The 112,396-nt window shown below is 43.7% G+C and carries 122 protein-coding genes, 3 tRNA genes, 3 rRNA genes, 2 pseudogenes and 1 riboswitch (1 of these 131 running past the window's edge); of the genes and pseudogenes, 56 read left to right on the top strand and 74 right to left on the bottom strand.

Translation table 11 applies throughout. From position 1 onward, the window contains the following. Positions 1 to 82 precede the first annotated feature (82 nt). Together AZH43_RS03265 and AZH43_RS03260 are read left to right on the top strand one after the other, a co-directional pair. Positions 83 to 346 (top strand): type II toxin-antitoxin system Phd/YefM family antitoxin, encoded by a 264-nt coding sequence (locus AZH43_RS03265; protein WP_067666553.1) that lies wholly within the window; start codon positions 83 to 85, stop codon positions 344 to 346. Continuing rightward, positions 330 to 593 carry a Txe/YoeB family addiction module toxin gene (locus AZH43_RS03260; RefSeq protein ID WP_067666551.1) on the top strand — a complete coding sequence of 88 codons (264 nt, stop codon included), beginning with the start codon at positions 330 to 332 and terminating at the stop codon, positions 591 to 593. Before AZH43_RS03265 ends, AZH43_RS03260 begins: the two co-directional genes overlap by 17 nt. Positions 594 to 625: 32 nt before the next feature. Here the strand turns inward: AZH43_RS03260 and AZH43_RS03255 are convergent, their stop codons facing one another. The 16 genes from AZH43_RS03255 to AZH43_RS03180 form a co-directional block, all read right to left on the bottom strand. Then, a complete protein-coding gene (locus AZH43_RS03255; RefSeq protein ID WP_067666549.1) occupies positions 626 to 1,483 on the bottom strand; it encodes a hypothetical protein in 858 nt (285 codons plus the stop codon). A gap of 3 nt (positions 1,484 to 1,486) precedes the next feature. Further along, complete coding sequence (locus AZH43_RS03250) at positions 1,487 to 2,194, bottom strand: helix-turn-helix domain-containing protein (protein ID WP_067666547.1); 708 nt, start codon at positions 2,192 to 2,194, stop codon at positions 1,487 to 1,489. Further along, positions 2,194 to 2,748: a RusA family crossover junction endodeoxyribonuclease gene (locus AZH43_RS03245; protein WP_227509777.1), complete on the bottom strand. Its 555-nt coding sequence runs from the start codon at positions 2,746 to 2,748 to the stop codon at positions 2,194 to 2,196. The genes AZH43_RS03250 and AZH43_RS03245 overlap by 1 nt, the downstream gene beginning before the upstream one ends. A 763-nt stretch (positions 2,749 to 3,511) precedes the next feature. Then, complete coding sequence (locus AZH43_RS03235) at positions 3,512 to 3,784, bottom strand: hypothetical protein (RefSeq protein WP_067666541.1); 273 nt, start codon at positions 3,782 to 3,784, stop codon at positions 3,512 to 3,514. Positions 3,785 to 4,017: 233 nt separating this feature from the next. After that, on the bottom strand, positions 4,018 to 4,221 hold the full coding sequence (locus tag AZH43_RS18825) for an acyl-CoA thioesterase (RefSeq protein WP_067666539.1): 204 nt from the start codon (positions 4,219 to 4,221) through the stop codon (positions 4,018 to 4,020). Positions 4,222 to 5,269: 1,048 nt separating this feature from the next. After that, a tRNA-Met gene (locus AZH43_RS03220) sits at positions 5,270 to 5,346 on the bottom strand. A gap of 97 nt (positions 5,347 to 5,443) precedes the next feature. Next, complete coding sequence (locus tag AZH43_RS18030; protein ID WP_081406762.1) at positions 5,444 to 5,731, bottom strand: hypothetical protein; 288 nt, start codon at positions 5,729 to 5,731, stop codon at positions 5,444 to 5,446. Between the two features lie 178 nt (positions 5,732 to 5,909). Continuing rightward, positions 5,910 to 6,350 (bottom strand): hypothetical protein, encoded by a 441-nt coding sequence (locus tag AZH43_RS03215; protein WP_067666537.1) that lies wholly within the window; start codon positions 6,348 to 6,350, stop codon positions 5,910 to 5,912. Next, positions 6,347 to 6,490: a hypothetical protein gene (locus tag AZH43_RS18525; RefSeq protein WP_161485904.1), complete on the bottom strand. Its 144-nt coding sequence runs from the start codon at positions 6,488 to 6,490 to the stop codon at positions 6,347 to 6,349. The genes AZH43_RS03215 and AZH43_RS18525 overlap by 4 nt, the downstream gene beginning before the upstream one ends. Next, on the bottom strand, positions 6,487 to 6,747 hold the full coding sequence (locus tag AZH43_RS03210; protein WP_067666536.1) for a hypothetical protein: 261 nt from the start codon (positions 6,745 to 6,747) through the stop codon (positions 6,487 to 6,489). Before AZH43_RS03210 ends, AZH43_RS18525 begins: the two co-directional genes overlap by 4 nt. Beyond that, the gene (locus AZH43_RS03205; protein WP_067666535.1) at positions 6,744 to 7,802 is read right to left on the bottom strand and encodes a replication protein; all 1,059 of its coding nucleotides are present in this window, start codon (positions 7,800 to 7,802) and stop codon (positions 6,744 to 6,746) included. Before AZH43_RS03205 ends, AZH43_RS03210 begins: the two co-directional genes overlap by 4 nt. After that, a complete protein-coding gene (locus AZH43_RS03200; protein WP_206598953.1) occupies positions 7,799 to 8,209 on the bottom strand; it encodes an HNH endonuclease in 411 nt (136 codons plus the stop codon). The genes AZH43_RS03205 and AZH43_RS03200 overlap by 4 nt, the downstream gene beginning before the upstream one ends. Further along, a complete protein-coding gene (locus tag AZH43_RS03195) occupies positions 8,206 to 8,526 on the bottom strand; it encodes a hypothetical protein (RefSeq protein WP_067666533.1) in 321 nt (106 codons plus the stop codon). The genes AZH43_RS03200 and AZH43_RS03195 overlap by 4 nt, the downstream gene beginning before the upstream one ends. Next, positions 8,523 to 8,954: a hypothetical protein gene (locus AZH43_RS18820; RefSeq protein ID WP_227509771.1), complete on the bottom strand. Its 432-nt coding sequence runs from the start codon at positions 8,952 to 8,954 to the stop codon at positions 8,523 to 8,525. Before AZH43_RS18820 ends, AZH43_RS03195 begins: the two co-directional genes overlap by 4 nt. 56 nt (positions 8,955 to 9,010) lie before the next feature. Continuing rightward, positions 9,011 to 9,457 carry a phage regulatory CII family protein gene (locus tag AZH43_RS03185; protein ID WP_067666531.1) on the bottom strand — a complete coding sequence of 149 codons (447 nt, stop codon included), beginning with the start codon at positions 9,455 to 9,457 and terminating at the stop codon, positions 9,011 to 9,013. A gap of 21 nt (positions 9,458 to 9,478) precedes the next feature. Continuing rightward, complete coding sequence (locus tag AZH43_RS03180; RefSeq protein WP_067666529.1) at positions 9,479 to 9,727, bottom strand: transcriptional regulator; 249 nt, start codon at positions 9,725 to 9,727, stop codon at positions 9,479 to 9,481. A gap of 1 nt (position 9,728) precedes the next feature. On the opposite strand from AZH43_RS03180, the gene AZH43_RS03175 reads away from it, so the two are divergent. The 14 genes from AZH43_RS03175 to AZH43_RS03110 all read left to right on the top strand — a co-directional run bounded on the left by AZH43_RS03175 (position 9,729) and on the right by AZH43_RS03110 (position 19,676). Then, positions 9,729 to 10,508, top strand: coding sequence for a LexA family protein (locus AZH43_RS03175; protein WP_067666527.1), 780 nt, complete (start codon positions 9,729 to 9,731; stop codon positions 10,506 to 10,508). A gap of 18 nt (positions 10,509 to 10,526) precedes the next feature. After that, positions 10,527 to 11,480 carry a hypothetical protein gene (locus AZH43_RS03170; RefSeq protein WP_067666525.1) on the top strand — a complete coding sequence of 318 codons (954 nt, stop codon included), beginning with the start codon at positions 10,527 to 10,529 and terminating at the stop codon, positions 11,478 to 11,480. Then, positions 11,480 to 12,580 (top strand): hypothetical protein, encoded by a 1,101-nt coding sequence (locus AZH43_RS03165; RefSeq protein ID WP_067666523.1) that lies wholly within the window; start codon positions 11,480 to 11,482, stop codon positions 12,578 to 12,580. Before AZH43_RS03170 ends, AZH43_RS03165 begins: the two co-directional genes overlap by 1 nt. After that, the gene (locus AZH43_RS03160) at positions 12,573 to 13,238 is read left to right on the top strand and encodes a hypothetical protein (protein WP_067666520.1); all 666 of its coding nucleotides are present in this window, start codon (positions 12,573 to 12,575) and stop codon (positions 13,236 to 13,238) included. The genes AZH43_RS03165 and AZH43_RS03160 overlap by 8 nt, the downstream gene beginning before the upstream one ends. A gap of 106 nt (positions 13,239 to 13,344) precedes the next feature. Then, the gene (locus AZH43_RS03155; protein WP_067666518.1) at positions 13,345 to 13,686 is read left to right on the top strand and encodes a hypothetical protein; all 342 of its coding nucleotides are present in this window, start codon (positions 13,345 to 13,347) and stop codon (positions 13,684 to 13,686) included. A 66-nt stretch (positions 13,687 to 13,752) separates the two neighbouring features. Beyond that, positions 13,753 to 14,262, top strand: coding sequence for a hypothetical protein (locus tag AZH43_RS03150; RefSeq protein WP_067666516.1), 510 nt, complete (start codon positions 13,753 to 13,755; stop codon positions 14,260 to 14,262). 18 nt (positions 14,263 to 14,280) lie between these two features. Beyond that, a complete protein-coding gene (locus AZH43_RS18520; RefSeq protein ID WP_067666513.1) occupies positions 14,281 to 14,790 on the top strand; it encodes a hypothetical protein in 510 nt (169 codons plus the stop codon). Between the two features lie 348 nt (positions 14,791 to 15,138). After that, complete coding sequence (locus AZH43_RS03140) at positions 15,139 to 15,567, top strand: hypothetical protein (RefSeq protein WP_067666511.1); 429 nt, start codon at positions 15,139 to 15,141, stop codon at positions 15,565 to 15,567. Continuing rightward, a complete protein-coding gene (locus AZH43_RS03135; protein WP_067666509.1) occupies positions 15,567 to 16,154 on the top strand; it encodes a hypothetical protein in 588 nt (195 codons plus the stop codon). The genes AZH43_RS03140 and AZH43_RS03135 overlap by 1 nt, the downstream gene beginning before the upstream one ends. Positions 16,155 to 16,173: 19 nt before the next feature. After that, positions 16,174 to 16,872, top strand: a complete 699-nt coding sequence (locus AZH43_RS03130) for an ERF family protein (protein ID WP_067666507.1) — start codon at positions 16,174 to 16,176, stop codon at positions 16,870 to 16,872. Positions 16,873 to 16,887: 15 nt separating this feature from the next. Further along, a complete protein-coding gene (locus tag AZH43_RS03125; RefSeq protein WP_067666505.1) occupies positions 16,888 to 18,090 on the top strand; it encodes a hypothetical protein in 1,203 nt (400 codons plus the stop codon). 32 nt (positions 18,091 to 18,122) lie between these two features. After that, a complete protein-coding gene (locus tag AZH43_RS03120) occupies positions 18,123 to 18,347 on the top strand; it encodes a hypothetical protein (protein WP_131796923.1) in 225 nt (74 codons plus the stop codon). Continuing rightward, a complete protein-coding gene (locus AZH43_RS03115) occupies positions 18,344 to 18,553 on the top strand; it encodes a hypothetical protein (protein ID WP_067666501.1) in 210 nt (69 codons plus the stop codon). The genes AZH43_RS03120 and AZH43_RS03115 overlap by 4 nt, the downstream gene beginning before the upstream one ends. Positions 18,554 to 18,557: 4 nt before the next feature. Next, complete coding sequence (locus tag AZH43_RS03110) at positions 18,558 to 19,676, top strand: phage integrase Arm DNA-binding domain-containing protein (protein ID WP_067666499.1); 1,119 nt, start codon at positions 18,558 to 18,560, stop codon at positions 19,674 to 19,676. Positions 19,677 to 20,017: 341 nt separating this feature from the next. Here the strand turns inward: AZH43_RS03110 and fumC are convergent, their stop codons facing one another. Both fumC and AZH43_RS03100 read right to left on the bottom strand, forming a co-directional pair. Further along, on the bottom strand, positions 20,018 to 21,412 hold the full coding sequence (gene fumC / locus AZH43_RS03105; RefSeq protein ID WP_067666497.1) for a class II fumarate hydratase: 1,395 nt from the start codon (positions 21,410 to 21,412) through the stop codon (positions 20,018 to 20,020). Between the two features lie 436 nt (positions 21,413 to 21,848). After that, on the bottom strand, positions 21,849 to 22,856 hold the full coding sequence (locus tag AZH43_RS03100) for an SDR family NAD(P)-dependent oxidoreductase (protein ID WP_067666495.1): 1,008 nt from the start codon (positions 22,854 to 22,856) through the stop codon (positions 21,849 to 21,851). Between the two features lie 71 nt (positions 22,857 to 22,927). Between AZH43_RS03100 and tusD the strand changes: the two genes are divergently transcribed. The 4 genes from tusD to AZH43_RS03080 are packed head-to-tail and all read left to right on the top strand — an operon-like array spanning position 22,928 to position 24,330. After that, a complete protein-coding gene (gene tusD, locus AZH43_RS03095) occupies positions 22,928 to 23,296 on the top strand; it encodes a sulfurtransferase complex subunit TusD (RefSeq protein WP_067666493.1) in 369 nt (122 codons plus the stop codon). A gap of 44 nt (positions 23,297 to 23,340) precedes the next feature. Then, positions 23,341 to 23,691, top strand: coding sequence for a hypothetical protein (locus AZH43_RS03090; protein WP_067666491.1), 351 nt, complete (start codon positions 23,341 to 23,343; stop codon positions 23,689 to 23,691). A 12-nt stretch (positions 23,692 to 23,703) separates the two neighbouring features. Next, on the top strand, positions 23,704 to 24,000 hold the full coding sequence (locus AZH43_RS03085) for a hypothetical protein (RefSeq protein ID WP_067666489.1): 297 nt from the start codon (positions 23,704 to 23,706) through the stop codon (positions 23,998 to 24,000). 18 nt (positions 24,001 to 24,018) lie between these two features. Then, positions 24,019 to 24,330, top strand: coding sequence for a TusE/DsrC/DsvC family sulfur relay protein (locus AZH43_RS03080; protein WP_067666487.1), 312 nt, complete (start codon positions 24,019 to 24,021; stop codon positions 24,328 to 24,330). A 32-nt stretch (positions 24,331 to 24,362) separates the two neighbouring features. On the opposite strand, the gene AZH43_RS03075 is transcribed toward AZH43_RS03080, so the two are convergent. Together AZH43_RS03075 and AZH43_RS03070 are read right to left on the bottom strand one after the other, a co-directional pair. Further along, positions 24,363 to 24,842 carry a winged helix-turn-helix transcriptional regulator gene (locus AZH43_RS03075; protein ID WP_067666485.1) on the bottom strand — a complete coding sequence of 160 codons (480 nt, stop codon included), beginning with the start codon at positions 24,840 to 24,842 and terminating at the stop codon, positions 24,363 to 24,365. Positions 24,843 to 24,939: 97 nt separating this feature from the next. Beyond that, positions 24,940 to 25,839, bottom strand: a complete 900-nt coding sequence (locus AZH43_RS03070) for a LysR family transcriptional regulator (RefSeq protein WP_067666680.1) — start codon at positions 25,837 to 25,839, stop codon at positions 24,940 to 24,942. A 99-nt stretch (positions 25,840 to 25,938) separates the two neighbouring features. Here AZH43_RS03070 and AZH43_RS03065 point away from each other — a divergent pair, with 99 nt between their 5' ends. After that, entirely contained in the window at positions 25,939 to 26,385 is a 447-nt protein-coding gene (locus AZH43_RS03065) for a CidA/LrgA family protein (protein ID WP_067666483.1), read from the top strand. Between the two features lie 16 nt (positions 26,386 to 26,401). After that, a complete protein-coding gene (locus AZH43_RS03060) occupies positions 26,402 to 27,097 on the top strand; it encodes an LrgB family protein (protein WP_067666678.1) in 696 nt (231 codons plus the stop codon). Positions 27,098 to 27,175: 78 nt separating this feature from the next. Here AZH43_RS03060 and AZH43_RS03055 read toward each other — a convergent pair whose 3' ends face one another. The 7 genes from AZH43_RS03055 to ybaK all read right to left on the bottom strand — a co-directional run bounded on the left by AZH43_RS03055 (position 27,176) and on the right by ybaK (position 32,059). Further along, positions 27,176 to 27,406, bottom strand: coding sequence for a hypothetical protein (locus tag AZH43_RS03055; protein ID WP_067666481.1), 231 nt, complete (start codon positions 27,404 to 27,406; stop codon positions 27,176 to 27,178). 198 nt (positions 27,407 to 27,604) lie between these two features. Beyond that, complete coding sequence (locus tag AZH43_RS03050) at positions 27,605 to 28,351, bottom strand: adenosylcobinamide-GDP ribazoletransferase (RefSeq protein ID WP_067666479.1); 747 nt, start codon at positions 28,349 to 28,351, stop codon at positions 27,605 to 27,607. Next, a complete protein-coding gene (locus AZH43_RS03045; RefSeq protein ID WP_067666477.1) occupies positions 28,348 to 28,950 on the bottom strand; it encodes a histidine phosphatase family protein in 603 nt (200 codons plus the stop codon). Before AZH43_RS03045 ends, AZH43_RS03050 begins: the two co-directional genes overlap by 4 nt. 40 nt (positions 28,951 to 28,990) lie before the next feature. Beyond that, positions 28,991 to 30,043 (bottom strand): nicotinate-nucleotide--dimethylbenzimidazole phosphoribosyltransferase, encoded by a 1,053-nt coding sequence (gene cobT / locus AZH43_RS03040; protein WP_067666474.1) that lies wholly within the window; start codon positions 30,041 to 30,043, stop codon positions 28,991 to 28,993. Continuing rightward, a complete protein-coding gene (gene cobU / locus AZH43_RS03035) occupies positions 30,040 to 30,561 on the bottom strand; it encodes a bifunctional adenosylcobinamide kinase/adenosylcobinamide-phosphate guanylyltransferase (protein WP_067666472.1) in 522 nt (173 codons plus the stop codon). Before cobU ends, cobT begins: the two co-directional genes overlap by 4 nt. Further along, positions 30,558 to 31,184: a 2'-5' RNA ligase family protein gene (locus AZH43_RS03030; RefSeq protein WP_406564604.1), complete on the bottom strand. Its 627-nt coding sequence runs from the start codon at positions 31,182 to 31,184 to the stop codon at positions 30,558 to 30,560. The genes cobU and AZH43_RS03030 overlap by 4 nt, the downstream gene beginning before the upstream one ends. A 407-nt stretch (positions 31,185 to 31,591) precedes the next feature. Next, positions 31,592 to 32,059 (bottom strand): Cys-tRNA(Pro) deacylase, encoded by a 468-nt coding sequence (gene ybaK / locus AZH43_RS03025; RefSeq protein WP_067666468.1) that lies wholly within the window; start codon positions 32,057 to 32,059, stop codon positions 31,592 to 31,594. Positions 32,060 to 32,218: 159 nt separating this feature from the next. On the opposite strand from ybaK, the gene AZH43_RS03020 reads away from it, so the two are divergent. Beyond that, positions 32,219 to 33,094: an acyl-CoA thioesterase gene (locus AZH43_RS03020; RefSeq protein WP_067666466.1), complete on the top strand. Its 876-nt coding sequence runs from the start codon at positions 32,219 to 32,221 to the stop codon at positions 33,092 to 33,094. A gap of 22 nt (positions 33,095 to 33,116) precedes the next feature. Here AZH43_RS03020 and AZH43_RS03015 read toward each other — a convergent pair whose 3' ends face one another. After that, complete coding sequence (locus AZH43_RS03015) at positions 33,117 to 34,328, bottom strand: alkane 1-monooxygenase (protein ID WP_067666464.1); 1,212 nt, start codon at positions 34,326 to 34,328, stop codon at positions 33,117 to 33,119. Between the two features lie 194 nt (positions 34,329 to 34,522). On the opposite strand from AZH43_RS03015, the gene AZH43_RS03010 reads away from it, so the two are divergent. Beyond that, entirely contained in the window at positions 34,523 to 35,461 is a 939-nt protein-coding gene (locus AZH43_RS03010; RefSeq protein ID WP_067666462.1) for an AraC family transcriptional regulator, read from the top strand. Positions 35,462 to 35,488: 27 nt separating this feature from the next. On the opposite strand, the gene lpxB is transcribed toward AZH43_RS03010, so the two are convergent. Then, on the bottom strand, positions 35,489 to 36,667 hold the full coding sequence (lpxB, locus tag AZH43_RS03005; protein WP_067666676.1) for a lipid-A-disaccharide synthase: 1,179 nt from the start codon (positions 36,665 to 36,667) through the stop codon (positions 35,489 to 35,491). A gap of 445 nt (positions 36,668 to 37,112) precedes the next feature. Here lpxB and AZH43_RS03000 point away from each other — a divergent pair, with 445 nt between their 5' ends. From AZH43_RS03000 to AZH43_RS02990, 3 genes are all read left to right on the top strand, one after another. Further along, positions 37,113 to 38,021, top strand: coding sequence for a sulfite exporter TauE/SafE family protein (locus tag AZH43_RS03000; protein ID WP_067666460.1), 909 nt, complete (start codon positions 37,113 to 37,115; stop codon positions 38,019 to 38,021). Positions 38,022 to 38,149: 128 nt separating this feature from the next. Beyond that, on the top strand, positions 38,150 to 39,241 hold the full coding sequence (locus AZH43_RS02995; protein ID WP_067666674.1) for a 3-deoxy-7-phosphoheptulonate synthase: 1,092 nt from the start codon (positions 38,150 to 38,152) through the stop codon (positions 39,239 to 39,241). Between the two features lie 89 nt (positions 39,242 to 39,330). Then, positions 39,331 to 39,855: a protein tyrosine phosphatase family protein gene (locus AZH43_RS02990; protein WP_067666458.1), complete on the top strand. Its 525-nt coding sequence runs from the start codon at positions 39,331 to 39,333 to the stop codon at positions 39,853 to 39,855. Here the strand turns inward: AZH43_RS02990 and ispF are convergent. Then, positions 39,843 to 40,331: a 2-C-methyl-D-erythritol 2,4-cyclodiphosphate synthase gene (gene ispF / locus AZH43_RS02985; protein WP_067666456.1), complete on the bottom strand. Its 489-nt coding sequence runs from the start codon at positions 40,329 to 40,331 to the stop codon at positions 39,843 to 39,845. The genes AZH43_RS02990 and ispF overlap by 13 nt on opposite strands. Before the next feature lie 100 nt (positions 40,332 to 40,431). Here ispF and AZH43_RS02980 point away from each other — a divergent pair, with 100 nt between their 5' ends. Continuing rightward, positions 40,432 to 41,076, top strand: a complete 645-nt coding sequence (locus AZH43_RS02980; protein ID WP_067666453.1) for an A1S_1983 family putative colistin resistance protein — start codon at positions 40,432 to 40,434, stop codon at positions 41,074 to 41,076. Between the two features lie 57 nt (positions 41,077 to 41,133). On the opposite strand, the gene AZH43_RS02975 is transcribed toward AZH43_RS02980, so the two are convergent. Both AZH43_RS02975 and AZH43_RS02970 read right to left on the bottom strand, forming a co-directional pair. Next, the gene (locus AZH43_RS02975) at positions 41,134 to 41,778 is read right to left on the bottom strand and encodes a YajG family lipoprotein (RefSeq protein WP_067666450.1); all 645 of its coding nucleotides are present in this window, start codon (positions 41,776 to 41,778) and stop codon (positions 41,134 to 41,136) included. A 104-nt stretch (positions 41,779 to 41,882) separates the two neighbouring features. Then, a complete protein-coding gene (locus AZH43_RS02970; protein ID WP_067666444.1) occupies positions 41,883 to 43,127 on the bottom strand; it encodes a D-amino acid dehydrogenase in 1,245 nt (414 codons plus the stop codon). Positions 43,128 to 43,273: 146 nt separating this feature from the next. After that, positions 43,274 to 43,361: riboswitch (glycine riboswitch) on the bottom strand. Between the two features lie 136 nt (positions 43,362 to 43,497). On the opposite strand from AZH43_RS02970, the gene AZH43_RS02965 reads away from it, so the two are divergent. Further along, positions 43,498 to 44,274, top strand: a complete 777-nt coding sequence (locus tag AZH43_RS02965; protein WP_067666442.1) for a uracil-DNA glycosylase family protein — start codon at positions 43,498 to 43,500, stop codon at positions 44,272 to 44,274. A 222-nt stretch (positions 44,275 to 44,496) separates the two neighbouring features. On the opposite strand, the gene AZH43_RS02960 is transcribed toward AZH43_RS02965, so the two are convergent. From AZH43_RS02960 to AZH43_RS02945, 4 genes are all read right to left on the bottom strand, one after another. Then, entirely contained in the window at positions 44,497 to 44,979 is a 483-nt protein-coding gene (locus AZH43_RS02960; RefSeq protein ID WP_227509770.1) for a GNAT family N-acetyltransferase, read from the bottom strand. 185 nt (positions 44,980 to 45,164) lie between these two features. Then, positions 45,165 to 46,259, bottom strand: a complete 1,095-nt coding sequence (gene aroC, locus AZH43_RS02955) for a chorismate synthase (RefSeq protein WP_067666438.1) — start codon at positions 46,257 to 46,259, stop codon at positions 45,165 to 45,167. 13 nt (positions 46,260 to 46,272) lie between these two features. After that, entirely contained in the window at positions 46,273 to 47,283 is a 1,011-nt protein-coding gene (gene prmB, locus AZH43_RS02950; RefSeq protein WP_067666436.1) for a 50S ribosomal protein L3 N(5)-glutamine methyltransferase, read from the bottom strand. Between the two features lie 89 nt (positions 47,284 to 47,372). Further along, a complete protein-coding gene (locus AZH43_RS02945; RefSeq protein ID WP_067666434.1) occupies positions 47,373 to 47,753 on the bottom strand; it encodes a lysozyme inhibitor LprI family protein in 381 nt (126 codons plus the stop codon). A 231-nt stretch (positions 47,754 to 47,984) separates the two neighbouring features. Here AZH43_RS02945 and AZH43_RS02940 point away from each other — a divergent pair, with 231 nt between their 5' ends. The 7 genes and pseudogenes from AZH43_RS02940 to AZH43_RS02910 all read left to right on the top strand — a co-directional run. Further along, positions 47,985 to 48,290: a hypothetical protein gene (locus AZH43_RS02940; RefSeq protein ID WP_067666432.1), complete on the top strand. Its 306-nt coding sequence runs from the start codon at positions 47,985 to 47,987 to the stop codon at positions 48,288 to 48,290. A 155-nt stretch (positions 48,291 to 48,445) separates the two neighbouring features. Then, positions 48,446 to 49,819, top strand: coding sequence for an ABC1 kinase family protein (locus AZH43_RS02935; protein WP_067666430.1), 1,374 nt, complete (start codon positions 48,446 to 48,448; stop codon positions 49,817 to 49,819). Between the two features lie 234 nt (positions 49,820 to 50,053). Continuing rightward, on the top strand, positions 50,054 to 51,340 hold the full coding sequence (locus AZH43_RS02930) for an acyl-CoA dehydrogenase family protein (RefSeq protein WP_171254418.1): 1,287 nt from the start codon (positions 50,054 to 50,056) through the stop codon (positions 51,338 to 51,340). Positions 51,341 to 51,365: 25 nt separating this feature from the next. Further along, on the top strand, positions 51,366 to 52,565 hold the full coding sequence (locus AZH43_RS02925; RefSeq protein WP_067666422.1) for an acyl-CoA dehydrogenase family protein: 1,200 nt from the start codon (positions 51,366 to 51,368) through the stop codon (positions 52,563 to 52,565). 100 nt (positions 52,566 to 52,665) lie between these two features. Continuing rightward, a complete protein-coding gene (locus AZH43_RS02920) occupies positions 52,666 to 53,151 on the top strand; it encodes a GNAT family N-acetyltransferase (protein ID WP_067666420.1) in 486 nt (161 codons plus the stop codon). 440 nt (positions 53,152 to 53,591) lie between these two features. Further along, entirely contained in the window at positions 53,592 to 54,074 is a 483-nt protein-coding gene (locus tag AZH43_RS02915; protein WP_081406760.1) for a lytic transglycosylase domain-containing protein, read from the top strand. A 143-nt stretch (positions 54,075 to 54,217) separates the two neighbouring features. Then, positions 54,218 to 55,114 (top strand): annotated as a pseudogene (locus tag AZH43_RS02910) (FAD-dependent oxidoreductase); the annotation flags it as partial. 125 nt (positions 55,115 to 55,239) lie between these two features. On the opposite strand, the gene rrf reads toward AZH43_RS02910, so the two are convergent. The 5 genes from rrf to AZH43_RS02885 form a co-directional block, all read right to left on the bottom strand. Beyond that, positions 55,240 to 55,354: ribosomal RNA gene (gene rrf, locus AZH43_RS02905) — 5S ribosomal RNA — on the bottom strand. 189 nt (positions 55,355 to 55,543) lie between these two features. After that, positions 55,544 to 58,437 (bottom strand): 23S ribosomal RNA (locus AZH43_RS02900). Between the two features lie 458 nt (positions 58,438 to 58,895). Beyond that, positions 58,896 to 58,971, bottom strand: a tRNA-Ala gene (locus AZH43_RS02895). A gap of 72 nt (positions 58,972 to 59,043) precedes the next feature. Continuing rightward, a tRNA-Ile gene (locus AZH43_RS02890) sits at positions 59,044 to 59,120 on the bottom strand. A 61-nt stretch (positions 59,121 to 59,181) separates the two neighbouring features. Further along, a 16S ribosomal RNA gene (locus AZH43_RS02885) occupies positions 59,182 to 60,719 on the bottom strand. The 16S, 23S and 5S rRNA genes sit together here with 2 tRNA genes alongside, the layout of an rRNA operon. A gap of 540 nt (positions 60,720 to 61,259) precedes the next feature. Here AZH43_RS02885 and AZH43_RS02880 point away from each other — a divergent pair. From AZH43_RS02880 to AZH43_RS02855, 6 genes are all read left to right on the top strand, one after another. After that, a complete protein-coding gene (locus tag AZH43_RS02880; RefSeq protein ID WP_067666416.1) occupies positions 61,260 to 62,219 on the top strand; it encodes an MlaA family lipoprotein in 960 nt (319 codons plus the stop codon). Positions 62,220 to 62,319: 100 nt separating this feature from the next. After that, on the top strand, positions 62,320 to 63,288 hold the full coding sequence (gene gigA / locus AZH43_RS02875) for an RsbU family protein phosphatase GigA (RefSeq protein WP_067666414.1): 969 nt from the start codon (positions 62,320 to 62,322) through the stop codon (positions 63,286 to 63,288). A gap of 112 nt (positions 63,289 to 63,400) precedes the next feature. Next, the gene (gigB, locus tag AZH43_RS02870; RefSeq protein WP_067666412.1) at positions 63,401 to 63,919 is read left to right on the top strand and encodes an anti-anti-sigma factor GigB; all 519 of its coding nucleotides are present in this window, start codon (positions 63,401 to 63,403) and stop codon (positions 63,917 to 63,919) included. 21 nt (positions 63,920 to 63,940) lie between these two features. Beyond that, a complete protein-coding gene (locus tag AZH43_RS02865; RefSeq protein ID WP_067666410.1) occupies positions 63,941 to 64,765 on the top strand; it encodes a carbon-nitrogen hydrolase family protein in 825 nt (274 codons plus the stop codon). Between the two features lie 303 nt (positions 64,766 to 65,068). Next, positions 65,069 to 65,494, top strand: a complete 426-nt coding sequence (locus tag AZH43_RS02860) for an organic hydroperoxide resistance protein (protein ID WP_067666670.1) — start codon at positions 65,069 to 65,071, stop codon at positions 65,492 to 65,494. Between the two features lie 162 nt (positions 65,495 to 65,656). Next, positions 65,657 to 66,049, top strand: coding sequence for a DUF4951 domain-containing protein (locus AZH43_RS02855; protein ID WP_067666408.1), 393 nt, complete (start codon positions 65,657 to 65,659; stop codon positions 66,047 to 66,049). Positions 66,050 to 66,111: 62 nt separating this feature from the next. Here the strand turns inward: AZH43_RS02855 and gspE are convergent, their stop codons facing one another. Beyond that, entirely contained in the window at positions 66,112 to 67,599 is a 1,488-nt protein-coding gene (gene gspE, locus AZH43_RS02850) for a type II secretion system ATPase GspE (RefSeq protein WP_067666406.1), read from the bottom strand. Between the two features lie 100 nt (positions 67,600 to 67,699). Here gspE and AZH43_RS02845 point away from each other — a divergent pair, with 100 nt between their 5' ends. Then, complete coding sequence (locus tag AZH43_RS02845; RefSeq protein WP_067666668.1) at positions 67,700 to 68,521, top strand: hypothetical protein; 822 nt, start codon at positions 67,700 to 67,702, stop codon at positions 68,519 to 68,521. Between the two features lie 9 nt (positions 68,522 to 68,530). Then, entirely contained in the window at positions 68,531 to 69,451 is a 921-nt protein-coding gene (locus AZH43_RS02840) for a mechanosensitive ion channel family protein (RefSeq protein ID WP_067666404.1), read from the top strand. Between the two features lie 103 nt (positions 69,452 to 69,554). Here AZH43_RS02840 and AZH43_RS02835 read toward each other — a convergent pair whose 3' ends face one another. Continuing rightward, complete coding sequence (locus AZH43_RS02835) at positions 69,555 to 72,266, bottom strand: DUF2339 domain-containing protein (RefSeq protein ID WP_067666666.1); 2,712 nt, start codon at positions 72,264 to 72,266, stop codon at positions 69,555 to 69,557. Positions 72,267 to 72,442: 176 nt separating this feature from the next. On the opposite strand from AZH43_RS02835, the gene polA reads away from it, so the two are divergent. Further along, complete coding sequence (gene polA, locus AZH43_RS02830) at positions 72,443 to 75,208, top strand: DNA polymerase I (protein WP_067666402.1); 2,766 nt, start codon at positions 72,443 to 72,445, stop codon at positions 75,206 to 75,208. A 146-nt stretch (positions 75,209 to 75,354) separates the two neighbouring features. On the opposite strand, the gene AZH43_RS02825 is transcribed toward polA, so the two are convergent. The 5 genes from AZH43_RS02825 to ppx are packed head-to-tail and all read right to left on the bottom strand — an operon-like array spanning position 75,355 to position 80,473. Continuing rightward, positions 75,355 to 75,924, bottom strand: a complete 570-nt coding sequence (locus AZH43_RS02825) for a YggT family protein (protein ID WP_067666400.1) — start codon at positions 75,922 to 75,924, stop codon at positions 75,355 to 75,357. A gap of 27 nt (positions 75,925 to 75,951) precedes the next feature. Beyond that, entirely contained in the window at positions 75,952 to 76,782 is an 831-nt protein-coding gene (gene proC / locus AZH43_RS02820) for a pyrroline-5-carboxylate reductase (protein WP_067666398.1), read from the bottom strand. Further along, entirely contained in the window at positions 76,779 to 78,158 is a 1,380-nt protein-coding gene (gene tilS, locus AZH43_RS02815) for a tRNA lysidine(34) synthetase TilS (RefSeq protein WP_081406758.1), read from the bottom strand. The genes proC and tilS overlap by 4 nt, the downstream gene beginning before the upstream one ends. Beyond that, on the bottom strand, positions 78,095 to 78,919 hold the full coding sequence (locus AZH43_RS02810; protein ID WP_067666394.1) for an acetyl-CoA carboxylase carboxyltransferase subunit alpha: 825 nt from the start codon (positions 78,917 to 78,919) through the stop codon (positions 78,095 to 78,097). Before AZH43_RS02810 ends, tilS begins: the two co-directional genes overlap by 64 nt. 33 nt (positions 78,920 to 78,952) lie before the next feature. Beyond that, positions 78,953 to 80,473 carry an exopolyphosphatase gene (gene ppx / locus AZH43_RS02805; protein WP_067666391.1) on the bottom strand — a complete coding sequence of 507 codons (1,521 nt, stop codon included), beginning with the start codon at positions 80,471 to 80,473 and terminating at the stop codon, positions 78,953 to 78,955. A gap of 265 nt (positions 80,474 to 80,738) precedes the next feature. On the opposite strand from ppx, the gene trxA reads away from it, so the two are divergent. From trxA to AZH43_RS02790, 3 genes are all read left to right on the top strand, one after another. Next, positions 80,739 to 81,065 (top strand): thioredoxin, encoded by a 327-nt coding sequence (gene trxA, locus AZH43_RS02800; protein WP_067666388.1) that lies wholly within the window; start codon positions 80,739 to 80,741, stop codon positions 81,063 to 81,065. A gap of 327 nt (positions 81,066 to 81,392) precedes the next feature. Beyond that, positions 81,393 to 82,661, top strand: a complete 1,269-nt coding sequence (rho, locus tag AZH43_RS02795; RefSeq protein WP_067666385.1) for a transcription termination factor Rho — start codon at positions 81,393 to 81,395, stop codon at positions 82,659 to 82,661. Between the two features lie 417 nt (positions 82,662 to 83,078). Then, entirely contained in the window at positions 83,079 to 83,324 is a 246-nt protein-coding gene (locus AZH43_RS02790) for a hypothetical protein (RefSeq protein WP_067666383.1), read from the top strand. 163 nt (positions 83,325 to 83,487) lie between these two features. On the opposite strand, the gene AZH43_RS02785 is transcribed toward AZH43_RS02790, so the two are convergent. The 3 genes from AZH43_RS02785 to pheS all read right to left on the bottom strand — a co-directional run bounded on the left by AZH43_RS02785 (position 83,488) and on the right by pheS (position 87,285). Next, on the bottom strand, positions 83,488 to 83,784 hold the full coding sequence (locus AZH43_RS02785) for an integration host factor subunit alpha (RefSeq protein ID WP_004649746.1): 297 nt from the start codon (positions 83,782 to 83,784) through the stop codon (positions 83,488 to 83,490). Then, positions 83,781 to 86,162, bottom strand: a complete 2,382-nt coding sequence (gene pheT / locus AZH43_RS02780) for a phenylalanine--tRNA ligase subunit beta (protein ID WP_067666381.1) — start codon at positions 86,160 to 86,162, stop codon at positions 83,781 to 83,783. The genes AZH43_RS02785 and pheT overlap by 4 nt, the downstream gene beginning before the upstream one ends. Before the next feature lie 142 nt (positions 86,163 to 86,304). Beyond that, on the bottom strand, positions 86,305 to 87,285 hold the full coding sequence (pheS, locus tag AZH43_RS02775) for a phenylalanine--tRNA ligase subunit alpha (RefSeq protein WP_067666379.1): 981 nt from the start codon (positions 87,283 to 87,285) through the stop codon (positions 86,305 to 86,307). Between the two features lie 157 nt (positions 87,286 to 87,442). On the opposite strand from pheS, the gene AZH43_RS02770 reads away from it, so the two are divergent. Next, on the top strand, positions 87,443 to 88,462 hold the full coding sequence (locus tag AZH43_RS02770; RefSeq protein ID WP_067666378.1) for a hypothetical protein: 1,020 nt from the start codon (positions 87,443 to 87,445) through the stop codon (positions 88,460 to 88,462). 56 nt (positions 88,463 to 88,518) lie between these two features. On the opposite strand, the gene AZH43_RS02765 is transcribed toward AZH43_RS02770, so the two are convergent. From AZH43_RS02765 to rpmI, 5 genes are all read right to left on the bottom strand, one after another. Further along, on the bottom strand, positions 88,519 to 88,731 hold the full coding sequence (locus AZH43_RS02765) for a hypothetical protein (RefSeq protein WP_005007554.1): 213 nt from the start codon (positions 88,729 to 88,731) through the stop codon (positions 88,519 to 88,521). 118 nt (positions 88,732 to 88,849) lie between these two features. Then, entirely contained in the window at positions 88,850 to 89,383 is a 534-nt protein-coding gene (locus tag AZH43_RS02760; protein ID WP_067666664.1) for a shikimate kinase, read from the bottom strand. A gap of 115 nt (positions 89,384 to 89,498) precedes the next feature. Then, positions 89,499 to 89,879 carry a hypothetical protein gene (locus AZH43_RS02755; RefSeq protein ID WP_067666376.1) on the bottom strand — a complete coding sequence of 127 codons (381 nt, stop codon included), beginning with the start codon at positions 89,877 to 89,879 and terminating at the stop codon, positions 89,499 to 89,501. A 140-nt stretch (positions 89,880 to 90,019) separates the two neighbouring features. Further along, the gene (gene rplT, locus AZH43_RS02750) at positions 90,020 to 90,379 is read right to left on the bottom strand and encodes a 50S ribosomal protein L20 (protein WP_054580206.1); all 360 of its coding nucleotides are present in this window, start codon (positions 90,377 to 90,379) and stop codon (positions 90,020 to 90,022) included. A 12-nt stretch (positions 90,380 to 90,391) separates the two neighbouring features. Further along, on the bottom strand, positions 90,392 to 90,586 hold the full coding sequence (gene rpmI, locus AZH43_RS02745; RefSeq protein ID WP_004278281.1) for a 50S ribosomal protein L35: 195 nt from the start codon (positions 90,584 to 90,586) through the stop codon (positions 90,392 to 90,394). 230 nt (positions 90,587 to 90,816) lie between these two features. On the opposite strand from rpmI, the gene AZH43_RS02740 reads away from it, so the two are divergent. The 3 genes from AZH43_RS02740 (at position 90,817) to AZH43_RS18815 (ending at position 93,275) form a co-directional block, all read left to right on the top strand. Next, on the top strand, positions 90,817 to 92,070 hold the full coding sequence (locus AZH43_RS02740; protein ID WP_067666374.1) for an MFS transporter: 1,254 nt from the start codon (positions 90,817 to 90,819) through the stop codon (positions 92,068 to 92,070). A gap of 101 nt (positions 92,071 to 92,171) precedes the next feature. After that, positions 92,172 to 92,921 (top strand): TonB family protein, encoded by a 750-nt coding sequence (locus tag AZH43_RS02735; protein ID WP_067666372.1) that lies wholly within the window; start codon positions 92,172 to 92,174, stop codon positions 92,919 to 92,921. A 45-nt stretch (positions 92,922 to 92,966) separates the two neighbouring features. Next, positions 92,967 to 93,275, top strand: a complete 309-nt coding sequence (locus tag AZH43_RS18815) for an energy transducer TonB (RefSeq protein ID WP_081406756.1) — start codon at positions 92,967 to 92,969, stop codon at positions 93,273 to 93,275. A 41-nt stretch (positions 93,276 to 93,316) separates the two neighbouring features. On the opposite strand, the pseudogene AZH43_RS02725 reads toward AZH43_RS18815, so the two are convergent. From AZH43_RS02725 to AZH43_RS02715, 3 genes and pseudogenes are all read right to left on the bottom strand, one after another. After that, positions 93,317 to 93,743 (bottom strand): annotated as a pseudogene (locus AZH43_RS02725) (YqaA family protein). Positions 93,744 to 93,750: 7 nt separating this feature from the next. Then, a complete protein-coding gene (locus AZH43_RS02720) occupies positions 93,751 to 94,038 on the bottom strand; it encodes a hypothetical protein (protein ID WP_067666368.1) in 288 nt (95 codons plus the stop codon). 87 nt (positions 94,039 to 94,125) lie between these two features. Continuing rightward, positions 94,126 to 94,743: a glutathione binding-like protein gene (locus AZH43_RS02715; RefSeq protein WP_067666366.1), complete on the bottom strand. Its 618-nt coding sequence runs from the start codon at positions 94,741 to 94,743 to the stop codon at positions 94,126 to 94,128. A gap of 321 nt (positions 94,744 to 95,064) precedes the next feature. On the opposite strand from AZH43_RS02715, the gene AZH43_RS02710 reads away from it, so the two are divergent. Continuing rightward, complete coding sequence (locus tag AZH43_RS02710; RefSeq protein WP_067666364.1) at positions 95,065 to 95,517, top strand: Hsp20 family protein; 453 nt, start codon at positions 95,065 to 95,067, stop codon at positions 95,515 to 95,517. 116 nt (positions 95,518 to 95,633) lie between these two features. Here the strand turns inward: AZH43_RS02710 and infC are convergent, their stop codons facing one another. Both infC and thrS read right to left on the bottom strand, forming a co-directional pair. Next, positions 95,634 to 96,185 carry a translation initiation factor IF-3 gene (gene infC, locus AZH43_RS02705; protein ID WP_081406755.1) on the bottom strand — a complete coding sequence of 184 codons (552 nt, stop codon included), beginning with the start codon at positions 96,183 to 96,185 and terminating at the stop codon, positions 95,634 to 95,636. Positions 96,186 to 96,190: 5 nt separating this feature from the next. Next, the gene (gene thrS / locus AZH43_RS02700; RefSeq protein WP_067666362.1) at positions 96,191 to 98,113 is read right to left on the bottom strand and encodes a threonine--tRNA ligase; all 1,923 of its coding nucleotides are present in this window, start codon (positions 98,111 to 98,113) and stop codon (positions 96,191 to 96,193) included. 165 nt (positions 98,114 to 98,278) lie between these two features. Here thrS and AZH43_RS02695 point away from each other — a divergent pair, with 165 nt between their 5' ends. Both AZH43_RS02695 and AZH43_RS02690 read left to right on the top strand, forming a co-directional pair. Further along, a complete protein-coding gene (locus AZH43_RS02695; protein ID WP_067666360.1) occupies positions 98,279 to 98,551 on the top strand; it encodes a hypothetical protein in 273 nt (90 codons plus the stop codon). A gap of 387 nt (positions 98,552 to 98,938) precedes the next feature. Then, the gene (locus tag AZH43_RS02690) at positions 98,939 to 100,582 is read left to right on the top strand and encodes an acyl-CoA synthetase (RefSeq protein WP_067666358.1); all 1,644 of its coding nucleotides are present in this window, start codon (positions 98,939 to 98,941) and stop codon (positions 100,580 to 100,582) included. Between the two features lie 115 nt (positions 100,583 to 100,697). Here the strand turns inward: AZH43_RS02690 and yjgA are convergent, their stop codons facing one another. The 9 genes from yjgA to mazG form a co-directional block, all read right to left on the bottom strand. After that, entirely contained in the window at positions 100,698 to 101,231 is a 534-nt protein-coding gene (yjgA, locus tag AZH43_RS02685; RefSeq protein ID WP_067666357.1) for a ribosome biogenesis factor YjgA, read from the bottom strand. 2 nt (positions 101,232 to 101,233) lie between these two features. Next, positions 101,234 to 101,503 (bottom strand): HPr family phosphocarrier protein, encoded by a 270-nt coding sequence (locus AZH43_RS02680; RefSeq protein ID WP_067666356.1) that lies wholly within the window; start codon positions 101,501 to 101,503, stop codon positions 101,234 to 101,236. Continuing rightward, the gene (rapZ, locus tag AZH43_RS02675; protein WP_067666355.1) at positions 101,500 to 102,351 is read right to left on the bottom strand and encodes an RNase adapter RapZ; all 852 of its coding nucleotides are present in this window, start codon (positions 102,349 to 102,351) and stop codon (positions 101,500 to 101,502) included. Before rapZ ends, AZH43_RS02680 begins: the two co-directional genes overlap by 4 nt. A gap of 22 nt (positions 102,352 to 102,373) precedes the next feature. Next, a complete protein-coding gene (gene panC / locus AZH43_RS02670; RefSeq protein WP_067666354.1) occupies positions 102,374 to 103,222 on the bottom strand; it encodes a pantoate--beta-alanine ligase in 849 nt (282 codons plus the stop codon). Positions 103,223 to 103,225: 3 nt separating this feature from the next. After that, positions 103,226 to 104,035, bottom strand: coding sequence for a 3-methyl-2-oxobutanoate hydroxymethyltransferase (panB, locus tag AZH43_RS02665; RefSeq protein ID WP_067666352.1), 810 nt, complete (start codon positions 104,033 to 104,035; stop codon positions 103,226 to 103,228). A 43-nt stretch (positions 104,036 to 104,078) separates the two neighbouring features. Further along, the gene (gene folK, locus AZH43_RS02660) at positions 104,079 to 104,567 is read right to left on the bottom strand and encodes a 2-amino-4-hydroxy-6-hydroxymethyldihydropteridine diphosphokinase (protein ID WP_067666350.1); all 489 of its coding nucleotides are present in this window, start codon (positions 104,565 to 104,567) and stop codon (positions 104,079 to 104,081) included. Then, entirely contained in the window at positions 104,564 to 106,030 is a 1,467-nt protein-coding gene (gene pcnB, locus AZH43_RS02655) for a polynucleotide adenylyltransferase PcnB (RefSeq protein ID WP_067666348.1), read from the bottom strand. The genes folK and pcnB overlap by 4 nt, the downstream gene beginning before the upstream one ends. 132 nt (positions 106,031 to 106,162) lie before the next feature. Then, positions 106,163 to 106,603 carry a ComEA family DNA-binding protein gene (locus tag AZH43_RS02650; RefSeq protein ID WP_067666346.1) on the bottom strand — a complete coding sequence of 147 codons (441 nt, stop codon included), beginning with the start codon at positions 106,601 to 106,603 and terminating at the stop codon, positions 106,163 to 106,165. Continuing rightward, positions 106,581 to 107,375, bottom strand: coding sequence for a nucleoside triphosphate pyrophosphohydrolase (gene mazG / locus AZH43_RS02645; RefSeq protein ID WP_067666345.1), 795 nt, complete (start codon positions 107,373 to 107,375; stop codon positions 106,581 to 106,583). The genes AZH43_RS02650 and mazG overlap by 23 nt, the downstream gene beginning before the upstream one ends. A gap of 109 nt (positions 107,376 to 107,484) precedes the next feature. Here mazG and AZH43_RS02640 point away from each other — a divergent pair, with 109 nt between their 5' ends. After that, positions 107,485 to 108,255, top strand: coding sequence for an SDR family oxidoreductase (locus tag AZH43_RS02640; RefSeq protein ID WP_067666662.1), 771 nt, complete (start codon positions 107,485 to 107,487; stop codon positions 108,253 to 108,255). A gap of 76 nt (positions 108,256 to 108,331) precedes the next feature. Here AZH43_RS02640 and der read toward each other — a convergent pair whose 3' ends face one another. The 4 genes from der to hisS all read right to left on the bottom strand — a co-directional run. Continuing rightward, positions 108,332 to 109,741, bottom strand: a complete 1,410-nt coding sequence (der, locus tag AZH43_RS02635) for a ribosome biogenesis GTPase Der (protein ID WP_067666343.1) — start codon at positions 109,739 to 109,741, stop codon at positions 108,332 to 108,334. A gap of 170 nt (positions 109,742 to 109,911) precedes the next feature. Continuing rightward, a complete protein-coding gene (gene bamB / locus AZH43_RS02630; protein WP_067666341.1) occupies positions 109,912 to 111,060 on the bottom strand; it encodes an outer membrane protein assembly factor BamB in 1,149 nt (382 codons plus the stop codon). Further along, a complete protein-coding gene (locus AZH43_RS02625) occupies positions 111,057 to 111,755 on the bottom strand; it encodes a YfgM family protein (RefSeq protein WP_067666340.1) in 699 nt (232 codons plus the stop codon). Before AZH43_RS02625 ends, bamB begins: the two co-directional genes overlap by 4 nt. A gap of 30 nt (positions 111,756 to 111,785) precedes the next feature. Further along, a protein-coding gene (hisS, locus tag AZH43_RS02620) for a histidine--tRNA ligase (protein WP_067666339.1) crosses the window boundary here: on the bottom strand, positions 111,786 to 112,396 show its 3' portion. The gene runs 685 nt beyond the window's last position; the window shows 611 of its 1,296 coding nt (coding positions 686–1,296); its start codon lies off the right edge, out of view; its stop codon occupies positions 111,786 to 111,788.

Raw genomic sequence — 112,396 nt, 5'->3', positions numbered from 1 at the left:
TACAGAAAACTGTACAATTAAACATGTACAGAATATTGTACACCTACTAAAACTCTCGCCTAGCAGATATATGGAGTTTTTCATGCAAGTATTTACATATACAGATGCACGTAACAATCTAAAATCCGTTTTAGACAAAGTTATTGATGATGCGGATGTAGCCGTTATTACTCGCAAAGAAGGTCAACATGCGGTTGTGATGGGTCAAGACCACTACAACAGCGTAATGGAAACATTACATTTGATATCTTCGCCAAAGAATGCAGCACACCTTGCAAAATCAATTGCAGAGTTTCGTGCATCTAAAGCAATCGAAAGAGAACTTTTAGATGAAACGGAAGACTAGCTTTACCCCTTCAGCTTGGGATGATTATGTATTTTGGCAAAGCCAAGACAAAAAGACGCTTAAGCGAATCAATAACCTCATAAAGGAATGCCAACGCACACCTTTTGAAGGTATTGGAAAACCTGAAGCTCTACTCGGTGATTTATCGGGATTTTGGAGCAGAAGGATAGATGAACAGCATAGGCTAGTTTATGCGGCAACAGACGCAGAGATAACGATAATTGCTTGTCGATATCACTACGAATGAATACAGGCCCTTACTTTTTTGAGTAAGGGCTTTTATTCTTTTATGATCGTAAACTCATCATTATCTTCCTCTACAGCCTCACCTGCCTCAATGATCTCAAGCTTACGCTGAAATGCTGCAAGTTTACCTGCCTTCATCGCCTGTTTTGCCTCAAGCAGCTTCTGCTCAGCTCCCGCTACAACTGCGGAACGCCGTGCCTGTACCTCGGACTGATCTTTCAGGTCTTCCAGCTCAAAACCCCAAAACAATGCCTCTGACCGGGCTATGTTCGTCAAAGTAATACTTTGCTTCACATTCAGTTCAACAATCTGGCTGATTAAACCCATTTTGAACTTTACATTATTAATTATGCGTTCTGTTTCATCAGTGATGGGCCCGCTTATATCGATCTGCAGCACTTCATCACGTATATGGATCACACTGTCAATTGTATCGCCTGCAAGCTGGCCTAAATCAGCCAATCGATTGCGATTTTTTCGAATAATTGTTGCTGAGGAAAGCTTGTTTGTATGGACTCTGTCAGAAGTATTGTATTTCTGCTGATTTTGACCAGTTAAATTAGGTAAAAATGACGGATTTTTGACGTTCTTTTCAGCGTTATTTTCTTCTGTACTATCATCATCTTGTGAGTTTTTCTGACCAGTCTTTTGACTAGTCATTTTTTTGATCTCCTTATTGAGTTCTCTGGCGCTCTTTTTGACTAGTGATTTAGCACTCTTCTTCCATTTTTCAGCTAATGCTTTACGGCGAACAACCGATGCGGAAGGCATCTCACAGCCAAGTTCTTCAGCGACAGAATCAACCAATTGCTGCCATGTCATTTTAGGCGATGATTCATACACTGCCTTTAATCGCTCCCAAACTTCCTGCGGATAAGATTGTACTGCCATGACTTATCTCAATCCTTCCCCTGCTAAAAAATCCAATTGCTTGTCTTCACCGCTGCCTTTCTTAAGCGTAGTTTGGGTAAAGCGGCTTTTTTTTGATTTTTTCAAATCTAAAAGAATCTTCTCCTGAACGTCATTTTCATCACGCTCAAATATATCTTCCATGCCTTTGGCAATTGAATTGAACTGAATCGCTCTGTCCTTTTCACATGCTTTGACCGTTTGAATCAAGTCCATAATAGACTGCTTAAATTGTGCGTCATTTGCCTGATCCAAATGATTCAGGCTTAAATATTCATTAACCACTATTTTAGAGTGCTCTAAAAGCTGCAGGCTTAATGACTTTGGAAAACTCGATATATGATTTGAGCATAGCAATGAAAGCTGAAAAGTAAGGGCATTTAGATTTTCTGATAGCAGATCGCCCACACTATTAAAAAGAACACCGGCCACGGATTCAGTTTCATTCAGCTCAGGATTGATCGTAAAGCCCAGCACCCAATCAACTGATACATGGTAGAGGCTGCACATGACCTGAAGCAGTTCCGCATCCGGCAGTGTTTTACCATTTTCCATTTCTGAAATGCGGTTCTTCTGCTCTACACCAAACAATTCAATAGCAACTTCGTGCTGCAGCATGCCGCTGCGCTCACGCGCTAATGCCAGCTTACGGCCGATCATTGCACGTGTTTCCAAATTAGTATGTTTCGCCATTAGATAGACCTCCCTGCAAGCCAATCAAAATCTACTTTTTTCTCAAGCCAATTCGTTTCTTCAATAAATATGCATGAAAGCCAGACACAGCCGTCTTGTGTTGGTTCTGCAAATTCGATCTTTTCACTGACAAAAATATTGTCATCTTTAAAAAGCATTTCTCTGCCTTTGAGTGAGTCGATCAGTAATTTTGGATAATTATCGATATCAAAGCGCGGATAAGTTTTAGAGCTGTAATTGCGGGTTTTCAGCGGTGGCTGCACCATTAGGCGCACTTCACACTCTTTATTCAATGCCTTCCATTTCAGGGCTTTGAATATTGGCGCGTAAGTCTCATATACCTTTTTCTTAAATTTTTTTGCACTGACCGAAAGGCTGTTTCTCTGCTTTCCATTTTCATCAATCGTTGCACGCCAAATATCATTAGCGCTCACACCATAAGGCAATTTCACTGTAATGAAAGTTTCCCCGGTAATCACAATCCCGCCTGTGCTACCACGGTGTACAGAGTCTTCATTAACCACTTCTGTTTTTAATGAACATGGATAAATGATGTCACTTCCAAGCGCACGGCGTTCACGCGCTGCTCGGTATGTTTTCTTTACTTCAAAAGGATCTGAGAATGAGCCAGAATTGCTTTTAGCCCAAATATCCCATGCACTTCGACTATTTTTCACTTTCACTCCTAATTATAAAAGTGCAAAAATTTGCTGCTTCATCTGCAATACTGGATTGCTTAAACTTCTAGCGTTATGGCATCTACATTTTGAGACAGTGTCAAAATTTCACCACCTAACGTACAGATAGGATTTATATTCAACATGCTTTCTTTCAATCATAATGATGGTAGGCATACGGCACTTAATTAAACCCTTCAGAGGTTCGAACTGTTAAAAGTCGTTAGGGTGTTTCACAGCGCGACATACTTTGGTTAGATAAGGCTTTAAATTAATTTCAAATCTTTTAATAAAAAAAATATAATTTAAAAAAATAGATGCCCTGCAATCACATGAAATGAAAAAAAATTTAAATATCATCAATCTAACTTTTTTATAAATACCATCCACTATAGGGCTTAATGCGTTGCTTAGTTTTGGATGGGTGCTTATGGGTTTCCCACAATTAGCTATCAGCAACCATAAATTACATCCATTAAAAAAGCCCCATAGTTTCCTATGAAGCTTCACCTTTATCATTTGCGCTGATTCGGGATGCATTTAAGCAATCGAAATTATAGATAATTTTATTTAAGATATATATTAAATACATCTTAAAATATTTCGTCCATTAGAAAACCACCCAGTGGTGGTTTTGTATTTAGTCTGTTATTTTACCTGCAGCCCAGTTTAAAAATTTTTCTTTATCAAAAAACTCTGGCGCTCCAAGGGCTGATATTTTTCTTGTTTCACCATTAAAAACGCCCTTATAAATAAATGGTTTAGTCGCCTGGAAGTCTTTTTTATGCACTTCATGTAATTCACCGAAGAAAATTGCTAATTGCATAAATTTACTCTGATATCTAATCTGGGGTTTTTCAATTATAAAATTATATATTTGTTCAATTATTAATTTTGAACTATCGATAGGCATGATTATATTCCTTGTTACCCCTTATCAGCCCAGTAATCTACAGGGTATTCCAAACACAATCACTGACTACTTATTACATTTAAATACATAATTTTTATAAGGAAATAACAATAATTCATATTTAAGCAACAAGATATAGATTCATTTAAATTTCAAGCGCAAATATCAAATCATCCCGCATCCGCAACTTGTTGGACCTCAAAAGAAAAACCCCGCAAAATAACGGGGCTTTTTTACTTACCTCTAAATCTTCTCATTTGCCTTTCACGCCGGATCAAACCAAGAACTTCTTTTCTTTCTATAATTTGCTCTTCTGTAAAAGCCAACTGAATGCACAATTGGCTGATATCAAGAGTACTATTTTCAATTAGGTAAATATCTTGTTCAGTGGTCCAGCTAATTTTGGGTGGAACTGCTAATTTTCGTGATCTTTTCATGACCACTATTTTAACCCATAAATTGCAAAACAAAACCCCGACAAGGCTTTACTGTACTTGAGCGTAAGCCCATTTAATAAATTTATCTTTTTCTCTAAAAAGAGGTGCATTCGACAAACTTACTTTAGACACACGCCCAAAATTACCATACACAGTACTGGGGCTTGTAAGAACAAAGTCTGATTGATTACCAATGTTCAGTTCTTTAAAAAATTCTATGACTTGAGTATTCGGAGTTTTTTTATGAAACTCATCTCTCTCCGCAAGGAAATCGTATATTTGATGCAATATATGCAATTCACAGGTCTTAATCATGGTTCTTTATTCTCATTGTTTTAATGTAGGCTTGTAACATATCTAATTTCATATTAATTCTAAATTGCAAAATATACCAAATGTTAAAATTTCAAAAACACCAAGAATAAAAAAATAAATTTAACTATCAATGATATAAATAATTGATCTAACACTCGGATTATATAAGTGTAAAATTTTATAAATAAAAAAACCCTACTTAATTGTCTGCCTTAAGTAAGGTTATAAATGTTCAATCTTTTATACTTTTAATTTATATTAATAAGTATGAATAAGAATCTAACACTCGAAATTACTTGAAAGGTATAGAAAATATAGAGACTATGTTTCATTTCACATATCTTTAGATGCTTTTATGTTTCATTTGTAAATTATTTTTACAATAGTCTATTAATGACTACCTAGATTGAACGCATTCAAAGCAATAAGAGAAAAAATGAAACTCCGCCAATAATGCATATTGAACGGGATTTTATGTGCAGTAAAACGTTAGGCAAATTACTTAACTTCTTTTAAGCAGTCACGGCACACTTTGATTGCTTCATCATCAATCGTGTAGTCAATTTCAATTGCGCCATGAAAGCTAAATAAGCATTTTAAGAATCGGAGCATTTGAATCTCTTAGATTTAGGTACCAGCTGAATTCATTTTTAAACAGCTAGGAATAAAACAACTGGCAAAAAAATACCTACCTCTAGTGGAAGGTAGGTATATAAACTTTTAATTTTTACGTTGGTAGCGGGAGCTGGATTTGAACCAACGACCTTCGGGTTATGAGCCCGACGAGCTACCAGACTGCTCCATCCCGCATCAACGTAGTGCAGTTATACGCCCTAAGTATTAACAAAGCAAACTTTATTAAAATATAACCACTTATGACATGGTTAAATCCAATAAATCTTAAAAACTAACCTATGCCTGCTTCTGTTATGAATAGTGGATGTGAAGCCTTGTATAGGCCCAATCTATTTTTTTCATCTTCTAAAAATGATTTAGGTTCTTCCGACCATGCTGATTTTCTTGAATCAAGGCCTGAATGGTTTAAAGCCCAATCTGAAACAGTGCCATAAACAAACGTGTTATCTGCGAAAACTAATTTTGTCTTCCTGCCTACGCTAGTTATAAAAACTTTATGCGTTGGTAATGACCCAAATGTACTAATTTGAGTGCAGAGATATTTATAGATTTCAGACATAAAATAAGGTACTTAAACGACAAACTCACTATACCATTTTTATTCTTTTAAAAGCCCAAAAGCTTCGTGAAGGCAGACGTTAAAAAAGCCCACCACTTGGCGAGCTTTTAACTAACTTTAGTGCTTTACATACACTTCGGTCACTATAACAGAAATATGCCATATGCTGTCCGGACAATCAATTAATTCTCAGTCTTTTATCATGGCCATTTAAGAAATACTTTCCTGCAAAAATCATATTATCGATCGAAGTCTTTCCAAGCTTAAATTCATTTTCCATTTGGCGGAGTGACATCCCTCGGATATTCCTTTCAATAAAAAAGTTTACTGCCACTTTCGCAGAATTACAGATTCGGTTTGAAAATTTTAAATCTATAATTAATTTGCGTACTTCATCAGCTTCAAAATCGCTTATCTGGCATACCAATTGATTTCTACGTTCTGTCACGCCTTTATTGTTTTCACAAATGAGCCAGAAGATTTGATTAATACCCAGCGAGTCTGGCGCGTTACCTGATTTCATGCGGCAGGTTTGAATGTAGGCCCCGTACTGCTTAAACCACTCCTCAGCTGTAAATTTAGCCCAATCCATTACTTCAATTTTCGCCGCTGTATTCATTCCACACCACCTATCATTTTTTCAACTTGCTGTATTGCCATACTGCTTTTCACTTGCTCTGTGCTGAACTGGTAAACCTGATAACCCAATCCCGCCGCCGCGTTATATTTTTCCATTTCACCAATGTATACGCTGTTCAATGTGCCGCGCTCCCAGCTAGTTCCTTGAAGATGCTTTTCGCATGTTCAGAAAGTTTAAAACCCTGAGGTGTTTTGCCATCTGCCTGAATCAGCCCCCATTCCGCTAAGCCCTTCATGTAGCGCTGTAGGCTGCGTACTGACATTCCCATGTTTGGTTCAATCTGCTGGTGGATCTGCTGTACAGAGATACGGCCTTTGCACTCAGCAATGATTTTGAAGATCATCAGGTTCAGGTAGGTACGCTTCGCCTGGTTCATGCGACTTCCCTTGCGATCGTTCCAGTGAAGCCCACCTGCTTGAGGTATTTTTCCCATTTTTTGGCTTGTGCTGGATCTTCGAGTTTGACGGCAATCTTGGCAGCCAGCTTTTCGTAGCTGTCGCCGGGTTCGCTGAACTTGCTGGCGAATTCACTGTGATGCGCCAGTTTCTGTGCAAACACAGCAATCTGTTTTTCAGTGAGGTGTTTTGGATCTGGAGATGGTTTTACTGAACCAGATGCTTGGGATCTATCCGACAATGTTTTGGCATGAGCCTGTTTCTCGTATTTGAAATATGCGCGTATCAGCCAATCTGCAAACAGGTATGTTAAAAACTCCTGATTGTGGTTTTTGTCAGCATTAAAATTTTCAAATGCTGCAAGCTCTCGATTAAACCAAGTCGCCTCAGTGATTTTTTCAACTGGTATTGAATTATTTGCCAGAACAATTTCTTCTTTCAAATTTTTCAAAACCAACCAGCTCTTTTTTTTATTTTGATAGTGTTTTTTGATAGTTGTTTTATGTGTGTTAAAAATTTTTACTAGTTGCGGTAAAAAGTTTTTACTAGTCTGGTTAAAACTTTTAACTAGTAAAGAATTTTTACTAGGAAAATTTAGGCGAATTTCGCTAATTTTTTGAGCTGAATTTTTGACTTTTTTATAGCCAAAAACTTGCTGGTTAAAATTTTTAACTACTTCATTTTCGAATGGAGTGAAGTCCTTAACTAGTAAATTTTTTTTACTAGGGAATTTAATAATCTCTCCAATGTTGTAGTTATCAATTAAGGAGTAAACATTGCCAAATTTTGATTGACTACGCTTCTGAACAAGACCAACTTTTACTAGCTCATTAAGGCATTTCACCACCGTTGGACGGCTTTTCCTCGATAACTCCTCCAATTGAGTCAATGATAATGAATCACTCTCCTTTCCCCAACCGCGAGTCTTCCGTACGATCAGCAAGTAAATCTTGATAGAGGCATCACTAAGCTTATTCATTGCTTCATCAACAAAGGCATTGGTGATCTGAAATGAGTTTGGGACAAACCTGCTCATAGCTTGCTCCCGCCCTGAATATTCGTGCCTTTCTTAGAGTTACAACTTCGGCAAAGAACCTGCAGATTCTCTAGATCATCTGTGCCGCCACGGGTTACTGGATGAATATGGTCGATTGTTAAATTATCAAAACAACCACAGTGCTTGCATATACGGCCATCACGGATAAAGACGGTTTCTCTAATTTGACGGGGCAATGATTTTCGAACTTTACTTTTTGGTGCTGGACCATATTTGTCTTCAAAATCGGAATCAATCCAACGAACTTCAAAATCGAATACATACAAATTTGCAATTTCTCTCGCGCATTCTACGCAAAGCTGAAATTGCGAATTCATTCTGAAAATCGGATTAAAGACTTCTCTGTGATGACATAAAACACAATAAATTCTTTGATCGTAGCTCATGGCTTTACCTCTCCACTCTGGCTTTCTTTGCTTGCTGGCTTCACAAAGTTTCCGCCTATAAATTCAATAACGCCCGCGCGGCCCATGCTCTTTTCTATTTCAAGAACGGTGTACATGGGTATGCGGTATCTGCGCTGCAGCTGATCGCGGAATATATCGCGCTGTATGGCTGCATTCGCTTCGTTGTAATTGCGCTTTTGCAAATTTTGTTTGGCTGCTTCCATTAGCTCTTCCAGCAGATGCAATGCCGGCTCATACCAGGACTGAATGCTATGAAGCTGTTTTTGATCCAATATCTTTTGAAATGCATGGCTCATGTGACCCAGCCTTGTGCGCCTAAGGCACGAATTAGGTGTATGGATTCATCCCGACTGCCAGTTTCATGGCTGGCAGAAACAAATAGCGCAGCGGGCGCCGGCAGTCGTTGTTTAGCTTTAAGCTCTGCAGTTGTGGCAGAACGAATGAGATGCGTTAAGGCAAAGTTTCTGTTTCCGTCCAGCAGCACACCATTACGCTGTACTTTAAAAACAGTCATTAAGCGGTCTGTTTTGGATTCATCCATAAACACGACCACATCACCAGCTATGAAATCTTCTGCAGTTTTTACATAGGCATCGTCAGGCGCTAAACCTAATTCAAATTCGCGCTTTTCAATTTCACGTGTTAAGTCATGTTGCGATTTGTTGTTCATAACGCCCTGCTGGTTGTGACCTAGAATGCTCTGTGCTACTTTGGATTTATTCATAAATTGCTCCACTTTTTATGGATGTTTAAAGCCTGCCCTGAACCGTCAGGCTTTTTTTATTGCTCTACACATTTGTTGATCTGCATTTCCAGTTCTGCCAAGACTTCATGCATGGCATGGATAACTTTGGACATGTCTATGGCTTCGCCGCGTGTGATCCGACCGTCTGCCATCATTTCTTTGAACTGCGCACATATATCCCCGCCATTCATTCCAATACTCAAAACCAAATCTGTCAGCGCGGTATCTCTGCATTCAGGGATATTGGGCAAATTGATGGCCACTTTGCCGTGCTCGGCGCATAAGGCCTGCAAAATTCGGTAATCCCCTGTAATGGCCATAATGGTTGAGGCTTCCATCAGCGTGAGGTGATGTGTCTCTGTGTTTTGGTTCACTTTGCTGTTGAGCACTGCAACGCTGCGCATGCCCATTCGGACAGCGAGTGCGGCTGCCCCGCCTTTAAATTGGCGGACAGTGTGATGGGCGGCATCCAATATGTTCATGGCAGTTCCTTTTGAACGTGTTTATTGGATGGCGGGTTTATTACTATTTTGGGTAGAACGTATAAACGCCCAATTAATATCTGGCCGCAACTGTTCTGCTTTAACTTTTGATTTAGTTAATTCCTCAATTGGCAAACATCGATCTTCTGGAATTTTATTGAAATTCCACTTACTTAAAGCCCAAGGTGTAATGCCTAAGCCACGGGCTAAAGCTGATTTATTGCCAGCAATTTTTATAGCTTTTTCTAAAGCATCTTTTGGAGATGACATAATGCACTCAATAAAACTACTTAAAGTAGAAGATAATATACTACCTAAAATAGAATTGGTGCAACTAAAAATACGAGGTAAACTTCTACCAGTGGTAGAAAATGGAAAGAAATCCAAAGTGCAATCAGCTAAATATCTTGAATTTGCATCAAGACTCAAAAGCCTTATGGAACAAGATGGTTCGCCAATTAAGACAGTGAACCAGCTTAAAGATGCTATTGAAGTTACGTATGAAATGGCTCGTAGATATACGCTTGGCATTGCAAAACCACGTGAAGAAAAAATGCAGACTTTGGCTGAAAAATTTAATGTTGATATTAGCTATTTAGATCATGGTACTGGCATTGAACCAAATGTTTCAGCTCCATTCCCTGTTGCTGGCAGACTAGTTCCAGTAATTTCATGGGTACAAGCTGGCTCGTGGACAACCGTAGAAGCCGTTCCTGCCGGAACAGAATTTGAAGAATGGTTACCGCCAAATCCTAAATGCGGGAAGCATGGCTATGGCTTAGAAGTTTCAGGTGAATCCATGCTCCCTGACTTCCGCCCTGGCGACAAAATTTATGTAAATCCTGACTTTCAAGTGAGTGATTTAAAAACCGGAGATCTAGTTATTGTTTCTAGTGAAAGCGGAAAAGCGGCAACTTTTAAAAAGCTGATCGTAGAAACAGACAATATGTATCTGCAGCCTTTAAACCCTGAATGGTCTGAGAAAGCAATTGCTTTGGAGGATGGCTGTAAGTTGGTTGGGAAAGTTGTTGGGTTGTATCGGGATGTTTAATTAATTTAGGTATAAAAAATGGCTGAAACTAGCAATATTGGCAAAATGGCTGCTCTAATTTCTGAAGAACTGTTTAATTATTTTGGGTGGGAAAAATGTACTTTTGAAGACCTTAATTGGAAATGTGAAAATGCTGAGCATGAGAAAAATACTCATCCAGCAGATGTCGTCTTTTATTACAATGATCCATACACAAACACAGTTACTTATATTCATACTGATCTCAAAAGTTTTTCTGAGAGCACTCTAAGCAGTTTAAATCTAAATGAAGTCTTGCAAAGCCTTTCAATGCAAGTGGAATGTTCTGAAATAAGCGAAGAATGGCAAACTTTGTATTTAGAAGGTGCTTCAGATTTTAAAGTGCATGGTATGTTGTTTATCTATAATCATGATAATAAATATATAAAATCACTAACTTCAAAATTTAATAAAGTTACAAATATTAGTATTAATACTCCCAAAAATAGCAGGCTATATATATTAGATCCTAGTGATATTTATTGGTTAAATAATATTGCTCTACATCTTGGTCGACTACAACATAAGAAGCAAATATCAAGCGATTACACTTTTTTTTACCCTCAAAGAAAAGATCAGGCTACTATTGGTAATAGTAAAGCAGCCACTATTGAACTTTTGAAATCACCTTTCATCATTCTAGAAGACAAAACCCTTAAAACTGTTATTATTTTCTATAGAGCTGAGGGTGAAGAGATTGATGAATTTGTTTATTTAATTGACTATTTACGACATCATCAACTACTTGATATTGAAAGTAAGATTACTATTTATCAACTTGAACAATGTGCATTTGCACCTGCAAATTTTAAAAATGCAATTAGAAAATGTGAAAGCTTATTAAACATTAAAGATCCTGATCTAAAAGATCTCTTAAATAAAATTGATATTCAAAAGATCAAGCACTTTACGACAGAGTTTAGCGAAATTGAAATTGGAATGGCTTTAAGATAATGAAAAAATTTGGATTTGATAACCTGCTGGTTTCTGATAGAGAAATTTTTGATGCAATTTACAGTCAAAAACAAAAGTTACCAGATGATAAGCTATTAGAAATTTGTAGAAACTACGGAGTTTTTTTATCTAATAATGAAAATAGAGAATCAATTTGCCATTTTATTTCAACTCAAGTTTCTGATTGGAATAAATTAAAAGCTTTGCTTGATAGCATAAATCATGATGAAAAAAATGCAAAAACAACTACTATGCAGTTTTCTGGTGCGGAATTTAAATATTTTAAAGAAGCAATACAAGAAATAGCGCCTCAATATGTTGATAATCAAATGAGTCATGCTGGAAAAGGTGTGAATAAATATGAAGTTAATCTTACAACTTCTTCAGTAGAGCTAAGTAATACACGTTTAATTCAAAAACCATTAAAAGACCAGAAAATTACTGTTGAAAAGAATGGAAGTGATGTCATCCTTAGATTTGATTCTGAGGAAGTCTTAGAACCAATTATTAATAATATTATTCAAAAAGTTTCGGGGAAATCCAATGGGACTCTAAAATCAAAAGAGGTAAGTTTAAAAGACGTTAAGATATCTGATTATAGAACTAATTTCTTTATTAATTTAATTATTTTAGATGATAATAGATATCAACTCCGCGATGTTAAAAAAATTAAATTACACCATAGTAAAAACAATAAAGCTGTGGAGTTGGTTAAAGAAGATCTGGAAAAAGAAGAAGGGTTTCTTAAATCAGCTCAATTATCTGGATCATCCTTACATACCAATGATTTGTATAAAGGCTTAAAAAAACTTGGACATTACATTACAGAAATTACTTGGCATGTAGAAGATACGAAAGACAAAAAACTACTAGAGATCAATGCAGGCTTTCTTAATGTCAAAGACTGTTCCAGATTTTTCTATGACCTAAAATGCTACTATAAACAAAATTCAAAAGGTGAGCGGTATACTCTAGATCGTCACAAATTTAAAGACAATGAAAAATCTATTTTTTTTAAATTTTTTGATGGATTTTTATATAAAAATTTTGATAGAACTATTGAAGAGTATAATAATAGTCTGGTTGTTGGCGATGAGTAAATTAAGCTTTTATACAGCATCATTCCCCTCTAATTTTAATCAATTGGCAGATTATTTTGAAAATAAATCTGCCAGGATTAATGAGTCTATTTCCATTTCTAGAAAGCGATTGCAATATATCGAGCTAAAGTATTCTCTCAATCAAGTTATTATTGAAGAGTATTATGACACCAATAATATAAAAAAATCTTTAGAGAGACTTTCAACAAAAGAGGTTATTTTTAGAATATATAATAGAACTACATTTAACTTTGTTATTATAAATCAACCTAGAAGCATCTCAAATTTAAAAAACTTTTTGTCAAAATTATTTCATTTTGACTTTTTCCTATCCAAGGAAGACTTAAATCTGCTTAATTTGCTTGATTACTGGCGCGACAAGATTGACTACATCTCAAAAGTAGAGTTTAGAGATGGTTTATACCCTAACAATATATTTTCAAAAAATATTTTCTACACTCAAAATAAAGATATTAATTCATTAGAAGCATACACATCACTATTAAAAACCAACCATTATTCTATTTATAAAATTGACTTATATTTTAAGCAATATTTCAATATTAAATTTATCGTTACAAAGGAATCTAATTTTTCATTTATTGGGCTAGATGAGGATGATGTAATAAATTTTATTTTTGATAATTTACCAATTTAATTAAAAATTTTGGAATAAATATCTTCACCACCCTACTAGTTTTTTTGGGTTTTCTTTTTCATATTTCCGCATATAATTCACCCACCAATAACAACAAGACAAAACTATGAAAACTAAACTAATTATTGCCCTGCTTCTAGCAATTTCAATCACCGGCTGCCAAAAGCAACAGGCCGAAGACCCGAAGACACATGCCGCAGCTGAGACTCAATTTAAAAAATCAGATATCATTATCGGCAGCTATCTGGATAAGCTTGATAGCCCAAACACATCTAAAGCTGAGCAAATCAACATAATCTGCAAGGATTACCCTACAGAATACAAAACCAACTATATGCCATCACTATTGAAACTTCAGCCAAATGATTACACTGAAGCACAGCTATTAAAAGACCTAGATATAGCTTTGAATTACTACAAAGAAAAATTAAGCATTACGTGTGAATGATCTGTTTCAAACAAAGAATTCATTAAAATTACGAACCCGACGCGGGTCTTTAAAATTGAGAAAAATATGATTTTAGATCGAGTGTTACAGCTTGAGTTGTTGAGTAAGATCGCAGAATGTTACCCATTTGTATGGACTGATTACGAGCGAAAGCCAGATACTCCTGAGTATTATAAAATTGCTGTCAATTTGAACTATCTCAAGGGTCACGGCCTCCTTACCGAAAACTCCACTAAAGTGGTGCATAGTACATCTGGAAATGGGGGCGGCTCCATTCTTGTCATGAAGCCAGAAATTACCGAAAAAGGCTTGGATTTTCTAAAAGATGATGGTGGTCTATCGGCCATCTTAAACGTGGTAACGATCAGGTTTGAAACTGAAACTCTGAAAGCCATTATTAGTACTAAAATTAATGAATCGGATCTAAGCCAAGAGCAAAAGCAGTCAATGACTCTTGCACTCGAAGAGCTTCCCGCCGAGTCCATAAAACACCTGACCACAAAACTACTGGATGAGTGTGTTGATAATCTACCGGGTGCAATGACTGTAATTGGAACGTGGTTGAGTTCTTTCTAATAAACTTAAGGAGAGAAAATGCTGCTTGATAGGCAACTGCAACTAGAGTTAATGAGCAAGATGGCAGATGTTTATCCATCTCCCTATGACTTTTCGGATCTGATTAATAACTCAAACGAGGAGCAACTCAGAAAAATTTATGCAAATCTATTCTATTTGCAGTCTCATGAGTTGCTTGAACCAAAAAGTATTCATATTCGTTTTGAATTGGGTGGATCAGGAAGTCACTTGTTTAGCCTTGGATTCACTCGACTAACCCAAAAAGGCGCAGACTTCATGGCTAATGATGGTGGCTTGTCAGCTATATTGGGTGTGGTGACTGTTAAATTTGAAGCCGATCAACTTAAACTACTATTGGAATCTAAGATCATGGCAGCTGACTTACCCCCTGCTGATAAGCACAAATTGCTTGATGGGCTTCGATCGCTTTCTGCCGAGAGTATAAAACACCTGACAACGAAAATTGTGGATTTGGGTTGGGATAATCTAGGGACACTAGCTCGGATAATTCAAAGCAGTATTTCTTAGATATTTGTTTAAATTTTAGATAACCAATTGGTTTGGTGTAGTCGCCCACTGGTACATAAAACTCATCTTCTGTACATGGAAAATTTTCTAGATATAGCTGAGTTGATTTCTCATGAAGTCTATTTTCCATAAATATTATTGATTCTAATTTCATAACAAGCTCCATCCAACCCATCCCAGTGATGGGTTTTCTTTTGCCCACTATAAAACAAAACAACCTAAAGTAGAAAAACATTCTACAAAGTATTGACAATATTTCTACTTAAAGTAGTATTTATTTCACCAGACAACAAAAAAGCGCCGAAGTTTGAGACCCGAGGCGCTTTTACAGATAACTGCGAGATAAGTATGAACAAAACCTTTACTCCTTTCAATAGCTTTGCTGTAAGCGTATTTACAGCCAGCATCGCAATTGGCGCATTAGCATACGCATACCAGCCAGACTTTGGCGGCATGCCATCATCCAATGATCAAATCGCCCCAGCGTATAACGCTGTGGCCGCTATGCAATTCAACACGGCCAACTCAGGCACTGCAGTTGTCCGCTTAGACGGCTTTACTCTAGACGTCAGCTTTGACTTCGAACGCATCGATGACTCATACGGCGTACCCGGCAGTGAATTCACCAATGCCGAAATCACAAATCTATCTGTAGACAAAGTCATGGATACATCTGGCTATCCAATCCGCGACTTTACCGACTTCAACGACCATCTCAGCATTAACCAAATGCTGGTGGCTCACATGCTCCAATACAAACTGCTGGAAGCTGCCTAATGAACAAGACTTTTGATAAACCATTCCGTGAAGACTTAGGCCTAGATGATGCAGGCTTCCATCGCATCCGCATGGGTAACACGGTTTACTGCGTGAAGAATAATGAAATCTACATCCTAAATACTGCAGGTGAACTTAACCGCGTAGAAGAAGCCACGCTTGCTGCAAAGTCTTGGATTCGCCGCAATGTAAATGAAGTTCTGGGCGCTCAGAAGATCACTGCCCGCTTCATCTGCCGCGTAAGCCACGGCTATAAAGTGGATGTAAATGGGTTCGAATACATCATCAAGGTTTCTGCAGATTTTTCTAAAGGCTTCGACCGCAATGTATTTGATAAGAATGCCCCGATTTTCTCCTGGTTAAATGGTGTAGTGATAGTTGATAACGGCATGTATAAAGCCGCTCCAGCAGATCTAGTCAATTCATTACCATTCCAAACTGCAGTTAAGAGTGTCGTGAACCCGCAGCGCAAATTGGATCGTGTGACCCGTCACCACAGCTTTACGCGCTGGAAGTCACGCCATGAGTGTGAGCAGTACAAGATTGCAAAACACAACACTGATGCATCTGGCACGTCGTTTAAATAATTGAGCTGGGAGAAATAAAATGAACGCATTACAACAAATCCAGCTTGAATTAAAAGCGCCAAAGAGCAAATACAACAAGTTTGGTAAATACTATTTCCGCAGCTGCGAAGACATCCTTGAAGCTGTTAAGCCTTTGCTGCAGGCAACCAATTCAACTTTGGTTATTACGGACGAAGTGCAGCAAGTTGGCCCAGTAGTTGTGGTTACAGCAAAAGTTGTATTTACCGATGCCGATGGCAAAGAAACTACTGTTACGGCGCATGCTGGCGTGGAAATTGATAAGAAAGGCATGGACGTCGCGCAGACATTTGGTACATCCAGCTCATACGCACGAAAGTATGCCCTGAATGGCATGTTCTTGATTGACGACACCAAAGACTATGATTCAGACGAATATCACAACCAAGTGAATCAGCAGGCTAACCGCGGTCAGTCAAATCAAGGGCAGCAGCGCCAATCTGCACCCAAAAATCCGCCGGCACAGCAGCAAACAAATAACCAGCAGAAACCTTTAGAACAGCGCTATCAAGATGCTTTGGTGTCTATACGCAATGCGAAAAAGCCTGAAACGTTGGACAAGGCCATTAATACCTTTGGCAATACAAAATTTAATAATCAAATTCAACAAGCCTGCCGCGCTCGAGCGGATCAAATGGGCTGGTCGGACGCACCGCCGCAGCAAAATCAAAACCCGCAGCAAAACAGCATGCATCATTAATTGGAGAATATATCAATGAACCCTATTCTTTCAGGTACAGAAGCTTTTAATGCCATGATGGCGGGCAAGCATGTAATATGCCGTCTAGCTGACCAAACGGTGGATTTTGATGATCTTGATCAATTCCCTGCAACAATTTTTGCGCTGCCTGATTATGAATTTTGTATTAAGCGAGAAATGCTGACCTTGGCTGGCATTCAATTTACAAAGCCAGCAGAGCCACATGATTTGGAAACTGGGCAAGAAATTTTTATCGTCATGCCAACATGCATTTTGCGCACTACATATGATCATGAGCATGGTGATATTTGCTTAAGCGTGGCTAATGGCTTTGCTCAACTTGATATTGATAATGCAAAACTCCAGCTTCAAGCGTTTGGCAAAACCTTTGGCAATATGATCACTGAAATCGAAGTAAAGGACGGGTTTAACGATAAGCCAAAGAAACGTCCGCGCAAAACTAAAGCCGTAGATTCAGTGAACATTCAAGGTGCAACTTTGAATGATGCCGCAGCGCCAACTGAAACCAAACCTGCAGCACGGACCGCTTTCTCTATTGAAGATGTAGATGAGATCAAAACTGATCCTGCTCAAATTATCGAAGAATTCACGGCGAAGATTAATGCATGTACTTCTACTGAAGCTGTTCTGGGGTTGCGCCCAGTATTTTTTGCAAACGGTCATCTTGAACGTGAAGATCAGCAGCACTTATGCAGACTGACTGAAGCTAAATTGCTTGAACTTGATCCTGAGCAATATGCATCTAATCCTGAGCCAGAAGAATTAAGTATTGAAGAACTTCAGCGCCTGCAGATTGAAGCGGAAAAGTTAGTTACTGATAATAAGTTAGCTTATGAAGCTGAACTTGAATATCCGAAACTTCTTGACGATCTGCTGCAGCGCGCAGCCAATGCGGCATTACCAGCAGAGGCCACTGCCCTGACTGGTTATACCAAATCTTGGACTGAAGAACAGCGTAAGCCTCTTCTTGATGCAATTCATAAGCGCTTGAATGAACTGAATCCACCTGAAAGTGCTCAAGTTAAAGAACCGCCGTCATTAATGGTGCAAATTCAGAATGCTAAAGATTTAACTGAATTGGATTGCTTAGAAATCGAAGCATCAACCAGACATGCAGATATTCAGCCCAAACTCATGGGGTATGTAAAACGCCGCCGTTTTGAGTTAGAGAATTCTGGCAGTGAGGCAGCGCTATGATTTGCCCTGAAAATCTAATACCAGCGTTCACAATGTTTGTGGCAAGTGATGGCTATCAATGCGTAATCAATAAAATCATTGGTGAAGCAATTTTTACTAAAGCGAACAAGCCCGGTCTAAAAATAGATCGGCTTGGAAAAATGAATGAAGCGGCTCAAAAGCGTTTTGAGCTATTCCTGAAATTGTGGCTGAAGAATGGGAAGGAATTTGTTCTGCGCCTTCAGGCTCAAGCAATTATGTTGAAGGTGATGTTATGAGCGCATGTTTAATTAAAGTTTCTGAGTTTATCAAGCGAGTATACGGCGAGCATGAGGCTACTCCCCCTACTCGCCAAACCATTGTGCGACAATGCCGCCTTGGATTAATACCCGCTGAGCAAAAAGGCAAATTGTGGTACATCAAGTGGAACATCTACCAAAAACAAACTGGTGATGATCTAGTCGATAAAGTTTTAGGAAGTTAATAGCATGGCTCGACCACGCACAAAGAGAAACAAAGATTTGCCTGCAAATCTATACAGAAACACGGGCAATGGATGGAGATATCGCCATCCATTGACGGGTAAGTGGCACACGATGGGGCTGGATAAATCTAAAGCAGTGAGCGCTGCGCGTAAGTTAAATGAAATTTTAACACCATCTACAGATCTTGTGATGACTGTGATTGGCGAAGTGACTTTCGGTGAATTTTCTCAAAAATTCTTGTCTGAAAAACGCCGAAAAGACGGCCGGCCGCTTGCACCGAATTCAATCAAAACATACACCCATAGTTTGAATCGCTGTGCTGAATGGAGTGATAAAGCGTTATCTTCTATTACGCTATTCATGACAAATCAGCTGCTGGAAAGCCTGCCAGCATCAACCAGCATTGAAACACGAAGCCTGCTGATCCAGATTTTTGACTTAGCAATCAGCAAAGGGCTGGTTATTGACAACCCTGCTGCACAAACAATCAAGCGATATAGAATTAAGCAACGGAAGCGCCACACTATAGAGGGCCTAAAAGCCATTCGCGATGTTTCGCCACAGTGGCTAAAAAACGCCATTGACTTAGCCATGCTCACAACTCAGCGACGCATTGATATCATAAATATGAAATGGTCGGATATCCGCGATGGCTATCTGCATGTGGCGCAGGAGAAAACAACCGATGATCCTGAAGATGAATTTGAGCTTCTCGAGGGCGCTGGCTATGTGCGCATTAAAATCAACGATGAACTGCAGCAGGTATTAGATCGATGTATGGATAATGTGCTCAGTCCGTACATTATTCATAGGGTTCCAAAAGGCAAAACCAAAAATAAGGGACAGGTTAAGAAACACTGGACACAATTAGAGCCTCATTATGTGTCTCGGGAATTTTTAGTTGCCGGCAAGAAAGCAAATGCATACCCAGGCTTAACTGGACGCCAGTTTCCAAGTTTTCATGAAATCCGAGCCCTTTCAATCCATCTGCATAAAAAAGCGGGAAAATCAGCTCAAACCTTAGCCGGGCATGCTACAGAAAAAATGACAGAAATGTATGCATCAGGACATGAGATTATTTGGAATGATGCGGATATTGGAATTGATTTACCTTTCAAATAAGGTACAGCAGATTTATAAAAGCTCACAGTGTTGGGCTTTTATATTGGTATTGTTGACAGGAAATTCAGCAGCAAAACTATATCGTAAGTATTTGTTTTACATAATCACCAAAGTTGCTGTTTTTACCGTATTTATTAACAACAACTACTATATAAAAACTATATTTAACAGCAACTTAAAACCAAATCAAAGCCCTGTTAAATAAATATCAAACATATAAAAATCATCAGCAAATTAGTATCTAGATGCGTATTGTACGCAACTCTGGAGCAGATACAAACTGCTGATGATCATTGAGTTGGAGCTGAGTACCGCTTCAACTCAAAATTGATGTGCTTGGATTATTTGCTGTTGGGCGAAACCATTTGCTCAGGACGGACCACTTCATCAAACTGCTGTTCGGTCACCAGCCCAAGCTCTACCGCAACCTGCTTTAAAGTTTTGCCTTCTTTGTAGGCTGTTTTGGCCACTTTAGCCGCATTTTCATAGCCAATCACTGGATTAAGCGCCGTTACCAGCATTAAAGAATCATGCAGAAAGTGATCAATCTTTTCACGGTTCGGCTCTATGCCGACAGCACAATGGTCATTAAAACTGTTGCATGCGTCACCCAGCAACTGAATGGACTGCAATAAATTAAATGCTATTACCGGCATAAAAACATTCAGCTCGAAATTGCCAGATGCGCCAGCAATGTTAATGGTGGTGTCATTCCCCATCACCTGCGCGACAACCATGGTCATTGCTTCACTTTGAGTCGGATTGACTTTGCCCGGCATAATGCTTGAACCAGGTTCATTTTCAGGAATACGCAGTTCACCAAAGCCGCAACGCGGACCGCTGGCCAGCCAGCGAATATCGTTGGCAATCTTATTTAAACTGGCCGCTAAAGTTTTCAATGCCCCTGACGCAAACACAGCAGCATCACGCCCAGCCAGCGCTTCAAATTTATTCGGCGCGGTGACAAAAGGCAGGCCTGTCAGCTCACTCAGCTTTTCAGCAGCATTTACTGCATACTCAGGATGCGCATTTAGCCCAGTACCAACCGCAGTACCGCCTAATGGCAACTCATAGAGGCCAGATAAAGCTTGCTGCAGGCGCTTTAAGCCATGATCCAACTGCGATACATAGCCGCTGAATTCCTGTCCTAAAGTTAATGGCGTCGCATCCTGCAAATGCGTACGGCCAATTTTCACAATGTCTGCGAACTCATTGGACTTTGCTTCCAGTGTATTGCGCAGTTGAGTCACAGCAGGAATCAGCAATTCATTAATTTGCAGGCTGGCAGCCACATGAATAGCCGTTGGAAAAGAGTCATTGGTCGATTGAGCGCGGTTCACATGATCATTCGGATGCACAGGCTTTTGTGATCCGAGCGGATTGCCCAATTTCTGATTGGCAATATTAGCAATCACTTCATTGCAATTCATGTTGCTTTGCGTACCCGAACCTGTTTGCCAAACCACCAGCGGAAATTGAGCATCCCATTGGCCGGCAATTACTTCTTCCGCCGCACCGACGATATAGCCTGAAAGTTCTTGCGGAATTTGATTCAGCTCTGCATTCGTAATAGCCGCGGCCTTTTTGACCAGCCCCATCGCTCGAATCATAGGCCTAGGTAAACGCTCGCCGCCTATTTTAAAGTTTTGCAGACTGCGCTGTGTCTGTGCGCCCCACATTGCCTCGCTTGGCACTTCCACATCACCCATGGTGTCATGTTCGATACGTGTTTGCATATTAAAACCTCATTTCCTTGTTGGTGTTGCTGGCTGTAGCTGCCAAGAAGCATGCAGGCTATGGCTGTTCTGTTTAGTGTATTTAAGATTGAATACTTAGTAAATGATAATCATTTGTAAATAAAAATTTTATTTCGATGCTGATCATTCAAAATTCGAATTTATGATAAATCGCTTTCTTTTCCCTTACACTGGCATTACAGAGCATTCTAATAAGGCTATAATTAATTTTAATTATCTAAAATACCTTATGGATAATTAAAATTTAATTCTGGAAGACTGCTTAATACCCATCTCAAGCAGTCATGCCATCAAAAAAATCTAATATAGCGAAAAAATCCTTAAGCTTTATTGCACGTCAAATGAATAATGTGCTTAACGACGACCTTATTCCACTTTGATTGTCTTTAGCTATTTAATGGCGACCTTAACTAAATTACTGACCTCTTAAGGTCAGCTGATAAAACCGCCATTCATCTTCTAAGGTTTTTCTTAAACTGTGTTCAGGCATCCATTTTAAAAGCTCTTTCGCTTTATCAGAAGAGCTACCCAACTGATCAAACTCAACATTCGGATAATAATGGCTTTCAATAGTCTTAATCGGGGTTTGGGTGACTTCTGAAATTTTGTCCAATAACTGCTTTATAGACACCAGTTCGCCTGCAATATTAAATGCCTCACAGCTATGCTCTTGCGTACTTAACCAATTCAGCGCCAAAGACACCGCCTTACAGCAGTCCAGTACATGCAGAAAACTTCGCTCTGCAGTTTTATCGGTTGTATTGGCCTGTTGCCGCAATTCAATAAATTCACGCTGCATCGCGCCAACTTGCATGGCCAAAGGAACTATATTTTTGGGCAAAGGCGCAATAAACTCGCCTAAAACACCATGCTCAAAAGCCCCTGCAATATTGGATAAGCGTAGAATCGCAATTTTCCACTCATTGTCGGTCAGCGCTGTATCGCGGATAATTTCTTCCACCATTTGCTGTGACTTTACGTAGGGATTCGGATAAGCATAATTAAACGGCATATCTTCCATTAGCGCTGTGGATGACTTTCCATAAACAGCCAAACTGGATAAATGCACCAATGTGCGCACACCTGTACGCTGCATCGCCCGCATAAGGCTCATGATGCAGCTGACATTATCATTGTAGTATTCAAGCGGTTTTAATACAGATTCTTCTAATGATTTAAACCCGGCAGTGTGCACTACCGCGCTGATTGAGTATTGTTCAAAAACTTTATTTAAAGCCGGAGTATTGCGGATATCAATTTTGACGAATGGCACATACATGCCGGAAATATATTCTAAGCGCTCTAAAATCTGTAAGTTTGCATTAGATAAATTGTCGACAATAATGACTTCTTGTCCTTGCGCTAAAAGACTTAAAGCAATGTGCGAGCCTATAAAGCCTAATCCACCAGTCACTAAAATCATTGTATACTACCTTTTTCTTATGAAGTCAGGGCAAGTCAACTGCTGTTGCAAAATCCCGCAGTGAATTTCTAATGAGCACTTTATTATTGATTACCTCCTCGCCGGCCTCTATCCATGCATGGCATGCTTTGGGTCTAGCCCAAGCATTGCAGAGCAAGGAAGAAGATTTCCGGGTGTTCTTCTACCAAGACGGTGTTGCTGTAGCCAATGCTTTGCAATGGGTGCCGGATGACCAGCGTAAACTGACTGCAGAGTGGCAAAAACTTGCGCTTCGTTTACCGGTTTGCGTAAGCGCAGCATTGGCGCGCGGAATAACGGATCAGGAAAATGCTCAGCGCCATAATATTCAGCAGTATAATCTTGCTGAAGGCTTTGAGTTAATCGGGCTAGGTGAGCTGGCTGATGCCGTCCAATCCTCACAGCGTTTGATTCAATTCTAAGAGTTAAATTTTCTAAAATTTGCAGCATTTAAAAGGTTTATTGTGTGAAAACTGTACTCGTCATATTAACTCAGCCAAACATGGCCAGCCTGCAAGTGCATGAAAGTCTGGCGGCAACAATGGTGCTTGCGACATTTGGCTGCGAAGTAAAGGTGCTGCTGCAAGATGGTGCCTTGAGTCTGCTGGCGTCTGAGCTAGAGTTTAACCAGCTTAAGCATGCATTCAAAATTGCATCCAACATGGTTGACAGCTTTGAATTTTACGACCTGACACCGGTACTGATAGAAGAACAGCACAAGGACAGCGCTTTTGTAAAAAATTCAGCACAAGAAATCGAATTTATTCATTTGAATGCAGAACTCATACAGCAATTTGATCACGTACTGTACTGGTAAGGAGGGAGAAAAATGTCACAAGAATCAATTTCAGAGCACACCTTATATCTGATTCAGGCCAGCTATGCTTCCGCCCCGCTTGCGCTGTCTAAATTGCAGCAGCTTTATACAGACGGTGACCAAGTCGTTCTCATGGGTGAATCAGTCATGCATACTGCGCATGACAGCATTCAAGCCTTAGAAAAATGCTTTGTGCTGGAAAATGAACAGCCGCTGTTGAATCCGCTACAGAAAAACATTCAGCTGATTGATTATGCAGCATTTGCAGAGCTGTGCCTGCAATTTACCCGCAGTATTTCCCTCAAATAAATAATTGGTTTTTTAGAAATGAATTTAGAGCTTGACCAAGATGGTCATTTAGTCGATTACACCATTTGGAATGAAAATGTCGCACAAGAGCTGGCCAAAACACTAGAGCTGGAGCTCACGGCTTGGCATTTAGAAATTCTGCAGGCTGTTCGCCAATTTTATCAGCAATTCGGGCACTCTCCTGCAACCCGCCCGCTAATTAAGTTCCTGATGAAAACGGTCAGTCCTGAAATCAACAATGCCATTTTACAGGAACGGTTCAATACGGGTTTGGTCGCGCGCCATCTCAGCCGTTTAGCCGGTGTGCCAAAACCCGCTAATTGCCTATAAGCTCAAGGGCTGAATAGTCTTGCGCTTTCAGGTTAAGCGCGTTTTTGCTGATTTAAAATATTGTAATAAGTCTGAGTAAAGATGGGCTTAACCTGTCTAGCATGTACTTCCTCACCGCATTCAGAACAGACTAAAACAGGCTGAAAGGGTTTGTCACAAGACTTATGCACATACTGAATAGGCGCTCCCTGCCCTTCATCCATCCATTTATCGGCCCATTTCGACATCGATAATAAAATAGGATACAGCTCCAGCCCTTTTACGGTTAACCGATATTCAAAACGTTCCTGACGGTCAAAATAAGGCGTTTTGGCCAAAATACCATGCTCAACCAAGCGCTTTAACCGTTCTGACAGCACATGGCGCGTTACACCTAAATTCTGCTGAAAATCGTCAAAACGGCGCATGCCCATAAAAGAATTTCTTAGAATCAGCATCGTCCAGCGGTCACCTAAAATTGATAACGTGCGCGCAATTGAACATGGCTGATGACCTATTTCTTCCCATTTCATCTTGATTAACCGGCAGCAAAATTCATAGGGTTCAAATTAATGCAATATTGGCATTTTGAAAAGCATAACTTTTTGAAACTTTTCAGCCTCCACTATTTTAAAACCGGATTTCATCTAAATGCTGCTCGATGATTTCCAGCCAAGCCCGCGTTGCTGGACTCATCGCCACTGTCGTGTTCCATGCCATGCTTAAAGTCCAATTCAAGTTTGGATTTTCCAGCAAGCTGACATTGTATTTCTGCTTATCCAGTTGATCGCAGTAAATCTTGGGCAATAAAGCAATACCCATATTAGACTCCACCATTTTGACGATGAAATCCCATTGGCTGCTCTTGCACACCACTTTCGGTTCAAAACCAACATAATTGCTGGCCTGAATAATCATGTTATTTAAAGTGAACGTATCTGCATATAGCATAAAGGATTCTTCTTTCAGCTCGATTAAAGAAACCTGTTCACGGCCATGCCACTGAGACTGCTTGTGCGACAGCATGCACAGCGGCGAATTCATAATCTGAATTCCACTCAAAAAGGGCTTTAAATGGCCCAGAATAATTCCAACATCAATTCTTTTTTCTAAGATGGCATCTTCAATGCCTGCAGCGCCAACCTCAAAAAAACTCAATTCAATGTTTGGATATTTACGGTGGAATTGAGCAATTAAAGTGCTCAGTAAAACAGAACTGAGCGGCGGCAGGCCCAGTGTCAATTTACCCTGCTTTAACGCCCGCACTTGATTCACTGTGTCTGCAATGCGCAGCTGTTCATTTAAAATAACCAAAGCATGCTGATAAATTTTTTCACCAATATTGGTCATGACCGCCTCACGCTTGCGTCCGGCGCCGCCTTTATGAAACAGCGGAACACCAATTTCATCTTCCAGCTGACGGATCATTTTACTTACAGTGGGCTGTGTAACACAGAGTTCTTCTGCTGCTGCGCTAAAGCTTTGCTTCTGTACAATGGTGACAAAAACATTTAATGATTTAATATCCACCTGCATTATTCCAAATAAGCATAATCTTATTTTTATTATTCATAATTATCTAGATCAGTCAATTTTACAATAGCGTTAATCCTATTGATTTAGTCAGTTATGTTTAATTTAAAGCAATACCCGAAAATCACGCATCTTGTAAAAACTTTGGCACAACTGGGCCTGCTGATTTTAATTTGGTGGGCGGGCGCTTTGATTCAAAAAGGCTTTAATCTGCCGATTTCTGCCGGGGTTATTGGCTTGCTGCTGCTGACTGCGGCTTTGCTGAGCGGTATTTTTAAACTGGAATGGATTAAGCAGGGCTCAGATCTCATTTTAGCGGAGCTGGTGCTCTTTTTTGTTCCTATTGTGGTTGGGCTCATTAAATACAAAACGCTATTTTTAACGCAAGGCTGGCAATTAATTGTTGCTGTGGTTCTGGGAACAATCTGTGTAATGGTGTGCACTGCATATTGCGTATTTTTAGGGTTTAAGCTTGAGGCGAAACTTAAGCATAACACCAAACTGAAAGCATCGTCTGAACACAATCTTATGCAAGGCAAATAAAATGAACTTCTTTCATATGAATACTATGCCTTTCATCTGCTTGGCTTTAACGCTGGCAGGCTATGTTCTGGTCAAAAAACTGCACCGTAAATATTCGTACATGCTGCTGTCCCCTGCCTTATTTGCGCCATTTCTATTGATCATATTCTTGCTGGTTTTTCATGTCTCTTATGATACATACATGCAAGAAAATCAATGGATTGTGTGGCTGCTTGGCCCCGCAACTGTTGCTTTTGCCATTCCTATTTATGAGTATCGCCAAGTTATAAAAAATCATTTGCTTTCCATCAGCTTAGGGATCGTCATTGGCATGCTGTCCGGCATTGTCAGCGCATTTTATCTTGCTAGGTTATTCAGTTTTAATCAGGAAACAACATACAGCTTAATGGCGCGGTCTATCTCTACCCCCTTTGCAATGGAACTAACCTCTCATTTAGGCGGTTCTGTCGAGCTAGTAATCTTATTCACCATGATTACCGGTATTGCAGGTGTTGCCTTTGCCGACCTTGTACTGGCAGGATTAAAGCTGCATTCTAAATTTGCGCAAGGGTCTGCATTAGGAAATTCAGCGCATGGTTTTGGCACCAGTAAAGCATTTATGCGCCATAAAGAAGAAGGTGTAGCCGCCTGTTTAAGCATGGTGCTGGCAGGCGTATTTATGGTGCTATTGGGACCCAGCCTGATTCATGCAACTGTATGGCTTTTGGGTTAAAGGATTCAAAAAATCATCTGTATCAGGCCATATAAATATTATTTTTAAATGATATATGGCCGCGTTAGAATTGCTTTATCAATATTCAATGTAAACGGACAATTGATCTTTATACTCGCCGGCGGGCAGTAGCGGCGATATTCTGTCTGCTACACGCACAGTCACCACATAGCGGTTTTTAGTATGATCAGGCTGTGCAGCGGCAGTATTCCAGTTTAATTTTCCATACTGAGTTTCAACTGCTTGCTGTGTGCAAATGGAATGATTGAGATATTTCAGCATACCGTTATTGCCGCTGCCGCTATTCATTTCATATTATTAAAACGGATCATGTAAGGCTGGTCACACTGCATGGTAAATTCAGTATTTGTATTATCTCTATAGGAAAGTTATGTGAATAATTAATCAATTGACATAGAGAATACTCATAGCAGGAAATAATCGACCAAGATGATTTGCATTACTATTTCTCATTTTAGAACTGAATTATAAAAAAGACGCCTTCATTTAAACAGCAATATAAAAACTGCCTAAAATAAAGGTTAATAAACCGATGCATTCCGTAATTTCAATGCTTGCCCCAATGGTATCGCCAGTAATGCCGCCGATACGCTGAATAAATTTACGGCGCAGGTAAAGCAATGTTATCAATATGCTCAGACTGGCGGCCAATCCTAGCCATGCAAAATACCCTGAGGCTGCGATTACTGCGGCAAATAATGCCCACGACGCTGTGCGCGGAATAAAATCAGCAATGGAGTTGCCCAAGCCTTTTTCACGCACATACTCTGTTGTAAGAAACAGGTATATCGGCGCCAATCGTCCTAAAATTGGAAACAGAATTAACGCGCTATACAGCTGTTTTTGCAGCAGCAGATAAATAGCCGACCACTTTAATACACAGATAATAATTAAACTCAGCACGCCAATTGGACCGCATGCAGGATCTTTCATAATCGTCAGTGTACGTTCGGCATCGCCAAAACCGCCGACCCATGCATCAGCGGTATCAGCCAAACCGTCCAGATGAAGACCGCCTGTCAGCCAAATCCAAGCCACTAAAACGATGCTGGACAAAAGAATGGCCGGTATAGCCTGCAATATCAAAGCCACTGCAAAAAGAATCAGCCCAATCATCAAACCAACCAGCGGGTAAAACAGCAAGGACTGCCCATTCTGCTGCTTGCTGGGCATGCTTTTCAGATGAACTGGAAATGTGGTCAAAAACTGCAAGGCTATCCAGAAAGGTGTCATGATTGATTTTCCACTAAGCGAAAAGTGTCTGCATCATCTAATTCAAAATGGCTTAATTGGCCTAATTCTGCTGTCATTTTCAGCAGATCATCCAAGGGATGCTGCAGCGCTTTGCATTTCAGCAATTTAATCACTCCGCCATGCGTGACAACCAGCGCGCGCTGATAGTTGCGGCTTTGCAGAATTTCAAACATCTGCCCAAGCCCTGACATGACCCGTTTTTCAAAATCTTGAATATTTTCAGCATTTGGCGGGCTGAACTGAGTTGGCTGAAGCCAAAACTGTTCCAGCGCTTTCGGTTCAGTTTCATAAATGTGCTGTACTGCTGCGGCTTCCCAATCGCCAAAGTGCATTTCTTGCAAACTGGGCAGCACCTTCAATTCCAGCCCCAGCCGTTGGGCAGTTTGTGCCGCAAACTGATGGCAGCGCTGCAGCGGAGAACTGAAAATCACATCCCAAGCCATTTCAGCATTTAAAGATTGCTCCAATGTCTGCTGCATCTGCTGCCAGCCTTCAGCCGTCAGAGCATCATCCGTTGATCCTCGCAGCGTATGGCTCAACTCGGTTTTTCCGTGACGAAGCAGATCAATCTGAAGCATCTGATTTTCTCAATCCTGCCAAAATAATGTTTGATCTATCCTAAACTTTTTCACCGATGACCGCGGCCTCGGCAAAAGTCGCCATGTTATTGTGCAGACTGCAGGCCAGCTTAATGATGCCCAATGATGCGCCTGCACCGCTGCCTTCGCCCAAACGCAAATTCAGCTTCAGCAGCGGCTGAGCCTGAAGTTCATCCAGCAAGCGCCGGTGCCCATATTCAGCTGATTGATGTCCGAACAGCATCCAGTCACGAACTTCTGGATTCAACCGAACAGCAATTAACGCCGATACTGTGGAAATAAAACCATCCACCACTATTGGCAAGCCAATTTGCGCGCATCGGATATAAGCCCCTGCCATAGCGGCAATTTCCAAACCGCCGACTGCGCATAAGGCTTTAAAGGCATCTTGAGCAACGTAATTTTTATGCAGCGCCAGCGCCTGATCAATAACCTGCTTTTTATGCGCCAGCTGCTCTGCACGAATTCCGGTACCGACGCCTGTCAGCTGCTCCGCGGGTTCATTTAATAAAAAACAGGCGACGGCAGACGCTGAACAGGTGTTGCCAATCCCCATTTCACCGGCAATATAAATCGAAGCGTTCTGTGCCAACGCTTTTTCAGCACTTTGGCGGCCTAAATTCATTGCCTCTAAGCACTGCGCTTCAGTCATGGCAAGCTGTTTCGCAAAATTGGCTGTGCCCGGCATAATGCAATGACGCTCTACTCCAGCGTATTCATATGCTTCCCCGACTGAACCGCAATCAATCACTTGCAGCTGGGCATTATATTCTTTGGCAATGACGCTGATGCAGGCGCCGCCAGATGCAAAATTCTGCAGCATTTGGCGGGTCACCGCCTGCGGATAAGCGGAGATATTTTCTTCCATCACCCCATGATCGCCCGCAAAAACAGTAATCCACGGCAGCTTAATTTCAGGCTTGACTTGATTTTGTAAAGCGGCCAGCTGTACAGCAGTACGCTCCAATTCTGACAATGAGCCTGTCGGTTTAGTGAGTTGAAGCTGACGCGCCTCAGCCTGCTGTTTCGCTTCTTCACTTGGCGCTTTACACGCATTCAACCACCAGTTCATGCTTTATCTCCTTTCAAAATCATGGGAAAACCCGCGACACAAAATATAACTTTGTCGGCAATTTGCCCCAATTGCTGATGCAGACGCCCGCTTTCATCAACAAATTTACGGCTGATTTGCCCCATAGGCACAACACCTAAGCCTGTTTCATTACTGACCAAAATGATCTCAGATTTTAGTTTGGGCAAAATCTGCAGCAACTTTGTGCATTCGTTGTCTTGCAGCCCCGCCACATCCTGCATAAGCATGTTGCTCATCCACAAAGTCAGGCAGTCAATCAATATGACTTGTCCGGCCTGATCTATCTGCTGCAAGCGCTCAGCCAAATACAAAGGTTCTTCTGCCAAGCTCCATTCCTTAGGACGCTGTGCCTGATGATGCTCAATCCGCTGATGCATTTCATCATCCCAAGCCTGTGCTGTGGCAATATAAATGACTGGCAAGCCCGATAAAATTGCTGTCTGTTCGGCTAAGCGGCTCTTCCCTGAACGGGCCCCACCTAAAATGAGCTGAATCATAAACCACCCAATTCAAATTGCTGATACGCTGTAAGCGGCCCTTGCAGCTGCTGCGCGGCATAGGTGCCAAAAGTCACCTGCTGCACTTCAAACTCAAAACTCTGCTGCTGAATTTGCTGCATGCGTAAGAAAATTTCATTGCTGTTCAAAGCATGGCCATACAGGCCAATTGTAATATGCGGGCAGTAACTCAGCGGCGCAATTTCATCTGAACATTGATACAGCTGCTGCCGAATACAGTTTAGATTTTGTGCGGGATCTTCTATTTCAATGAAGAGTGCGCTTTCAAAGCTATTCAGCTTGCCTGTCTTCAGTTTAAATGGCGGTAGATTCAAAGCCTGCAATTGACTGCATTGCGCTGCTAATTTTTGCTTCGGAAAATCATCATCATGTTCAATACTTTCCGCAAGAAAACCGCAGATGAATAAAGTAATGTGAAATTGGCGGGTATTGGGCTGAAATAACTGATCGGAAAATGCGGCCCGCAGCTGATCCAAATAAGTCAGCAGCGCTGGAGAATGGACTTCTAAATACCATAAAGAAAATGCATTGCGGCCTTTGTGCCACTCAGGATAGTCATGAGCGCACGTTGGAACCACAGGCATTGAAGGCAAAAGAAACACGGACAATTCACATTTAAATTACTGGGCTTATTTAAACATGATTCTTAAAATTTATAACGGCTTCTTTCTTTATCAATATTCATATTAAGATGAATTTCATTCACTTTTAATTCTATTGGCTCATTTTCCACTGTCCTACACGGCATAATTGCGCCATTTAGCCATTTCCATTGGCAAGACTGGAGACCGTAAAATTTTTATTGTGATTCGATATTTTCATCACACATTCTACGACATGGCAATAAAACAGAAAAAGCAGCCTGAGCCGCCTTTGATCAATACACTACACTCACCATAGAATGATTGTTTATCATGCGCATAGATCAGGTATTAACATTCCTCACTATAGGCAATACTGAAGATGCTATCTTCTGCTTCTCATCATAATAATTGCAGAGTTCAGCCCATCATTCATCAATCACATCTGCAAAAGCAGCGCCAAGCACCTTGGCTAAATCTTGCGGCTTTAAGCCAATATCCAATCCGCGCTTGCCGCCGCTCACATAGATTTTATCCATACTTTCTGCCGATGCATCAATCACCGTTTTCAAACGCTTCTTCTGCCCGACTGGACTGATCCCGCCAACTAAATAACCCGTTAAACGCTCTGCATCCTTAGGATCGGCCATTTTTAATTTTTTACAGCCAAATGCTGCCGCTACTTTTTTTAAGCTCAGCTGATGATGAACGGGCAATACGGCGACAAAGTAATTTTTTTCATCAGTCACCATCAGTGTCTTAAAGACTTCTGCGACCTGCAGCCCAAGTTTTTCTGCGGCTTCTAGACCAAAGCTTTTTGCATCTGGGTCATGGTCATATTCATGAATCGAAAATTCAATTTTTTGTGATTTTAAAAGTTTGCAAGCAGGTGTCATTTCATCATCAGCATTTACACAGCAATGTGTTGATTATATGTCTTTTACATATAAATTTGCAGGGCTTGAACAATGTTAACATCAGCCTTGGCAAATTTAGCTTGTTTTAAAATTGAAATGCTCTAACTTAGAAAATATTAAAAAGTAGTTCACTGCAAAATGACAACAGCTGCACAAAACTTAATTCAGATGCTGACGCCTGAACAGAAAAGCCATGAATATTTTTTAGGACAAAGCCAGCCTATTTTGGGAACGCGCATATTTGGCGGCCAATTACTGGCGCAAAGCATTATGGCAGCAGCGCCTTCAACATCTAAAACGCTGCACAGCCTGCATGCCTATTTCCTGTGTGCAGGCTGTGCTTCCGTACCGGTTCTATATAAAACAGAAATATTAAGAGACAGCTTTAGTTTTTGTACGGTTCAAGTCAACGCCCTGCAATTTGGCAAACGGATTTTTACAGCCATGCTGTCTTATATGAAAACTGAGGATGGATTGAATTACCAAAGCCCTCAACCGGTATATCCGCCAGCAGAACAGCTGCAGACCGAACAATGGCATAAGCAGCAGATTCAGAACAGCCTTCCATTCGAACACCGTGAGGCGTTCATGCAGACGTTTAATATTGAATCCCGTCCCGTGACTTTTAGTCATCCATTTCAACCCAAGCAGGAAGAATCTGTCTATACAGAATATCTCAAAACTTTTGAACCTTTATCAGAAAATATAGAGTCTGGCTCAAATCTGCATTCTTGCGCCTTACATCAAGCCATTGCGGCGTATTACTCAGATTACAACTTATATACCGCTGCATTTAATCTGCATGGCCTCAGCTATGCCTCAAATAAAATCATTCATGCCAGTTTAGATCATGCCATATATTTCCATAGGCCCTTTCGAGCCGATGAGTCGATGCTGTATGAAATGAAAACCGCCATCACTGCACATGCCCGCGGTTTAAGTTATGGCCAAATGTGGCAAAACGGCTACTTAGTCTGCAGCACCCAGCAAGAAAACTTAATGCGTCAAATATGAATGCATTAGGCTTACGTTCAAACTAAGCCCCCATTAAGCCAAACTTTCTTAAAATCCGTTCACGGCGTTTTGGAGAAATATTAGCTTTCATCAAATCCCCCTCATAATGATCATACACACGCTTATCCATCATTTTAAACCACAGTGATGGAATCAGGGCTGGAATCAGCATCGTTGCATAGCCGCTCGGCAGCTCCGGCGCTTCATCAAAATGACGCAGCGCCTGAAAAGGCCGTGTCGGATATGCATGATGATCGGAGTGGCGCTGCAGCTGATACAGGAACAAATTGGTCACCACATTGTTATTGTTCCAGCTGTGTTCCGGCATCGTTCGCGCATAGCTGCCGTCAGCTTTTTGTTCACGCTTTAAGCCATAATGTTCAATATAATTAATTATTTCAAATAAGCTGATGCCATAAAGCGCTTGGGCCGCCAAATACGGCGCCGCTTTCTTGCCAAACAATGACAGCATTCCGCCATGGAATCCGGCACTCATCGCCCAGCCATGAAACAACTCGTTCTCTTTGCTCCAAAATGACAGGCCTTTGCGTTTAAGCCGCTGTTTTTCTATTTGGATGGCAGATTTAACCCCGCCAAAAACGGTCCGTGGCCAAAACTCATAAAAAGTTTCACCCATTTTAGAAGATGCCGGGTCTTCCGGCGTTGCTGCGCGTTTATGGTGCCCATATGGGTGCTCTATGCGGAAATGGTTATAAGCCAAGGGCATTAAAGTCGCATGTGACCAATAATGATCTTTTTTATTCGGACGATGGCAAAGTTCATGGGCCGTATTGACCCCTATGCCATTAATAGCCCCCATAGAGATGCCTAGAAAAATTTGATCTATAAACGAGACATCTTTACGGGTAACCACATATCCAGCAAAAATATTGGCCGCCATCTGCAGCGGAATAAATACTTTTACAATACGGTCATAATACGGGTCTTGCACCAACACTTTGATTTCTTCATCGGTCGGGTTGTTGTCATCTGCGCCCACCAGAGCATCAATGCTAGGAATAATGACATGCAGCAGCAATGGGCCGCCTAAGGCAAAAACCTTTTTTGTCATTTTAGGTCCAAAGTGATAACCCGCCAGAATTCCCATGCCAATTACCGGCAAGCCAGGGCTTAACAGCCAGCCATAGCGTTTTTTATCAATAGCGGTACCCGTCAGCAGCTTAGCCTGTTCTTGATTCGGCGGTTCAGTGTGGATCGTTACTGGTGCATTCATTTGCAGGACTTCCCTATTTCTTTATTCTATGTTTATATTTGAAGAAATTCAGGCGTATGAACAGTTGCAAGCGTCCAAAAAAACTATGCCAAAGTCTTTGGCATGAATTGATAGAAACTGACCTCTCAGCATCATTTTTTAATGTGAAGAGATATTTACCCTGCCAAAATGAAATAAATTAAGAACGATAAAATATGGATGCTTTAAGTAAAATTTTTGATGATATTCACCTGAACCGCTCTGAATATATCTACTTAAAAGCGAAAAACAACTGGGCTTTTCAGTATCATGAACACGGCGCAATGATTGCCTACGTCGTGATGCAAGGCCAAGCACTGCTGCATATCAATAGAGAACGGATTCAGCTGGAATCCGGTGATTTGATCTTAGTGCCTTCAGGACAAAATCATTGCTGTACGGCATCTGCCTCCCCTGTATTTCAAAATGCATTGGACATTCAGCCGCTGTTTGATGAAAAGCATCAAAAAACCATTGATTTAGAATCTGATCAATATCCGCAGCACGAGGCTTGCATGATTTTAGCCATTCGCGGGCATGTAGACAGCATTATGGCTAAACCGCTGTTTAATGCTTTACCGGATTTTTTGCATATTCAGCACATTATGAGCAGCACCGCTCCCGAATGGCTGCAGATTGGCCTGCAGTTCCTAGCCGTAGAAGTGAATCAGATCCGTCCCGGCCGGGACAAAATATTAGACCATCTGGTCAGTATTTTATTTATTGAATGTGTCCGCGATTATATTGCGCAGCTCAAAGACTCCAAGAACTGGCTGAATGCCCTAACCCATGCAGAACTTTCCAATGCGCTGGCTGCAATTCATGGCCAGCCGGAACAGCCATGGACTGTGGAAGGATTGGCAGAACAATGCTGCATGTCCCGTTCAAAGTTCGCCAATCTGTTTACCCAAATTATAGGAGAGCCGCCGCTGGCTTATTTACAGCAGCACCGCCTGCGTTTAGCTTCACAGCATCTACGTTCAAGCCAGCTGTCCATTCAGCAGATTGCCCATCGTGTCGGCTATTCTTCCGAAACAGCCTTCAGCCAAAGCTTTAAGCGCAGCTACGGATTAACTCCTAGTCAATACCGTCTGCAATATCAACAAACCGCCTAAAGAACCAGCTCAACCTAAAAACTGTCATTACGGTTTTTCTAAAAGGTTTAAAATGGCCTGCACAGGATCTTCACTATTGCCCGAAAGCAATCGCTTATGCATTGTAATGTGCTGCATTGCCTGAATCTGCGCAGTTTCAATATTCATCAATTTTTCAATTTCTGCGGCCAATTTTTCAGGTACGGCATCTTTTTGAATGAGTTCCTGAATGACTTTTTTACCCGCAATAATATTCGGCAAAGAATAATAAGGAATCTTAACTAAGAATTTCACCACGTGATAAGTCAGCCAATTCAACTGATAAAACGTCACCATAGGACGGTGCAGCAGCATAGCTTCTAAAGTTGCCGTACCTGACGCCAGCGCCACAATATTTGAAGCATCCATCACTTGACGACCAATTTTTGATTCGGCATCTGTATTTTCCAGCAATTGCACTTTCGCTTTTAATTCAGCCGGATAGTTTTTCAGCAATGCTTCTATCTGCTGTTTTCGCGCATCATTAATTGCCGGAATTAAATAGATATAGTCCGGATGCTTCTGCATCAGAATTTGAGCAGCATCCAGCACTAAAGGCCCAAGACGCTCAATTTCACCGCGCCGGCTGCCGGGCAATAAAGCAATGTGTTTTTGCACTGGATTCAGTCCCAATTCCATTTTGGCATCAGCAATTGGGTTGGCCAAAGGCAGCTGACTGGCCAATGGATGCCCGACAAAGGCTGCAGGCACATCCCATTTTTTATAAAAGGTCTTTTCAAAAGGAAATAAGCACAGCACCAAATCAATACTGGCCTTTATGCCATGCACCCGGCCTTGGCGCCATGCCCACACAGAAGGGCTGACATATTGTACCGTTTTAATCGGAAGCTGTTTTCGTTTCAGGCTTTTAGACAAGCGCAGATTAAAATCCGGCGCATCAATGCCAATAAATACATCAACAGGTTTCTTGGCCCAAGTCTCAACCAACCCATCACGCACAGCGAATAGTTTTTTAATATCTTTTAATACTTCCACAATGCCCATGACCGACAGAATATCCATCGGATAATAGCTTTTAAAGCCTTCCGCAATCATCTGCGGGCCGCCAATACCTTCAAATTCTGCATCAATGCCTTGCTCACGAAAACGGCGAATCAGCTTGGCGCCCAAGGTATCTCCTGAGACTTCTCCCACCACGATTCCAATTTTAAGTTTCCGATTTTGCAAGTTTTTATCCTCATCAATCTGGCATATTTTAAAGTACGCGCATTTTAGCATAGTCCCGCATTTTATGGCTGTACCGCAGAAGTCAGACTATAAAAGCGCAAGAGATTGTTTATGCCGCTATAAAGATATTTTGATCAGTCAAAATATAATTTAAAAGCATCCTTAGCAGATCTTTAAATCACCTGCTGGCGATGCCAAATATTCTACAAACAAAATGGAAAAACCGTTATAGCCGCCTGTTCATCTCTTAAGGATGCTCAGTCTCTCTAATCTCATGCGGCCACACATCTTCTCATTACAGATAGCGCTAGCAATTCATCGGTATGAACATCATGCTTTTCTCAATCTTTATCATTTTTTAGAATAAGCAAATCACTAATCAAGACAACAGCTTATATTTAAAAGTCATAAGATATGCACGTTTTTTGATATTCGGCATATATCCATGTTTGGTCCTCTTGAATTTATTATGGCTGGTGTTTTGGTTGGTTTCTGCGTCGGCATTACCGGCGTCGGCGGCGGTTCACTGATGACACCCATTTTGATCAGCCTGTTTAGGATTGAACCTCACATTGCCATTGGTACCGACCTTCTATATGCAGCTATTTCAAAGTTTTGCGGTTCGCTGGTGCATGCCAAAAAATTAAACATTGTCTGGCCCATTGTTATTTGGCTTGCAATAGGCAGTATTCCTGCATCATTCGCCACACATTGGGTTCTGGAAAACTACCTAAGCCAATCCAGCAGCTATAAAGCGGTTCTCACCACAGTACTGGGCTTTATGCTGACACTGACAGGCCTTTCTATTATGTTCCGCGGGTATATTGAACGATTCTTCAATAAATTCCGCAAGGCTGATGTGCTGGATGACATGACGGAAGATTTAGAGCATGTCGATTTTAAAGCGAAAAATAAACGCCTCTATATTGTTATCATGGGCATTATTTTAGGTATATTTGTGACCTTGTCATCTGTAGGCGCCGGCGCATTCGGCATTATGGCGCTGGTGCTGATGTTCCCTAACCTGCCGATGATCCGCATTATTGGTTCAGATGTGGTGCACGCTGTTATGCTGACATTCGTGGCTGGTATGGGCCATATGACCTCAGGCAATGTCGATTTTCATTTGCTCGGCTGGCTGCTGTGCGGTTCAATTCCCGCCATTGTCGTCGGCACGCTCATCAGCTCACGCTTGCCGGAAAAAATGATCCGTAAAATTTTAGGCATTACGCTCTTTGCGCTGGGTGTTAATTTCATACTGCATCCCGTCAAATCTAAACCTGCGGCTAAACCAGAAACAGCGATGATCATTCAAAGTAATGCCGAAAGCCTGCAGAAAAGTACGAATATTTAAATTGTCTTTATGATTCATCACTTTTTTTTAACCGACTTATTGATCTTTTTTATAACAATGCAGTACAGCATTCATGTTATATTCAGTTCATGAAACAACCTTTTTTGTATGAACAACCAGTGACGGCAATGAATACACAACAGTCAAACCCAATTACTCAATCAGATATCGATGACGTGAATGTAAAAAGCATTCAGCCTCTTGTAACGCCAGCGGAACTCAAAAAAGAAGTACCTTTGACTGAAACTGCTTATCAGACCGTTTTGAAAGGCCGCGAAACCGTCCGCAATATTTTGGATGGCAATGACAAGCGCTTATTCATTGTCATCGGCCCTTGCTCTATTCACGATACTGTCGCGGCGCATGAATATGCAGACCGCCTGAAAGTATTAAGCGAAAAAATTAAAGATACAATTTATGTGGTTATGCGGGTTTATTTTGAAAAACCGCGTACAACCGTGGGCTGGAAAGGCCTGATCAATGATCCGGATATGAATGACTCTTTCAATATTGAAAAAGGCCTTCGTATTGGACGTCAATTGTTGCGTGAATTGAATGAAAAAGGCTTGCCTTGCGCAACCGAAGCGCTCGATCCTAACTCACCGCAGTATTATCAGGATTTAATTTCTTGGTCTGCTATTGGCGCGCGTACAACAGAAAGCCAAACGCACCGTGAAATGTCATCTGGCCTATCTTCGCCTGTAGGCTTTAAAAATGGCACAGATGGCGGTTTAACCGTGGCGACCAATGCTATGCAGTCTGTGAAGCATGGCCATAGTTTCCTTGGCCTAAATGACCAAGGCCAGGTTTCAGTCATTCATACCAGCGGCAACCCTTATGCGCATGTCGTATTGCGTGGCGGCAACGGCAAGCCCAACTATGATGCAGGCTCTGTAGCAGAAGCGGAAGCCGCTTTAGCCAAAGCCAAAGTCAGCGGTAAAATCATGATTGATGCCAGCCATGCCAACTCAAATAAAGACCCGTACTTACAGCCGCTGGTTTTAAAAAATATCACAGAGCAAATTCTTGATGGCAACAAATCCATTGTTGGCCTGATGGTTGAAAGCCATCTGAAAGGCGGCCGTCAAGACATCCCTGCGGATTTAAACGCCTTAGAATACGGCAAGTCAGTTACTGATGGCTGTATTGATTGGGAAACTACTGAGAAAGCCTTGCTGGAAATGCATGAAGCGCTCAAAGATGTATTGCCAAAGCGTTAATCGTTAGCGCGAAGAACTGTAAAACGCCATCGTCAAGATGGCGTTTTTACTTTATAGTGATTGTATGACTTGATAGCAAAAATAACTGTATGAATGATATTGAAAATGGCTTATGCCAGATCGAAAACTTCCAGTTTATTCATGAACATTTGTTTAGTTCTGGACAGCCGTCTGCAGAACAGCTGAAGCTGATCAAAGAATACGGCGTAACTACCGTGATTAATTTGGCGCTGACAGATGCATCGCCTCGGCAGGAGCATGAGGACCGCATTTGTTTAGAATTGGGCCTCAATTACATCCAAGTGCCAATTCTGTGGGATACGCCGTCTGATGATCAGTGCCTGCTGGTGCTGGATATGATTGACCATCTTGTGCAAGAGCAAATGGTGTGGGTGCACTGCGCGAAAAACTTCCGCGCCAGCAGCCTGATGTACCTATACCGGCAGTATTTTATGAATATGGATATGCCGGCAGCGCAAGAGCTTCTGCATAAAGTTTGGGAACCGAATGAAACTTGGACGGGTTTAATTCATGCAGTTTCACTGCAGCTGCAGGGCCGTAAATCAACACAAGAACTGCAGCAATCACTGATTCATCCCAATCACTTTGTGTGAGCGACCAGAACGGTTGCCATCGACAAAATTCCTTCCTGACGGCCAGTGAAACCTAACTGTTCAGTGGTCGTTGCTTTTACGCTGATTTGCGTGATATCAACATTCAGCACATCTGCAATGCTTTGACGCATTTCCAAATTATGTTTTGCCAATTTAGGCCGTTCACAAGCCACCGTAATATCTGCATTCGACAACACATAGCCGCGGTCTAAAATCAGCTGATAAACATGTTTCAATAAAACTTTACTGTCCGCACCTTTGAAATTCGGGTCTGTGTCTGGAAAATGCTGTCCAATGTCCCCCAGCGCCAATGCCCCCAGCAACGCATCACTCAATGCATGCAAAACAACATCACCATCTGAATGCGCTTTTAAGCCATGCGTATGCGGAATTTTTACGCCTGCGAGAGTTACATGCTCACCATCTTCAAAAGCATGTACATCAAGTCCCTGACCGATTCTAATTTGTGCAGCCATCGTATTCTTCCTTTAGAAATAAACGATTGTAATCTTGTATTCACGCTTTCTATTTCGCTATAGTTAGAGCAAGCGCAACGTAATGAAAGTATAAGCGATCATGCTGTTGAAAACTGATATAAATATCATCAAAACCATCACAATTGTGAGCCTTGGCTATTTTTTCTCAGGCTCTGTTCATGCAGAAGCCATTGACTGCTCAGCTCCCAGCCATTCTTTGCAAAAAGTGTGCTCTTCTGCTTTTTCTAAACAGCGGGATCACTTGGATAATCTTTACTTGACGGCTCTTTTGGTCACAGACGCACCTGCCCGAATTATAAAAGACACACAGTTAATGTGGGTGCAGCGCTTAAAGCAGTGCAAGAGCATCGACTGCTATAAGCAACAGATAGATTTGCGTGCAGACGATCTGAATATTTTTATGTCACTCAATCAAAGCCTTACTCAACACTACTTAAAATTTGAAGATGGCCATTTTGCACAGCAGCAAGTGCATATGAAAATTCATCAACTGAGCAAGGACCGTATAAAAATTGAGGGCATTGCTTACCGCAATCCCAACAACCGCACTGATACCCAGAGTCTCGCTTTTTTGGCTTATACAACACCAGAGCAAAAAACTGAAATTACCGACAATGAGCATGACTGCAAATACCAGTTTAATTACAGCAAAGCGATTCTTGCTGTTAAAACTGCGCAAAAAGGCTGTGAACGCTTTGCAGGCATTTACCGTTTGTATGATTAAAATGATTTAATAAAATAGAAGCTATCCCGCTCCTATTTTATTATTGCGATTTTCAGATTATTTAATTTGATCGATCAAGCGTTTTTCATAATCAGTTAAAGCATCATTCATGGTTGAGATCCATTTCGAACCCGTTGCCAAAGCAGTCGGTTTAGATATTTTTATATAAGTATGAATCGGTTTATTTGGGGAAGCAGCATTATAAATTTCCGTCTCAATTTCAGTATTAAGTGTTATATAAGAGAATCCTGGCTGCATCCAAGACCAAAATTTTTCTATTTTAACGGTCAATTCCAAATCCGGATAATCAGCTTTGGAAGCTGGCACAACCTGATAGCCTGCATGTAATAAGGCAGATTCGATACGCTTTTGCAGCACAAAAGCAACTGTCTCATCCTTTAATAAAATATCCCCCATGGCTTTGCCATAGCCGTTACGTTTACGGGCGATCGCTTTTGCTTTATCAAGCTCACTGGCCTTATGCACTCCACCTTTGAGTGAGGGAATATTTGCTTGCTTGGGCTTTTCTTCAAAAACACGCTTATCTTCAATAATTTTAATCACAGCAACTTTCGATGCTGATGCTTTAGAACTCAATGGTGCTACAGGCCCTTCTAGCGAAACTAATCCCCGTGTAGAAACACAGCCTGATAACCCAGCAATCAAAATTGAGCTGAACAAAATTTTTGTAAAACTATTCATCTTATTCCATTGTTTTAAAGTGATAAAAATCAAATTATTATAATGGAATTTAAAAATATTTCTGCAAAAAAAGCATGAAGTACATCTTCATGCTTGTCTATTGTTTAAACAGGATGCTGTGCAGCCACTTCATGACTAATCATTGCCGCTGTCGCTGCCGAAAGCGTCCATCCTAGGTGTCCATGCCCGGTATTGTAAAAAACACGCTCGCGCTTGCCGCGGTTCACAATAGGCATCATATTCGGCATCATAGGCCTCAAACCAGCCCAAGGTACTGAAAACTCTGTCGACAAGTCAAAATTCCGGTTCACCCAATCAATCAGCGGCTGAATTCGATCTGACCGGATATCACGGTTATAGCCATTAAATTCTGCAGTGCCTGCCACTCTTAAGCGGTCTGCGCCTAAACGTGAAGTGACTATTTTAGCGCTTTCATCCAGCAGGCTCACCCACGGCGCTTGCTGCCGGCTGTTTTCATCCCGCAGTTCCACCGTAATTGAATAGCCTTTTACAGGATAGACATTCACCCTATCACCCAGCATATCTGCCAACTGATAACTGCCAACCCCCCCGCAAACCACGACAGCATCGGCTTGCACTGAACCAATGGTGCCGGCCTCTACATCCATATTCTCATCACTGGCTTTAAACTGAATGGTCACCCCCTTTTCATGATGCTGTATTGATGTGACTTCTTGGCCAAATAAATACTCAACGCCATTTTTCTGCGTGACTGCGGCTAAGCTGGTTGTAAATTTATGAATATCCCCAGTGGCATCATCTGGGCAATAAAAACCGCCATAATATTCATCTTTCAGGCTGGGCTCTATGCTTTTGATCTCTTCATTACTGACTGCATGGCGCTCTAGACCGCCTTCACACAGCATGTCGTTAACACGGATCGCTGTCTCATAATCTGCTTTGGTATGATAAAAATGCAGAATTCCCCGTTTTTCTAAATTGAATTCAATTGCCTCTTTCTCCGCAATTTCAAACAAGCGTTTACGTGCCAGCAATGCCAGCCTGACCGTTTCTTGTGTATTCGCTTTATAGTGTTTTATATTGCCGAGAAACTCCATCAGCCATGCATATTTATGCATACTGAAACTGGGGTTTAACAATAAAGGGGCTGATTTCTGCGACATCCATTTAATGCCTTTCAGTACAGTAGCTTTTTGATTCCATACTTCAGCATTGCAGGCCGACAGCTGTCCGCCATTAGCAAATGAAGTTTCCATTGCAGGATATAGATGCTTATCGATTACAGTGACTTGATAACCCAAAAGGCTTAATTCATAGGCTGTAGTTACACCGGTAATTCCTGCGCCAATCACGGCAATTCGGCACATAGGCACTCCTTAAAATGCATTGAGCATTTCAAATCATTGCGCCTCATCTGTTTGGGTACCTGAGAGCTTCAATTAAGCTGAATGATTTCAGATTAACCTTCCCCCTTCGGTGAGCATTTCTTGGGTATGCTTCTCTCCAGATTTATTCAATTATTGCAGTCCTTTTGCCTGAGAGTTTCCTGAGGCTTTGCTCCTTCGGCGAGCGTCTAAACGCTTCTCTCCTGCAATAATTGCTTAATACCACTTTTTATAATATGAGCAATTTTTATACCAAATCCAAGTTTTATTTTAAGTTTCGTGTTATCAAGCTTATTCAGCATGGCTTAAAAAGCATAAAATCACTCATATCAAAATTCAAGCACGATCATTTATGCAGGCTTACCGCTTTAGCGATTTTTCAGAAAGCATTTTGCGCCATTCTATTGAAGAATTGACCCAGTCATCTTTATTGCACATTGCGGACTCTGATCATCTCAGCAGTTTTTACTGCCCTTTTGATGCAATTAATACAGAAGCAAAAATAGTTTTAGTCGGTATTTGTCCAGGTCAGACTCAATGGAAGAATGCCCTGCAATCTGCACAAGAAGGCTTAAAGCAAGGCTTGAATGAAACGGAAATACTCAAACTGGCCAAAACAGCAGGCGCTTTCAGCGGCCCTATCCGCGCAAATTTAGTCAAAATTCTGGATCATATTGGCCTGCATCAAAAACTGGGCGTTTCCAGTACTCATCTATTATTTGATGAACAGCAATGCATGGTGCATATGACTTCCGTGCTCCGTCAGTGCATCCTTAACAAAGGTAAAAACTATGCTGGAACAAGTCCAGATATGCTGAGAAACAGCTTTTTAAAACAGCATATAGACACTTATTTTGTGCCTGAAATTGTACAGTTGAAAAACGCCGTTTTTATTCCATTCGGTTCCAGTGTGGCTGAGGTGCTTTATCAGCTATCCAGCTTAGGCTATTTAAAGCAAGAACAAATTCTTGATGGCTTTCCGCACCCTTCCGGAGCAAATGCCGAACGTATTAAGTATTTTTTAGGGCAAAAACAGGCTTCCGATTTATCAGCAGCCACCAATGCCGTTGCAATCGATGAAGCTAAAATCAAGCTTTTAGAAAAAATTAAAAAATTGAATTTGACCTAACTGCACTCAATATTCGGCTCAGTAAAAATTCAGCACTGGTGAATGGTTCACCTTAAGCCTGCAGCGGCTAGACAATAAAGATTAGTTTTCCTTTGTGCATGTTTAGATATGTTCACTCTTTATTTAGTTTTTTATCCATATTTTTCAATGTAATAAAATTATTTCTGTACATCTTTAATCTTTGAGCAATTATCATAAATCTCTTTCGCTTTATGTGATGAATCAAACAAGTGCAGCTATAGATTTCCTTAGATGAATGAGATGTAACTCCACCAAAGGTATGCCTACATTTGCATCAATAGGATAGTCTTCTATGCGCTCTGATTTGACGTATCCACAACGCTCATAAAACGAAATTAACTCGGCGCGTACATTCAGCACATACATATCCAGCCATTTAATGTCAGCATGGGCTTGTGTAATATAATTTTCCGCAAAATTCAATAGCTTCCGTCCTAGACCCATATTTTGCAAAAAAGGATCAACACAGAAACTGCCTATTTCAGCTGTATCATAATTTATTGTTAATCCAATACAACCCCATATGCTTGATTCATTCTGCTGATGATCTTCCAACACCCAAAGTTCAAAATTCTGCAGCAGCAAACTCTCTTGCAATTGAGTTTGTGTAATGCGCGGCCCCGCCACAATTTCAGCTTCATTGGTCCAGCTTTGGCCAGTTTGACTGCGGTAAGCCTGATTCATTAATAAAGCCAAAGTCTGCAAATCATTTTGTTTCGCTAGCCTGAAGTTCAGGGCCATTTTTGCTCTCGCTTGTTAGACTATTATTCTTTTATCATCAATTAAATATAACTTGAATATCTGAAAATAAAAAAGCCAGATAAATATATCCAGCTTTTTAGTATCAAAATATAAATTTTACACTTTGATTATTTTGGTTCAATTGGCGCAAATGGTGCAACAACATCTGCATTTTGCGCGCGGTGGCGCATAAAGTGATCCATCAATACAATTGCCAGCATCGCCTCTGCAATTGGTGTTGCACGAACACCAACGCAAGGATCATGACGGCCTTTCGTTAACACATCAGTATTTTCACGGCTGATGGTGATGGTTTTGCCTGGCGTAGTAATGGAGGCCGTCGGTTTCAATGCAATAGCAACACGAATATCCTGACCGCTTGAAATGCCGCCTAAGATACCGCCAGCATGGTTCGCCAGAAATCCATCTACGGTCAATTCATCACGTGTTTCATGGCCAAACTGCTCTGCAACACCAAAGCCGTCACCGATTTCTACACCTTTTACCGCATTGATTGACATCATGGCATGCGCAATATCGGCATCTAAACGGTCAAATACCGGTTCTCCCCAGCCCACAGGCACTTTGGAAGCAATAATTTCCAGTTTTGCGCCGCAGCTGGTGCCTTGTTCACGCAATGACGTAACGAGCGCTTCAAAACGGGGAACAGCGTCAGCATCTCCACAGAAAAACGGATTGTTTACTACTTCATTCCAATCCAGTTTAGACGCTTTTTCAGTTCCGATTTGCGTTACGTGACCGCGGATTTCAATGCCGAATTTTTCAAACAAGAATTTTTTTGCAATCGCACCCGCTGCAACACGCATCGCCGTTTCACGCGCACTTGAACGGCCGCCACCGCGATAGTCACGGAAACCGTATTTCTGCGTATAAGTATAATCGGCATGGCCTGGGCGGAAAGTTTGGGCAATATTGCCATAATCTTTCGATTTTTGGTCAGTATTGCGAATCAGCAATCCGATCGAAGTGCCTGTGGTTTTTCCTTCAAACACGCCTGAAATAATTTCAACTTCATCCGGTTCTTTGCGCTGAGTCGCAAATTTAGATGTCCCCGGTTTGCGGCGGTCTAAATCTTTTTGCAAATCTTCTGCAGTCAGCGCTAAACCCGGCGGCACGCCATCTACAATGGCCATTAAGCCTACACCATGAGATTCGCCGCAAGTCGTGACACGGAAAAGTTGCCCAATACTATTGCCTGCCATGTTCAACGACTCCTTATGCTTGAACGGATTGGATAAATAAGTCTCTATATTTACGGCACTGTTCTGCAGTTAAAGCGAAAATGCCTGTACCGCCTTTTTGGAACTGCAGCCAGTAGAAATCAACCGTATTGAAGTTTTGGCGCATTGCCCATTCAGAATTGCCGACTTCAATGACAATTAATCCATCTTCCGTAAGATAATCAGCTGCTTGCGCAAGCATCTTACGCACTAGGTCTAAGCCATCCTGACCTGCGGCTAGAGCCATTTCAGGCTCATGATGGAATTCTTCCGGTAAATCCGCCATATCTTCCGCATCCACATAGGGTGGATTCGAAACGATCAGATCGTATTGATTCTCAGCTGGAATTTTTTCAAACAAGTCAGATTCAAGCAATGCAATCTGATACTGCTTGTCATGATGTTCACAGTTAATCTGAGCAACTTCTAAAGCTTCTTTCGACAGGTCAGTTGCATCCACTTCTGACTCAGGGAATGCATACGCCAAAGCAATTGCAATACAGCCAGAGCCTGTGCACATATCCAAAATGCGCTGCGGTGTTTTAGGATTTGGATTTTCAGGCAAATTATTGACTGCTGCGCCTACTTTTCCATTTTCACCTAAGCAATACGGAGCAAAATTATTTTCAATTAATTCTGCAATCGGAGAACGCGGAATCAATACACGCTCATCCACATAAAAAGGCTTGCCGTAAAAATAAGCTAAGTTCAGCAAATAAGAAGTCGGCACTTTCTCATTGATGCGGCGCTCGAGTAAAGCTAGAAATTCTGCAGCTTCACTCGGCAAAACTTTTGCATCTAAAATATCAGAGTGGGCATTCCAGTCGAGAGACAAAGTCTGCAGAATCAATGCGGAACTTTCAGCAAAATAGTCTTCTGTGCCTTGGCCTAAATGTGCATCGTATTGACGTAAAGCTGACACTCCAAAACGGATAAAATCACGGATAGTGGTTAAGTTTTCAGCAGCTTCCTGTATATGTTCAGGGCTAATAGTCGGTCGATCCACTTAAGGCGTCTCCAAGGTCATATTTTTAAACGCCTTATGATACCTTAGTTTTAATGGCTTTTTTAAGCTTTCAACTGCAGAATAATGAATTATTCAAAAGTCAGCGTTTTCTTTTCATAAAACCCTGCACGATCGACAGTCATACCTAGAATGCATTTCTGCTGCTGAATGACCGCATATACAGAGGAAGTATTTGAACGGCAAACTTTATTCACACGGGATGCCCAAAGCTGGTGCTGAGTCTGATAGTTTTCTTCAAACTCTCCTGAATTTTTCAAATATTTTTTATAATATTTATCCAATTTTTTATTCTGTAGTTTTAATTCATCTTTGATGCATTCTTGGATCGTATCTGTATCTCCGTATGTCGCAGTCATACATTGCTGATATTTTTTTGTTACCCCCGCAGCAAAAGCTGTGTCAACATTACACGCCATTAAGGCAATAATCATAAAACCCCAGAAACGCATTTCTTTCCCCTTGCCTTATTTGGCAGCATACTGCAAAAACTATTTTTTTAATTTTTTAGATACTACAGCAATCAATTATAGAATCCTATATATGGCAATTGAAAATCAAAGCTCAATTTTACAAATGCCGCTATAGCTGTTAAAAAATTATGATATGAACAGTATTGAAACTTTCATTTCTGCCCTCATTATTTATTAAAATAATTGCACTTTTAAACAGCAGTTCTATTTATGAGCTATAAGCACAACAACTTAATGGCCATGCGCCAAAGTTACTGGAATGATGTCCAATCTCCTAAAGTCATTCAAGAAAAAGAGTATTTTCAGCAGATTCTGATAGAACAAGGCATTTTTCAAACCGCAACAATTGAAGATGCTAAGCAGCTTTTTTTCAGCCTGCCCAGTATTATTATTGTAAAGGGTTATGCCAGCGGCTTCTTAAATCACGCTGTACAGCATTTAATTAGCCAGCATATCCAAGAAAATAAGGCTCTGCTGCAGCAAAAAACGGCAATGAAGATTAAATTCCGTCTTTAGGCACTGTACCGCCCTTATAGCGACGGTTTGATCACCATACGCTGCATAACTTTACTGCTTATTCAGCACGTTAAACTTTTTTAATACGCGCAGACACGGTAAGATTCGCTACAATGAATTACTCTGCTATTTGCTGATTAAAGGATTTAGTTTACATGTCAGATCAGAACGATAAGCTCAAACAACTGAAAACTTCATCAATGGATCGACGCTTATCGATTGCAAAAGCATCTTTACTTGCAGGAACCCGCTGGGCTGCTTCAAACGCGACGTCAATTTTTTCCAGTGAGGAAGAAAAAGAACGCAAGCGCAAAAAAGCGATGAAAGAGCAAGCCGACTATTTAGTTGCCGAAATTGGCAAACTAAAAGGTTCAATTGTAAAGATTGGTCAAATGATGGCATTGTACGGTGAGCATTTTCTGCCGGAAGAAATCACTCAAGCGCTGAATACTCTCAACAATCAAACCGTTGCACTAGCATGGCCAGCAATTAAAGCCCAATTACACGTACAGCTTGGGGCCAAGCTTGATGATCTGACCATCGACCGGGAACCTTTAGGCACAGCATCTTTAGCGCAAGTACACCGTGCCACACGTAAATCTGACGGTTTGGAAATTGTTTTAAAAATTCAATATCCTGGTGTTGCAGATGCAATAGATTCAGATATGAATCTCTTTAGAAATATGCTTAAACTTACCCGCATCGTGCCTCAAACCCGTGAGTTTGACCAATGGTTTGATGAAGTGCGTGAAATGATGCACCGTGAAGTCAATTATAAAATTGAAGCTGAAACTACCCGCCGTTTTGCATCACGCTTAAAAGATGATCCGCGCTATATCGTGCCGCAAATTATTGATGATTATTGTACTGATCAAGTTCTATGCATGACTTTTGAACGCGGTGTACCAATCAACAGCCCCGTGATGCTGTCATTGCCGCAAGACCGTCGCAATGCTTTAGGTGAAGCGTCCCTTGAAATAGCAGTCCGCGAACTGTTTGAATGGGATGAAATGCAAACTGATCCGAACTTCGGCAATTATTTAGTGCGCTTAGGCAATGGAGCCGATGTACATGATAAGATCGTGCTTTTGGATTTTGGCGCCATCCGCCAGTTTGATCAGCATTTACTGAAAGTTGCCCGCAACCTTATTTTTGCAGGCTACAACCATAGTTCCTCAGAAATGGTGGAAGCTATGACAGGCTATGATTTCTTTGATTCAATTCCTCAAAGCATTAAGCCTGATATGGCGAAAGTATTTTTACTGGCCACTGAAGCCTTCAGTACGCTTTTAAATAACCCTGATTTACCTGTAGGCGTGATGGATGAACAAAACCGTTATGACTGGAAAAAAAGCATGCTTCATAGCCGCGTAATGCAGCAGACTTCTAAATCTATGGCTTCCCGTTATTTTAGTGTCCCGCCTAAAGAGTTCATGTTTATTAGCCGCAAATTTATTGGCGCTTATACTTTTATGACGGTAATTGAAGCAAAAACCAATGTCAGAAAGATGATTCAAAAATATAAATAAAGCTTTTTTGACCTGAATCACTTTTGTCATTCAGGTCAATTCCCTCATCAAATTAAAATAATTTAAAAACCACATATTATTTCATATCAAAAGCTTAGCAACAAGCTACCACCAGTGTCTGCCGTTCATCAATGACAATGAACTATGTCAGCTTTGACATAGTTTTTTTTCAGCCCCCATGTCAGCATAAATTTAGAAACATAATCCCTTACTGGACAAATAAAAATGAATGACATGGTGAATAAAGCGCAAGGATTTGGGCTGTCATTGCTGACTAAAATCGCAGGCAGCGATGTATTAGACCAGCTGAAATTGAGAAAATTTATTGAAAAATCAATATATCAAGGCTCAAAAGCAAGCTTTAAAACACTCAGTAAAACTCAAAAAGCATTCAAGTCGAAAAAAAATGTTCATAAACAGCGCCTGCCAAATCAGTCAAAGTCATTATTTGATTTGAGCTTATCAGAAGAACAGCAAATGACTTGTGACGCGATGGAACAATTTGCACAAGAAGTTCTTTTCCCTTTAGCACATCTTGCAGATCAAAATGAAAAATTCCCCATAGAATTGCATCAATACAGCATCGATCTAGGCTTAAATTTTTATGCACTTCCCGAAGCCCTCGGCGGTGTCGCTGCTGAAAAAAATATTATCAGCAACATCTTAATCGCAGAACAGTTATCTAAAGGTGATTTCAGCTTAAGCGCAGGCCTGCTTTCGACATTCAGCGTAATCAATGCCATCACGCAATGGGGATCTGAAGCAATCCAATCAAAATATTTGTCCAGTTTTGCAGAAGATGCAGAAATAAAAGCAAGCTTTGCCGTACAAGAAGCAACCGCGGCTTTCGACCCTTTCAAGCTTAAAACCAAAGCCGTCAAATCCAACGGGCATTACCGTATTTCAGGTGAAAAAACACTGGTTCTTTTAGGTGAGTCAGCTGATGTTTTACTGGTTTCTGCTGAATCAGATGGAATATCCGACGTTTTCACAGTGATCCGCGATGACAGTATAACTGTAAAAAAAACACCTGCTATGGGACTCAAAGCTACAGAAACCGTTACGCTGCATTTCAATAATACGCCAGCAGAACGGTTAGGTGATGATGATTTCGACTACACAGCATTTCTCGACCTCGGAAACTTAATGTGGTGCGCTATGGCTGTTGGCACCTGTGAGGCTGTAAAAAAATACTGCATTCAATATGCCAACGAACGGACTGCTTTTGGCGAGCCTATCTCTCATCGTCAAAGTGTGGCCTTTATGATTGCAGATATGGCGATCGAAATTGAAGCTATGCGCATGCTGGTTTTGAATGCGGCAAGCTTGGCGGAATCCGGCAAGCCATTCCATCGTGAAGCATATTTAGCCCGCCTGCTTTGTGCTGAAAAATCAATGAAAATTGGCACGGATGGCGTGCAGATTCTTGGCGGTCATGGCTTTACTAAAGAACACCCTGTAGAACGCTGGTATCGGGACTTGCGCGCGACAGCCATTATGCACTCAGGACTTCACGCCTAAATAAGTATAAAAGGAATAAATTAAGATGAACTTACAGAACCCTAAAAAATTCAAAATGCTGATTGATCAGGCGCATGAAGTTGCACTGAATGTATTGCGCCCTATATCCCGAAAATATGATAAAGCTGAGCATGCCTATCCTAAAGAATTAGATATGCTCTCATCCTTAGTCGATGGCATGAACGAAGGCGGTGACGGCATGAATGCAGGCGCTGCTGTAAATAAACGCGGCGACAACGATACCGGTAACAAAAATGGCGTCAATATGTCTACAGCCCTGAGCATTATTGAGATGTGTTATGGCGATACCGGCCTCTTGCTCAGTATGCCGCGTCAAGGGCTCGGCAACTCAGCTATTGCGGCTGTAGCCAATGATGAACAGCTTATCCGCTTCCATGGCGCTTGGGCAGCTATGGCCATTACCGAACCCGGCTGCGGTTCAGACTCAGCGGCCATCCGCACCACTGCAACTCAAGATGGCGATGACTACATTCTCAACGGCGAGAAAATCTTTGTAACCTCGGGCCAGCGTGCCGATTCTGTTGTAGTTTGGGCAACTATAGATAAAAAATTAGGCCGCGCTGCGATTAAATCTTTTGTTGTGCCGAAAGGTACGCCAGGCATGAAGGTAGAACGCTTAGAGCATAAATTAGGAATTAAAGCTTCAGATACCGCAGCAATCAGCTTTATTGACTGTCGCGTGCCTGCGGCAAACCTGCTAGGCAATCCGGAAATTGATGCGGCCAAAGGCTTTGCCGGTGTTATGGAAACCTTTGACAATACGCGGCCGCTGGTTGCGGCCATGGCTATAGGCTGTGCTAAAGCTTCATTAGAGCGTATTAAAGAACTTTTTAAGGATGAGCTGGACGATAATTATTCAACACCTTATTTACAGACGTCCAATCTTGCCGCACAGATTTATCGCTTAGAAGCCGAATGGGAAGCAGCCCGGTTACTTATGCTGAAAGCCGCTTGGATGGCCGACAATAAAAAACCGAACTCGCGTGAAGCATCGATTGCTAAAGCGAAAGCTGGGCGTATAGGCAATGAAATTACACTCAAATGTGTAGAATTAGCTGCAGGTGTGGGATATAACGAAGATGAGCTACTTGAAAAATGGGCCCGTGATTCAAAGATATTAGATATTTTTGAGGGTACACAGCAAATTCAGCAACTGATCATCGCTCGACGGGAATTAGGAAAATCGTCGAGTGAATTGAAATAAGCTGCTAATCTTCATCAGTTTTTAAAATATAAAAGATGGATTTCCTCCACAAAATGTAATATAAAAAGTCCATCTTTTATTATTCAGCCGCCATGCTTCCATGTATAAAATCCGTACGATTGAACAAAAAGACAATGTAAAAATAGCTTATCTAATTCGTGAAGTATCCAAAGAGTTTGGCTTGGCTGCAGAATCTGGATTCGCTGTTGCAGACCCAATATTGGATAACCTATATCAAGTTTACCAACAGCCAAATGCTCAATATTGGGTGATTGAAAGTGATCAAGGAGAAATCTTGGGTGGTGGCGGAATAGCTCCGCTTCAAGGTGATTTCAGCATTTTAGAGATACAGAAAATGTATTTTGATGATGCTATACGTGGGCATGGGCTTGCCAAGCAAATACTATCACTAGCTTTTGAGTTCGCAAAACAGCAGCAATTCAAATTATGCTATTTAGAAACAACCGCTTCCTTATGGCAGGCAGTCAAGCTGTATGAAAAATTAGGTTTTGAGCATTTAGATGCACCAAAAGGCTATACTGGACATAGCCATGCTTGTGAAATATGGATGCAGAAACAACTATAATCATACTTAGGCTATTTTTTAAAATCGACTTAATTAGCTATAGCCGATTACGATGTGAATCGTAATTTTGCCTATACTGATTTAGCTTTAATTACTCCAATCCCGAGTACGGGCTAAGCACCCATCGCATAACCGAATAATGGATATAATTAAGCTTCATTTTCAAAACATTATGCAAAAGCACAGTTTTAAAATCATCTATTTAAGACTATTACATGGTTTATCTTCATCACTCCGTTCAAATAAAGTACTGAATTAACAAATCCATAAAAATCCTTATGCAGCCTGAACTTGACGGACTATAAAGGTCTGCATATCATCATCAGAATCATTATTGTCAATGGATATACATTTTGCTGAATACCCAGTTTTTTCAACATCCACTATTATTTAAGATTCCTCATTTTAAGTCTTTTACACTTATAACGGCTGCCTTGGTCATGACCGGCTGCTCTTCACTTGGTGGTGGATCTGTTGAAAAACGCTCACTTAAATTGGCTAATGGTATTCAAAAAGCTTACTCCGTGGAACCAACTACAGCGCAACGTGTTGCCCCAATGATTGTACTCAGCGCAGAACGCTACAATGTAGATCCATTACTTCTCGCTGCAGTTATTCGTCAGGAATCCAGCTACCGTAATTATGCCGTTTCACCCGCAGGAGCAATAGGACTTACTCAAGTAATTCCCCGCTATTGGCAACAGAGCTGTCCAGGCGATTTATTTGAAGAACTCAACAATATTAACTGTGGCACCTATATTTTGGCCAACTACAACCAAAGAACAGAAAGTTGGCCAAAAGCGCTTGCCTACTATAACGTCGGGCCTACAGGCTATAACACAGACAACCGCATGAAGAAACAAGGTAAACGGTACGCCAAACAAGTTAAACAGCATCAAAATCTCTTAAAAAGTGCATTATGATCAAGATCACATAAACACTGGAAAAGATCCGTAAAATAATTATTAAATCACAATTTACATCTAAAAATTACGAGTTGCGCAATAAGATTGCCACAATGGTGGCAGGTAAAAACACTTACAGATCGGAAATAAAAAATAAAATATTGCCCGACTTGCCAAAATCATTAGCTGTGATCGGCAGCGGTGTTATTGCCATAGAACTGGCGCAGGCTATGCATAGACTCGGTGTAAAAACCACAATATTTGCACGCAGCCGAAAAGTCGGGACCTTAACCAGCCCAAATCTTCAACTGCTGGCTCAAAAAGAATTACAGACTGAGTTAGACATTAAATTTGAAGTACTGCCAAAGACAGTTGCAAACACACAGGCTGGCGTTGAAATTACATATGAAGAAAATGGGGCTGAATTGACCTTAATTACTGATTATTTACTGACAGCAACTGGCCGAGACAGTAATTTACAAAATTTAAAATTAGAAAATATTAATAAGGCGTTCACCGATTTAAAAAAACTTCCTGTTGATCCTCAGACAAAGCAGTTGATGCATTACCCTATTTTTATTGTTGGTGACGCGAAAACTGCTACACCGATTCAGCATGAAGCGGCCCATGAAGGTAAATTCGCTATTCATAATGCGTTAAATTATCCCAAAGTTAAATCATTAAAAACATTGCCTCCTCTAGGCATCGTTTTCAGCTCACCCGAAATGGCGACAATCGGACAAAGCTTTAAAGATCTAAAGAATAATAACATTGAATTTGTAACAGGCTTTGTATCCTATGAAAAACAAGGGCGCGCGCTCGTTCTAGGAAAAAATAAAGGCGCGGCTGAAATTTACGTAGATAAAATGTCAAGAAAAGTTTTAGGATCTGAACTTTTTATAGAATCGGCAGAACATCTCGCACATTTGCTGGCTTGGATGATTTCAGAACAACTCACCGTTGATGATGCCCTGACTAAACCGTTCTATCATCCAACCTTAGAAGAAGGCCTTCGCACTGCCCTCAAGCATGCACGCAGACAGCTCAATCCTATTTAAGCATTGAATTAAGCCTTTATTTGTTTCTATTTCCTTCGTGATTGGGAGTATTCCTTCTTTTATTTTCCCTTTTCCTGCACATAAAAAAACACCCCCTGGGTTATCAGGGGGTGTTTCGAATAATGAGCTGGCGATGACTTACTCTCACATGGGTAACCCCACACTACCATCAGCGCTAAGAGGTTTCACTTCTGAGTTCGGGAAGGGATCAGGTGGTTCACTCTTGCTATTGTCGCCAGCACAACTGTTATGGACTTGTTCGGGTCTTATTTGGGCTGTATTTCACAGCGCATGCCTTACTTCGTACCAAATGAGTTATTAACAGGTATATTTGAGTTGAACATTGTCTTACTAACGCTATTCTGAATCAAGCTGTTTTGCTTAATATTGAATCAATTGAAGCATGATATACAGCTGCTTGGGCGTTGTATAGTCAAGCCTCACGAGCAATTAGTACTGGTCAGCTTCATGCATCACTGCACTTCCACATCCAGCCTATCAACGTCGTAGTCTTCAACGGCTCTTTAGAGGAATAAATTCCTAGGGAAATCTTATCTTGAGGTAGGCTTCCCGCTTAGATGCTTTCAGCGGTTATCCCTTCCGAACATAGCTACCCGGCGATGCGACTGGCGTCACAACCGGTACACCAGAGGTTCGTCCACTCTGGTCCTCTCGTACTAGGAGCAGATCCTCTCAAATTTCCAGCGCCCACGGTAGATAGGGACCGAACTGTCTCACGACGTTCTAAACCCAGCTCGCGTACCTCTTTAAATGGCGAACAGCCATACCCTTGGGACCTGCTTCAGCCCCAGGATGAGATGAGCCGACATCGAGGTGCCAAACACCGCCGTCGATATGAACTCTTGGGCGGTATCAGCCTGTTATCCCCAGAGTACCTTTTATCCGTTGAGCGATGGCCCTTCCATACAGAACCACCGGATCACTAAGACCTACTTTCGTACCTGCTCGACTTGTGGGTCTCGCAGTTAAGCGCGCTTTTGCCTTTATACTCTACGCGTGATTTCCGACCACGCTGAGCGCACCTTCGTACTCCTCCGTTACTCTTTAGGAGGAGACCGCCCCAGTCAAACTACCCACCAGACATGGTCCTCGCTCCAGATTATGGAGCAGAGTTAGAACCTCAATATTACCAGGGTGGTATTTCAAGATTGGCTCCACCGAAACTAGCGTCTCGGTTTCAAAGCCTCCCACCTATCCTACACAAGTAAGATCAAAGTTCAATGTCAAGCTGCAGTAAAGGTTCACGGGGTCTTTCCGTCTAGCCGCGGGTACACCGCATCTTCACGGCGAATTCGATTTCACTGAGTCTCTGCTGGAGACAGCGCCCCCATCATTATGCCATTCGTGCAGGTCGGAACTTACCCGACAAGGAATTTCGCTACCTTAGGACCGTTATAGTTACGGCCGCCGTTTACTGGGGCTTCGATCAAGAGCTTCGCTTACGCTAACCCCATCAATTAACCTTCCAGCACCGGGCAGGCATCACACCCTATACGTCCACTTTCGTGTTTGCAGAGTGCTATGTTTTTAATAAACAGTTGCAGGGGCCTGGTTTCTGTGGCTGCCAGCCGCTCAGGAAGTAAATTCCATCACCGCCGGCAGCGTACCTTCTCCCGAAGTTACGGTACCATTTTGCCTAGTTCCTTCAGCAGAGTTCTCTCAAGCGCTTTGGTCTACTCGACCTGACCACCTGTGTCGGTTTAGGGTACGATTCCTGTGTAACTGAAGCTTAGAGACTTTTCCTGGAAGCATGGTATCAGCCACTTCACTGTACAAGTACAGCTTGCTGTCAGCTCTCAGCATAGAGCACCCCGGATTTGCCTAAGATGCATGCCTACTGCCTTTCACCTGGACAACCAACGCCAGGCTGACTTAACCTTCTCCGTCCTCTCATCGCATTACACAGAAGTATTGGAATATTGACCAATTTCCCATCGACTACGCCTCTCGGCCTCGCCTTAGGGGTCGACTCACCCAGCCCCGATTAACGTTGGACTGGAACCCTTGGTCTTTCAGCGAACGGGTTTTTCACCCGTTTTGTCGTTACTCACGTCAGCATTCGCACTTCTGATACCTCCAGCAGACTTCTCAATCCACCTTCATCGGCTTACAGAACGCTCCCCTACCACTTGCAATAAATTGCAAATCCGCAGCTTCGGCATATAGTTTTAGCCCCGTTACATCTTCCGCGCAGGCCGACTCGACTAGTGAGCTATTACGCTTTCTTTAAAGGGTGGCTGCTTCTAAGCCAACCTCCTAGCTGTCTATGCCTTCCCACATCGTTTCCCACTTAACTATAATTTTGGGGCCTTAGCTGGCGGTCTGGATTGTTTTCCTCTTGACTACGGACGTTAGCACCCGCAGTCTGTCTCCCGGATAGTACTCATTGGTATTCGGAGTTTGCATCGGTTTGGTAAGTCGGGATGACCCCCTAGCCGAAACAGTGCTCTACCCCCAATGGTATTCGTCCGAGGCGCTACCTAAATAGCTTTCGGGGAGAACCAGCTATCACCGAGTTTGATTAGCCTTTCACCCCTATCCACAAGTCATCCCCTGGCTTTTCAACGACAGTGGGTTCGGTCCTCCAGTTAGTGTTACCCAACCTTCAACCTGCTCATGGATAGATCACCCGGTTTCGGGTCTACACCCAGCAACTGAACGCCCTATTAAGACTCGATTTCTCTACGGCTCCCCTATTCGGTTAACCTTGCTACTGAATGTAAGTCGCTGACCCATTATACAAAAGGTACGCAGTCACCGGACTAAGCCGGCTCCCACTGCTTGTATGCATGCGGTTTCAGGATCTATTTCACTCCCCTCACAGGGGTTCTTTTCGCCTTTCCCTCACGGTACTGGTTCACTATCGGTCAGTCAGGAGTATTTAGCCTTGGAGGATGGTCCCCCCATATTCAGACAAGGTTTCACGTGCCTCGCCCTACTCGACATCATCATATAAGCCCTTTCGTGTACAGGGCTATCACCTACTATGGCCGCACTTCCCAGAGCGTTCCACTAAAGCTTATATGACTTAATGGGCTGTTCCCCGTTCGCTCGCCGCTACTGAGGGAATCTCAATTGATTTCTTTTCCTAAGGGTACTGAGATGTTTCACTTCCCCTCGTTCGCCTCATAAACCTATGTATTCAGTTTATGATACCCGCCTTATAGCGGGTGGGTTTCCCCATTCAGAAATCTCCGGATCACAGGATATTTGCCGCCTCCCCGGAGCTTATCGCAGGCTATTACGTCTTTCATCGCCTCTGACTGCCAAGGCATCCACCACATGCACTTAATTACTTGACTATACAACCCCAAACAGCCGACGATGCCTACAAGTAGCACCTTCAACATTTTAGTTCAGAGTTCTGTGAACTTAATCACTGTACAGCTTCAATTAGATTCATATACCAAAACGCTTGATTCAGTTAATCGCTAGTGCTCAGTTCTTCTTAACCACTTCAACATGTCACTTGCGTGTCACACTGCTGTGTTTAATTAGTTCTGAGTTTAAACAATTTATTTCAACTCAAATATATTCTGTTAATGATTCTTCCAGCCTTCGTCAGGTCTGGAAACTGTGATAAATCACAGAGATTATCAAGTCCGCGTATCTTAACGCTTATACTTGCTAATCTCTAGGATCTAAGCACTTGACTGCTTAAGGACTAAACAACTTCAGCACCGTATGATTACATACTGCGCGAAGCGTAGCTTCTTGCTTAAATTTCAAGTAAAAGCAGTGCTTTTATGATCTTGAAATTTGGTGGAGACTAACGGAGTCGAACCGTTGACCTCCTGCGTGCAAAGCAGGCGCTCTACCAACTAAGCTAAGTCCCCAGCTTATCATTTAGGATTCAATGTTTCTGTTTTCTGCAGTCAACCAGCATTCAATGCTGCGTTAGTCAGATTTGGTGGGTCTGACAAGACTTGAACTTGTGACCCCACGCTTATCAAGCGTGTGCTCTAACCAACTGAGCTACAGACCCTCAGATACATCGTCATGAAGAACAACTTGTTGTGGATTCTTACCGGTCGTCAATCTTTCGTTAAGGAGGTGATCCAGCCGCAGGTTCCCCTACGGCTACCTTGTTACGACTTCACCCCAGTCGTCGGCCACACCGTGGTAAGCGTCCTCCTTGCGGTTAGACTACCTACTTCTGGTGCAACAAACTCCCATGGTGTGACGGGCGGTGTGTACAAGGCCCGGGAACGTATTCACCGCGGCATTCTGATCCGCGATTACTAGCGATTCCGACTTCATGGAGTCGAGTTGCAGACTCCAATCCGGACTACGATCGGCTTTTTGAGATTAGCATCCTATCGCTAGGTAGCAACCCTTTGTACCGACCATTGTAGCACGTGTGTAGCCCTGGCCGTAAGGGCCATGATGACTTGACGTCGTCCCCGCCTTCCTCCAGTTTGTCACTGGCAGTATCCTTAAAGTTCCCGGCATTACCCGCTGGCAAATAAGGAAAAGGGTTGCGCTCGTTGCGGGACTTAACCCAACATCTCACGACACGAGCTGACGACAGCCATGCAGCACCTGTATCAGAGTTCCCGAAGGCACCAATCCATCTCTGGAAAGTTCTCTGTATGTCAAGGCCAGGTAAGGTTCTTCGCGTTGCATCGAATTAAACCACATGCTCCACCGCTTGTGCGGGCCCCCGTCAATTCATTTGAGTTTTAGTCTTGCGACCGTACTCCCCAGGCGGTCTACTTATCGCGTTAGCTGCGCCACTAAAGCCTCAAAGGCCCCAACGGCTAGTAGACATCGTTTACGGCATGGACTACCAGGGTATCTAATCCTGTTTGCTCCCCATGCTTTCGTGCCTCAGTGTCAGTATTAGGCCAGATGGCTGCCTTCGCCATCGGTATTCCTCCAGATCTCTACGCATTTCACCGCTACACCTGGAATTCTACCATCCTCTCCCATACTCTAGTCTCCCAGTATCGAATGCAATTCCTAAGTTAAGCTCAGGGATTTCACATCCGACTTAAAAGACCACCTACGCACGCTTTACGCCCAGTAAATCCGATTAACGCTCGCACCCTCTGTATTACCGCGGCTGCTGGCACAGAGTTAGCCGGTGCTTATTCTGCGAGTAACGTCCACTCACTATAGGTATTATCTATAGGAGCCTCCTCCTCGCTTAAAGTGCTTTACAACCAAAAGGCCTTCTTCACACACGCGGCATGGCTGGATCAGGGTTCCCCCCATTGTCCAATATTCCCCACTGCTGCCTCCCGTAGGAGTCTGGGCCGTGTCTCAGTCCCAGTGTGGCGGATCATCCTCTCAGACCCGCTACAGATCGTCGCCTTGGTAGGCCTTTACCCCACCAACTAGCTAATCCGACTTAGGCTCATCTATTAGCGCAAGGTCCGAAGATCCCCTGCTTTCCCCCGTAGGGCGTATGCGGTATTAGCGTTCCTTTCGAAACGTTGTCCCCCACTAATAGGCAGATTCCTAAGCATTACTCACCCGTCCGCCGCTAGGTCCAGTAGCAAGCTACCTTTCCCCGCTCGACTTGCATGTGTTAAGCCTGCCGCCAGCGTTCAATCTGAGCCATGATCAAACTCTTCAGTTTAAAATCAGTAGTGCCTTAAAGGACACCAATCTTGGCTCATCAATTTTCTGACAAATATTTCTCAAATAAACTTCGAGTAATTTCTACCATCAATCAATGAAAATAATTTCGATCGATCAACCAGTAAAAATCCACACAAGTTGTTCTTCATAATCTCTTAATGATCTTCTTGCTGATTCGTCACCAGCAAGCTAGGTCGGCTATACTACTCTCTTTCGATGAATAGTCAACAGGTTTTGTTGATTATTTTTAAACTCCCTCAAGATTCTCAGAATCAACCACTTCTGGCCAACTCCTTGTTTCTCAACAAGTTTTAATCAACATCACCGCCGATGGATGTGCATTCTACAGCATTCCCTACCAGACGCAACCCCATTTCTTAATTATTTTATTTGAGTGTGTGTTTTTTGCTCATTTTGCATTTTTTTATTCATATTTTGATCAAATTTGCTTTATACAGTTATTATTCAGGATTATTTCAACGTTTTTACTTATTATTAGGCCAACACTTTTGCTGGGCTAAAAGCGTCAGGACTATATATGCGCCATTCTTCTTTTTTATATGCGGGCTTGCTGTCATTCACAGTGGCTGTACCCGCCTTTGCAAATGAACAAACTGCTGAAACAGCAGAAAACGCTGAAACTGCCAATAAATCCAAAACACAGCAGCTTGCTCAAGTCGCAATAGCCAAGTCATCGGAAGTTGCAAAAAAATTGTCAGTCAATGCCAATGCTGCGCAAGCGGATGCGCAAAAAGACCCCTTTGAAGGCTTTAACAGAAAAATTTTTGCATTTAATGAAACGCTTGATACCTACATTGCCCGCCCTTTAGCAATTCAGTACGTTGAGAAAGTGCCTGAAGATGTTCGCGGCTCTTACCGCCAATTCCGTAAAAACTTAAATGAACCATGGAATGCCTTTAACCAGCTGATTCAAGGCCGTCCAGCTCGTGCGGCTAAATCTTTAGGGCGCTTTACTGTCAACACCCTAACCACTTTAGGCTTTGCAGATCCTGCCCGCCGCTTGAACCTGACTTCTGAATCCGAAGGTTTTGGCATAACGATGGGGTATTACGGCATTCCTTCCGGCCCTTATTTGGTCCTGCCGGTATTTGGCCCGAGCACCATCCGAGAAGGCGCCGGCCTAGCTGTAGACAGCCAAGCGCGACCACAGAAATATCTGCTGGATGATCATGAAGGCGCTTATTGGGCGGAGCAGACACTTCGCGGTATTGATGCGCGCTCACAGCTGCTGGAACTCGAAAACGTTCTGCAGGGTGATAAATACGCGCAAATTCGTGATTTCTATCTGCAGCGCATCAGTTTTGCTGTTACTGAAAAGAAAGGCATTGCAGAAGAAAATATGTTTATTGATAGCGATGAAGACTCAGATGACACATCCTCTTCTGAACCTGCTGATGATCAAAACACAGAAACGCCTGAAAATGCCCTACCTGATGCTTCAGGCACATCGGAATCCGATAACAGCATCACAGAATAAGCAAATTTCTTCTTTTGCTAGAGGTGTTTTTTCCCTCTAGCATGGATTTGCTTGATATAGTAGTTCTATGACACATCCCCAAGGATCATAAATTCCCTTTATGTATTTCATTCAGCCAACTCGTGATATTCCTTATTTAGAACAGGTAATTGCGGCACTTCCAAGTGTTCAGATGATCCACATTGAAGATCTCGACTTGTATGATCCAACAATTATTGCGATTGCCGATGTGAATGACTATTTGCACTTTCAATGGTCTTTGCCGACTATTGTTTTCGCATTTGAAAATGAAGGGGCCGCGCTGGCGCAAGCATGGGAACAGGGAGCGCTTGCCGGATGGATGTGGAATAAACCGCCGGCCAACCCGCAGCAAGCTTTAATTAAAATTGATGCGCAATATAAGCGCAATCAGGACAGCCGGGATCTGCCGTCAGCAGCGGAATTGCAAAAGAAGCTGCTGCCGAATCCGATTGAACTCACCAATTATAAAGTCGAAACCTTTTTCCAGCCCTCTGCCTACTTATCTGGCGACTGGTATGATTATTGGAAAATCAGCGATAAAGAAGTTATTTTCTATTTGGCCGATGTTTCCGGCCACGGCGTCACCAGCAGTCTGCTGACTTCGTGGATGGCTGCTTTTCATGGCCGTTCAAAAACCCCGCGTGAATTAATTAAAAAGCTCAATGGCATGCTGGTGCAGGAAAACATTGAAAAGCACATCACCATGCTGACGGGTATTTTAAACCTCGAAACCCATCAGCTGCGCTGGTCCAGTGCCGGTCATTATCCGCCTGCAATTTTATTTGAACCGAATCAAGAACCGAAAATTTTAACCACCAGCAGCTTCCCGCTGGGCCTAACTGAAGATTTGGAAGTTGAAGAGTTTGAGTGCACCTTAAACCGGCATGCAAGGTTCATTATTTGTTCAGATGGCGCACTTGAACCTTTTGACGGCGGCTTGAACGAACAGCTGGGTCAACTGGTGCATCATTTGCAAAACCAATCATTTCAAGCACCTGAACATGTCGCTGACGATATTGCCATCTTAAGTTTCCGAAGAATGAATTAGTTGATTAATCATATACTTATCATATTAGCCTAATTTATACGACTGTCAGCTACTTGAGTAAGCAGTGGCCCTATGGGATAATTTACTATCCTCCTCTGCAAATGGCATTTATATGTCAACAGGTCATGTTGAATATGCAAGCTTGAACGGAACGCATATTTTTAAGCTTATTGGCGAAGTGCGTGCCCAATCCTGCATTAGTTTAGACAAACTGCTGAATAAGATTGAACAGCAAGAGAATGTTATTGGCGCAATCGTAGATTTAACCCAAACAACATTCATTGACAGTACAGTTTTAGGCATTTTGGCTAAATTGGGCTTGAAGCTCAAACAAATCCATCATATTCAGGCAGTCATGCTGTCAACCAACTCAGATATCACAACTCTGGCCAACAGTATGGGGCTGGGGCAGGTTTTTGTCATTTTAGATTACTGCGGTGATCCGAGTGTTTGCACCCGTGAATTGATGGAAGAGCACATTACCCACAGCAATATGCTCAATACTGTATTGGATGCGCATAAAACTTTGATGAAGCTCAATGACAGCAACCAGAATATGTTTGAACCTTTGGTCAAGCAGCTGCAAAAAGAGCAAGACAGTTTAGACCAAACTGCACAGCAAAACGCCTAAGCCTCCCTTCCGAGATCACCTATGACTTTTCTTTCCGTCGCTCAAATGAATTCGCAAAATGATATTGAAGCAAACTTCACTGTCATTGAATCATTGATTGCGCAAAGCAAAGCTCAAGGGGCCAGCCTAATTGTCTTCCCTGAAAATTTTGTCTGCTTCGCCGCAGGCAAACAGCATGAAACAGCAGCCCAGTTTGAATCCATTCAGCAGCGGTTAGAACAGCTGGCGCATCAATACGGAATATGGATTGTGGCGGGAACATTGCCCTGCCCTTACAGACCAGACGGCTCGATCATTGAAGATGGCCGTGTGCGTACGGCCAGCCTGTGCATCAGCCCAGAAAAAACCGAAGCGCGCTATGACAAAATTCATTTGTTTGATGTGCAGGTCGGAGATGCGGTAGGCGGCTATCAAGAATCAAAATTCTTTGAACCGGGTACAGACATTACGGTTGCCAAAACACCCTTTGGCAATATCGGCCTCATGGTTTGTTACGATTTGCGTTTTCCAGAACTTGCACTTTCCCTTCGGGCAAAAGGCGCCAATATTTTAACCGCGCCTGCGGCATTTACCTACACAACAGGCGAAATGCACTGGCAGCTGTTATTGCAGGCCCGTGCGATGGACAGTCAATGTGCCGTACTCGGCGCTGCCCAGCAAGGCTGGCATGGTGAAAAACGTCAGACTTGGGGCCATACTGGCGCGGCAAACAGCCGCGGCCAGCTGCAAGGTATAATTGATTCAGAGGGCGCTGGACTCATTACCGTACCATTCTATTCAGCTGAACAAGCGAAGATCCGTGAATCGATGCCTTTAATGCAGCACCGCACATTAGTGCAATTCTAATCCTTCAGCATGCGCCAGCCTAATTGATAAAAGCACCTGATCAAAAACCATAAAATGATCTCTGCAAATTGCTGAACAGAACATCTGCATAATCTTAAAAGATATAACCTCATTCAAACTGTGTTGGCTCAAGACAGCAAATGCATTGTGCAATCATGGCTTGTAATCAGCCTGAATTTCCTTAGAAGCATTTTATATTTTTTATCTCTCGGATTTTCACCATAAGATTTACAAATTAACTGCTTATTATTTCATCAAAATTAAGCAAGATAAAAGCTCTACATCTCTGCAGGAAGAATAATGATGGCTTTAGAAAAAGCAGTATATACCGCACAAGCAAAAGCAACAGGCGGCCGTGATGGCCGAGCTACAAGCTCTGACGGCAGCTTGGATGTACAGTTGGCTGTGCCTAAAGTAATGGGCGGCACAGGCAATGGAACCAACCCTGAACAGCTGTTTGCTGCTGGCTATTCCGCCTGTTTTTTAGGCGCAATGAAGTTTGTATCAAACCGCGATAAAATCAATATGCCCAAAGACGCTTTTATTGAAGGTGAAGTTGGAATTGGCCCTATTCCGACTGGTTTTGGCATAGAAGCAACCCTAAATATTCATCTAGAAGGCATGGATGCTGGCGAAGCCAAAAAACTGGTGGATGCTGCGCATATTGTCTGCCCATATTCCAATGCGACTCGCGGCAATATCAATGTGACGTTAAATCCAATTACATAACATCTATTCTATTAACTGATTTATTGCCTGCAGCCTTTTCGCGGCTGCAGGCAAACATAAAATTGGACAGCGGTACTGACAGCCAATTCCATAAAAATTTCAATTCAAACACGCCATATTTATATATAATAATGATTCTTATTTTCAATTTTAAAAATTATTATGTTGAAGCCTGTGATTTTTGGCGCTCTCCTGCTGGCCAGCTCCGCATCCTTATTTGCCGAAGTCAGCCTATCGGAAAAAATCCGTCCGCAAACACCGTCACTGGTGAATCCGAATATTCAGCGTTTAGGTATTCCACCGACACCGAATGACATACCGCTGCCTGCATTCGGTCAAGGCATCATTGGCTGGGGTACTGGCCCTGACGGTGCAGAAAACCGTTTAAACAACATTACAAAAGAAGATGTTGCCAAACTTAAAACACAAGATGTGACTTTAGAGATGGTTCAAACATGGCAAAAATTTTATGAAAATGAAACACAGCGCAATGCAGGCAATCCAACTGCGCCCTTTCGCGCTCAGCTGATGAAGAAAATTGCTGAGCTTTGGTGATTCAAACCATCCCCATACACAATAAAACCCGCATGATGCGGGTTTTATTGTGTATGGATATATTACTCAGAAGCTTCATTGGTCACACGCAGCACTTCTTCTAAAGTCGTTTTACCTGCCAAAACTTTACGCAAACCATCATCACGGATTGAGCCTGAATGCTTGCGCGCATAAGCCTCTACTTCAAATTCCGCAACATTGCCGTGAATTAAACGGCGCATAGGTTCATCTACAGGTACAATTTCATAAATGGCCGTACGGCCTGAAAAACCTGTATGTGAACAGTGTTCGCAGCCTTTGGGCTGCGGGAGTTTCAATACCGCATCTGCTTTGATATGCGCAAACAGCTGCTGTTCAAAATCATCCGCCTCATGCCAAGTCGCGCAGTGCGGGCACAGTGTCCGCACCAGCCGCTGCGCAATGACGCCAATCAATGAGCTGGATAATAAAAATGGCTCAATGCCCATATCTTTTAAACGGGTTACGGCGCCCACTGCAGTATTGGTATGCAGCGTAGATAAAACCAAATGGCCGGTTAATGAAGCCTGTACGGCAATTTCGGCTGTTTCCAAATCCCGGATTTCCCCGACCATCACCACGTCCGGATCTTGGCGCAGCATGGCTTTTAACGCGCGGGCAAAAGTCATGTCCACTTTCGTATTGACCTGCGTCTGACCAATGCCTTCCAGCTGATACTCGATCGGATCTTCGGCAGTCAAAATATTTTTAGACCCGTCATTCAAGTCAGACAACGCTGCATATAACGTTGTCGTTTTCCCTGAGCCGGTTGGGCCAGTGACTAAAATAATGCCATGTGGGCGATGCACCAATAGCTTCAGACGCTCATAATCATTATTCATCAGCCCTAAATGCGTCATGTTTAAACGGCCCGCCTGCTTATCCAGCAAACGCATCACCACCCGCTCGCCATACGACGACGGTAAGGTCGAAACACGCACATCCACTTCACGTCCAGCGAGACGCAGCGAAATACGGCCATCCTGCGGAACCCGCTTTTCAGCGATATCCAGCTTAGCCATGACTTTAATCCGGGAAACCAGCAGCGGAGCAAGTTCACGGCGCGGCTGCACAATTTCACGCAGCTGGCCATCGACCCGCAGGCGCACAGATAATTTCTTTTCAAAAGATTCAATATGAATATCGGAGGCGCCGACACGGATGGCTTCTGACAGCAAGGCATTGATTAAACGCACAATCGGCGCATCATCTTCCTGATCCATTAAATCTTCAGCTTCAGGCACTGAATCTGCAAGGCTCAGCAAATCCGGATGATATTCCAAACCCGCAGCCACTTGCTGAGATTCACCGGTATCACCGGCAAAGCTGGAACTCAGCAGCCGATGAAACTCTTGATCGGTGCAAAGCTGATATTGCGCCGCCTGCCCTAAAAAACGCCGCGCTTCCTGCAGCGCCAGCAAAGGTGTGCTTTCCCTGCGCACAATATAGGCTTGATCGCCCTCATAACGGAGCAATACGCCATGCCGCTTTGCAAAACTATATGGTATTTGTAATTGTTTGAGTACTTGCATCAAAGTTTATAATGATGAAAAAAGTGATTTGAGTGTACTCTAAGCACATGACAGCGTGAAGTCTGTTTTTTCAGGTTTTAATGATATAGGGAAGATTGCATTGTCTTTAACCAGTGATGTACTGCAAACGGAAACGCCTAAACTCAAATGGTGGGGTGAGCATCATTTTGAGCTGCACCGTCCTAAATCTTGGCAATTCGGTTCACTGCTGTTCCGTCTGACCCGAGGCCTGCAGGAATGGCGTCTGGAGTACCACCGCCCTACGGTACAGTATGACTATGAGCAGCAATGGCACAGCATTGACGATCCTGAGTTTGCTTTTCCGCCGCCTGTGCATATTGAACGCTATATGTTTAAAAATACGCATGAAAATATTCAAATTATGCCCCGGCTGGCCGACCGCTCTGTGGTGATCCGGCCTGTCGATCCCATTTATATTCCCGCGGGCCAGCGCGGCACACTTTATATCAGCACGCCGCTTTGGGTGGCTGGATTTGTGGAAGGCCAAAAAGACCCTTTATTTGATATTCCGGTCATTTTGCCCAAAGACACATGGTTTGGCCCCAACAAGCGTATGGGCGAGATCTGCTACGCCACCGCAGTGGATGGCCGGACCGAACTGCATCAACTGAAAGTCCGCGCCTTCCGTGCGATTACCCCCATAGAATTTCACAATACCAGTCACGAACAGCTGCGTTTTGACCGCATGAATGTGCCGGTTCCCGCCTTGCCCCTGTTTTACAGTGAGAGTACTGGCCGCTTATGGACCTCTCAGATTAAAGTGCTGCATGAAGGCTCAGATCGGCCGCCGCGGATCCGTATTGAAAACCGCACGCCGCCGCATGCAGGGGAAGTGATGTATGTGCATCCGCCGCGTGAACCGGCCGGGGCTTTGTTTAATATGTTTGATTCATTTTTCTAAGGGGCAGTCATGGCGAATACCAATATTTCTGCAGAAATCACCAGCAGCCTCACGGGGATTGTTAAAAACCTGAATACAGACCGGATCACGGAACTTTTAGTTGCCGTGATTTTGGCCTTTATTGGTTTTTTGATTGCCCGCTTTGTCTCCAATGCCTTTATCCGAACGATTGGTGTACGCTTCAATGCGCATCAGCGCTTAGTCTGGCGGCGCGGCATTTTTTATTTTATTTTCATTATTTTTGTGATGGCCAGCTTAAAAGAAGCGGGCTTTAAGCTGAGTGTATTTTTAGGCGCAGCCGGTATCCTGACCGTGGCTTTAGGTTTTGCCTCGCAAACCTCTGCATCCAATCTGATCAGCGGGATTTTCCTGATTGGCGAAGGCTCTTTTGAAATTGGCGATACCATTCAAATTACCCTGATCCGCGGCCATACCATTGAAGGCGAGGTTATTTCCATTGACCTGCTGTCCGTAAAGCTGCTGACGCAGGACAATGTCTATGTGCGTTTGCCGAATGAACAGCTGATTCGAGCGCCAGTGCATAACCTGTCTAAATTTCCGATACGGCGCATCCCGATTACGCTGGCGATTAATTTCCACGAAGACATTATTAAAGTCCGAGAAGTGCTGCTGGATGTTGCCGGCAAATATCCGCTGGTGCTGGCAGACCCGAAACCGGCCGTAACCGTGACGGCATTCCGCGAGTCCTCCATTGAGCTTCTGTTTGCCGTATGGTGCCAGCAGGAGAACTTTTTAAGAGTGCGCGATGAAATGCAGGAACGCATCCGCAACGGTTTTTTGGATAATCAAATTGAAATTCCAGTACCGAAAATGGGCTTTGTAGACCGCCCAAGCATGCCATTGCATCATGATGACATTGATCCGTATGCCAATGCTCAAGAGGTTAAGCGGGAACCGAACTTAAAATAGCGCACCGGCTATTCTGTCTTGAAATAGCCGCATTCAAGAATCCAGAAGGATGAGAACGGCTCTCTCCTTCTTTCTTGGAAGCGGTATGCAGTAAAGAAAAAAATCAGCGCTTTTGCGCTTCCGGCATCGGCGCAATATAGGCAATAATCAGCATGATGAAACCTGCGCCTAAGAATGAAATAACCCGAGTAAGCGTACCGATATGCGAAAGGTCAAACAGCACTAATTTCAACGTGACCAAAACCAAAATACTGCCGCCAAAAATCCATAGCGAACGCAAATGCCGTTTCGCTGCTGTAAGCATGCAAATAAATGCCAAACTGACCCACAGCAAGGTAAAGCTGAGCTGCACTGCGGCATTTCCCCACATTTGCCATGCATTATAAGGTGTGCCTAAATACACATGCAGCGCGCGCAGCACCACATAGCTGCTGAGCCAAAGCAGTCCGAGCATCATTAAAATTGCGCCTAAGCTTTTTTCCAAACCGGCTTTCATCTGCAAATTCAGCATCCAGATAAAACCTGCCAGCATCGCAATGCTGATTAAGTCAAAAGGATTCAATACAGGCAGCAGATACAGCTGAAACGCCTGCTGGCTGAAAATTTGGGAAAAAATAATCCACAGCAGCATCAGCGTCAGGGTATTTCGCGCCTGCCAAAAAATTTGCCAATCTGAATCAGAGCGCCAATAGCACCACGCTGCGAACAGCAGCGGCAAAATAACAACACTCAAATACGGCATGCTGGGTATTAACGTTAAGCTGGTGAATGCCAAACTGACAAATACCCCCAGACTGACCCACTCTTTCTCTTCTTTTACCCCCAGCATTGGACGCAGCCACAGCAGCGTCAGCAATATACCGCTCAAAGCGAACAGCAAGCGGTCTGACACAGTGTGCCAAATCATTTGACCATTGTGGGTTAAATCGGCCACCGCATACAGCGCTGCGCCATATACGGGAATTAGCCCAATCCATTTCGGCAGCAGCCATGACCATGTTGCCTCACGGCGCAGCAGCCATTCATTTAAGATCATGTAAACAGCCGCCACAATCAGCAGGCAAAGCAGCACTTGGCTTTGACTGTCAATTTTATCCAGCAGCAGAATAAACAGCAGAACAGTCGCAGACAGCATCTGTATGCATTGAAAAGCAATTGTCGAGCTGGTCAGCTGCCGGCGAAACTCAGCCGTACTGTTCGCAATCAGCACGGTCAGCAGATAGCAGGCGCACAGCACCCAATACACATTGCTTGGGAAAATATTCAGTACCGAGAAATAATACAGGCTGGAAAAACCCGCCATCATCATCAAGCCGATGCCGACATAGCGGCTAAGCACCGAATGGCGGTAGAGCGCATAAATGAAAATAGCGGCGCCTTCGCCTGCCCATCCAGCTACACTCCAGTGTTCATGCAGTAAAATTGGCGGAATAAAGGCAATAAAAATCAGCATCAGGCTGAAATAGCTTTGCGAAATGATTCGAATCGCCTGATTGCGCTTTGACAGCAGATATAAAACGCCATAGATTCCGGCAAAAATCAAACTGAACCCAGCCTGCCAGCGCTTTTCATCAAAATACATCAGATATAAAAAGCCATAGCTGACTATCGGCGCACCAAAAATCAGCGCTAGATCCAATACCGGCTTCAATTGAAAGCGCATCAGGTTTTCTTTAGCCAGCAGCTGGCTGAAACGGAACCCAAGCCAAATAAAAATAGCCGCATGCGCATAAATTAAATAGCTGAGCGCAGTTCTTTCCTGTGCTTCGCCTCGGTAAAAGGCATACGCGCCGCCCACCAGCACTGTCATTAAAAATGAAATCTGATTGAGAATTTTCCACGGCCTTAAAGTGCTTAAAACGGCTACGGCTAAATTGATGCAAAGATAATATGCAATCAATTCAGCCGCGGTGGCATTGCGCACAGGCAAAGTAAAAGGCGCAATATAGGCAATCATCATCGCCATGAGCGCCAACTCAATACTTTGCTGTTTCAGGCTGAGCCAAATGGCGGGCAGCAGGATGGCGGCAAAACAAAGGCTCGCGATGAGCAAATTCGGAATAACTTGATTGTAATAAGCAAAAAATAAAGTCAGCGACAAGCTTGCCAGCCCTAAGCCCTCTAAAGCCAAAGCAAAACCCCGGTTGCGCTGCTCCAGCACATACCCTAAAAGCGTTACGCCAGCACTGACCGCAGCCACCAGCAATAATTTCACCGCAAGGCTGATCTGCCAATGCTCGGTGGCAAAACGCAGCAGCAGAATCACCCCAATGACCAGAACGGCTATAGCGGCTTTTAATACCGGATTGCCTTTAAACAGCCATTGCTGCAGCTGATCGATCAAATTCATTGAACCATCAGAGGCCATTGGGCGTTCGGGCTGGCTTAATTCACCTGAACTGTGCAAGTCTGCCTGCCGGTTCAGATCAGGCCTTGTGTGAAGTTGGCGCTGCAGCGACAGTACATTGCGTTCCAACCGCTTCAGCCAGCGCAGGAAGAAATAAATCCAGGCGGAAATCCCCACGCCTGTGAGCACTCCAATATGGCTAAATCCGCCCACCAAAACCATGATCGATGAAATATACAGCGGAATTTTCGAGGTTGGCACTAAGGACAAACCCGCTTCAGCCGACAATTGGTCTGTAGGTTTTTGCAGGTCATCGACATAGTGCATCACGCTCACAGCAAATGCAAAACCGCATAAATAGCTGAAAATTTTAAGATCCGAAAACCAGCAGCCCACCCCTGCAATAATCAGCGCCATCAGCCAAATCATTCTGATTTCGTTATTTCCGTTCCGCTGCGCGTTCAGCATGCCTGCCCTTTTATTCCGTTTTAGCTGATGATACCGCAGTGGCCAGCTGAAGTTCCGCTGCTTTATCAGATTTTCGGTAACTGTCCAATACAATAACGCCGCCATGCGGACATGCCTCAGCGCAGAACAGAAAAATCACGTACAATAAAACCGTTATCTGGATTAGGAATTTTTCAATGCCGCCATTTGTCTTGGTCGATGGGTCATACTTTTTATTTCGCGCCTTTCACGCACTCCCCCCTTTAACCACGTCAACTGGATTGCATACCAATGCCATCCGCGGTGCGATTTCCGCGATTCAAAAACTGATGCGCCGCACACAGCCGACCCATATGGCGGTGATTTTTGACACGCCGGAACCGACCTTCCGCCATGAGCTTTCACCTATTTATAAAGGTGACCGTCCAAGCATGCCCGAAGAGCTGGCAGAACAGATTCCTTACCTGCATGCGCTGATCCGCGCGCTGGGCATTCCGCTGCATATGCTGCCGGGTGCGGAAGCCGACGATATTATCGGCACGCTGGCAAAACGCGCAGAAGCGCAAGGCCATCAAGTGCTGATTTCTACTGGCGATAAAGACATGGCGCAACTGGTCACAGATAAAGTCACGCTGGAAGACAGTTTTAAAGATAAGCCGATGGATGTGAACGGCGTCTTTGAGAAATTCGGTGTTTGGCCAAATCAAATTATTGATTACCTCACCCTGATGGGCGATGCATCTGACGGCATTATGGGGGTTCCGGGTGTTGGTGCAAAAACAGCCGCCAAGCTGCTGACTGAATACGGTTCAATTGGCGGCATTTTAGAAAATGTCGATAAAATTAAAGGCAAAGTCGGTCAAAATATTAAAGACAATGTCGATGGCATTGCGCTGGATCATCAGCTGGCCAGTATTGTCTGCGATCTGGACATGGGCCTGACATTTGAAGATTTAAAATTGGCAGATCCGAATATTGAACAGCTGCGCAGCCTGTATACCGAATTAGAATTCCGTAACCAGCTGCAGTCTTTAGATCATCCCAACAATCCAAACGGCGCGGCATATAAGCAGAACTCAAAAGCCATTCTTAAAGATGCGCACGCAGAAGAAAAAATTGTGACTGAAGATCAGGCTTCTGTTACCAGTACAGATGATGTCTTAGGTCAAGCCAATTACCATACGGTTTTAGCGCAAACCGATTGGGATACATTATTTAAACGCCTCAGCACTGAAAAGCGCTTTGCTTTCGATACTGAAACCACCAGTTTAGATTACCGCATTGCGCAAATTGTCGGATTCTCTGTAGCCTTTGATGCCAATGACGCCTATTACGTACCGCTGGCGCACGACTATGAAGGCGCGCCTGAGCAGCTGAACCGGGACGTGATTCTTGCGCAAATCAAGCCGATTTTAGAGGATAAATCCGTCGAAAAAATCGGGCATCATTTAAAATATGATGCGCATGTGCTGGAGAATCACGGCATTGAACTGCAAGGCTGGTATTTCGATACCATGCTGGCCTCATACGTGCTCAACTCGGTCGCCACCCGTCACGGCATGGATGATGTTGCCCGCCTGTACTTAAGCCATTTAACCACGACTTTTGAACAAGTGGCAGGCAAAGGCGCGAAACAGAAAAGCTTTAACCAGATTGAGCTGGAAACCGCTTCGCACTATGCAGCGGAAGATGCGCATGTGACTTACCGCCTATATGAAGTGCTGGATGCCAAATTGCACAAGCATCCTGAATTAGTCAATATTCTGCACAATATAGAAATGCCGGTTGCGCGTGTACTGACCATGATGGAAGAGAACGGCATTGAGCTGAATTTGGATTTTCTGGATCAGCTGGGTACCGAATTTGCCAAAACTATGCAGGATTTGGAAAACCAGATTACCGAATTAGCAGGTCAATCGTTCAATGTCAGCTCGCCGAAACAAGTGGGTGAAATCCTGTTTGATAAGCTGGGCTTAAAAGGCGGCAAAAAAACCTCGACAGGCCAATACAGCACCAGTGAAAGTGTCTTGGAAAAAATCGAGCACCCAATTACCGATCTGATTTTGGAATACCGCGGCCTGTCTAAGCTGAAAAGCACCTATACGGACGGCCTGCTGAAACAAGCCAATAATGATACGCACCGTGTGCATACCAGCTACCATCAGGCGCTGACTGCAACCGGCCGTTTATCATCGACCGATCCAAATCTGCAGAATATTCCTGTGCGTGAAGATATTGGCCGTCAAATCCGCAAAGCCTTCATCGCGCCGAAAGGCCGCGTACTGCTGGCAGCCGATTATTCGCAAATTGAATTGCGTTTAATGGCACATTTTTCACAAGATGATGCCTTGGTGGATGCCTTTAATCATGGGCAGGATGTTCACCGCCGCACAGCAGCGGAAGTTCTGGGCATTGCATTAGAAGATGTGACCAGCAATCAGCGCCGCCAAGCCAAAGCTGTCAACTTCGGCCTGCTTTATGGCATGTCTGAATTTGGCCTGACCCGCCAGCTGGGCTTTAGCCGCGAAGAATCCCGCAGCTATATCGGCAAATACTTCCAGCGCTATCCAGGCGTACTGGAATATATGGAACGCACCCGCCAAGTGGCGCGTGAACAAGGCTTTGTCGAAACCATCTTAGGCCGCCGCCTGTATACACCGGATATTATGGCCAGCAATAAAATGATCAAGCAAGGCGCTGAACGGGCTGCAATCAATGCGCCGCTGCAAGGCTCTGCTGCCGACATCATTAAAATGGCCATGATTGAAGTGGAAAAAATGCTGCCGAAAGATCAAGCTAAAATGCTGCTGCAAGTGCACGATGAATTGGTCTTTGAAGCAGATGAGGCCATTGCCGATGATTTGGCCGTAAAACTGGCAGAAGTCATGCAGTCGGTATTGAAAATTTCCGTGCCGCTCGTGGTTGAAGTCGGTAAGGGCAATAACTGGGATGAAGCGCACTAAAGTATTTACGCCGTCCTCTTTCTAGGAGGAAGGCTGTGATGGAGGTCATTTACTTATTAGAAGAAATGTCAACTTCTTCACCCAAAATCTCAGCCACAAAAAAGGACGCATCAGCGTCCTTTTTTCGTCATTTAATTTCAATGTACTTATAGGCCTGTCAGCAGCACAATCGCCACTTCTTTCATAATGGTTTCCGCCAGCAGCAATGCAAAAATTGCAACAATCGGCGAAAGGTCAATCATGCCCATATTCGGCAAAATGCGTCGGAATGGCGCCAGCAGCGGTTCAGCCAACTCTTGAATCACCTCAATATAAGGTGAGCGGGACTGTGTAAACATCACCACCCAGCTCAAAATAATTGAAGCGAAAATCAAATAGCGGCAAAAACGGATTAAATCCTGAATCATGGTCACAAAGGTCATGATGATTAAATGCACGGGGCTGTTGACCGATGCCCCAGACAAATGCATGACGCCAAACATTTTCAGAATATACAGCACCACCAATAAAATTAAGGCAGCTGTATTCACCCGGCCCTTACCGACTGTGGGAAAAATCCGGCTGAACATATCCACAATTTTAGTGGCCTTCGCAGTGGAAAGCACCACAGGGTTATACGGACTTACTGCAGCCAATTGCATTAAAAACCGGAAAAAAACGAGCAGAATTGCCACGTTAATGATAATGCCAAAAATCAGCGCAGAATTTGCACCCATACTAAAACATTCCTAAATAAAATCGAATTACTTAATGCTGTCGCTCAAATCTTGCGCAAGCTCTTGACTGCGTTTTTGCGCAGCAGCCAAAGCGGCCTGAATATTTTGTGAAATGTGCGCATGATCGAACACTTCAATAGCCGCCTGAGTAGTCCCATTGGGCGAAGTCACATTTTTACGCAGCTCTGCAGGGCTGCTGGCGCTGGTAATGGCCATTTGCGCAGCGCCTAAAGCAGTTTGCAGGGTCAGCGCAGTCGCCACTTTTTCATCAAGGCCTAAATTTTTTCCTGCACGGATCATGCTTTCCATCATATAGAAGAAATAGGCCGGGCCTGAACCTGACACTGCAGTCACCGCATCAATTTGCGCTTCAGAGTTTACCCAAATTGTCAGGCCAGTTGAAGCCAAAACTTGGCTTGCCAGCTCACGCCCCTGCACATCAACCGCCTCAGAGGCATATAAGCCATGCGCGCCCGTCTGCACCAATGCCGGCGTATTCGGCATGACACGGACAATCCGGTCTGTATCTAAAATTTTGGCGATCGTCGATATTTCAGCGCCGGCAACAATTGAAATTACCAGCTTGCCGTCAAGCATGCCTTTAAGCGGCTTTAAAATATTGGCAAAGACCTGCGGCTTCACGGCAAATAAAACAATGTCAGCATCGCGCACAGCGGCAGCATTATCATCCGTTACATGCAGATCTTTTTCAGCTAAAAGTTCACGGATTTTCTCGACCGGATCTGAAACTGTAATGCGTGTCGCCGGCAAACCGCGCGCAATTAAGCCGCCAATCAACGCCTGCGCCATATTGCCGCCGCCAATAAAAGTGATATTACAATTTAGAACTGCGCTCATGATGAAGGTCCGATCTTACCGTTATCTGTAGAAATTAATTTTGGCAGCCATCCTGCCTTAACGCAATAGGGCGACTCAGCCAGCCAAAAGCCTTTTGGCGTAAAGACGCCTAGCATAACATTATCTATGCTTAATATTTGAATTCTATGACGGAGCCAAGGAAAAATTTGCGCCTGCTGAATCGCCTTTTTTAAAGGCCAAGCGCCCATGCGGCCATGCAAATGAATCTTTTCACCGCCTTGGCGCTGCGTTAATATCAAATCCTGCCCATACAATGCAGCAGATAAGCCAAATTCATCAGCAGGCTGCAGCTGAAACTCTCCTGCCAAGACGCGCAGTGTTTTTTGCTGCTGTAAATTGATGATCTGGCGCCCTGCACGCTCGGTATCAGCCGACTTATATTCAGCCTGCGTCAGGCGGTGCAGCTGCTCGGAAAAACGCACATAATAAAAACTATTCCAATGCAGCGCCGCTTGCGCATCCGCTTTGGAATGCATGACTTCCTGCATTAACCGCTGCACCATATCAAAGGCGGGGCGGTATTCTCCCTGACCTTTCATCCATGCAGACAGCAGCTGGCGCTGCCGCGGCAAAGGCAAATCCAGCAGCTGATTCAGCTTCAGCATTTCTGCAGTGCCGCACAAAGCCCAATCCTGAGTTAGAACATCGGCCAAGATATCTTCGGCATCTTGCATCAAATAACTGGTTCGGCTGATGGCCTGCTGCATTTTTGGAAACCGGGACTGCAGCAATGGCCACAATGCTTCACGGCTCCACGCACGGTCATATTGAGTATCAAAATTGGTGGGGTCTTGAATATTTTGCACATTCAATTCTGTTGCCCATTGGCAAATCTGCTCACGGGAAAGATTCAGCAAGGGCCGCCAAATAGTCATCAAATCCCGCTGATCAACCTGTCGCATGGCGGCTAAACCATGAATACCCGAGCCTGAAAGCAGGCGCAGCATTAAAGTTTCCGCCTGATCCTGCTGGTGATGGGCCAGCACTAAAACTTCATTGGACAGAAGATGCTGCTGATAGGCTTGGTAACGGGCTGATCTTGCTTGATTTTCCAAATTGCCTTGAGCAACAGCCACCTTTTGCACGATGCAGGGAATGTTCAGCGCAGCGCAGGTTTCCGTGACAAAACGCCCCCACGCTGCACTGGATTCCTGCAGCTGGTGGTCAACATAAATGGCGCGTACTTTTTGCGGATACAGTAAAGACATCAGGCGCAGCAGCAGCATGGAATCCACGCCGCCGCTGCACCCGATTAAGAAGGTAGCCTGTTCAGAAAAGCTTCCCGATTGACTTAAGCAGTTAGACCTAAATTGTCGCTGCCAAATTTCATTAAACGCTGATAGCGTGCTTCGCATCGTTCTTTTGCATCCATCGGCGTTAACTCATCTAAAGCCTGCTTCAGCACAGTTTTTAAATTCTGCATGACTTGTTCAGGGTTCAAATGCGCGCCTTCACCTTCATCTACAACATATTCAACAATGCCGATTTTCTGCAGCTTGTCTGCAGTCAAAGCCAGCGCTTCGCTTGCCTGTTCTGCCTTTTCTGCTGTTTTCCACAGAATTGAAGCGCAGCCTTCTGGAGAAATCACCGAATATATACTGTGCGAGAGCATCACAACACGGTCTGCGACACCAATTCCCAGTGCGCCGCCAGAACCGCCTTCGCCAAGAACTGTCGCAATCACAGGCACTTTCAAGCTCGACATTTGCGCAAGGCTGGTCGCAATGGCTTCGGCCTGACCGCGCTCTTCTGCGCCAACGCCAGGGTATGCGCCCATAGTATCAATAAAAGTAAATACCGGCAGATTAAAGCGTTCAGCCATATCCATTAAACGCTGTGCTTTGCGGTAACCTTCCGGGTTGCTCATGCCGAAATTATGCTGCAGTTTTTCACGTGTGCTGCGGCCGCGGTGCTGGCCTACGACCATGACAGGCTGACCGTCAAAACGCGCTAAACCGCCGATCATTGCGCCGTCATCACCAAACAGGCGATCGCCATGCAAAGCATCAAATTCAGTGAAGATTTCACTGACATAATCCAAATACTGCGGACGATCTGGATGACGTGCAATTTTAACTGTAGCCCAAGCTTTTGACTGCGCTGCTTTATTTTTCATAGGTCGACCATTATCCCTGAATTAACCAATGTGTTAATCGATAAACTGTTCCGACTGAATATTCAATTCAATATCCCAATGCTTGAACTGCACTTGTTCATCATGCAAGTCCGCAACAAGCAATGGCCATTGTTTGGCATCGCCAGAAACACTAAGTTGCCATTGTTGCGCATTGTCGGCGCTTAATTCAATGGCAGGAAGCATCTCATCGCTGCGGCTGTGATTCAGCAAAACTGCTAAACGAAGCAATAGACATAAGTGTACAAGTTTGCTACCGCCGACTTTCATCACATCGACCCGAGCGTCGCTGCGCAGCTTGCGGCGGTGATGCGCGACCAAATGAGATAAATGATTTTGATCGATTTGCGAGAAGCCGGGAATGTCCGAATGCTGCAGCAAATAGGCGCCATGACGGTGATAGCCGCTATGGCTGATGGCTAAACCAATTTCATGCAAATAAGCCGCCCGGCGCAGCAAATCACTGTCGTCACTGCTTAAATTCAGCGTCTGAGCGACATGGTCAAATAACTGCTGTGCAGTTGCGACTACACGTTCAGCCTGTTTTGAATCCGCATTATAGCGGCCAAGCAATGCATGCACAGAACGGTCGCGGACATCTTCATGCTGAAAACGGCCAAGCAGGTCATACATCACCCCTTCACGCAAAGCGCCGTCTGAATACACCAGCTTGTCTATGCCCAGCACATCAAAAACAGTGCATAAAATGGCAATACCGGCTGGCAAAACTGCTCGGCGGTCTTCTTTCAGCCCGTCAAAATCCATCTCTGAAACATGCTTATATTTAAGCAATTTATCTTTCAGCTTATCCAAGCCTTCACGGGTCAGCTCTTCCCGCTCATTGCTCCAGCCCATATTCACTGTAATTTGGCGGCAGGCTTTGATGGTGCCGCTCGAACCGACAACGGTATCCCAGCCAGCGGCTTTATAGGTATTTGCTATACCGGATAATTCTTTACGCGCAGCATTTACAGCCTTATCAAAACTTTTCTGATTGATTTCACCATCAGTAAAAAATGCTTTGGTAAAAGCGACACAGCCCATTTGCACAGATTCAGTGTGAATCGGTTCAAATTCCTCACCGATGATCAGCTCTGTAGAGCCGCCGCCAATATCAATCACCAAACGGCGGCCGCTGTTGGCCATCGTATGGGATACACCCAGATAAATCAGGCGCGCTTCTTCACGGCCTGCAATAATTTCAATCGGCTTCGGCAATATTTCTGCAGCTTGCTGAATAAAATCCTGTCCATTTTTTGCTTGGCGCAGGGCATTGGTCGCCACAATACGCAATCGGTTCGGCTGCACTGAGCCCAAGCGCCCAACAAAACGCGCCAGGCATGCTAAGCCGCGCTGCTGCGCCGCTTCAGTTAAATTTTTATTTTCATCCAAACCGGCAGCCAGCTGCACTTTTTCTGACATCGAAGCAACTTTTTTCACTTCACCATGATCTACGCGCGCGATCGCCAGGTGAAAACTGTTTGACCCCATATCGATGGCAGCAAGCAATTCTTCATCAATCAAAAAATCAGACATGATTCAATACAAACCTATACAGAATTGTGCTTAGAGTAATTCACAACCATTCAATTTAAAAGCCATTTATGAGCCCGCTCATAAGACAAGCCGATTTTCACGCATACATGACAATTGTGTTACACGATCATTGCTATCGTGAGCATCAATTAGACAATTTTATCTTAAAAGCCGAAAATTTACATAACCCCCTACATTGTTATAAATGGCTATGTAATAATTATATTATAGAGTCATCTTAAAAATTATTTTTGGAGCACACGCCATGTCAGGCAATATTGTAAACACAACTGATGAAAACTTTGACGCAGACGTACTGAAATCCGATGTTCCTGTACTTGTCGATTTCTGGGCTGGCTGGTGCGCGCCTTGTAAAGCCATTGCTCCTGTACTTGAAGTATTGGCGTCTGAATACGAAGGCAAAGTGAAAGTCGTTAAAGTAGATGTGACTTCATGCGAAAATACAGCTGTGAACTACAATATCCGCAACATTCCTGCTTTATTGATGTTTAAAAACGGCGAAGTGGTTGCACAGCAGGTCGGCGCAGCGCCAAAATCAAAATTGACTGCTTTTATTGATGAAAACATTTAATTTGAAGTTAATTCAAATTACTCAAAATACGCTATTTTTATAGCGTATTTTTTTTGCTGACAAATTGACAAAGCCCTATTTCTCTCTTATATTGCTAACTCAAGAAATAAAGGATTTCTAATCCTGTCATTTTCTTAAAAGACACAACACATAAGATCGCCGCTCGGCAATAGAAATTGTTTTTACACATTTTTCTTCGAACAATGAATCAGCTCTCTGAATTATTATTGTGCAAATACAATCACGTAATTTAATTGTCTGCATGCGGCTCAATGTTGCTCCCTTTCCATCCCGTACTTAGAATTTTTGATTCTTATCTGACCTCCTATGAATTTAACAGAACTCAAGAAAAAACCGATTGGCGAACTCATCAAAATTGCTGAGTTTATGGGCCTTGAAGGAATGGCGCGTAACCGCAAGCAAGACATTATTTTTGCCATTTTAAAGCGCCATGCCATGAATGGCGAAGAAATCTTCGGTGATGGCGTTTTAGAAATTCTGTCAGACGGCTTTGGCTTCTTACGCTCAGCAGCAGGCTCATACCTTGCAGGCCCTGATGACATCTATGTCAGCCCTTCGCAAATTCGCCGCTTTAACCTGCGTACAGGCGACACCATTACTGGCACTATTCGCCCGCCTAAAGAAGGCGAACGCTATTTTGCGCTATTAAAAGTCAACCAAATCAACTACGACACGCCAGAAAATTCACGCAACAAAATCTTGTTCGAAAACTTAACGCCGCTTTTCCCGACCGAGCAATTGGTAATGGAACTGGGTAACGGCACAACAGAAGATCTAACTGCACGTGTAGTGGATTTGGTTGCGCCTATCGGTAAAGGCCAGCGTTCAATTATTGTGGCGCCGCCAAAAGCCGGTAAAACCATGCTTTTGCAAAATATTGCACAGTCAATTGTCCGTAACAACCCTGAATGCTTCCTGATTGTCCTTCTGATTGATGAACGTCCTGAAGAAGTCACCGAAATGGAACGCACCGTCCGCGGTGAAGTGATTGCCTCTACCTTTGATGAAGCGCCTGCCCGTCACGTTCAGGTTGCTGAAATGGTGATTGAAAAAGCAAAACGTCTTGTTGAGCATAAAAAAGACGTGGTTATTCTGCTAGATTCGATCACACGTTTAGCGCGTGCATACAACACGGTGATTCCATCATCAGGCAAAGTGCTGACTGGCGGCTTGGATGCGCATGCGCTTGAACGTCCTAAGCGTTTCTTTGGCGCCGCGCGTAATATTGAAGAAGGCGGTTCCCTCACCATCATTTCTACTGCATTAATTGAAACAGGCAGTAAAATGGATGAGGTGATTTACGAAGAATTCAAAGGTACAGGCAACCAAGAGATTACTCTGGATCGCCGTATTGCTGAAAAACGCGTATTCCCGGCTATGAACATCAAGAAATCCGGTACCCGCCGTGAAGAGCGTTTAATGTCAGAAGACAACCTGCGTAAAGTATGGATTCTGCGCAAGCTGCTGCATACACAAGACGAATTGGCAGCTATGGAATTCTTGCTGGACCGTATGAAAGAAACCAAAACCAATGATGATTTCTTCGATCAAATGAAGCGCAAAGCGTCTAACTGATTTGAATTAATTTCACCAAATAAAAAAAGCCATCTATAACGATGGCTTTTTTTATTGGTTGACATGGCTTACATAACGAAACAATTGGCGAGTTTTTCTGTTAACTTATTTTCAAGTGAATGATTATAAAAATCTTTTAATAAAAAACCCTAGTACTTTTAGGGGGTTATTTAGCATTTATCCAATATATTTCTTTTTATTGATTGTTATTTTCTGTTAAAAAAAGCGATTTTTTAACCACTTTTTACTGTTTTAGGGCAACGAGGCAGTAGCAATTAAAAATGCGCAGTGATAGCATATTCGCATACCAGTTAGGCTGCTCTGCATTGTTCTTCCCTAATAAAAATTAGGCGTGATAAAAGCAAAATACAGTGCTAACTCAGGTTTTTTTTAATCTCATATTTAGAGAGTGATGCCATGTTATTCAAAAAAATCGCTATTGCTGCTGCAGTTGCTACTACTTTAGCTTTCGTTGGTTGTGCTAAAAAAACTGAAGAAGCTCCTGCTGCTGCTGCTTCTGAAGTAGCTGCTGCTTCTGAAGCTGTTGATGCTGCTGCATCTGAAGCTACTGTTGCTGCTTCTGAAGCTACTGTTGCTGCTTCTGAAGCTACTGTTGCTGCTTCTGAAGCTACTGTTGCTGCTTCTGAAGCTAAAGCTCAATAATCCAAGCGATTATTCAGTAAAAAAAGAGAGCCTTTCGGCTCTCTTTTTTATTGCCTGATTTCCACAAGCCAGCAGCAATGACTATGCATTCAACTGAATAAAAAGTTAAATACCCTTTAAAACTTGATCCGTAATCAATACCTATATCTATAAAAAAAGCAGATCAATCGATCTGCTCATTTCCAACACGCTGGCGGAATTTCTGTCCCGCGCGGAAGGTCACTACACGGCGGGCAGAAATCGGAATTTCTTCACCCGTTTTAGGATTGCGGCCTGGACGCTGACGTTTGTCACGCAGTTCAAAATTGCCGAAACCTGATAATTTTACCTGCTCCCCAGAGATCAGCGCTTGGCTGATCTCATCGAAGAATAACTCGACCATTTGTTTCGCTTCACGACGGTTTAAACTCGTGAGCTCACTTAAATGATCAGCCATTTCTGCTTTTGTTAGTGCTGTCATGAAGCCCTCAATGTCGCCTGGTAAGTGTTTTCTAACACTTGGAGAATATTATCCATACCGGATTTGATCTCAGCATCTTCCAAGGTACGCGCTGGATGCTGCCAAAGCAGTGCAAATGCCAATGAACGTTTGCCTTCTTCAACACCTTGACCAGTATATACATCGAATAACCAAACGGAATCTAAAAGCTCGCCGCCTGTTTTTCCGATAAGTTGCTGAATTTCGCTAACATTAATCTTATCACTAATTAAAAGCGCAATATCACGTCTTACCGATGGAAAACGTGATAATTCTGTAAAATTAGATACATAAGTTTGCAAAACAGCCTGCTGATCAAGTTCAGCCACCCAAGTCGTGCTTAAATCCAGCTCATCTTCTAAAGATGGATGCAAACGGCCCAGATAACCAATCGATTTGCCGGCAACCATAATTTCTGCAGATTGCCCCGGATGCAGCCATGCGCGGTCAGAACGGACAAACTCAACTTTTAGGCGTCCGGCCGCTAAAACCTCTTCAACATCGCCTTTGAAGTCAAAGAAATCTATTGGTGCTGCTTTGCCATGCCATGATTCTGCACTGCGCGGGCCTGTTGCGATCATGGCGAAAGTCGGGATTTGCTTCAAGTCATGGATGTTTGAGGCATTTTGATAATCAAAGCGCAAACCCAGCTCATAAAAACGCACACGGTTTTGCTGGCGGTTGACGTTATACTGTACGCATGGAATCAGGCTGGACAGCAGCGTTGAGCGCATAACCGCCAAATCGCTCGAAATCGGGTTTGCCAAAGCCAAAGGCTGACCCAGAGGATTCAATAGCTTTTCCAATTTAGCGTCGGCAAAACTGAAGCTGATGGCTTCTTGATAACCCAAAGTCACGACTGTTTGACGCAATTGAGCCAATTCAAACTGATCTTGGTATTTTGCCAATTGGACATCAATGACCGGCAAACTGATTTGAATGTTGTCATAGCCGTGAATACGCGCTACTTCTTCAATCAAGTCTTGATAAATCGCCATATCAAAACGGTGCGAAGGCGGAACAACGATCCACTCGCCTTCAGCTTTTACAGTTACATCGCAGCCTAAGCGAGTTAAAGCGTCAGTAATGAATGCGCTTGCAACTTTATAGCCCAGCAATTGATCGACTTGCGCCTGATTCAGCTCAATCGCATCACGTTTTGGCAGCAGTGCTGTTTTTTCCGCGACAGCAATCGGACCGAACTCACCGCCAGCCAAATCCTGAATCAGCTGGGAAGCACGGTGCATGGCAGTCATCGGCAATTCAAAATCCACACCGCGCTCATAGCGTTGAGATGCATCGGTATGCAGGCCAAAGCTGCGGGCACGGCCAGCAATATGCAATTGATCAAAAAAAGCAGACTCTAAGAAAATCTCAGTGGTTTCATCAGACACAGCGGAAGACAAACCGCCCATGATGCCTGCTATCGCCAAGGCTTTTTTATCATCGGCAATCACCATGATATTTTCAGACAGCTCAACGTCCTGTTCATTCAGCAGTGTGAGCTTTTCAGCTGCAGCCGCTTGGCGAACATGAACTGATCCTTCCACTTTGCCGCCATCAAAAGCATGCAAAGGCTGACCAAGTTCAATCAAGACATAGTTGGTAATATCGACCAGAATACTGTGCTGGCGAATGCCTGAGCGGGCCAAAGCGCGTTCCATCCACGCCGGGGTGGGCGCTTTTGTATTAACATTTTTAATGACGCGACCCAAATAGCGCGGACAGCCATCCGTATCCACAACAATATTTTTTTGATCGGCAATCGTTGCTGCAACTTCGGTGATTGCAGGCACTGTAACCGGCAATTGATTGATCACGCCAATTTCACGCGCAACCCCGCGAATGCTGAAGCAGTCACCGCGGTTTGGCGTAATGCTGATGTCAATCACATGATCATCAAGATCTAAATATTCACGGATATTCACGCCGACAGGCGCATCTGCAGGAAGTTCCAGCAGACCGTCGATCTTATCTTCCAAATCAATTTCAGACGCGCCGCACAGCATGCCTTGAGACTCAACACCGCGAAGCTTGCCTTTTTTGATTTTAAAATCACCCGGCAATACTGCACCAATGGTCGCCACTGGCGCTTTCATGCCTGCGCGTACATTCGGCGCGCCGCACACGATTTGCAATGGCTCGCCTGAACCGATGTTCACTGTCGTTACACGCAAACGGTCAGCGTCCGGATGCTGAACCACCGTCAAAACTTCACCGACAACCACCCCAGTAAACGGTTTAGCTGCAGGGTCCATGCCATCAACCTCTAAACCCAGCATGGTGAGCTGGTCAGATAGTGTTTCACTGTCAATTGCTGGGTTAACCCATGTACGCAGCCAATTTTCGCTAATTTTCATAAATTCATTTCCTTAATCTCCCCTAGCCCCTCTTTTAAAAAGAGGGGGAAACACATCTGCCCTTTGAGACAGGAAAGTCCCCCTTTTATAAAGGGGGATTTAGGGGGATTTCAATAATTTTCAAATAACTGTTTAAATTCGTTTAAGCAAATTGGCGTAAGAAACGCACATCATTTTGGTAGAACATACGGAGGTCATTAATGCCGTAACGCAGCATGGCAAAACGCTCTACACCTAGGCCAAAAGCAAAGCCTTTATACTTGTCCGGATCAATGCCCGCAGCGCGCAGCACATTCGGATGCACCATGCCGCAGCCTAAAACTTCCAGCCATTTGCCGCGCTCATCCATAATATCCACTTCTGCGCTTGGCTCTGTGAATGGGAAATAAGACGGACGGAAACGCACTTTCAAATCTTTTTCAAAGAATTCATTCAGCAAGTTCACCAGCAGGCCTTTTAACTCAGCGAAGCTGGTATTTTCAGCCACATACAGGCCTTCTATTTGATGGAACATTGGCGAATGCGTTTGATCGGAGTCGCAGCGGTAAACACGGCCTGGACATACAATGCGGATTGGCGGCTGGCTGGTTTCCATGGTGCGGATCTGCACACCGGAGGTATGCGTACGCAGCAAATGATTAGCATCGAAATAGAATGTGTCGTGCATGGCGCGCGCAGGATGATGGCCAGGAATATTCAATGCTTCAAAATTGTGATAGTCATCTTCAACTTCTGGACCGGTCGCAATGGTAAAGCCTGCTTTGGTAAAGAACTGGCAGATTCGTTCCTGCACTTGAGTTACAGGATGAATACTGCCGATAGTTTGACCGCGGCCCGGCAAGGTAATATCAATTGTTTCACTCGCCAGTTTTTGCTCTAGCGCCGCTTTTTGTAATTGAGCTTGGCGTTCAGTCAATGCCGCATTTATGGCTTCACGCACAGCGTGAATTGCCGCGCCTTGAACCTTACGCTCTTCAGGGTCCATTTTACCCAATGCTTTAGATTGTTCCGCGAGCTGGCTTTTTTTACCCGTAAATTGCACTCGAACTTGATCAAGTGCGGCAAGGTCTTGAGCTGCTGCAATCGCAGCGAGCGCTTCAGCGGTCAGGGCTTCCAGTGACATAGTAACTCTCAAAGCAACAATTTAGAAAAATATAAAAACCCCACATTCTAACAGTTTTTGAGCTAAAGGATGAAGCGCATTCACAAGTAAAAATTGCAATAGCATCAAGAAATAAAAAAAGTATAAGATAAGCGCAATATCAATGAGATCAATCATTATGGCGCTCGATCAAATTTGGAAGCAGCAGCTGACGCTGGTGGCGTATGGAAATGAATTTTTAACCCAAGATTTAAGCTTTCAGCGCTGGGTGCAGCATGCCATTTTTGATCAGCACCGTTTTTTATTCAGAGACCTTATTAGCCAGCACCTGCTTGCTCAGCATTTTCAAATTTGGCTGGAAGCCCTGAAAAAGCAAGGCGTGAGGCGTATCAGCCTGCACAGTTCCGGCATTCTCAATGAAGAGCAAAATCCCAACAGCAATGTTGAGTTGCTGCCGATTGCGCATTTTATTGTGAGCCATGAAGGCAATAAAAAACAGGCTTGGATTTTCGGCAAAGAACTGGCCGAGTGGTACAGCGCAGACAACGAATATGAAGCGCCTGCTGCGCAGCAGTCAGACTTGCGGCTGGAAAATTTTTGGCGCTTTGAACTGAACTCAAAATTGGCAAAGCGCATTGATACTGATTTGCAGCAACCCAATTGGGATGATATTCAAGCCTACACAGATAATGAGCTGTTCGACAGCAAATTCGCGGCTGGCTTCAGTGAACCGACGCATTTAGATTTACCGTATTACGGCAAAACCCTGCAAAGCCCTGAAACTGATGCAACTCAATTGGCTTTGCTGCCGACAGACTATCAAGCGGATTATGCCCATAAAACATTGCGCCGTTTAGAAGCATTGGCGGAGTTTATTCAAGCTAAAATCCAGCATCCCTATCATGAAAGCGGTGAAGTGCTGAGCCCGGAAGAGCAGCTGAATCTCCGGCATTTTTCGCAAAAACTGGATGATTTAACTGCAAAATTTATTGTTAAAGCAGCCAATCACTATAAAACGGCACGCTTAACCTCAACGCAAGTCAGCTCGCCATTTGACAGCAGCGCTGCGCCTCAGCTGAAAACCTCAGCGGAAAAGCCCGCCCCGCATGCAGAGCACAAATCAGGAAAAACCGGTGTCTTTGCATTAATTATTGTGACTGTCCTGATCTGCCTCTTTGCTTACTATTTTGGCCTTTAACAGCTTAAAGCCAAAAAACTGCAAGCGCCTGTATTCAGGCGCTTTTTATGGCTGGCTTATGCCGTAATCAAATAATTAAACGGCCGAATTTCGATTTGCACCTTATGCTCATTGGCGTGCTGATTGATATAGTGATTGACGGCAACCACCTCGCCTTCCAGCTGCGCGTCTGGGCCATACATAATTTTCACGGACTCGCCTTTGCGCGGAATCATTTGCAATTCAAGCGTAATGCTTCCCTGCTCCATACCTCTAATTTCTGCCAGCATTTTATTGTCCTTATCCCTTTGTTTTTCATTATTAAGCAGGCCAATCGCCACAGATTAAAGAATATTTATGTAACTTAAATTCTATCTCAAAACTCACTTTTTGAGAGCCGCTTCCGTATTAAGGCAACTGCTGCAAAAATTGATCAATTTCTTTTTGGCTTTTTAAATGGATCCAACGGATATTTGAATACTCCGGCGCATTCATCATCTGCACATATTTTTGGCGGTTTTTTGAATGTGTTTTTATCATCCACCAGATAATAGAATCCCGGCCAAACATACGCGTCAGGCTTTCGCGGTTATTTGAATTGTGCCATAAATCCTGCTGCGCTAAGGCCCGCTGAACAGCACGCTTAACAGAGCGGTACAAATTGACCGGAAAAGGTAAATCCAGCCAAATCACGGTGTCAATTTCGGCCCATTTCACTGGAATAGTACGGGTATAGTTGCCGTCAATCACATAACCTTGCTGCGCCTTTTGCACTTCTGATTCAATTTTGGCAAAAAAGATTTCATCAGGGCATTCTTGCCAGTCATCCAGCCAGAACAGGCTATCCAGCTCAATATAATGCAAGCCAAGTTTCGCGGCCAACGCTCTGGAAAAAGTCGATTTCCCTGTGGCTGAGGTTCCAACAACATTTATTTTGTTCATTTCGGCCATGTGCAATCCTGCTCTCGGATGATGTTATCAACACCTAAATCCATCTTAGGCATTATCAGCAGATTAAGAAATACACAATAGCACAGCCCTCAACCATGATTAAATATCAATCATCCTCATAATCCAGTGCATCCTCTTCGACATTTATAAAATCAGGCGGTGGCGTTTGCTTAAACTGCACAGCATCAATGGCCGATCTTTTCAGCAGCGCCGCTTTCGCCACACGGTGCATGCCATCCATTACCTTTCCTTCAGCGCATAAAATAATGGGATAGCTCAAATCTGCTTCTTCAATCAATTTTAAATGGTCAATAATTTGCTGTGTTGTGGGCGGGTGATGAGGAAACCAATAGGATTCATTTAATTCGCAGATTTCACTTAAAGGAATGGATTTAACCGCCAGCTGGCTGCTGAGCTGAATTAAATGATGGACATCCCAAATATGAGTATCTTCCCCGATCTGACGAAAATGATATTGCCGACGCATGCTGTTTTATTCTCCTTTTCTGCATTCTTGAATGAAAAAACCGGATTTCTATCTGCTTCTGTAAAATCCTGTGCCAAAACGATAACGCAGCCCATAAAAAAAGACCGCTAAAAAGCGGTCTTTTTCAAGTCTTAAAAGACTTATGCAGCTAATGCGCCTTTAGCTTTTTCAGCTAAAGCAGCAAATGCAACTGCGTCATGCATAGCGATGTCTGCAAGTACGCGACGATCGATGATCACTTGAGCTTTTTTCAAGCCAGCAATCATACGGCTGTACGACAAACCATTTAGACGTGCGCCCGCATTGATACGTGCAATCCACAAAGCGCGGAATTGACGTTTCTTTTGACGGCGGTCACGGTAAGCATATTGACCTGCTTTAATTACTGCTTGGAACGCTACGCGATATACGCGTGAACGAGCGCCGTAGTAACCTTTAGCACGAGCAAGAATTTTTTTATGACGGCGATGAGCCTGTACACCACGTTTTACACGAGCCATTTATAAATCTCCTTAGATGTATGGGCACATACGGCGAACTGAAGCAACGTCACTTACGTGAACCATTACACAGCCGCGTAATTGACGAATACGCTTAGCAGATTTTTTGGTCAAAATGTGGCGTTTGAACGCTTGTTTACGCTTAAAACCGTTTGCAGTCGCTTTAAAGCGTTTAGCTGCACCACGGCGAGTTTTCATCTTAGGCATAACAACCTCTTTTGAACACCTGTTCGGAACGTTTGCACCATTGCAAAACGACCTGCAGGTAAGGGAGCGGATATTCTAAAGCATCTCTGGTTAAAACAAAAGCATCATCGAAAATTAAAATCTGCCTGCAGCCGCTTTAGTCTTATTTTCTATAGACTTTTCGCGATGAAATTATAGGCGGCTTGCAGCAAGGCTTTATAATCAGCGCACCTCAGACAAAGAACTTTGCTATGACGCCTGCACATGATGCCTTTGCAGCCCTGCGCTACCGCGACTTTTCCATTATTACCTTGAATCAGTTCTGCCTGACTTTAGCCATCTTAATTCAGGAAATCATTGTTGCCTATTCCCTCTATCAAATCACCAAAGATCCTTTAACACTGGGCTTTATCGGCCTCGCCGAAGCCATTCCTTTCATTGGGCTGTCATTGTGGGGCGGCTATTTTGCTGACCGCTTCAATAAACAGACCATTATGAAAATCTGTTTATTCTTCGCGATTCCTATGCCCATCATTCTGTGGTGGCTGTTTCATGCTTACGGACAGGCGCATATCGGCATTTCATCATTGTCATGGGGCATCTATGCCGTAATTTTCGGGCTCGGCACTATCCGCGGCTTCTATAATCCGTCCGCAACATCGCTTAAACCGTTTCTGATCCCGCGTGAGCTGTATGCTAATGGCGCAACATGGACCACGATCGGCTGGCAAAGCGGCGTGATTATCGGCCCCATGCTGGGCGGCTTTATGCTGGCATACTTAGGCCGTGAAAACAGCTTATTTGCTGTCGCAGGATTATTGGCCGTCTGTTTTGTTTTAATCAACCTGCTGAGCAAGCGCAGCTTTCCCAAAATTGAAACAAACAATCTGTGGGAAAGCTTAGGAGACGGCTTCCGCTTTATCTGGAAAACCAAAATCGTCCTCTGGGCGATTTCTTTGGATTTAGTCTCTGTCCTGTTTGGCGGCGTCATTGCCCTGCTGCCCATTTTTGCCGAAGATATCTTAAAGGTTGGCCCTGAAGGTTTAGGCTATTTACGGGCAGCGCCATCTATCGGCGCGCTCCTGACCATGATTGCCTTAACCAAATTTCCGCCGACACATCATGCTTGGCGCAATATGCTGCTGGCTGTCGCCGGTTTTGGTGTTTTCACTATTTTATTCGCGTTTTCCAATCATTTATGGCTGTCTCTATTTGCCTTGGCCATGACAGGCGCCTGTGACAGCATATCGGTTGTTGTGCGTCAGACCATTCTGCAAATTTATCCGCCGGAAAATATGCGTGGCCGTGTTGCTGCAGTGAACGGCATGTTTGTGTCCAGCAGCAATGAACTCGGCGCTTTTGAGTCTGGCCTTGCGGCCAAATATATGGGCACCATCATGGCAACACTTTTTGGCGGCTGCATGACCATGGCGGTCGTTGTTGTCAGCTGGGCAAAAACCAAAGACTTATTTAAAGTCGACATCACCAAAGGGATAGAAAAATAACCGATATTTCAGATTTAGACTTGCCAGTATTTCCAATTCAGGAAATACTGCGCTTCAATATTGACCATGAATCCTCTTTGAGTGATTGAAGCCCTTAACTTATGAAAAAAATTCTGTGCTTGTCTGTTTTGATGAGCTTTCCGCTGAGCGCAGCCCACAGTGCATCGCCGAAAAAAGTCCTTCAGCTGCCGACCCAAACCATTGATGTTTTGCCGACTCATTTAACCACCCGCATTCAATGGTCTAAATTTCCCAAGCCAAGCTACAGCAATGAAGACTTAAAAAATAAAAACCGCGCAGCAATTATCCGCGTTTTTGCCGATGAACAGGGTGAAGTGCAGGAAGCGACCGTAGAAGAAAGCACCGGCATTAAAAGTTTAGATCAGGTACTGCTCCGCGCTGTGGAAAAAGCCCAAGTTAAACCGCATATTGATGCTGAAGGCAAAGCAGCTCCACAAATTGGCTATCAGGCCTTTAATTTAAAGTTAACGAACCGAAATTCGAAAAGCTGTGATTATGCATTTAATTCAAAAGTTTGGCAGGCGCAGCAAAATAATAAGCGTACAGCATTTCAATATCTGCAGCAGCCAGCCCTTCAGCTGGATTCAGAACAGCTGAACAATCATGACCGAAAAGTGAAATTCAGCTTTAAAGCAGACAAGCATGGCGCTGTACAGAAAGTCAAAATCAAGCAAGGTTCAGGAATTTATGCGCTGGATCAAAAAGTGATTCAAGCCGTGTCTGGCAGTCAAATCAAGGTGAAACGTACCGCCAGTACGCTATGGATGTATAAAAAATCCAGCTTTAAAGACGAAATCCAATTTAAGCTGAATGAATGTAAATCATCTTAATAAAAACATGCGGACTTAAGCCTGAATTAGGTCCGCTTTAAAACAATGAAAATTTATCCATTATTCAGCCTATTGCTCTTGGGATGTCAGCCTCATATAAAAACTGCTGCGCCCCCACTTCCCTCATATCACGCAAAGGCCTCACCGTCACAGTTTCTTCAATTGACAGTTCGCATGCATGTCAATTCAAAAGGCGAAATTGAAAAAGCTTATCTATTGAAATCTTCTGGCCAACCCGAAATTGATCAAAAGGTCTTGCAAGCCGTTCGGCGATCTCAGTTGAATGCTCAAATTTTTAAGCACCGCCAAGGTATTACTATCGTCGATCAGCCGTTTATGCTTGAACAAAAATAGCTAAATTATTAGCAATCAATCTATTCAAGATTCTTTCCGCATTAAAATACATTGATAAAAATGAAAAAAATAAACGCATAGCGCCCTGTCTTCGCTACACTGACTAAAATTAAAAAGCGCCAGAAATTTTCTTTCAGCAGCCCTGCAATGAGCGTAATTGGATCGCCGATAATAGGCGTCCAGCTCAGCAGCAAAGACCAATAGCCGTATTTTTGATAAAATTGCCTGCGCCTGCATCATCTTGGCTTCGGACACTGGAAACCATTTTTTATTTTTATAATGTTCAATTTTCAGTCCCAGCCACCAATTCACACAGGAACCTAATATATTGCCAATACTAGCCACAAGAATAAGCGCCCAAGCAGACTGCTGACCATTCACCAGCAGTCCCAGCAGCACAGCCTCGGACTGCAAAGGCAATAAGGTCGCCGCGCCAAAAGCGGACAGGAACAGCATCCACAGCGCCATGCTCAATTTACTTTAAACCCAGCTGCTTTTTGGTTTTACGGTATTCCATCGTTGACCAGAACACCATGACCGCAATAGCCAATATGCGCGACCACGTATAGCGTGAAGCCACGGGCTGAATTATTTCCCGCAATGCAGACTGATCTTTAGTGCTGGCCGCTTCAGCCAGTTTCTGAATATGAACCGCTTCTGCAATAAACAGCATCAGGCAAAACGCAATGCCGAAAATAATTGCAAAATACACCTTCGGATTGGCTTCGACGATACGGGTGAGATTTAAAAAGAAATTTTTCATGCCTGTCATCCAATAAAAAACCACCGCAAGTCGGGTGGTTTCTACTTTATTGCCTGCATCTTAGCATAACTGCAGCCATACGATTGATCAGACTTTTATTGCCAATGCTTTCTGTACCGCAGGACGAGCCGTCAAGCGCTCTACATATTCTTTGACATGAGGATAGTCCTCCAGCTGAATTTGCTGCCATTCATGGCGCAAAATCCAAGGCAGGATCGCCATATCCGCAATAGAATACTCTCCAGCCACAAATTTCTGACCAATTAGCTGATTGTTCAATACTTTATACAGTCGCTTAGTTTCATTCACATAACGGTCTGTCGCATATGGAATGCGTTCTGGCGCAAAGCGGCTGAAATGATGATTCTGTCCCAGCATTGGCCCCAGCCCGCCCATTTGCCACATTAGCCACTGTTCAACCTCGACACGTTCAAATTCATCTTCCGGATAAAATAAGCCGGTTTTACGGCCTAAATACTGCAGTATCGCGCCCGATTCAAAGACTGAAATCGCTTCGCCGCGCGGCCCGTCCTGATCCACAATAGCCGGGATTTTATTGTTGGGTGATATTTTCAGAAAATCAGGCTGAAACTGATCATTCTCTAAAATATTAATGGGAAAAATTTGATATTCGAGTCCCATTTCTTCTAAAGCAATGGTAATTTTATGTCCATTGGGGGTTCCCCAATAATACAAATCTATCATGTAAGAATCCTGCTACTTTTCTCGTTTTAGTTAACATTGTCGAGTTTTCATACTGTTTATAGCATGCTTTCAGGGCAGAAACATTAAGTTAAACTGAAATTAGAATCTTAAAATATGCATAACAGACTTTATATCATTAGATAAATTATCAAATGAAGAGAATAGAAAAAATTTAATTTTTTTTCTTGAAATTTTTCCCGCTATACCGATATAAAAAGTACAGCAATGATCAGTTGATATTGCTGACCGTACAACCAATGCCTACATGGGCGCATAGGTTGCTTATTCATATCACTTTGCTGAATGCAGGAGGTTTTATCAATGAGTAATTTAAGCTTAACTCCATTATTCCGCCGCAGTATCGGCTTTGACCGTTTGAATGATTTGTTTGATCATGCAATGCTCAGTGAAGTACCGCACTACCCAGCGTACAATATTGAAAAGACAGGCGACAATGATTACCGGATTGTCGTTTCTGCCGCTGGTTTTAACCAGGATGAACTGAGCATTCACTTAGAAAACCAGGTCCTGAATATTTCCGGTAAACATGCCGATCAGGCCGAAGATGATACGGCTGAGTACTTGCATAAAGGCATTGCGCGCCGTTCATTCAAGCTGTCATTGCGCTTAGATGAGCACATTGAAGTCCAGCACGCTCATTTTGAAAATGGCTTGCTGACTATTCAATTGCAGCGTATTGTCCCAGAAGAAAAAATGCCTCGCCAAATCCCAATTAACCAGAAGCTTTTAACAGCTGAACACTCTGCAAAATAAAGCAATGCTCAGCATAAGGCAGCAGTTAAGCGCCCTTCGCTAAACAAGAGCGCTTAACTGCATCAGATATAAAAAAAGCACTGCGAATGCAGTGCTTTTTTTATATCAACAGGCGCTTACTTTTTCTTTTTAGGTCCAAGCAGCATACCCATTTGACGGCCTTCCATTTTTGGTGTTTGTTCAACAACACCATATTCAACCACGTCAGCTTCAATTTTTTGCAATTGAGCTAGACCCAGCTGCTGGTGAGCCATTTCACGGCCACGGAAGCGCAAAGTAATTTTTACTTTGTTGCCTTCCTCAAGGAACTTGATGATCGCGCGGAGTTTTACATTGTAATCCCCGACATCAGTACCTGGGCGCAGCTTGATTTCTTTCACCTGTACTTGATGCTGTTTTTTCTTCGCTTCTTTCTGCTTTTGCTTAAGATCAAACAAATGCTTGTTGAAGTCCATGATTTTACAAACAGGCGGTTCAGCGTTTGCTACGATCTCAACCAGATCAAGCTCAACACTTTCAGCAGCGCGCAATGCTTCTGCCAAGCTGACAATACCTTTTTGCTCACCATTTTCGTCTACAAGACGAACTTCTTTCGCACGAATTTCATCATTCAAAGCAGGACGGTTTGATTTGTTACCGCCCTGTTGATTACGGTCAGGCTGTTTAATCGCTGTTACTCCACAATGTACCGGCCGCGTTCGGCAACGGCTGCTTTTACTAAGTCAACGAAAGCGTCGATTGACATAGTACCCAAATTTTTTCCAGAGCGGGTACGGACGTTTACAGTACCTTCCTCTACTTCACGGTCACCAAGTACCAGCAAGTAGGGAATACGCTCTAATGTGCGTTCACGAATCTTAAAGCCGATTTTCTCATTTCTCAAGTCTGAAATCGCGCGGATACCGCTTTCTTTAAGTTTAGCGACGACTGACTCACATGCCTCAGCTTGTGAATCGGTAATATTCATCACACATGCTTGAATTGGTGACAGCCAAGGCGGCATGAAACCAGCATAGTGTTCAATTAGTATACCAATAAAACGTTCAAAGCTGCCAAGTATTGCACGATGAAGCATTACTGGCTGATCACGGTCGTTATCTTCAGTGACATAAGATGCGTCTAAACGTTCCGGCAAATTAAAGTCACATTGAATTGTACCACATTGCCATACACGGCCTAAGCAGTCTTTCAAAGAGAATTCAATTTTAGGGCCGTAGAACGCGCCTTCACCCGGCTGAAGATCCCATTCAAGACCCGCAGCATCTAAAGCATCCGCCAAAGATTTTTCCGCCATATCCCAAAGCTTATCATCACCTACACGTTTTTCTGGACGTGTCGATAATTTCATTTGAACTTCTTCAAAGCCGAAATCTTTATAAACGTCTAAAGTCAGTTTAATGAAATCCGCAACTTCTGTGCCGATCTGCTCTTTGGTACAGAAGATATGCGCATCATCTTGAGTAAAGCCGCGGACACGCATAATGCCGTGCAATGAACCCGACGGTTCGTTACGGTGGCATGAACCGAATTCCGCCAAACGGATTGGCAAGTCACGGTAAGATTTCAAGCCTTGATTGAACACTTGCACGTGACAAGGGCAGTTCATCGGCTTAACCGCATAATTGCGGTTTTCTGAGTGCGTCGTAAACATGTTGTCCGCATAGTTTGCAGCATGTCCAGATTTTTCCCAAAGCGTGAAGTCCACCACTTGCGGGGTACGGATTTCAAGATAGCCATTGTCCTGCTGCACTTTACGCATGTACTGTTCAAGCACTTGGTAAACCGTCCAGCCGTTTGGATGCCAGAACACCATACCCGGCGCTTCTTCTTGCATATGGAACAAATCAAGCGCTTTACCGATTTTACGGTGATCGCGTTTTTCAGCTTCTTCAATGCGTTTTACATATGCCGCCAGCTGTTTTTTGTCCGCCCAGGCAGTCCCGTAAATACGCTGCAGCTGTTCGTTTTTCGCATCGCCGCGCCAGTAAGCGCCAGAAATTTTAGTCAGCTTGAACGATTTTAAGAATTTTGTATTCGGCACATGCGGACCGCGGCACATATCCAAGTAGTCTTGATGGTAGTACAAGCCCATTTCTGTTTCGTTAGGCATGTCTTCGATCAGACGGAGTTTGTATTCTTCGCCGCGCGCAGTGAATTCTTTAATCACTTCATCACGCGGTGTCATTTTTTTGATGACGTCATAATCTTGGTCGATGAGCTTTTTCATACGCTCTTCGATGGCTGCCATGTCATCTAAGGTAAATGGACGCGGCATCCAGATGTCATAGTAGAAACCTTCTTCAATGACAGGGCCAATAACCATCTTTGCTTCTGGGAACAATTGCTTAACGGCATGACCCACTAAGTGCGCGCAAGAATGGCGGATGATGTGAATACCATCTTCATCTTTCGGCGTGATAATTTGCAGGCTTGCGTCTTCAGTAATGAGATCAGACGCGTCAACTAAGCGATCGTTTACACGACCTGCAACTGTATTTTTTGCAAGACCAGGGCCGATGCTTTGAGCAACGTCCATCACAGATACGGCGTGATCAAATTGTTTTTGATCGCCATTTGGCAAAGTGATAATTGGCATAAAAAATCCTTAAGGAGTGATGCCCCGTACCATGGAGCATATCACCGCGAGATTATGATCGAGGGAGACCCTCAAAAGATAAAAACGGTGGATAAATAAAATTCGATTGAAATTTTACACTGCTTGGCCTGAGGGATAAACCTTTTTGCTGGAAAAAAGCGCCCGATGCGTAAATTGGCGCTGATTTATGTCGAAAAACGCATTTTCTGGGACCATTTGACCAAAAATAATTATATTCATAGCGTTTCCAGCTTGAACAGCAGGCATGCGATGGCCCTGTTTTCTGAGCTTCATGCAGCTTTGCAAATTTTGACAGCAAGCAGCCTGAGCCAGCTGCATGATCTGATCTATAAACGCAGCGGTAAAATTACATTGCTTCATGGCTGCACGGCCCATTATTATCAGCGCGCTAAAAACATCTCGCCGATGCTTCATTGACGTCCTACATTACAGTTGAGAAGGCCATCAGCCCAAAGAATAAGCCACCTTGATTCTTCAATCTTAAACCTGCTATTCCTATTAAAAAATATGCGCTTCGCCAGAATTTATTCACTGAGCCTGCTGTACCGATTATTGCAATTGCAGAAAATTTTCTGCGCTGCACGTGCAGCAAAGGCTGTCTTTGATCTAAATTATTTAAATTCAAAAATCAAATTTGAGAACCAAGGCGTTCATTCTTGATAAATTCTGAATTTTAAAATCTAATATTTTCAGTATGTTACAAAATTAGTGTAAATACTCGACTAAAGCATTAATGCAAGTTCGCTTGAGACTGCATATTGTTAAAAAAATGACCAAAAGCAATACAGACATGGAGTTTCTGAAATGGTTAGTGCATATGATGAATTGCCACGGACACCGGCGAATTTTGTTGCCTTATCGCCATTGCGCTATTTAGAGCGCGCGGCTTATATTTATCCGCACCAAGATGCCATTATCCATGGTTCGCGTCATATCAGCTGGCGGGAAACGTATCAGCGCTGCTGCCAATTCGCGCATCAGCTGCAGCAGCTGGGCATTGGTAAAAATGACACCGTATCGGTGCTTTTGCCGAACACGCCTGCGATGATCGAAGCGCATTTTGCGGTACCGATGGCAGGCGCTGTGCTGAATACCATCAATACCCGCTTAGATGCAAAAACCATTGCATTCATGCTTGAACATGCAGAAACCAAAGTGCTTCTGGTCGATCCTGAATTTGCGGCAGTCGCTCAAGAAGCGCTGGCTTTCGTCAATCAGGATATTTTTGTAATTGATGTGGATGACGCTGAATATCAAGAAGCCAGTCCAGCGCCAATTGGTCAAGTTGAATATGAAAACTGGCTGTCAGAGGGCAATCCGCATTTTGAATGGCATTTGCCGCAGGATGAATGGGATGCCATCAGCCTGAATTACACCTCCGGCACCACAGGCAACCCGAAAGGCGTGGTCTATCATCACCGCGGCGCCTATATTAACGCAGCCAGCAATATCATCGCCTGCGGCATGACACCGCGTGCAACCTATTTATGGACGCTGCCGCTGTTTCATTGCAATGGCTGGTGTTTTGCATGGACCATCGCAGCCAATGGCGGCACCAACATCTGCCTGCGCAAAGTCGATCCTGAGCTGATTTATAAACTCATTGCCGAACACAAAGTGGACTACTTCTGCGGCGCGCCAATTGTCTTGTCGATGCTGATCAATACCCCTGAAGAGAAAAAAGTCAAAATTGATCACCGTGTAGAAGTGATGGTCGCGGGTGCAGCGCCTCCTGCAGCCATCATTGAAGGCATGCGCAATATCGGCATCAATGTCACCCACGTTTACGGTTTAACTGAAACCTATGGCCCGTCTGCACTGTGCGCTTCACAAGCTGGATGGTCAGACTTGTCTATTCAGGAACAGGCGCAGCTGCATTCGCGCCAAGGCGTACCATATCCGCTGCAGGACGGCATGAAAGTCATTGATCCTGAAACCATGCTGCCCGTTCCGCATGACGGTAAAACCATGGGCGAGATTATGTTCCGAGGCAACATTGTCATGAAGGGCTATCTGAAAAACCCTAACGCGACAGCGGAAGCCTTTGCAGGCGGCTGGTTCCACACTGGAGATTTAGCTGTTTGCCAGCCGGATGGCTATGCCAAAATTACTGACCGCTCGAAAGATGTGATTATTTCTGGCGGTGAAAATATTTCCTCCTTAGAAGTCGAGGAAGTGCTGTACCAGCATCCTGCTGTATTAACAGCCGCAGTTGTTGCCAAGCCTGATCCGCGCTGGCAGGAAGTGCCTTGCGCTTTCATTGAGCTGAAAACCGGCAAAGAAGCGAGCCCCGAAGAGATTATTGAGTTCTGCAAGCAACATCTTGCACGCTTTAAAGTGCCAAAAGATGTGGTGATTACTGAAATTCCTAAAACCTCCACCGGCAAACTGCAGAAATTTATTTTGCGCGACTGGGCAAAAGAGCGTGCAAATACTGAGTTAAGCTAGTGTTGCCGCAATGCCTTTTTTAACGCATAAAGAAAGGCATTGCTAAAGATGCAGCGATAAATAATATGCAATAAAAAACGGCTCAAAAGAGCCGTTTTTTATTGCATAACGAAAATTAATTATCTGAAATTAAGGCCACTTGCTGCAGATAGTTAAACATCTTCAACTTAGATGCACTCACCTCTTCCTCAGGCGCTTGATTTTTAAGATCACGGTGCACACGGAGATAATGCTGGCGTAAAGTATGACGTTCTGTCGCATTATACGTTTTGGTAAACTCATTAATCGCAGGGTCGCCATCTTTAACAATACGCTCTACCCAACGCTGTAGCTGTGCTGTTTTTTTCAGCCCTTGTTTCGGGGTTAGATATGACAAAATGACCGTTTCATCTTCATTACGCAACAGTTTACCAATACGTAAAAATTGACGGCGGCGCGCTTCATGTGACGTAATCTGCTGCACATCGAGCAGCGCTTCAATTAAACGCTCTTCAACAGGCAGATTTTTAATTTGTTTCGCACTTAGCTCAGCCAGCTGTGAGCCTAAAGCAGCCATACGCTGAACAGCTTTTTTCTGTTCGGTTTTACTTGCACGTCCTTCTAAAGAATCAAAATCTTCATCAGTTAAGCTCTTCGATCGACTTGCCACGATTAATCTGCCTCGTAAAATTTCGCTGCGAAAAGTGCTTGAACTTCAGATAAAGCTTTTTCTTCATCTGCGCCTTCAATCACTATCCGTAAAGTTGTGCCCTTGCCAGCACCAAGCATCAGCAGGGACATAATATTTTTTGCATCTACCAATTTATCACCTTTGCCGATCTGAATCGATGAGCTGAATTTTGTGGTGACTTCAATCAGTTTGCCAGACGCACGCGCATGTAAACCTAGTTTATTAATTACGTCAACAGTTGTGTCTATCATGACCAGTGCTTCATTTCTCTATGTAAGACCTGAATAGACCATTTTGCCTCAAGGGCTTTTTTTAGTCTATCCACAATATAAACAGAACGATGCTGTCCTCCAGTGCATCCAATCGAGACCGTCATATAGTGACGGTGGCCTTCTGAAAATGCCGGCAGCCATTTGTCCAAAAAATGATAAATGTCCTGAAACATTTCTTCAGTCTGAGGGCTTTGTTCTAAAAATTTCTGTACAGGCTCATCCAAGCCTGAATATTTTCTTAATTCTAAATCCCAATGCGGGTTCGGCAGATGCCGTACATCAAAAACGTAGTCTGCATCCAGCGGGATGCCATGCTTAAAGCCAAAAGACTGCAAAATTAAAATCAGATTATCGGCTTGCCCCAGCTTCGTCAGCAGCACATGCTTTAAATCATGCACGCTTTTATCGGTGGTATCAATATGCACGGTTGAGCGCATTTGAATAGGCAGCAGCAGCGATTTCTCTTCCTGAATGCATTCATTCAGGCTTTTAAAACGGCTGGATAATGGATGCGGGCGGCGCGAAGCGCTGAACCGTGAAATCAGCTCCTGATCCCGCGTGGTCAGGTAAATAATATCGACCGAACCGTGGCGCTGCAGCTGCTGAAAGACTTGATCGAATTCCTGCAGGTCTGCCCGCGTGCTGCGCACATCCACACCCAAGGCCAGCTGCTCAAGGTTGTTTTCCTTGTCCAGCTTTTCCACAATTTCCGGCAGCAACGCCAAAGGCAAATTATCTATACAGTAATAGCCAAGATCTTCAAGCACCTGCAGCGCAGAACTTTTCCCAGAACCAGATTGACCTGTAACAATTAAAATGCGTTTCATTGCATGACTGCCCTATGTTGCGCTAAGAAGCGGGATATTTCACCTGCAGGTTATCGATGAGGCGTGTTGCACCTAATTTTACAGCCACAAACAGCACCAGATCTTCATTAAACTGTTCAATCTTTTGAAGTTCTGTCGTTCTGGCTTCTACATAGTCCACAACAAAGCCTGCCTCTGTCAAGGCTGTTTTCATCTCTGCTAACACTTCAGATAAGGCTTTCCCTAACAGCAGGGCCTGCTCTGCCGCTTTCAGCGTTTTATAAATGACTGGCGCTTTCTCGCGGTTTTCTGCACTTAAATAGCCATTGCGCGAGCTGAGCGCCAAACCGTCTTCCGCACGGGTAATCGGCACGCCTATCACTTCCAGCGGAATATTCAGGTCACGTACAAACTGACGGATGACCGCCAGCTGCTGATAATCTTTTTGACCAAAGAAAGCATAGTTCGGCTGCACGATATTGAATAGCTTCGTCACCACCACAGCCACACCGTCGAAATGGCCTGGGCGCTGTGAACCGCATAAATCATCGGTGATGCCGCCAACTGAAATATTGGTCAAACGCGGCTTTTTACCATACATCTGCTCAACACTTGGGGCAAAAACAATATCGCAGCCTGCATCAGCCAGCAAACGCTGATCCTGCTCTAATGTACGCGGATAGCTGTCAAAATCTTCATTGGGTCCAAACTGAATCGGATTCACAAAAATGCTGACCACGACAATATCGCAAAGCTGGCGCGCTTCACGCACAAGGTTCAAGTGACCTTCGTGCAAATTCCCCATCGTCGGCACAAAACCGATAATTTTACGGGCTGCCCGGGATGGATTCAGTGATGCCGCTAAACCTTGGATGGTTGTTTCAGTTTTCATGTTTTACAGCTCAATTTGGAAAGTATGTTCTTTGGCTGGGAATGTTCCGGCCAAAACTGCGTCATGATAAGCTTTGAACGCATCGACAATCGCAGTTTCACCCGCTTGCTCTTTCATAAAATTACGGACAAATTTGGCCACATGGCTAAAGTTCAGCCCCAGCATATCCTGTACAACCAGCACTTGCCCATCAGTTTCCGCACCCGCGCCTATACCAATTACAGGAGTATTCGGGAACAGTCCGCTGATTTCCTTGCCGACTTGCGCAGGAACGCATTCCAGCAGCAAAACAGCCGCACCCGCCTCAACCACAGCCTTACAGTCAGCAATCAGCTGATCTGCAGCAGCACGTGTACGCGCCTGTACTTTATAGCCACCAAAGACATGCACAGACTGTGGCGTCAGGCCTAAATGCACACATACCGGAATACCATTTCGGGTCAGTACTTGCACAGTTTCAGCCAGCCATGCCCCGCCTTCCAGCTTCACCATATGCGCGCCCGCCTGCATGATCGTTTTAGAGCTGATCAATGCATCATTCAGGGTGGCATAGCTCATAAACGGCAAGTCCGTTAAAATGAATGCATGCGAATTTCCGCGGCGCACTGCGGCTGTATGATAGGCCATATCGCTGACATTCACAGGCAGCGTCGAATCACAGCCTTGAATCGTCATACCTAAAGAATCGCCGACCAAAATGGTATCAATCTCAGCGACTTCCATAGCTTTCGCCATGCTTGCATCATAGCAAGTCAGGCAGGAGAATTTGCGGCCTTCCGCTTTAAATTTTCTTAAGTCACTTAGACTAATCATCCCGATGTTCCTCTTATGGCCTATCTTTTAGCCATTAAACATTTTAAATCTTCGCCCAGTTTCCAGCATCCAAAACATCAAGTGAAGGGTGCTTTAAAATAGGCAAATCTTTTAATAATTGTCCTTTCAGTTGCAGCTCCGCATCCAAATCCAAGAGCGGAATCAACACAAAATCACGCTCCATGACACCGATATGCGGCACAGTCAGGCGTTCATTTTGAATCTGTTCCTGACCGTACATCAGCAAATCCAAATCCAATGTACGCTCTCCCCAGCGGCGCAGGCGTACTCGGCCAGATTCCTGCTCAAAACGCTGCAATTCATCCAACAAGGCCAAAGGCGCCAAATCGGTAACCAGCTGCACAGCCGCATTTAAATAGTTCGGCTGATCCTGCGGCCCCATTGGCGGACTTTGGTAGAGTTTAGAAACTTTTACTGGCCCCAAGGCTGCAATTTTATGTACAGCTTCAGTCAGAATTTGAAGCGAGTCCCCTAAGTTGCTGCCAAGTCCAATATATGTCACTGCACTCATTGCGTAGGTCCAAAAACCACTTGGCTCAAATCACGCTGAACACGCTTGCGCTTTAAGATAGGATGATCTGCGCCAATACCGTCCGCAGACACGGCAGCAGGCGGACGGCGGCCATCTGAAGAATTCTTCGGCTTACGGGTCCTGCGGCTGCGCGGCTCAGGCTCATTCACCAAAGGTTCAATTTCGGCCTGCTGAATAGAGGCATTTGCTTTAGTATCTTCAGCAGAAGCCTGAGATGCTTTGCGGCGGCTCTTGGCGCGCTGACGGTTATACTCCGAAATAGCCCGTTCTTTTTCATCCGCAGAGAGGGTTTGATAGTTATCCCACCAAATGCCCATGCCCTGTGTCTCTTTATCTCCGGATTTTTCACGCAGCAGCAGGAAGTCAAAGCCTGCACGGAAACGCGCATGGCTGGATAATGCTTCGATCTGCTGCGGTTTTGGATTCAGCAAACGGGTCTGCATTTCCCAAACTTCACGAATAAATGTTTCTGCAAAACGCGGAATGACAGTACGGGTCGCCTGACGCTTCAATACATCCAAACCTGCTTGCGCCCGGGCTTCTGCAGGCACTGCACCTTTGCTTGAATAAAATTCACAGCGTTCAAGGAATGGCTTCCACAGCAATACCGCATAGAAAAATGCCGGATTGATCGTTTTTCCGATGGAAATACGCTGATCTGTATTTTTCGCAGCGCGTTCAATAAATGGGGTAATTACCGGCGGTATATCCGCAAATAACTGATGCCAAATGCCAAAATCAATCAGCATTGGCATGACACGGTTTAAATGCCCCATCGTAAACAGCTTCTGCGACTCATCATACAAACGGTGTGGCGATACATCCCGCAGCAGCTGAGTCACTTCAGGGGTGAAAATATCTAATATTTTCTTATCAATACTGAAATTAAGCTTGGCGGCAAACCGCAGTGTCCGCAGCATCCGCACAGGATCTTCTTCAAAGCGCTGCATCGGATCGCCCAGCAAACGCAATGTTTTATGTTTTATGTCATCTACAGCATTGCAAAAATCCAGCACTTCATTTTTACGCGGCTGGTAATACAGCGCATTGATCGAAAAGTCCCGGCGTACAAAATCTTGCTCGATGGTTCCCCAGTTGTTGTCCCGCAGGATCATGCCCGAAGCAGATGTCACCTCTTTTTTAGGCGGCGCGCGAAAAGTCGCGACTTCAATCAGTTCACGGCCAGAATAGACATGAGCGAGCTCGAAACGGCGGCCGATAATACGGCAGCGACGTCCGAAAACTTCTTTCACTTGAGATGGCGTTGCATTGGTGACCGCATCATAATCCTTCGGATTTAGACCTAACATTAAGTCACGAACACCGCCGCCGACGATATAAGCTTCATAGCCTGCCTTGGTTAAGGCATCAATCACATCTAAAATGGAAGAAGGTAATTGTGCAGTTGATAAACCGCATTTTGACGCGTGCAAAGTTTGCAAAAGACGCTGTCTCCTACGTCTGAACGTAAAATCTTAAGATGACGCTAATCATATCTCTAACACAATCAAAGGGCAATTTGATTCTCCTGTTCAAAGACTCAACAGAGGCCGCATTGTTTAGATATTCAAGGCTTACAATGCCAGCCGGTCTTTATTTTTTGCGTAAATGGCGGGGCCAATCCCTTTGACCGCTTGAATATCTTCAATATTTTTAAATTTTCCATTTTTGCTTCGGTATTCAACAATCGCTTCAGCTTTTTTTTGACCGATACCGCTGAGCTGCTGAAATTGCGCAGCATCCGCAGAGTTCAGTCTAATTTTATCACTGCTGGTGGAAGGCGCCAGCGCCGGTTTTGATAAATAATGATTTTGGGATGCCGATGCTGCGGCACGATTGGCGGCGATACGGCTTTCAGCAGCGCTGTTCAGCTGCTGATCTTTTGCCTGCTGTTCAGACTTCCATTGCTGATAAGACCCATTGGATGGCGATGCGGCATGTGTCCAAGACATGCTGATGCTCGCCAGCAGCATCAGCAGATAGAGCTGAAATTTATTCAAGTTGCGGTGTTTCATCGAAAGCCTGCTGTTTAAATTGTTGTTTTGCCTGTTCCCAAAGCTGATCCATCTCAGCCAGCGACAAGTCTTGTATATTTTTATTCTGCAATTTGGCCTGCGCTTCAATATATGCAAAACGGCTTCTGAATTTATGAACCGTTCCCAATAAGGCCATTTCACTGGAAACGCCAAGTTTACGGCCGATATTCACCAGTGAAAATATGCAATCTCCAAATTCTTCTATAATTTCGTCGGATTGTTGACGTTTCAGCGCGTGTTTGAACTCGCTTAGTTCTTCTTCCAATTTGGCATAGGCATCTTCAACATCCGCAAAATCAAAGCCAATCTGTGCAGCATTTTTCTGAATTTCTTCCGCCTGCTGCAAGGCTGGGCCATGCTTGACCTGATCCAAGCGTGACATATTTTTTCCCTGCTTTTCATTGCGCTTTATCTCTTGCCATAAAACAGACACATCTTCAGCGCTGAGTTTAGAGAACTGCTCACTCTGGAATACATGCGGATGCCGCCGGATCAATTTATCTGAAATTGCCTGCACGACATCCTGAAAATCAAAAGCGCCGCGCTCACTGTACATCTGTGACTGAAAAACCACCTGCAGCAGCAAATCACCCAATTCATCACGGACTTCATGCGCTGTTCCGCCGCGCACGGCGGCCTCAACCTCATAGGCTTCTTCAATTGCATACCGTGTTAAGGACTCTGGCGTCTGCTGCTGATCCCAAGGGCACTTTTCACGCAATTCACGCATAATATTCAACAGCTGTTCCATAGTGCACCTCAGTGATTTGCAAGATTTATTTATGTGGCAGTACATTCTTTCATCAATGGAATTTGCTATGCTCTGCGCATCAATGAAAAAAAACAAGGAGAAGAATAACATGCTCAGCATCTTGATCAGCGGGGCAGCGCAAGGAATCGGCGCGGCTGCAGCAAAACTGTTTTACCAGCAGGGCTACAAAGTCGGCATTTATGATATTAATACCGTTCAGGCCCAGCAGCTTGCACAGCAATTGGGCCCTAACGCCAAGGCGGGCTTGCTGGATGTGTCCAATATTCAGCATTGGCAGAATGCGCTGGAAGAATTTACGCAATGGGCCGGCGGCTTGAATATTTTAGTCAACAATGCCGGCATTCTGTATTCAGGCCCATTTGAAGATACAGATTTGATATCGCATCACCGCACCATTGACATCAATGTGAAGGGCGTCATTAACGGCTGTCACAGCGCATTGCCTTATTTGAAGAAAGCGGCATTTGCACGGGTCATCAACTTATCTTCAGCTTCTGCTATTTATGGTCAAGCCGATTTAGCCTCGTACTCCGCCAGCAAATTTGCAGTCCGCGGCTTGACCGAAAGCTTGGATATAGAATGGCTAAAGCATGGCATACGGGTGCTGGATGTGATGCCGTTATTTGTACAGACTGCGATGGTGAAAGACATGAATGCAGAAAGCATTCATAAGATGGGGGTCAGCTTATCGCCGGAAGATGTGGCTGCAGAGATTATCAGCTTAGCCGAACTGAAAGCCAATCTACTGACTCCGACCCACCGCCCTGTCGGATTGAAAACCAAAGTGATGTTCGGGCTATCCAATATCAGCCCGCAATTTGTAAATCGCATCAGCAATTTATGGATTGCTAAAAAATAATCCACCTTACAAAAACAGTTCAATTCGCCAAATAAAAAACCGCCATATGGCGGTTTTTTATCAACACTGAATAAGATTAGCGCTTGAATTTTTTCTCGGCTTTTTTGAACTTCTGAACATAACGGCGTTTACGCGCAGCCACTCGCTCATCAATCATTGATTTACGGCCTTCAAACGGGTTTTCAGAGGTTTTAAATTCAATACGGACCGGTGTGCCTTCAAGCTTATACACTTTACGGAACACGTTTTCTAAATAACGGCGGTAATCTGCAGGGGTTTTATCCACTTTGTTACCATGCACCACAATCGTCGGCGGATTTTGTCCACCCATGTGCGCATAACGCATTTTAATCCGGCGTCCGCCCACCATCGGCGGCTGATGCGCTTCTGTGGCATCACTCAAAATCTGCGTAATTTTGGCAGGTGAAACTTTCAAATGAGAAGAATCATAAGCGCGGTGGATCGATGGATAAAGATCTCCCACACCAGTACCGTGCAATGCAGAAATCAAATGCACTTTGGCCCAAGGAATAAAGTCAAAACGGCGGTCAACATCAAGCTTGCATTGCTTACGGTCATATTCCGTCATGTTATCCCATTTGTTAATGGCAATGACCATGGCGCGGCCCGCTTCTAAAGCATAGCCGATCAAATGCAGATCCTGCTCCACCACACCTTCGCGGGCATCCAGAACAACCACAATCACATGTGCGTCTTTAATGGCTTGCAGTGTTTTTACAATTGAGAATTTCTCAATCATTTCATCCACTTTGCCTTTACGGCGCACACCGGCAGTATCAATTAAGGTGTACTGACGGCCATCACGCTCATAGGGAATATAAATCGAGTCACGGGTTGTGCCTGGTTCATCAAACGCAACCACACGCTCCTCACCCAGCAAACGGTTCACCAGCGTTGACTTGCCCACGTTTGGACGGCCAATGATGGCTAAACGCAAGCCTGTCGCTTTATCGTGCGCGGCTTCATCTTCATCTTCCGGCACTTCTGAAAGAACATCTTCCAGCATTTGCTGCACACCGCGGCCATGGCTGGCTGCCACTTGCATCGGTTCGCCCATGCCCAGCTTATAAAACTCAACCAGCGCAGCTTCTGCATGCACGCCATCGACTTTATTGGCAACAAGATAAACTTTTTTGCCCAGTGTCCGCAGTTCACGCGCAATCTGTTCATCTGAAGCCAGCAAACCTGCGCGGGCATCGACTACAAATACAATAATATCGGCTTCATTAATGGCTGTTTTAGACTGCTCCGCCATATACGAATCAATGCCGCCTTCATTTTCGCCGATACCGCCGGTATCAACCACAATGAATGATTTGTTTTGGAATACGGCATCACCGTATTTCCGGTCACGGGTAAGACCGGCAAAATCAGCAACGAGAGCATCACGGCTTTTGGTTATCTGGTTAAACAACGTTGATTTTCCGACGTTCGGACGACCAATGAGCGCAATTACGGGTTTCATAGATTAACCTTTATTCAAGATCAGCCAGTTTGGTCTGGTCTGAACATCAGAAAGTATTGGAAGAATAAGGATTAGGACAAATGCCTAAATAAAAAACACGGGGCATTGAATGTTCAATCCCCCGCGTTCAAAAAATACGGTTGCACTTATTTTAACATAAGCTGCAAAAATTAACGATTCTGCCAAACACTCATCGCGCCTTTACGTGTAGACACATAAAGCTGATTGTCAATCACACGCAATGTGCGCACTTCACCGCTGGTTTTAGAACGGCCAATAATCGTGCCCGTGCTCGGATCAATTAAATGCAGAACGCCATCTAAATCACCAACCACCAAATCATTGCCCAGCATGACTGGATTGCTCAGCTGACGGTTCAGCAATTGGTCATTTTCCCACAGCTTATTGCCTGTGGTAATTTCATAGGCGGTAATTTTGCCGTCGGTTTGCGCTACAAACACGCCATTGCCTTTAACTTCCGGACGCTGAATGCTGCTGGCGTCTTCACTCCAAATCACTTGCTGTGAAGCCAGATCCAGCACAGTCACTTGACCTTGATAGCTGGTTGTCACAACAAACTGTCCAGCCACTGCAGGCTCGCCATCAATATCAATCAAACGCTGAATGTCAGAACGTCCTTCAGAGACAGCAACACGGCGCTGCATTTTTGGCGCGCCGCTGACGGCATCAATGGCGTAGATATAAGCATTTGCAGAGGCAATTAAAACATTGCGGGCATCTAAAGCGACAGGCGCCGCTTGACCGCGCAGACTGAACTGCACATTCGGCAAATTATAGGTCCAAGCCTGCTTGCCGGTTTCCACCTCATGCGCAAAGACAGTGCCGTCATTCGCTACCGTAATCACACGGCCGGCATGAATTAAAGATGGAGCAAGAATAGCGCCAGACAATTGCGCAGTCCACTTTGTTTCACCTGTTGCCTGATCCAAAGCAAACAATTGACCCTTGCTGTTGCCAACAATAACCAGCCCATCTTTGGCTTCAACACCTGAGCTTAAGCCCAGTTTCGAAATTTTCTTTTGCCAAAGGCGCTGTTTGCCTTGATAGGCCTCAACCTCCCCATTCGGATTAATGACAAAAATCACGCCATTATCTACATCCAAACGCATGCGCAGCGGATCTGCTTCATCAGTAGAAGCGACATTCTGAGAAAATACAGGTACCAGTGTTTTCGCCTGTTCAAGTTTTGGCAAAGGGCTCGGTTTTGCCTCTTCCACTTTGACGCCTTTATTTGCACAGCCTGCAAGCGCAAGCGTTAAAACTGTCAGTGCACACGTAATTTTGTATTTTCTATTCATTCAGTTTCTTCCACTTGTGTCTCTAAAATCGGACGTTCGACTTCAGGATCATCGACTAAAACGCCTACACTTTCGAGTTTAATTTGTAAAATTTGACGCTCTTCTTTACGTTCAATCAACGCATTCCATGCACTTTGATATACTTTTTTAGCATTTTCAATATCATTTTTGGCAACATAAACATCACCGCGCGCTTCATCAGCCGTTGCTTTAAAAGCAGGATCATTGACTGCATCTAAGGTTTTCAGCGCTTCATCATATTTCTTTTGCGCCAGCTGCGCATAAGCCAAACGCAGTTTCACAATTTTAGCCAAGCCGTCATCGCCCGCTTTAACATTTTCAACTTTTTTCAATGCTTTTTCAGCGCTGGCATAATCCGCTTTATCATACGCCAATTTAGCCATCACCAATTGCGCCTGAACCGCCTGAGGCGAATCCGGCGACTCTTTCATAATACTGTCAGCAGCAGTCGACAGCTGTGAAAAAGCATCGCCTTGCGCTGACTTTGCGCTGTCCATCAGCTGCTGCACTTTGGCGGTCTCAGTTTGAGACGCAGCCAAATTTTTCTTTTGCCAATATTCCCATCCGAAAAAGGCAATCAACGCAATTAAAATCCCGCTAATAATGGCTGAGCCATACTTTTTAGAGAAAGATTTTAAACTATCAAGTTGTTCATCATCACTTAACGCGCTCATTTGACGACCCTTTTCCTTATGTTTTATGGCTTATTTTGAAGAAAGTTTTTCAATGATAAATGGCACAAAGCCATCTACCGCAACTTCGGCTTGTTCAGCTGTCGCCAGCTCTTTCACCAGAACCTGCTGTACAGCCTGTTCACGCTCGCCAAAAATAATGGCATACACTGCGCCGGCTTGATCAGCTTTTTTCATTTGCGACTTCATTGAACCTTGCGAACCGACTTTCAGGCGGATGGCACTGCCTGCAGCTTCCAGCTGATCACGGATCTGCTCGGCTAAAACCAGCGCTTTGCCCTGTGTAGAAGGGTCTGATACCAAAAAGATTTCACAGTCCCGTACTGGAGTATTGTCTTCGACTTGTTCTAAAAGCAGAAGCAGCCGCTCCATACCCATTGCAAAACCAACAGCAGGCACCGTTTGATCTGCCTTGCCTTTGAGCTGACCAACCAAGCCGTCATAGCGGCCGCCAGCACACACTGTGCCTTGCGAACCCAGCAGCGTGGTTGTCCATTCAAAAACAGTCTTGTTGTAATAATCCAGACCGCGAACCAATTTCTGATTAATCACAAACTTCACGCCTGCGTCATTCAAATACTGCTGCAATTGCGCAAAATGACTCATGGTGTCTTCACCCATAA

The sequence above is a fragment of the Acinetobacter pragensis genome (assembly GCF_001605895.1).
GTDB lineage: Bacteria > Pseudomonadota > Gammaproteobacteria > Pseudomonadales > Moraxellaceae > Acinetobacter > Acinetobacter pragensis.
Note: the sequence above shows the minus strand (reverse complement) of the source record. Positions and strands in the feature narration are given on the sequence as shown.

Excerpts from the sequence above, each read along its gene's own strand:
- AZH43_RS02810 (WP_067666394.1), bottom strand. The coding sequence starts at position 78,919 with ATGAAAAATAAAGCAGCGCAGTCAAAAGCTTGGGCTACAGTTAAAATT.
- cobT (WP_067666474.1), bottom strand. The coding sequence starts at position 30,043 with ATGAACTGGTGGTTGAATGCGTGTAAAGCGCCAAGTGAAGAAGCGAAA.
- AZH43_RS02920 (WP_067666420.1), top strand. The coding sequence starts at position 52,666 with ATGTATAAAATCCGTACGATTGAACAAAAAGACAATGTAAAAATAGCT.
- AZH43_RS02990 (WP_067666458.1), top strand. The coding sequence starts at position 39,331 with ATGAATGATATTGAAAATGGCTTATGCCAGATCGAAAACTTCCAGTTT.
- AZH43_RS02790 (WP_067666383.1), top strand. The coding sequence starts at position 83,079 with ATGTTATTCAAAAAAATCGCTATTGCTGCTGCAGTTGCTACTACTTTA.
- AZH43_RS03085 (WP_067666489.1), top strand. The coding sequence starts at position 23,704 with ATGTCACAAGAATCAATTTCAGAGCACACCTTATATCTGATTCAGGCC.
- AZH43_RS03010 (WP_067666462.1), top strand. The coding sequence starts at position 34,523 with ATGGATGCTTTAAGTAAAATTTTTGATGATATTCACCTGAACCGCTCT.
- tilS (WP_081406758.1), bottom strand. The coding sequence starts at position 78,158 with ATGCGAAGCACGCTATCAGCGTTTAATGAAATTTGGCAGCGACAATTT.
- AZH43_RS03195 (WP_067666533.1), bottom strand. The coding sequence starts at position 8,526 with ATGAGCCATGCATTTCAAAAGATATTGGATCAAAAACAGCTTCATAGC.
- AZH43_RS02880 (WP_067666416.1), top strand. The coding sequence starts at position 61,260 with ATGCGCCATTCTTCTTTTTTATATGCGGGCTTGCTGTCATTCACAGTG.
- folK (WP_067666350.1), bottom strand. The coding sequence starts at position 104,567 with ATGAGTGCAGTGACATATATTGGACTTGGCAGCAACTTAGGGGACTCG.
- trxA (WP_067666388.1), top strand. The coding sequence starts at position 80,739 with ATGTCAGGCAATATTGTAAACACAACTGATGAAAACTTTGACGCAGAC.
- AZH43_RS02995 (WP_067666674.1), top strand. The coding sequence starts at position 38,150 with ATGAATACACAACAGTCAAACCCAATTACTCAATCAGATATCGATGAC.
- panB (WP_067666352.1), bottom strand. The coding sequence starts at position 104,035 with ATGATTAGTCTAAGTGACTTAAGAAAATTTAAAGCGGAAGGCCGCAAA.
- AZH43_RS02640 (WP_067666662.1), top strand. The coding sequence starts at position 107,485 with ATGCTCAGCATCTTGATCAGCGGGGCAGCGCAAGGAATCGGCGCGGCT.
- AZH43_RS03235 (WP_067666541.1), bottom strand. The coding sequence starts at position 3,784 with ATGCCTATCGATAGTTCAAAATTAATAATTGAACAAATATATAATTTT.
- AZH43_RS03265 (WP_067666553.1), top strand. The coding sequence starts at position 83 with ATGCAAGTATTTACATATACAGATGCACGTAACAATCTAAAATCCGTT.
- rho (WP_067666385.1), top strand. The coding sequence starts at position 81,393 with ATGAATTTAACAGAACTCAAGAAAAAACCGATTGGCGAACTCATCAAA.
- AZH43_RS02770 (WP_067666378.1), top strand. The coding sequence starts at position 87,443 with ATGGCGCTCGATCAAATTTGGAAGCAGCAGCTGACGCTGGTGGCGTAT.
- AZH43_RS03175 (WP_067666527.1), top strand. The coding sequence starts at position 9,729 with ATGCACTCAATAAAACTACTTAAAGTAGAAGATAATATACTACCTAAA.
- AZH43_RS03255 (WP_067666549.1), bottom strand. The coding sequence starts at position 1,483 with ATGGCAGTACAATCTTATCCGCAGGAAGTTTGGGAGCGATTAAAGGCA.
- AZH43_RS02785 (WP_004649746.1), bottom strand. The coding sequence starts at position 83,784 with ATGACAGCACTAACAAAAGCAGAAATGGCTGATCATTTAAGTGAGCTC.
- rplT (WP_054580206.1), bottom strand. The coding sequence starts at position 90,379 with ATGGCTCGTGTAAAACGTGGTGTACAGGCTCATCGCCGTCATAAAAAA.
- ybaK (WP_067666468.1), bottom strand. The coding sequence starts at position 32,059 with ATGACACCTGCTTGCAAACTTTTAAAATCACAAAAAATTGAATTTTCG.
- AZH43_RS02865 (WP_067666410.1), top strand. The coding sequence starts at position 63,941 with ATGACTTTTCTTTCCGTCGCTCAAATGAATTCGCAAAATGATATTGAA.
- AZH43_RS03165 (WP_067666523.1), top strand. The coding sequence starts at position 11,480 with ATGAAAAAATTTGGATTTGATAACCTGCTGGTTTCTGATAGAGAAATT.
- AZH43_RS02945 (WP_067666434.1), bottom strand. The coding sequence starts at position 47,753 with ATGCGTTTCTGGGGTTTTATGATTATTGCCTTAATGGCGTGTAATGTT.
- AZH43_RS03215 (WP_067666537.1), bottom strand. The coding sequence starts at position 6,350 with ATGAATACAGCGGCGAAAATTGAAGTAATGGATTGGGCTAAATTTACA.
- AZH43_RS18030 (WP_081406762.1), bottom strand. The coding sequence starts at position 5,731 with ATGTCTGAAATCTATAAATATCTCTGCACTCAAATTAGTACATTTGGG.
- AZH43_RS02625 (WP_067666340.1), bottom strand. The coding sequence starts at position 111,755 with ATGAGCGCGTTAAGTGATGATGAACAACTTGATAGTTTAAAATCTTTC.
- AZH43_RS03115 (WP_067666501.1), top strand. The coding sequence starts at position 18,344 with ATGAGCGCATGTTTAATTAAAGTTTCTGAGTTTATCAAGCGAGTATAC.
- gspE (WP_067666406.1), bottom strand. The coding sequence starts at position 67,599 with ATGCAAGTACTCAAACAATTACAAATACCATATAGTTTTGCAAAGCGG.
- AZH43_RS03065 (WP_067666483.1), top strand. The coding sequence starts at position 25,939 with ATGTTTAATTTAAAGCAATACCCGAAAATCACGCATCTTGTAAAAACT.
- AZH43_RS02740 (WP_067666374.1), top strand. The coding sequence starts at position 90,817 with ATGACGCCTGCACATGATGCCTTTGCAGCCCTGCGCTACCGCGACTTT.
- AZH43_RS03150 (WP_067666516.1), top strand. The coding sequence starts at position 13,753 with ATGATTTTAGATCGAGTGTTACAGCTTGAGTTGTTGAGTAAGATCGCA.
- AZH43_RS02715 (WP_067666366.1), bottom strand. The coding sequence starts at position 94,743 with ATGATAGATTTGTATTATTGGGGAACCCCCAATGGACATAAAATTACC.
- cobU (WP_067666472.1), bottom strand. The coding sequence starts at position 30,561 with ATGATTCAGCTCATTTTAGGTGGGGCCCGTTCAGGGAAGAGCCGCTTA.
- AZH43_RS02935 (WP_067666430.1), top strand. The coding sequence starts at position 48,446 with ATGTCAGATCAGAACGATAAGCTCAAACAACTGAAAACTTCATCAATG.
- AZH43_RS02735 (WP_067666372.1), top strand. The coding sequence starts at position 92,172 with ATGAAAAAAATTCTGTGCTTGTCTGTTTTGATGAGCTTTCCGCTGAGC.
- AZH43_RS03135 (WP_067666509.1), top strand. The coding sequence starts at position 15,567 with ATGAACAAGACTTTTGATAAACCATTCCGTGAAGACTTAGGCCTAGAT.
- AZH43_RS03075 (WP_067666485.1), bottom strand. The coding sequence starts at position 24,842 with ATGAAATGGGAAGAAATAGGTCATCAGCCATGTTCAATTGCGCGCACG.
- AZH43_RS02940 (WP_067666432.1), top strand. The coding sequence starts at position 47,985 with ATGAGCTATAAGCACAACAACTTAATGGCCATGCGCCAAAGTTACTGG.
- AZH43_RS02765 (WP_005007554.1), bottom strand. The coding sequence starts at position 88,731 with ATGCTGGCAGAAATTAGAGGTATGGAGCAGGGAAGCATTACGCTTGAA.
- AZH43_RS02755 (WP_067666376.1), bottom strand. The coding sequence starts at position 89,879 with ATGCGTCGGCAATATCATTTTCGTCAGATCGGGGAAGATACTCATATT.
- gigA (WP_067666414.1), top strand. The coding sequence starts at position 62,320 with ATGTATTTCATTCAGCCAACTCGTGATATTCCTTATTTAGAACAGGTA.
- AZH43_RS03130 (WP_067666507.1), top strand. The coding sequence starts at position 16,174 with ATGAACGCATTACAACAAATCCAGCTTGAATTAAAAGCGCCAAAGAGC.
- gigB (WP_067666412.1), top strand. The coding sequence starts at position 63,401 with ATGTCAACAGGTCATGTTGAATATGCAAGCTTGAACGGAACGCATATT.
- AZH43_RS18815 (WP_081406756.1), top strand. The coding sequence starts at position 92,967 with ATGAAAATTTATCCATTATTCAGCCTATTGCTCTTGGGATGTCAGCCT.
- AZH43_RS03055 (WP_067666481.1), bottom strand. The coding sequence starts at position 27,406 with ATGAATAGCGGCAGCGGCAATAACGGTATGCTGAAATATCTCAATCAT.
- fumC (WP_067666497.1), bottom strand. The coding sequence starts at position 21,412 with ATGCAAACACGTATCGAACATGACACCATGGGTGATGTGGAAGTGCCA.
- pheS (WP_067666379.1), bottom strand. The coding sequence starts at position 87,285 with ATGTCACTGGAAGCCCTGACCGCTGAAGCGCTCGCTGCGATTGCAGCA.
- AZH43_RS02930 (WP_171254418.1), top strand. The coding sequence starts at position 50,054 with ATGGTGAATAAAGCGCAAGGATTTGGGCTGTCATTGCTGACTAAAATC.
- AZH43_RS03125 (WP_067666505.1), top strand. The coding sequence starts at position 16,888 with ATGAACCCTATTCTTTCAGGTACAGAAGCTTTTAATGCCATGATGGCG.
- AZH43_RS03020 (WP_067666466.1), top strand. The coding sequence starts at position 32,219 with ATGACAACAGCTGCACAAAACTTAATTCAGATGCTGACGCCTGAACAG.
- thrS (WP_067666362.1), bottom strand. The coding sequence starts at position 98,113 with ATGCCAATTATCACTTTGCCAAATGGCGATCAAAAACAATTTGATCAC.
- AZH43_RS02650 (WP_067666346.1), bottom strand. The coding sequence starts at position 106,603 with ATGAAACACCGCAACTTGAATAAATTTCAGCTCTATCTGCTGATGCTG.
- AZH43_RS03045 (WP_067666477.1), bottom strand. The coding sequence starts at position 28,950 with ATGCTTCAGATTGATCTGCTTCGTCACGGAAAAACCGAGTTGAGCCAT.
- AZH43_RS02915 (WP_081406760.1), top strand. The coding sequence starts at position 53,592 with ATGACCGGCTGCTCTTCACTTGGTGGTGGATCTGTTGAAAAACGCTCA.
- AZH43_RS03250 (WP_067666547.1), bottom strand. The coding sequence starts at position 2,194 with ATGGCGAAACATACTAATTTGGAAACACGTGCAATGATCGGCCGTAAG.
- AZH43_RS03060 (WP_067666678.1), top strand. The coding sequence starts at position 26,402 with ATGAATACTATGCCTTTCATCTGCTTGGCTTTAACGCTGGCAGGCTAT.
- AZH43_RS02690 (WP_067666358.1), top strand. The coding sequence starts at position 98,939 with ATGGTTAGTGCATATGATGAATTGCCACGGACACCGGCGAATTTTGTT.
- AZH43_RS02720 (WP_067666368.1), bottom strand. The coding sequence starts at position 94,038 with ATGAAAAATTTCTTTTTAAATCTCACCCGTATCGTCGAAGCCAATCCG.
- AZH43_RS03140 (WP_067666511.1), top strand. The coding sequence starts at position 15,139 with ATGAACAAAACCTTTACTCCTTTCAATAGCTTTGCTGTAAGCGTATTT.
- der (WP_067666343.1), bottom strand. The coding sequence starts at position 109,741 with ATGAAACCCGTAATTGCGCTCATTGGTCGTCCGAACGTCGGAAAATCA.
- AZH43_RS02835 (WP_067666666.1), bottom strand. The coding sequence starts at position 72,266 with ATGCTGAACGCGCAGCGGAACGGAAATAACGAAATCAGAATGATTTGG.
- AZH43_RS03200 (WP_206598953.1), bottom strand. The coding sequence starts at position 8,209 with ATGAGCTACGATCAAAGAATTTATTGTGTTTTATGTCATCACAGAGAA.
- panC (WP_067666354.1), bottom strand. The coding sequence starts at position 103,222 with ATGAAAACTGAAACAACCATCCAAGGTTTAGCGGCATCACTGAATCCA.
- tusD (WP_067666493.1), top strand. The coding sequence starts at position 22,928 with ATGAGCACTTTATTATTGATTACCTCCTCGCCGGCCTCTATCCATGCA.
- AZH43_RS03110 (WP_067666499.1), top strand. The coding sequence starts at position 18,558 with ATGGCTCGACCACGCACAAAGAGAAACAAAGATTTGCCTGCAAATCTA.
- ppx (WP_067666391.1), bottom strand. The coding sequence starts at position 80,473 with ATGTCTGATTTTTTGATTGATGAAGAATTGCTTGCTGCCATCGATATG.
- AZH43_RS03080 (WP_067666487.1), top strand. The coding sequence starts at position 24,019 with ATGAATTTAGAGCTTGACCAAGATGGTCATTTAGTCGATTACACCATT.
- AZH43_RS02695 (WP_067666360.1), top strand. The coding sequence starts at position 98,279 with ATGCGTAAATTGGCGCTGATTTATGTCGAAAAACGCATTTTCTGGGAC.
- AZH43_RS03160 (WP_067666520.1), top strand. The coding sequence starts at position 12,573 with ATGAGTAAATTAAGCTTTTATACAGCATCATTCCCCTCTAATTTTAAT.
- AZH43_RS03210 (WP_067666536.1), bottom strand. The coding sequence starts at position 6,747 with ATGAACCAGGCGAAGCGTACCTACCTGAACCTGATGATCTTCAAAATC.
- AZH43_RS03100 (WP_067666495.1), bottom strand. The coding sequence starts at position 22,856 with ATGATTTTAGTGACTGGTGGATTAGGCTTTATAGGCTCGCACATTGCT.
- AZH43_RS02855 (WP_067666408.1), top strand. The coding sequence starts at position 65,657 with ATGTTGAAGCCTGTGATTTTTGGCGCTCTCCTGCTGGCCAGCTCCGCA.
- aroC (WP_067666438.1), bottom strand. The coding sequence starts at position 46,259 with ATGGCAGGCAATAGTATTGGGCAACTTTTCCGTGTCACGACTTGCGGC.
- AZH43_RS03120 (WP_131796923.1), top strand. The coding sequence starts at position 18,123 with ATGTTTGTGGCAAGTGATGGCTATCAATGCGTAATCAATAAAATCATT.
- bamB (WP_067666341.1), bottom strand. The coding sequence starts at position 111,060 with ATGAATAGAAAATACAAAATTACGTGTGCACTGACAGTTTTAACGCTT.
- AZH43_RS02965 (WP_067666442.1), top strand. The coding sequence starts at position 43,498 with ATGCAGGCTTACCGCTTTAGCGATTTTTCAGAAAGCATTTTGCGCCAT.
- AZH43_RS03155 (WP_067666518.1), top strand. The coding sequence starts at position 13,345 with ATGAAAACTAAACTAATTATTGCCCTGCTTCTAGCAATTTCAATCACC.
- AZH43_RS02980 (WP_067666453.1), top strand. The coding sequence starts at position 40,432 with ATGCTGTTGAAAACTGATATAAATATCATCAAAACCATCACAATTGTG.
- AZH43_RS02710 (WP_067666364.1), top strand. The coding sequence starts at position 95,065 with ATGAGTAATTTAAGCTTAACTCCATTATTCCGCCGCAGTATCGGCTTT.
- AZH43_RS03180 (WP_067666529.1), bottom strand. The coding sequence starts at position 9,727 with ATGTCATCTCCAAAAGATGCTTTAGAAAAAGCTATAAAAATTGCTGGC.
- mazG (WP_067666345.1), bottom strand. The coding sequence starts at position 107,375 with ATGGAACAGCTGTTGAATATTATGCGTGAATTGCGTGAAAAGTGCCCT.
- polA (WP_067666402.1), top strand. The coding sequence starts at position 72,443 with ATGCCGCCATTTGTCTTGGTCGATGGGTCATACTTTTTATTTCGCGCC.
- AZH43_RS02860 (WP_067666670.1), top strand. The coding sequence starts at position 65,069 with ATGGCTTTAGAAAAAGCAGTATATACCGCACAAGCAAAAGCAACAGGC.
- AZH43_RS03205 (WP_067666535.1), bottom strand. The coding sequence starts at position 7,802 with ATGAGCAGGTTTGTCCCAAACTCATTTCAGATCACCAATGCCTTTGTT.
- AZH43_RS02760 (WP_067666664.1), bottom strand. The coding sequence starts at position 89,383 with ATGAACAAAATAAATGTTGTTGGAACCTCAGCCACAGGGAAATCGACT.
- AZH43_RS02975 (WP_067666450.1), bottom strand. The coding sequence starts at position 41,778 with ATGAATAGTTTTACAAAAATTTTGTTCAGCTCAATTTTGATTGCTGGG.
- AZH43_RS03185 (WP_067666531.1), bottom strand. The coding sequence starts at position 9,457 with ATGAACATATTGGATGCCGCCCATCACACTGTCCGCCAATTTAAAGGC.
- proC (WP_067666398.1), bottom strand. The coding sequence starts at position 76,782 with ATGAGCGCAGTTCTAAATTGTAATATCACTTTTATTGGCGGCGGCAAT.
- AZH43_RS02970 (WP_067666444.1), bottom strand. The coding sequence starts at position 43,127 with ATGTGCCGAATTGCCGTGATTGGCGCAGGAATTACCGGTGTAACTACA.
- AZH43_RS18520 (WP_067666513.1), top strand. The coding sequence starts at position 14,281 with ATGCTGCTTGATAGGCAACTGCAACTAGAGTTAATGAGCAAGATGGCA.
- ispF (WP_067666456.1), bottom strand. The coding sequence starts at position 40,331 with ATGGCTGCACAAATTAGAATCGGTCAGGGACTTGATGTACATGCTTTT.
- AZH43_RS18825 (WP_067666539.1), bottom strand. The coding sequence starts at position 4,221 with ATGAAAAGATCACGAAAATTAGCAGTTCCACCCAAAATTAGCTGGACC.
- AZH43_RS02840 (WP_067666404.1), top strand. The coding sequence starts at position 68,531 with ATGGCGAATACCAATATTTCTGCAGAAATCACCAGCAGCCTCACGGGG.
- AZH43_RS02925 (WP_067666422.1), top strand. The coding sequence starts at position 51,366 with ATGAACTTACAGAACCCTAAAAAATTCAAAATGCTGATTGATCAGGCG.
- AZH43_RS03260 (WP_067666551.1), top strand. The coding sequence starts at position 330 with ATGAAACGGAAGACTAGCTTTACCCCTTCAGCTTGGGATGATTATGTA.
- AZH43_RS18820 (WP_227509771.1), bottom strand. The coding sequence starts at position 8,954 with ATGAATAAATCCAAAGTAGCACAGAGCATTCTAGGTCACAACCAGCAG.
- AZH43_RS02825 (WP_067666400.1), bottom strand. The coding sequence starts at position 75,924 with ATGGGTGCAAATTCTGCGCTGATTTTTGGCATTATCATTAACGTGGCA.
- AZH43_RS02960 (WP_227509770.1), bottom strand. The coding sequence starts at position 44,979 with ATGAATCAGGCTTACCGCAGTCAAACTGGCCAAAGCTGGACCAATGAA.
- rapZ (WP_067666355.1), bottom strand. The coding sequence starts at position 102,351 with ATGAAACGCATTTTAATTGTTACAGGTCAATCTGGTTCTGGGAAAAGT.
- AZH43_RS03015 (WP_067666464.1), bottom strand. The coding sequence starts at position 34,328 with ATGAATGCACCAGTAACGATCCACACTGAACCGCCGAATCAAGAACAG.
- pheT (WP_067666381.1), bottom strand. The coding sequence starts at position 86,162 with ATGAAAATTAGCGAAAATTGGCTGCGTACATGGGTTAACCCAGCAATT.
- rpmI (WP_004278281.1), bottom strand. The coding sequence starts at position 90,586 with ATGCCTAAGATGAAAACTCGCCGTGGTGCAGCTAAACGCTTTAAAGCG.
- AZH43_RS02680 (WP_067666356.1), bottom strand. The coding sequence starts at position 101,503 with ATGATAGACACAACTGTTGACGTAATTAATAAACTAGGTTTACATGCG.
- AZH43_RS03000 (WP_067666460.1), top strand. The coding sequence starts at position 37,113 with ATGTTTGGTCCTCTTGAATTTATTATGGCTGGTGTTTTGGTTGGTTTC.
- AZH43_RS03170 (WP_067666525.1), top strand. The coding sequence starts at position 10,527 with ATGGCTGAAACTAGCAATATTGGCAAAATGGCTGCTCTAATTTCTGAA.
- AZH43_RS03050 (WP_067666479.1), bottom strand. The coding sequence starts at position 28,351 with ATGACACCTTTCTGGATAGCCTTGCAGTTTTTGACCACATTTCCAGTT.